Here is a 112,567-nt window from a genome sequence, read left to right as displayed (position 1 = left end):
TGAGCGCGCTCGTCATCCGGTCCAGGTACATGGCCAGGATGACCACCGCGATACCGCCCTCGAAGCCGAGGGCCACATCGACGGAGCTGATCGCCTGGAAGACGGTGGAGCCCAGACCCTCGGCGCCGACCATACCGGCGATGACGACCATGGACAGCGCCAGCATGATGGCCTGGTTGACGCCCGCCATGATGGTGGGCAGGGCGAGCGGCAGCTGCACGCGCAGCAGGGTGCGGCGCGGATGGGTGCCGAAGGCGTCGGCCGCCTCGACGAGCTCCGCGTCGACCTGGCGGATGCCCAGCTCGGTCATCCGGACGCCGGGCGGCATCGAGAAGATGACGGTCGCGACGACGCCGGGGACCACCCCGAGGCCGAAGAAGAAGATGCCGGGGATCAGATAGACGAAGGCGGGCATCGTCTGCATGAAGTCCAGCACCGGGCGGATCAGGGCACTCACGGCGCGGTTGCGCGAGGCCCAGATGCCCAGCGGCACCGCGAACAGGATGGTGATGAAGCCCGCGACCAGCACCAGCGCGAGGGTGTCCATCGCCTCGCCCCACAGCTGGATCGAGTCGATGAGCGCGAATCCCGCGAAGGCGAGGACGGCGGGCAGCAGCCCGCGCAGCCACCAGGCGAGCACCGCGAGGATGCCCGCGAACAGCATGGGCTGGGGGGCGGCGAGCACATCGTGCACCCCGTCGTACATGCCCTGTACGACGGCGGAGATGAAGTCGAAGAACCAGCCCAGGTTGTCGCGGAGCCAGTTGACGCCGGACTCGATCCAGCTTCCGAGTTCGATTCTAGGCACCGGTGATCACCTTCTTTACGGGCTGAGGCGTGTCCGGCGCGTCGGGGGCCGATGGCTCGGCGCCGTCCGGGCCGGTGTCCGGCTCGCCGAGGACGGCGAGCAGCCGGGCGCGGGGGACGACTCCGACGAGCGCGCCGTCGGCGTCGGTCACCGCGACCGCGACGCCGCTGCGCGAGCAGGGCGCGAACAGCTCGATGACCGGGGTGTCGGTGGTGACGGTGGCGGGGGCGGCGTCCAGCACGTCCTGCTCGGTGCGGAGCGTCGTGCCGTCGTCGGTCGTGGTGCCCAGCGCCTCGGCGGGCTCGGCCATGATCGCGCCGGCGGTGAGCACCCGGCTGCGGTCGACATCCTGGGTGAAGGAGGCGACGTAGTCATTGGCCGGGGTGACCAGGATGTCCTCGGCGGTGCCGATCTGGACGATCCGGCCGTCGCGCATGACGGCGATACGGTCGCCGAGCCGCATGGCCTCGTTCAGGTCGTGGGTGATGAAGACGATGGTCTTCTTGAGCCGCTTCTGCAGCTGGAGCAGCTGGTCCTGCATATCGCGGCGGATCAGCGGGTCGAGCGCGCTGAAGGACTCGTCCATCAGCAGCATGTCGGCGTCGGTGGCCAGCGCCCGGGCAAGGCCGACGCGCTGTTGCATACCGCCGGAGAGCTCGTCCGGCCAGGACTTCTCCCAGCCGCCCAGGCCCACCATCTCCAGGGCCTCGGCGGCGCGCTTGTTCCGCTCGTCGCGCGGTACGCCCTGCACCTCCAGCCCGTACGCGGCATTCTCCAGGACGCTGCGGTGCGGGAAGAGGGCGAAGTGCTGGAAGACCATGCTGATCTTGTGCGACCGCACCCCGCGCAGGTCGCGAGGGCTGAGCGCGGTCAGGTCGTCGTCGTCGAAGAACACGCGTCCCGCGGTCGGCTCCAGCAGCCCGTTCAACATCCGCAGCAGGGTGGACTTACCGGATCCGGACAGACCCATGACGACGAAGATCTGGCCCGCCTCGACATCGAAGGAGGCATCGATGACCGCCGCTGTCGTATCGTCCGCGCGCAGCTCTTCGCGGTCTGTACCGCCCTCGAGCTTCGCCACCGCCTCGTCGGGTCGTCTACCGAACACCTTGTACAGGTGTTCAGCTCGCAGTTTGGACACATACACCTCTCAGATCGCACTAAAACGACCCGCCACCCCCGTCGGCGGGTCGTGGAGCGGCGTGACATCGGGCCGCGCGCCCGATGCAATAGTTGAATCGCTGAACGGGTTCGCTCCTGGGGCGCGCCTGCCCCCATCCGTTTGGCCTAAACCATACGGTGAGCCAGGTCACATTCTCCATACGTGGGTGTCAGTGGCGTGCGGCATCATCGAGGCGTGACGCGACGCCTGATGCTCCTCGATACCGCTTCCCTCTACTTCCGAGCCTATTTCGGCGTGCCGGATTCGGTTCGGGCTCCCGACGGTACTCCGGTGAACGCCGTGCGCGGGCTGCTCGACTTCATCGCCCGGCTCGTCCAGGACCACCACCCGGACGACCTCGTGGCCTGCATGGACTTCGACTGGCGCCCCGCCTGGCGGGTTGAGCTGATCCCCACGTACAAGGCGCACCGGGTCGCCGAGGAGGCCCCCGAGGGGGCCGGGGTGGACCAGGAGGAGGTGCCGGACACCCTCTCCCCGCAGGTTCCGGTGATCGATGAGGTGCTCGACGCGATCGGCATCGCCCGGGTGGGCGCCGCGGGCTATGAGGCCGACGACGTGATCGGCACGCTGGCGGGCCGCGCGACCGGTCCCGTCGACATCGTCACCGGCGACCGTGACCTCTTCCAGCTGGTCGACGACAAGCGCGAGGCGCGGGTGCTGTACCCCGTGAAGGGCGTGGGCACGCTGCAGCTGTTCGACGAGGCGGCGCTGCGCGAGAAATACGGGGTGGACGGCCGGGGGTACGCGGATCTGGCGCTGCTGCGCGGCGACCCGAGCGATGGGCTGCCGGGGGTGCCGGGGATCGGCGAGAAGACCGCCGCCAAGCTGCTGGCCGCCCATGGCGACCTCGCCGGGATCATGGCCGCCGCGGATGACCCCACCGCCAAGCTGACCCCCTCGCAGCGCAAGCGCCTCGACGAGGCGCGGGCGTATGTCGCGGTCGCCCCGAAGGTCGTCCGGGTCGCCTCCGACGTCCCGCTGCCCGCCTTCGACCCGGCGCTGCCGCGGGTGCCGCGCGACCCCGGGGCGCTGGACGCGCTGGCGGAGCGCTGGGGACTGGGGGGATCTTTGCGCAGGCTCCTCTCCACTCTGCAGGAGTGAGCTGTTAGGTTAGGTAACCCTAACTCTTGTTGATCAGGGAGGTCGTCATGGCGGACCGTCCGGCCCGAAAGACGCCGAAGCCCCATCGGGCCCAGGTGGTACGCACCGACCGGCTCACCCCGCATATGGTGCGGGTCGTACTGGGCGGCGACGGCCTCGCCGACTTCACCGCGGGCGAGTGCACCGACCACTACATCAAGCTGCTCTTCCCGGCCGCGGGCGTCAGCTACCCCGAACCGTTCGACCTCGAGGGGATCCGGGCCGACTTCCCGCGCGACCAGTGGCCGGTGACCCGCACATACACGGTGCGCGCCTGGGAGCCGACGGCGCGCGAGCTGACCGTGGACTTCGTGACCCATGGCGACGAGGGGCTGGCCGGGCCGTGGGCCGCGCGGGTCCAGCCCGGCGAGGAGATCTACTTCCAGGGGCCGGGCGGCGCCTACGCCCCGAGCGCGGACGCCGACTGGCATCTGCTCGCGGGCGACGAGAGCGCGCTGCCCGCGATCGCCGCCGCGCTGGAGCGTCTCACCGATGGCGAGGCCCGGCCCACCGGCGCCCCGGTGCGCGCCTTCGTCGAGGTCGCGGGCCCGGAGGAGGAGCTCAAGCTCACCGTGCCGGACGGGGCCGAGGTGGTCTGGCTGCACCGGGGCACCGCCCCGGTCGGCGAGGCGCTGGTGGCGGCCGTCCGGGGGCTGGAGTTCCCGCCCGGCCAGGTGCACGCGTTCGTGCACGGCGAGGCAGGCTTCGTGAAGGAGGTCCGCCGTCTGCTGCGGGTCGAGCGCGAGGTGCCGCGCGAGTGGCTGTCGATCTCCGGCTACTGGCGGCGCGGCCACAACGAGGACGGCTGGCAGGCGTCCAAGCGGGGGTGGAACCAGCAGGTGGAGGCCGAGCAGGAAGGGTCGCGACCGGAGGGGGCCGCGGCGTAGGGGTTCCGGCGTAGGGGCCGCACGCGGATCTATGGCGGGCGGACGGCGAGAGCCGTCCGCCCGCCGCTTTTCGTTGAAGCCGCCGACCGTGCGGAGGGGCGCACTCCGGGGGGAGTTATTCCCCTTTCAGGGCTTAACCCTACTTTCATATCAATTCCTCAATGCATCAATTCCACCTGTCGCTCCCTTCACCCGATCGCTTTAATAAATTCCAGCGAGCTTGACGGCGCACCGTGGTGATCGCGCCGAGTCGCTTCACATGAATGGCCCGTCCCCAGGTGCCGGCCCCGAGGCAACGGGTCTTCTCGCCAAGTCGCCGCCTTCCGCCTGCGCGACGTCCTTTCCCGCGCCCCTCAACGGCCTGTCGGAAGAGCGGCACGACCGAAGGAGAAAGATCATGGCAACCATCACCTCGTTGGTGGACACCACGACCACCACCAACCAAGGCAAACCCGGAGACACCGTTCAGATCAACGGCACGGCCCTGGCCACCACCACCAGGGTGAACTTCGGTTCGGCAGCCGTCACCCCGACAGGCGTCACCGCCACCCAGGTCACCTTCGTCGTGCCCAGCGCGGCGCCGTGCTCCGGCCAGGTCTCCGTCAGCGTGACCAGCAGCGCCGGCGCCACCAGCAACGCGCTGCCGTTCTTCGTCATCGCCACGCCGACGACCACGGGTCTGAGCGCCGTGTGCGTTCCGGCGGCCACCGGCGGCTCGCTCACGCTCTTCGGCACCAACTTCCTGACCGGGACGCAGGTCGCAGTGGGCACGGTCGGCAATGTCGCGGTCACTCCCACGCAGCCCAGCCAGGTCGCCTTCACCGCTCCGGCCAACCCGGGCCAGGTCCCCTGTGTGTCCACCCAGGCGGTCACCATCACCACGGCCGGCGGTACGAGCACCTCGGGCACCACCTTGGTCGACTACTACAAGGCCCCGGCCATCACGTCGGTGGCTCCCACGTCGGGCACGGCGGGAGACACCATCACCATCAACGGAACCTGCTTCGTGGGCGTCGACACCGTCACGTTCACCGACAGCGCCGCCGCCACCGCCACCGCGGTCTTCACGCCCGTGGGTGACACCCAGCTCACCGCCGACGTGCCCGGCGGACTCGCCACCGGCGCCGGGACCATCACGGTCCACACCTGCGGTGGGAACTCCAACGCCCAGACCTTCACCATCACCTGACCGTCGGCCACGACCGGGCACCGACGGCACAACCACACAGTCGCCCCCGTCCGCGCGTGTGGCGGCGACGCCCTCCGCGCCCTGGCCGACTACCGCCGGCCAGGGCGCGGCCGCCTGAGAGACACCCGAGAGGCACGAGAAGGAGAAGAGCGTCATGGCCCCCGTAGTGACCAGCGTCAGCCCCGCCCAAGGTGCTCCAGCGGGGGGAACCTCCGTCACGATCACCGGCTCCGGCTTCACCGGTGCCACCGCGGTCAGGTTCGGCCCCAACCTCGCCACCAGTGTGGTCGTTGTGAGCAATACGCAGATCACGGCCAAGACGCCCGCAGGGACCGGCACGGTCAAGGTCACGGTCACGGGGCCGACCGGAACCAGCACCCAGAACGTGCCCTTCACCTACACCACGGTCGCGGCTCCCGTCCTCACCGGCCTGGGCCCGACGTCGGGCCCCGCCGGGGGCGGTAATACGGTCACCATCAACGGCACCAACCTCTCCGGGGCGACCTCGGTGAAGTTCGGGCTCAACTCGGCGGCCATCCTCACCAACACCCCCACCCAGATCACCGTCACCGCCCCCGCGGGCACCGGCACCACCAACGTCACCGTCACCACCCCCGGCGGCACCAGCAACCCACTCCCCTACACCTACATCGCCACCCCCGCCCCCGCCCTCACCAGCCTCAGCCCCACCTCAGGCCCTACCGGCGGCGGCAATACCGTCACCATCAACGGCACCAACCTCACCGGCGCCACCCAAGTCCTCTTCGGCGCCACCCCCGCCACCATCCTCACCAACACCCCCACCCAGATCACCGTCACCGCCCCCGCGGGCACCGGCACCACCAACGTCACCGTCACCACCCCCGGCGGCACCAGCAACCCACTCCCCTACACCTACGTCGCCACCCCGGCACCGATGATCAGCAGCCTCAGTCCGACGGCGGGGCCGACCTCGGGCGGTAATACGGTCACCATCAACGGCACCAACCTCTCCGGGGCGACCTTGGTGAAGTTCGGGCTCAACTCGGCGGCCATCCTCACCAATACCGCCACGCAGATCACCGTGACCGCGCCCGCCGGGCCGCCGTCCTCGGTCAATGTCACGGTCACCACGCCCGGCGGCATCAGCAATCCGCTGCCGTACTTCTATATCGCCGCTCCCACCGTCGCCGATCTGTCCCCGCACCTCGGCCCGGCCACCGGAACCAACACCGTCACCGTCTTCGGCAGCAATCTCACCCTCACCAGCGCCGTCAGCTTCGGGGGCAATCCGGCCACCGCCATCAATGTGATCTCCGACAGCCAGCTGACCGTCACCGCTCCGGCCGGGTCCGGGACGGTCGTGGTCACCGTCACCACACCGGGCGGCACCAGCACGGCGGCGACCGGGAATCCGTACTACACCTACCTCGGGGCGCCCGTCCTCACCAGCCTGAACCCCTCCCATGGCCCGGACACCGGCGGTGACCCGGTGGTGCTGGGCGGCACCCATCTGACCTACACCGACGCGGTCACCTTCGGCGGCGTCCCGGCCTCGTTCGCGGCGATCTCGGACACCCAGGTCGTCGCGACATCCCCGCCCGGCGTGGCCGGTGCGGTCAATGTCGTGGCCCACACCCCGGCCGGGAACAGCAACGCCCTCCCCTACACCTACGACCCCTCCTGAGACGGCCGCCTCAGCCCACCGAGGAGTACGCCACCACGCCGCGCAGAAGCCCGTCGACCGCCCGGCGGGCGCTGCGCGCCACCGTGCCCTCGGGGGCCGCCGCCGCGATCTGGCCGAGCACGTCGATCAGTTGCTTGGTCCAGCGCACGAAGTCACCGGCGGGCATGTCGATTTCCCGCAGCACCTCGTCCAACCCGTGCCCGGACGCCCAGCGGTAGGCGGCCCAGGCGAAGCCGAGGTCCGGCTCGCGCTGTCCGACGCCCTCCGTCTGATTGATCCTGTGCTCCTCCTCCAGGGCGTCCAGCCGCCCCCAGATCCGGACCATTTCGCCGAGCGCGTCCTTGGCGCGGCCCGCGGGCAGCTTGGGCGGCATCGCGTCATCGGCCGCCCGCGCCTCGTAGACGAGTGCCGAGGCGCAGGCCGCGAGCTCGGCGGGCTCCAGGCCCTCCCAGACGCCGTCGCGCAGACACTCGCTGGCCAGCAGATCCAGCTCGCCGTAGAGCCGGGCCAGCCGCTTGCCCTCCTCCGTGACCTCGTCACCGCGCAGATAGCCGAGCTCGGACAGCAGGGCGTAGATCCGGTCGAAGGTGCGGGCGATGGTGTTCGTACGGCCCTCGATGCGCCGCTCGAGCTGCCGGGTGTCGTGCAGCAGCCGCTGGTAGCGCTCGCCCCAGCGGGCGTGGTCCTCGCGGTCGGAGCAGCCGTGGCAGGGGTGGGCACGGAGAGCGGCGCGCAGCCGGGCGATCTCGGCGTCGTCGGCGGCGGGCGAGCGCTCCTTACGGTGGCGGCCCACATTGTGGTGGCCGGCCTTGGTCCGCAACGCGGAGGCCAGATCCCGGCGGGACTGGGGGCTGCGCGGGTTGAAGGACTTGGGGATCCGCATCCGGTCCAGCGGCTCGACCGGCACCGGGAAGTCGATCGAGGCCAGCCGCTTGACCTGGCGCTCGGCGGTGAGCACCAGCGGCCGCGGCCCGTCGTGGTGCTCGAAGCCACGGTGGCCGCCTACCCGCCCGGCGGACAGCCCGGGGTCCAGTACCAGCGCGAGCCCGGCGAACTTGCCGGTGGGCACATGGATGACATCGCCCGGACGGAGCTTCTCCAGCGCGACCGCGGCGGCCGCGCGCCGCTGCGCCACGCCCTGCCGGGCCAGCTCGGTCTCGCGGTCCTTGAGCTCGCGGCGCAGCCGCGCGTACTCCTCGAAGTCGCCGAGGTGGCAGGTCATGGAGGCGCGGTAGCCCTCCAGCCCCTCCTCGTTGCGCTGCACCTGACGGGAGATCCCGACGACCGCCTTGTCGGCCTGGAACTGCGCGAAGGAGGTCTCCAGCAGCTCGCGCGAGCGGTGCCGCCCGAACTGCGAGACGAGATTGACCGCCATGTTGTACGACGGCTTGAAGGAGGAGCGCAGCGGATAGGTGCGCGTCCCGGCGAGGCCCGCGAGGGCGGCGGGGTCCATGGCGCGCTGCCACAGCACCACCGCATGGCCCTCGACGTCGATGCCGCGCCGCCCGGCCCGGCCGGTCAGCTGGGTGTACTCGCCGGGGGTGATGTCGGCGTGCTGCTCACCGTTCCACTTGACGAGCTTCTCCAACACCACCGAGCGGGCGGGCATGTTGATGCCGAGCGCGAGGGTCTCGGTGGCGAAGACGGCCTTGACCAGACCCCGGACGAACAGCTCCTCGACAACTTCCTTGAAGGTGGGGAGCATTCCGGCGTGGTGGGCGGCGATGCCCCGCTCGAGGCCCTCCAGCCACTCGAAGTACCCCAGCACATGGAGGTCTTCGTCGGGGATGCCGGCCGTGCGCTCCTCGGCTATCGCCCGCACCTCGGCGCGCGCGGCGTCGTCGTTGAGCCGGAGCCCCGCGTACAGACACTGCTGGACGGCCGCTTCGCAGCCCGCGCGGCTGAAGATGAAGGTGATGGCGGGCAGCAGCCCCTCGGCGTCGAGCCGGTCGATGACCTCGGGGCGGCCGGGGGTCCAGATCCGGCTGCGCTGACGGCGCTCGCGCTCGCGGTCGGCCTCGCGCATGTTGTTCCGGCCACGGCGCTTGTCACGGCCGAGGGCGGGCCGGCTGTTCTCCATCCGGGCAAGCCGCACCAGGTCGGGGTTGACCTCGCGGCGGCCGCTCTGGTCGCCGTCCTGCCCGTTCTTCTCCTCGAAGAGGTCGTACATCCGGCGACCGGCGAGAACGTGCTGCCACAGCGGCACGGGCCGGTGCTCGGAGACGATCACCTCGGTGTCACCGCGGACGGTGTCGAGCCAGTCGCCGAACTCCTCGGCGTTGGAAACCGTCGCGGACAGTGACACCAGCGTCACCGACTCCGGGAGGTGGATGATGACCTCTTCCCAGACGGCGCCGCGGAACCGGTCGGAGAGGTAGTGCACCTCGTCCATCACCACATAGCCGAGGCCGAGCAGCGACTGCGAGCCCGCATAGAGCATGTTCCGCAGTACTTCGGTGGTCATGACGACCACCGGGGCCTCGGAATTGATGCTGTTGTCGCCGGTGAGCAGGCCGACCTTGTCGGCGCCGTAGCGCTTGACCAGATCGGCGTACTTCTGGTTCGACAGCGCCTTGATGGGCGTGGTGTAGAAGCACTTACGGCCCTGGGTGAGCGCCAGGTGGACGGCGAACTCGCCCACGATGGTCTTGCCCGAGCCGGTGGGGGCGGCGACCAGCACGCCCTTGCCGGCCTCCAGGGCCTGGCACGCCTCGATCTGGAAGGGGTCCAGCGCGAAGTCGTACATCTCGCGGAAGGGGGCCAGAGCGGTGGCCTGCTCGGCGGCCCGGACGCGGGACGCGGCATAGCGCTCGGCGGGAGATAGCTCGTCGGTCATCGTATGTACGAGACTACCGGCCGCCTCCGACAGTGCACGCGATCTTTATTCGAGCTTTGTTCCGTGCTCCGGCCCCGGGGATCGCGCTCAGCCGCCGAGGAGCCGTACGGCGCCGGGCACAGCGCGGGCGGTGACCGGCAGCGGCCCGATCCGCTCGCCGTCCGCGTACGCGGTGAGGTCCTCGGCGGCCAGGGATATCGAGGCCGCCCGGTGCGTGGTGACCACGGGGTGGTCCAGATGGCTGCCCCGGTAGACGCGCGGGAAGACCGTCAGCAGGGTGGTGCGGGCGCACGGGCCCACGACGGTGATGTCGAAGAGCCCGTCGTCGAGGCGGGCGTCCGCGCAGATCCGCATCCCGCCGCCGTACGCGGCGCCGTTGCCGACCGCGATCAAGGTGGCCTCGACCTCCCGCTCCGGCCCGTCGTCGAGCCGCATCCGGTAGCGGAAGGGGCGCAGCCCGGCCAGTTCGGCGACCATCGCGAGGTCGTAGCGGAGCCGTCCACCGGGCCATCGCATCCGGTTGCCCCGGTCGTTGACCCGGGAGTCGAAGCCGGAGGCGAGGACGGTGCCGAACCAGAGATCCCCCACCCGCCCCAGATCGACGGGGCGGCCGCCGTCCCCCTTGAGCGAGCCGGCGATGGCCCGCGCCGCCGCGGCCGGGTCGCGCACCGGGAGCCCGGCCGTCCGGGCGAAGTCATTGCCGGTGCCCGCCGCGACCACACCGAGCGGGGTGCCGGTCCCGGCGACGGCCTGGAGTGCGAGCGAGACCATGCCGTCGCCGCCGACGGCGACCAGCGCTCCGGTCCCGCCCGCCACCGCCGCACGGGCTCTGCGCAGGGCGTCAGGGGCGTCGGCGCCCAGCACGGTCCGTACACGGAAGCCGGCGTCCCGCAGCACCCGGGCGGCGGGCTGGGCGGCGCGGGCGCCGCGCCCCCGGCCCGCCGTGGGGTTGACGAAGAGAGTGATGTCGCAGGTCACTCGCGGACCTTATCGGCAGGGCCCGGCGGTGCACCCGCCAGGCCCTGTCTCCTTGGTCTCCGTGGTCTCCGTGGTCTCCGTGGATCAGCCCGCGGCGTCCGGTGCGTGCCTAGGTGACGTCGTCGTAACCGTTGCGCCGGGCGGGGCCGGTGTCGTCACCGCTGGGCAGCCCGGCCGGGCCCGCGCCGACCCGCTCGGTGTCCTCGACGCCCTCGGGCGCCAGGTCCAGCCGCGATGCCTCGTCGTCGTCCAGGCCGAAGTCGGGGTCGGCGGCCCGGCGGCGCGCCTTGCGCCGGTCGTTGACCAGGGCGACGGCACAGGCGCCGAAGTAGAGCACGGTGACCGGTCCGGCCAGGGCGAACATGCCGATGGGGTCGGTGCTGGGGGTGGCGATGGCCCCGAAGACCGTGATGCCCATGATCATGCCCCGCCACCAGCCGAACATCCGGCGCCCGCTGAGGATGCCGGTGAAGTTCAGCAGGATCAGCAGCAGCGGAAGCTCGAAGGCGAGCCCGAAGACGACGATCATGCGGGCGAGCAGATCGAGGAAGTCGTCGAGCGGCAGGAGGTTGTTCGCCCCGTTGGGCGTGAAGCCGAGCAGCACCTTGGCGCTGGTCGGAAGGATCTTGTAAGCGAAGTAGGCGCCGCCGACGAAGAGCGGCGCTCCGAGGGCGACGAAGAACAGGCCGTACTTCTTCTCGTTGCGGTGCAGACCCGGCGCGAGGAACGCCCACAGCTGATACAGCCAGACCGGGGTGGCGACCACCACACCGGCGGTGAAGGAGACCTTCAACATGATCGTGAACGGCGACAGCAGACCATTCACGGTGAAGTACGCGCACTTCTGTCCGGCGTCGTGGGCCGAAAGTGCGGACAGCGTGACCCCGCCGCAGCCGACGGAATCCAGTACCGGCTTCATCAGGAAGTCGACGATGTCCATATAGGAGAACATCGCCACGATCGTGACGACACAGATCGCCAGGACCGATTTGAGCAACCGGTTGCGCAGCTCACGCAGGTGCTCGGCGAGGGGCATCCGCCCCTCGGGGTCCTTCTCCTTCTTGCGGGCAGACTTGAGCAACCCACGTCCTCATCTCGTGCGTCAGGCGGCGGACGTCAGCGCCGCCTCCAAGTGGCCCTGGGTCAGCGCTTGGTGGTCTGGTCACTCGGCTCGGACACCGGGCGCGAGCTGGTGACATCGCCCGGAGCGGCCTGGATCGTACGGTGCGCGCCCTGGTCCTCACCCGGGTTCGGCGGGTCGGCCGGCGCGTTCTGCTGCTGTGGGCCGTCCGACTTCATCGCCTTGGCCTCGCTCTTGAGGATCCGGGCGGACTTGCCCAGCGAGCGCGCCATGTCCGGGAGCTTCTTCGCACCGAACAGCAGCACGACGACGACAAGGATGAGAATGATCTCGGGAGCGCCGAGCCTTCCGAACATAAGCGTCTACCTTCTCACCGAGGCGGCTGGGGGGGGTGGGGCTGCCCGACCGGTCGGACAGGTGTCCGGCAGCCGTGCTGTCAGCGATCGTAGCGCGCGGGGGTAAACCGAGGGCAATCCCCATGCGGACGCCTGGTTGCGGCCCTCCGCCTCGTTACCAGGGCCACTGAATTGCCAGCGTACCCCCCATACCTGTGCCACAGGAGAGGGCCTGTCAGCCGCTGTCAGTTGTCAGTCCCGGCGCAGGGCGTCCACCTGCGAGCCGAGCGGCGCCGCGGCCCGCTCCAGGTCCTCGGCGGCCCGGGTGATCCGGTGCGAGCTGTCCGACACCTGCCGGGCCAGCCTGCGAACCTCCGCGTAGACCCGCACGGAGAGCACGGCGAGGACGGCGGTTCCGCAGAAGGCGAGGGCGAGGGCGAGCATCGGCCAGAGCATGCGCGCGAGCCTAGACGGTGGGGTGCAGCCGCAGCGTACGCACCCCGGCGCCGGTGAGCAGCTCCACGATCCGCTCCCCCGCCGGTTTGCGCACCGCGCAGCCGCAGTCGGGGCAGGTGAAGGAGTAGAAGGTGGTGCGGTCGCTGGCCCCGATCGCCAGCCGCAGCGCGCCGGCGGCCAGCTCGAACCGGCCACGGCACTCCGGACAGGCTGCCTTGAAGATCACCGAGGCGGTATTCTCCCCAGCGGTCACTGTGTGCGTCCCTTCACTCGCCGTACGCCGCGAGCGCCCGCCGCGCCGCGTCCCGCGCGCTGTCCGCGAGCCCCTGGGGCGAGACGATCCGGCCGTCCCTGCCGAGCCGCAGCGCCAGCCGGCGCAGCGAGCCGGGGTCGGGGGTGCGCAGCGTGATCCTGAGGCCACCGTCGGGCAGCTCCTCCGCGCTGTCGTGCGGGTAGTACTCGGCGACCCAGCGCCCGCCGGGGCCGGTCTCGACGACCACCTCGGGGTCCTCGGCGCCGGTCTGCACCAGGGCGGTGGAGAGGTCGGACAGATCGCGCAGCTCGATCGGCGGCGGATCGGACGCCTCGTCGAGCAGCTTGATCTCGGCGACCCGGTCCAGCCGGAAGGTCCGCCGCGCCTCCGAGAGACGGCACCAGGCCTCCATATACGTGTGGCCGACGGCGAACAGCCGGATCGGGTCCACTTCGCGCTCGGTGATCTCGTCGCGCGCGGGCGAGTAGTAGCGCAGCCACAGCCGGCGGCGCTCGGAGATGGCCCGGTCGACGTCGGCGAAGACGCCGCCCTCGGATTCGAAGGTGACCGAGAGCCGGGAGCTGGCGCCCGCCACCTCGCCCGCCGCCGCCTCCAGCTTGGCGGTGGCGCGCAGCAGCGCGTCCCGGTCGCCCTCGCGCAGCCCGGGGAGGGTGGCGACGGCGCGGGCGGCGACGAGCAGCGCGGTGGCCTCGTCGGCGGCCAGCCGCAGCGGCTCGGCGACATCGTCGGGGTTGTGCCACCAGATCCGCTCGCCGTCGGTGTCGATGTCCAGCAGATCCCCGCCGCGGAAGCTGGTGCCGCACAGCGGCAGCACATCGAGGTCGGCGATCAGTTCGTCCTCGCTGATCCCGAAGGCGCGGGCGACCTCGGCGACGCGGGCGCCGGGGCGCTCACGCAGATACGTCACCAGGGAGAGCATCCGGCGGGTCTGGTCGATGGCGTTTCCGGCCATAGTGAAGTGGTCCGTCCCCTCAGCCCTTGGCCACGGCGCGCAGCCGGTCGACGACATCCGCCCGCAGCTCGTCGGGCGCCAGTACGACCACGTCCGGGCCGAACTCCACGAGCGAGGCGTCGAGCCCGTGCCCGTACGGGATCTCCAGCTCGTCCCAGTCGTCGTCCCCGTCGACCGGGCGGGTGGACAGCGCCCGCGCCCGCAGCGGATAGCCGTGGCCGGAGCGCAGCCGGATCCGGGCGGTGCCGGTGGCGGTCTCACCCGCCCAGGTCTCCACGGTCTCGCGCACGGTCACATGGTCGGGCACCTCGGCGGTGTAGGCGCCGGAGCGCAGCCGGACCCGGCCGGTGATCCGGGAGAGCCGGAAGACCCGCTCGGCGGCGCGCTCGCGATCCCATCCGGCGAGATACCAGTTGCCGCGCCAGCACTCCAGCGCCCAGGGCTCGACCTGGCGCTGCTCGGGCCGGGCGGCGTTCGCCTTGCGGTAGTCGAAGACGACGGGGCGACGGTCGCGGCAGGCGAGCATGAGCGGTTCGAAGGCCGCCTCATGGACCGGGATGCGCGGCTCCAGCGCGCTGTGCGCGGGGGTGTCGTACGGATCCTCGGCGACCGGCATCCCGGCGGCGCGCAGCTTCTGCAGCGCGCCGCTGGCGGCGCCCGCGAGCCGGGCCTGCTGCCAGACCTTCGCGGCGAGGCCGAGGGCGGCGGCCTCCTCGGCGTCCAGGGTGATGGGCGGGAGGCGGTTGCTGTCCCGGCGGGCGAGATAGCCGGTGTCGCCGTCGAGGCCCTCCACCGTTTCGATGACCAGTCCGAGTTCGCGCAGATCATCCTTGTCGCGCTCGAACATGCGGTTGAAGGCGTCGTCGTTGGCCGCGCCGGCCGCGGCGCTCTCACGGTATGCCTCTATGGAGTCCCGCAACTCCCGTTTGGTCAGCGGGCGCCGGGTTCCCAGCAGGCACAGCGCCAGATTCATCAGCCGCTCGGCCTTGGCAATCGCCATCGACGCCCTTTCTCCGTGACCTTACGCACGTGACCGTACCGCTCCGGGGACGCGCGGCAAAAGCCGAGGGCCCTGCCCGGTGGGCAGGGACCCTCGGCACCGGCTCGCGGTGGTCTCAGACGGAGACCAGGTCGCAGACGAAGATCAGCGACTCGCCCGGCTTGATCCGGCCGCCACCGGCGCCACGGTCGCCGTAGGCCAGGTCCGGCGGGATGATCAGCTGCCGGCGACCGCCGACCTTCATACCCTGCAGGCCCTGGTCCCAGCCGGGGATGACCTGGCCGACGCCGAGCTGGATGCGCAGCGGGGTGTTGCGGTTGTAGCTCGCGTCGAACTCCTCGCCGGTGGAGAAGGCCACGCCGACGTAGTGCACGGCGATGTTGTCCCCTGCCTTGGCGGCGGGCCCGTCGCCCTCCCAGATGTCCTTGATCTCCAGCTCGGCCGGCGGCTCGCCACCCGGGAAGTCGACCTCGGGCTTCTCGATGCTCACGAAAGTGCTCCTCATTACGTTGTGGGCAACCCGCACAGGCTACAGAACCGACAGGATGTCGACGGAGAAGACCAGCGTGGAGTTGGCGGGGATACCCTTCTGGGCCTTCTTTCCGTAGCCCAGCTCCGGGGGCACGACGATCAGCACCCGGCTGCCGACCTTCTTGCCGGTCAGCCCCTGCGACCATCCCTTGACGACCTGCTGCAGGGAGAACTGCGCGAGCTCGCCCCGCTTGTACGTGGAGTCGAACTCCTTGCCGTTGTCCCACAGCACGCCCTTGTACTGGACGAGCAGGGCATCGGTCTTCTTGACCTTCGGGCCGTGGCCCTCGATGACGTACTCGGAGACGAGCTTCTTCGGCGCGGGCTTCTTCGGGATGGTGATGGTGGGGGGCTTGCCGTCGGTGTTGTCGGACACCTTGGGCAGATCCTTATTGTTCTGCGCCACCTTGTCGCCCTTGGCCGAGCTCTTGGCGTTGTAGCGCTCGATGATGTCGATGACGAACACCAGGGTGTCGGTGCCCTTGATACCGGCCTGCGGCTGGCCCTGCTTGCCGTAGGCGTACGCGGGCGGGACGGCCACCTCCAGCCGGCTGCCGACCTTCTTGCCGATCAGCGCCCGGTCCCAGCCGGGGATGACCTGGCCGGTGCCGACCTGGAAGACGGCGGGCTTCTTCTTGTCCCAGGAGTTGTCGACGACCTTCCCCGTGCTCCAGATCTGCCCCAGATAGTTGACCTTGAGGAAGTCCTTCTTGGCCACCGTCGGCCCATTCCCCTTGATCACCGTCTTGACCGCCAGGTCGGAGGACGGCTTCCCGGAGCCCTTGGCGACCTTCGGCTTCTCACCGAACTTCTTACCGTCGGTAATGGGCGGCACCGGACCATTGACGACCTTGCCGGTGGGAGCCGCCGAGGGCGTCGGGCTGCTGGGCTCCTTGGACGGCTTGGCCTTCTCGGATCCTGATGTGTCATCACCGCAGCCCGCGAGGGTGAGCAGGCCCGCGGGCACGGCAAGGAGTACGGAGCGTCGGCGCACGGGGTCCTCGCTAGGTAGATCTTTTGATGGACAATGCGCGCCACTCTACGACGTACTACGGGCCCCGTCCGAGGAACGCACGGGGCCCGCGTGGAACATAAGCCGACTGCCATGTCACATACCGGCGATGAGTTTCTCCACCCGGTCGTCGACCGACCGGAACGGGTCCTTGCACAGCACAGTGCGCTGCGCCTGGTCGTTGAGTTTGAGGTGCACCCAGTCCACGGTGAAATCGCGGCGCTGCTCCTGGGCGCGGCGGATGAAGTCGCCGCGCAGCCGGGCGCGGGTGGTCTGCGGTGGCACCGACTTGCCCTCGAAAATTTTCAAGTCGTTGCAGACCCGGGCCGCCTGACCGCGCTTCTCCAGAAGGTAGTAGAGGCCTCGGCGGCGGTGGATGTCGTGATAAGCGAGGTCTATCTGGGCGATGCGCGGATGGGACATGGTGATGTTGTTCTTCGACCGGTATCGCTCGATGAGCTGGTACTTCATCACCCAGTCGATTTCGGTGCCGATCCGGTCGAGCTCCTCGGTGCGGATCGCCTCCAGGGTGCGGCCCCACAGCTCCAGGACGCGCTCGACCGTGCCGGTGCGGATGCCGCGGCGCTCGCAGAAGTCGACGGCCTTCTCGTAGTACTCCTGCTGGACCTCCAGGGCGGAGGCCTCGCGGCCGCTGGCGAGCCGCACCTTGCGCTGCCCGGTGATGTCGTGGCTGACCTCGCGGATGGCCCGGATGGGGTTCTCCAGGGTCAGATCGCGCATCACCGTGCCTGCCTCGATCATGCGGAGCACCAGGTCGGTGGCGCCGACCTTGAGCAGCATCGTCGTCTCGGACATATTGGAGTCGCCCACGATGACATGCAGCCGGCGGTAGCGCTCGGCGTCGGCGTGCGGCTCGTCGCGGGTGTTGATGATCGGCCGGGAGCGGGTCGTCGCGGAGCTGACGCCCTCCCAGATGTGCTCGGCTCGCTGGCTGACGCAGTAGACCGCGCCCCGCGGGGTCTGGAGCACCTTGCCCGCGCCGCAGAGCAGCTGCCGCGTCACCAGGAACGGGATGAGAATGTCGGCAAGCCGGGAGAACTCCCCGTGGCGGGCCACCAGATAGTTCTCATGGCAACCGTAGGAGTTGCCCGCCGAGTCGGTGTTGTTCTTGAAGAGATAGACGTCGCCCGCGATTCCCTCCTCGTGCAGGCGGCGCTCGGCGTCCACGAGCAGACCCTCGAGAATGCGCTCGCCTGCCTTGTCGTGCGTGACCAGCTCGGTCACGTTGTCGCACTCGGGGGTTGCGTATTCCGGGTGCGATCCCACGTCGAGATAGAGGCGGGCGCCGTTGCGCAGGAAGACATTGCTGCTGCGGCCCCAGGAGACGACACGGCGGAAGAGGTAGCGCGCCACTTCGTCAGGAGACAGCCGGCGCTGTCCCCTGAATGTGCACGTGACGCCGTACTCGTTCTCCAGCCCGAAAATGCGGCGGTCCATGCCTGAACATTACGCCTGATGGCCTGCTCTGAAACCGGGTTCGACGGCACGGTTGCGATCATTTTCCGCACAGGGTTCACCCAGCGCGAGCTCAGGCGCAGGCCGATCCGTCGGGCGCGGCGCCCGCCGCACCGGGTCCAGGAGGAACCGCTGGGCGGCCAGCAGTACGGCGAGCGCCGCCATTCCGGCGGCCCCGGGGACCGCGAAACCCGGGCCGACGCCGCCGAGCTCGACCGCGGGCCCCGCGGCGGCCGTCCCGACCGCGTTGCCGACCACGAAGGTCGTCACCAGCCAGGAGAACGCCTCGGTGACCGTGCCGGAGGGGGCGTGGCGGTCGACGACCACGAACGCGCATGCGAGCGCCGGGGCCAGGAACACGCCCGCCACCCCGGCCAGGACGGTCATCGCGGCGACGCCCGGCACCAGCGTCAGCGGCACATAGCCGAGCGCGAGCGCGGCCACGAGCAGCCGCAGCCGCCGTTCGGGCGAGCCGGGCCACCCGCGCGCGCCGTAGACGACGCCACCGGCGAGCGCGCCCGCGCCGAGCGCGGAGAGCAGATAGCTGGAGACCATGCCGCCGCCGTGCTCGTCGGCGTACGCCACCGCGGCCACCGCGATCGCGCCGAGGGCGAGGCCGATGAAGAAGAACGAGCCGAGCAGCACCAGCAGCCCGGGTGAGCGCAGCGCGCCCAGCCAGTGCGCCTCGCGCGGCGCGGAGCGCCACCGCCGGGAGGGCTGCGACAGTACGACGGAGAGCGCGCCCATGATCCCGATCGCGTTGATCACCAGCAGCGCGGCCGCCTCCGACCACACGGCCACGACGAGGGTGACCAGCAGTGGGCCGAGGCAGAACATCACCTCCTGGGCCACGGCGTCCAGCGCGTACGCCGCGTGCACCTGGTCCGCGCGCCCCAGCACCCCCGGCCACAGGGCCCGCAGCCCGCCCTCCAGCGGCGGGGTGAAGAGGCCCGCGATGAGCATCGCGGCGTACGCCACGGGCAGCGGATCGAGCCCGACGAAGGCGAACAGCACCATCCCGAGCGCCGAGACCACGACGGCGGGGAACATCACGCGGGGCTGGCCGAAGCGGTCCACCGCCCGGCCCAGCAGCGGCTGCCCGATGGCGTTGCCCGCGCCGTAGACGGCCGACAGCGCCCCGGCGAGGGCGTAACTGCCGCCCTCGGCGCGCGCGAAGAGCAGCACGGCGAGCGCGGCGGTGGCGTTCGGCAGCCGCCCCATGAGCGTGCCGACGAGCAGCCGTGCCGCGTGCGGGGTGCGCAGCAGTTCCCCGTAGCCAGCCGCCATTGCCTGCCCCTCTCTGCGGGTCGCGATGCAAGTTTTACGTATAACGTCCGCCGTTATACGTACCATGGCCGCCAATCGCGGGTCCACCCGCGGTGGGCGGATCGCCGGAAGCGGCGGAGGGGAGCGAAGGCGATGGTGGCGAACGGGGCCGCTGAGAAAGGTCCCCCGGGAACCGGCCGGACGGGTGACGACGCGCCGGGCGGGGCCCGCCCGGCGGCGGGGCGGGCGACCAGCCGGGACGTGGCCCGCGTCGCGGGTGTCTCGCAGGCGACCGTCTCGCTGGTGCTCGGCGACAAGTGGCCCGGCCGGGTGTCCGAGCGCACCGCGCAGGCCGTACGCGCCGCGGCGCGCGATCTCGGCTACCGCCCCAACCTGGCGGCGCGCAGCCTCCGGCTGGGCCGCACCAGGACCGTACTGCTGGTCGTGCCCGCCCTGACGACCGAGTTCTTCGCGCGTGTCTACACCGGCGCCGCCCGGGTCGCCGCCGACCACGGCTTCGGCGTGGTGCTCTACCCCTCCCCCGAGGGCGTCGGCCCCGCCCGCGATCCCTTCGACTCGGCGCGCGCCTCGCTCGACGGGGTCATCGCCTCCTCGATGGCGGCCGACGCGCTGGCCGCGGTGCGCGGCGGCGGGCTGCCGCTGGTGATGCTCGACAGCGACCCGGACGACGCGGCCGCGGCGGCCACCGTCAACCTCGACATCGCCGACGGAGCCCGGCAGGCGGCGGAGCATCTGCTGACGCTCGGCCACCGCCGGGTGGCCCATCTCGCGGCCGCCGTGGACTCCTGGACCTTCCGGGTCCGCGCGCGGGCCCTGGCACAGGCGGTGAGCGAGGTCCCCGGCGCCGCCCTGCGCACCGAGCCGGCGGGGCTGAGCGTGGAGGAGGGCCGCCGGGCGGCCGAACGCGTCCTCGCGGGCCCCGGCCCCGGGCCCACGGCGCTCGTCTGCGACGACGACATCCTGGCGGCGGGAGCGTGCAAGGCGGCCCGGCGGCTGGGCCTGCGGGTGCCGGACGACGTCTCGGTGACCGGCTTCGACGATCTGGCCCTGGCCACGGCGGTGGAACCGGAGCTGACCACGGTCCGCCTCCCCGCGGAGGCTGTCGGCGCGGCCGGTATGCGGGCCCTGATGGCCGTCCTGGACGGCGAGGCGCCCCAGGACACGACCCTGCCGGTGGAACTGGTGACCCGGGGCTCCAGCGCCCCGCCCCCGCCCGGGCAGCCCGCCCGGCGCCCGTAGAAGCCCCCGCCGGCACGCCGACGCGCCCCGGCGGGGCCCATGGCCTGCCGGGGCGCGTCTCGGGCGGGGTGGGTTACTCCTCGGTCTCGCTCGCCTCGCTCGCCTCGGCCCCCTCGGCCGAGTCCTGCGAGCCGGTGGCGGCCTCCGACTCCAGGAGCCGGGACAGCTGACGGCCCAGGACGCGCTTGAACTTGCGCTGCTGGGGCCGGGTGCGGTCCAGGACCGCCACCTCGAGCTGCTCGGCGGTGAGGCTGCGCTCGCCGCCGTTGGTGTCGCGGGAGAGCGAGTCGAAGGCCAGCTTGAGGGCCTCGGCAAGGGTCATGCCGTCCCGGTGGCGCTGGTCGAGATAGCTGCTGATCTGGTCGGCGTTGCCACCGACGGCGACCGAGCCGTGCTCGTCCACGATGGAGCCGTCGTGCGGCAGCCGGTAGATCTGGTCGTCCTCGGGGCCCTCCCCGACCTCGGCGACGATCAGCTCGACCTCGTACGGCTTCTCGGCGGCGCTGGAGAAGATGGTGCCCAGCGTCTGGGCGTAGACGTTGGCCAGCCCCCTCGCCGTCACATCGTCACGGTCATAGGTATAGCCGCGCAGATCGGCGTAGCGGACGCCGCCGATGCGCAGATTCTCGAATTCGTTGTACTTACCGACCGCCGCGAAGGCGATCCGGTCATAGATCTCACTGACCTTGTGCAGCGCACGGGACGGGTTCTCCGCGACGAACACGATGCCGTCGGAATACTGCAGCACGACCACGCTGCGGCCGCGCGCGATGCCCTTACGGGCGTATTCGGCGCGATCGGCCATGGCCTGCTGAGGCGATACATAGAACGGCGTCGTCACCGGCTGTCCGTCCCTTCTGTCAATGGCGAATGCATTCCGGGTGTGCCGTTCCTTCAGAGCAGGGCGGCGCGGGGGCCGTCCGGCTCCTCGAGCCGCCGTTCATGGATGGCGCGGACGATCTCGGAAACCTGTTCGTCGCTGAACCTCTTGAAGCCGTCCTCGGTGACGGCCGTGACGAGGGGGTAAATGCGCCGGGCCAGATCCGGCCCGCCGGTCGCCGAGTCGTCGTCGGCGGCGTCGTAGAGCGCCTGGACGACGGCGGTGGCGGCCTCTTCCTCCGCGAGGTCGTCGCGGTAGAGCTTCTTGAGGGCGCCGCGGGCGAACATCGAGCCCGAGCCGGTGGCCGCGAAGCCGCGCTCCTCCGTGCGCCCGCCGGTGACGTCGTAGGAGAAGATGCGCCCCTTCTCCCGGTCGACGTCATAGCCCGCGAAGAGCGGAACGACGGCGAGGCCCTGCATCGCCATGCCGAGATTGCCGCGGATCATGGTCGACAGCCGGTTGGCCTTGCCCTCCAGCGAGAGGACGGTGCCCTCGACCTTCTCGAAGTGCTCCAGCTCCAGCTGGAAGAGCTTGACCATCTCCACGGCGATACCGGCCGTGCCCGCGATGCCGACGGCCGAGTGCTCGTCCGCGGGGAAGACCTTCTCGATGTCACGCTGCGCGATGACATTGCCCATCGTCGCGCGGCGGTCACCGGCGAGCACCACGCCGCCAGGGAAGGCCGCCGCCACGATCGTCGTGCCGTGCGGTGCCTCGATGGCGCCCTGCACCGGGGGAAGCGGACGGTTCCCAGGAAGCAGCTCGGGCTGGTGCGTCCCGAGGAAGTCCATGAAGGAGGAGGAGCCCGGCGTCAGGAAGGCAGCTGGTAGACGCCCGGTGCTACGAGTGTTGGCTTCCACGCGTTTCCTTCCGGATATGCGGCGGCACGCCGTATGGCATCCGCTCGGTCCTTGAACTGCCCCAATGCCGCATTGCAGTTGAAGCAGAGTACGCCACGGACCCTACCCGTCTCGTGGCAGTGATCCACATGGACCGCTGGAGCGGTCAGGCAAATCGCGCAAACGCCCATCTGCGACAAGATCTTGCCGTCCCGCTCGGCTTCAGTGATCCCGTACTCCCGCATGAAGTACGCGAGCCGGTTCTCAGCCGCTCGGCAAGGCTTGCAGCGAGTCGACAGGCCATCGGAAGCACTGGCGTTGCGGTCCCACTCGGCGTGTGGCTTGACCATCCCGCAGGCGCGGCACAGCTTGTGGCCCGAAGGGACCTCTACCTTCTCCCGCACGGCTTTGCCCGTGGCTTCCCGGCGGCGCCGGTAGTACCTGGCGCCGTATTCCGCCACGCACTCCCGACACCGCACCTGAAGGCCATCACGCCGATTCTTGTCCGCAGCGAAGGAAGCGAATGGCAAGGCCCGTTTACAGCCAGGACACGGCTTCCCTTCCGGGAAATCGGACATTTGGGCTATTCTCCACCTTTTTGCACGAAGCTTCGCACGAAATCTTCGGCGTTCTCCTCGAGCACGTCATCGATCTCGTCCAGCACGGAGTCGACGTCGTCCGAGAGCTTCTCCTGCCGCTCCTTGAGGTCCTCCGCGGCCTGTGCGTCCTGCGCCTGCTCCTCGACCTCTTCGGTCGAGCGCGACGCCTTCTGCTGACCGCCGCCGGTGTCCTTGGTCGCCATATCCCTCACCCCGCTCGGTTCGCCCGCATGGTTCGATCGGTCTCAAGATCAGACCCTACAATCCGGGTCTGCCATCGGCCTCCCACTTGCTACAACGCACGGAGGCCACCTCGATGATTCCCGGCCGGAGGCCATTTCAGCCGCCGGACAGCACCCGGACCAGGTCCTCGGCCGTACGGCACCGGTCCAGCAGCTCCTTGACGTGGTTGCGGGTGCCGCGCAGCGGCTCCAGCGTGGGGACCCGTTGCAGGGAGTCACGGCCCGGGAGGTCGAAGATCACAGAGTCCCAGGAGGCCGCGGCGACGTCGTCGGCGTACTGCTCCAGGCAGCGGCCGCGGAAGTAGGCGCGGGTGTCCTCCGGGGGCTTGTTCCGGGCCCGTGCGACGTCCTGGTCGGCCAGCAGCCGCTTCATCTTGCCGCGGGCCGCCAGCCGGTTGTACAGGCCCTTGTCGGGGCGTACGTCGGCGTACTGCAGGTCCACCAGATGGAGCCGGGCGGCGTCCCACTCCAGGCTGTCGCGCCGGCGGTAGCCCTCCATCAGCTCGCGCTTGGCGACCCAGTCCAGCTCGCCGGACAGGCTCATGGGGTCGCGCTCCAGCCGGTTCAGCACATCCTCCCAGCGGGTCAGGACGTCCCGGGTCTGCTCGTCGGCGTCGGCGCCGAAGCGGTCCTCCACGTACTTGCGGGCAAGCTCGAAGTACTCCATCTGGAGTTGTACGGCGGTCAGCGTACGGCCGCTACGGAGCGTGACCAGCTGGCGCAGGCTCGGATCGTGCGAGACCTGGTGCAGGGTGCGGACCGGCTGGTCCACGGCGAGGTCCACGGCGATGAAGCCGTCCTCGATCATCGACAGCACCAGGGAGGTGGTGCCGAGCTTGAGGTAGGTCGAGATCTCGGAGAGATTGGCGTCGCCGATGATCACATGCAGCCGGCGGTACTTCTCGGCGTCGGCGTGCGGCTCGTCGCGGGTGTTGATGATGGGGCGCTTGAGGGTGGTCTCCAGACCGACCTCGACCTCGAAGTAGTCCGCGCGCTGGCTGAGCTGGAAGCCGTGCTCATGACCGTCCTGGCCGATGCCGACGCGGCCGGCGCCGGTCACCACCTGGCGGGATACGAAGAAGGGCGTCAGATGGCGCACGATGTCCGAGAAGGCGGTCTCCCGCTTCATCAGGTAGTTCTCATGCGTGCCGTAGGAGGCGCCCTTGTTGTCGGTGTTGTTCTTGTAGAGGTGGATCGGCTGGGCGCCGGGCAGCTCGGCCGCGCGCATCGCGGCCTCGGCCATGATGCGCTCACCCGCCTTGTCCCAGAGCACCGCGTCCCGGGGATTGGTGACCTCGGGGGCGGAGTACTCCGGGTGCGCATGGTCGACGTAGAGCCGCGCGCCATTGGTGAGGATCACATTGGCCAGGCCGATGTCCTCGTCCGTGAGCTGGCTGGCGTCCGCGGACTCGCGGGCGAGGTCGAAGCCACGGGCGTCCCGCAGCGGGTTCTCTTCCTCGAAGTCCCAGCGGGCGCGGCGCGCCCGGTGCATCGCCGCCGCGTAGGCGTTGACAATCTGGGATGAGGTGAGCATGGCATTGGCGTTCGGGTGCCCCGGGACGGAGATCCCGTACTCCGTCTCGATTCCCATTACGCGCCGTACGGTCATGCGGCCCTCCTTGCCCGGCGCCGCCCCCGGGCGGGGTCGGCGCTCAAGTACCGCTGCGCTTCAGATCCGTCTGCGGCCCCCGATCCCCCACGCCGCGATACTGCGGTACCGAAGAGCCTAGAACGGCTTTGCGGTGCTGCGGAGATCATTTCAGTCATTGCTCCGGTCGGGCTCGTAGGGCTCGTAGGACTCGTACGAATAATTCGGTCCGAAAAGCGCATCCGGCTGCGGATGCCCCGTCCAGGACATCCGCAGCCGGACAGCGGTGTTACAGGTACTGACCGGTGTTCGCCACCGTGTCGATGGAGCGTCCCGTGTCCGCGCCCTGCTTTCCGGTGACCAGGGTGCGGATGAAGACGATCCGCTCGCCCTTCTTACCGGAGATCCGGGCCCAGTCGTCCGGGTTCGTGGTGTTGGGCAGGTCCTCGTTCTCCTTGAACTCATCCACACAGGCAGCGAGCAGATGGGAGACCCGAAGGCCCTTCTGGTTGTGGTCGAGGAATGCCTTGATGGCCATCTTCTTGGCCCGGTCCACGATGTTCTGGATCATGGCGCCGGAGTTGAAGTCCTTGAAGTAGAGGACTTCCTTGTCACCGTTGGCGTAGGTGACCTCCAGGAAGCGGTTCTCCTCGGACTCCGCGTACATCTGCTCGACAACCGACTGGATCATGCCGCCGACGGCGGCCTTCGGGGACCCGCCGTGCTCGGCGAGGTCGTCCGGGTGGATCGGCAGGGTCTGGGTCAGGTACTTCGAGAAGATGTCCTTGGCGGCCTCGGCGTCCGGACGCTCGATCTTGATCTTCACATCGAGACGGCCGGGGCGCAGGATCGCCGGGTCGATCATGTCCTCACGGTTGGAGGCGCCGATGACGATCACATTTTCCAGGCCCTCGACACCGTCGATCTCGGAGAGCAGCTGGGGGACGATGGTGTTCTCCACGTCCGAGCTGACCCCGGAGCCACGGGTGCGGAAGAGGGAGTCCATCTCGTCGAAGAAGACGATGACGGGCGTGCCCTCGCTGGCCTTCTCCCGCGCCCGCTGGAAGACCAGCCGGATGTGCCGCTCCGTCTCACCGACGTACTTGTTGAGCAGCTCCGGGCCCTTGATATTGAGGAAGAAGCTCTTTCCCGCGGGCTTGCCGGTCACCTCGGCGACCTTCTTGGCAAGGGAGTTGGCGACCGCCTTGGCGATGAGCGTCTTGCCGCAGCCGGGCGGGCCGTACAGCAGCACTCCCTTGGGCGGCCGTAGTTCGTGCTCCTTGAAGAGGTCGGGGTAGAGATAAGGGAGCTCGACCGCATCGCGGATCAGCTCGATCTGGTTTCCCAGACCGCCGATCTTGGTGTAGTCGATGTCCGGAACCTCTTCGAGGACGAGCTCCTCGACCTCGCTCTTCGGCACGACCTCGTAGACATAGCCGGACCGGGGCTCGAGCAACAGGGCGTCACCGGGGCGGATGGTGGTTTCCAGCAGCGGCTCGGCGAGCCGCACCACGCGCTCCTCGTCGGTGTGCCCGATCACCAGGGCCCGCTCGCCGTCCTCAAGGACTTCCTTGAGGGTGACGATGTCCCCGGCGCGCTCGAACTCCATGGCCTCGACCACATTGAGCGCCTCGTTGAGCATGACCTCCTGGCCGCGCCTGAGGTCGTCGAGCTCGACGCTCGGGCTGACATTGACCCGGAGTTTGCGGCCCCCGGTGAAGATGTCCGCCGTACCGTCCTCGTTCGCCTGCAGAAAGGCTCCGAAGCCGGCCGGCGGCTGCGCGAGCCGGTCGACCTCCTCCTTGAGGGCCACGATCTGGTCGCGGGCCTCACGGAGTGTGTTCGCGAGCCGCTCATTCTGTGCGGACACACCCGCCAGATTGGTCTGCAACTCGACGATCCGCTCTTCGAGAATCCTCGTGTGACGCGGAGAGTCGGCGAGCTTGCGGCGCAGGACGGCGATTTCCTGCTCGAGATAGGCAACCTGGCCGGCCGGGTCGTCAGACCCGCGCCCCGGCCGGATGCCGCGGTTGATGTCGTCGTCGTGGGCTGCCACGGTCCTCACCTCCTCCAAGGGGAGCTGGACGCTTCCTGACCCTACCTGGGCCGGTGCGGGTTGAAACCCCTAGATCACAAACCCGGTCGGCGTGTGTCCGATCTTCACCCTTGCGCACTCCCTCACGCCAGGTGAATACCCACCCAACAACATCGGAAAGCGAGCGGTTGTATCGTCGAGACGGTCAACACCCGCCAGGGCTGGCGATATTTAGACAATGTTGAATCACGTATCGAGGAACGGCAGGCGACGCACCGTGCGGAACGAGGAGCTCGGCGATCTTGAAGTGTGGATTGACCAGGACCTGTGCACCGGCGACGGGATCTGCGCCCAGTACGCGCCCGAGGTCTTCGAACTCGACATCGACGGTCTAGCCTACGTCAAGAGCGCCGACGATGAGCTGCTCCAGGACAAGGGCGCGATCGCTCCGGTGCCGCTGCCGCTGCTGACCGAGGTCGTGGACTCCGCCAAGGAGTGCCCCGGCGACTGCATCCATGTACGGCGCGCTTCGGACAGGGTCGAGGTCTACGGCCCCGACGCGGAGTAACGAATCACACACTCCCCGGAACCGGCAGTGCCTTCAGTACGAACTTGCCGTCCCGCCACTGCCAGTTGACCGTGCGCTGCAGATCCGGACAGCACCGCGGGACCCGGGTCGAGGAGTATCCCAGCAAGGTGGCCGAAACCTTCTTTCCGCGCACCCCGAAATCCCGGACGCTCATCCCTTCCTTGGGATCGACGAACGTGGCCACGACCCGGGGCGCGCCGCCCCGGCGTTCCGGCTGGCCGAGCACATAGACGCCGCTGGGCGGGGTCCCGGTCGCGGAGTGGCAGCGCACGACGGCGACGGTTTCCGGCCGTCCGTCGCCGTCCAGGTCCGCCGAGCCCCGGTCCAGCACATCCGGTTTCGCCTGCGGGCAGTCCATCGGATAGGCCGCGGCGCGCGGATCGGGGGCCGTCAGGCCCGGCAGAGCGCCGGTGCGCGGCGCGGAGTACGTGGTGGCCGTGGTGGCCTTGGCGTCCGAGGGCTGGAAGACCGAGGACCCGGCCATGACGGCGGCCACGGCGGCCGCGGTCGCGACCCAGTGCACCGGACGGGGGTGGGTGTGCGCGAGATCCGGGCCCAGAGGCTGCACGCGGGACGACTCCATGTGAGAGCTGCGGTGGGGGGTGTCCCGCATGGTGCCACATCTCACAGCGGCGCGGCCACCGCCCCGCACGGGGAAATCGGTGGCCGCGCCGAGCCGTTGAACGCGGGATGAGCGGCGGTGGCGGTCAGCCGTTCCCGGACGGGGCGTCGGGGGCGCCGGAAGCGCCCTGCTTGCCGCCTGCCGCGTCCGCGGCGCGGGCGTCCTTGCCACTGCCGTAGCCCGCGTAGTCCTCGCCGTACGCACCCTTGGCAGGCCTGCGACGGCGCAGCGGCGGCTCCACGCCGTCCGCGAGGCGGCGGGCGGTGAGCAGAAAGCCGGTGTGGCCGATCATGCGATGGTCGGGCCGTACCGCGAGGCCCTCGACGTGCCAGGTGCGGACCATGGTCTCCCAGGCCGACGGCTCGTTGAAGGTGCCGTGCTCGCGGATGGACTCCACGGTGCGGGCGAGCTGGGTGGTGGTGGCGACGTACGCGCACAGGATGCCGCCGGGGACGAGCGCCTTGGAGACGACCTCCAGGCACTCCCAGGGGGCGAGCATGTCCAGGATGACGCGGTCGACGTCGGTGTCGGACAGATTGTCCTGGAGGTCGCCGACGGTCAGCCGCCAGGCCGGGTGCGGGGCGCCGAAGTAGCGCTCGACGTTCTGGGAGGCGATCTCGGCGAAGTCGGCCCGGCGCTCGTAGGAGTGCAGCATGCCCTGGTCGCCGATGGCCCGCAGCAGGAAGGTGGAGAGCGAGCCGGAGCCGACGCCGGCCTCGACGACACGTGCGCCGGGGAAGATGTCGGCCATCGCCAGGATCTGCCCCGCGTCCTTGGGGTAGACCACGGCGGCACCGCGTGGCATGGACAGGACATAGTCGGGGAGCAGGGGACGCAGCGCGAGATACGCGACGTTTCCCGTGGTACGCACGACAGTTCCCTCGGGGGCACCGATCAGCTCGTCATGGGGGAAGGATCCCTTGTGGGTGTGGAAGTTCTTCCCGGCCTCGAGCGTGAAGGTGTAGTGGCGTCCCTTGGGGTCGGTGAGCTGGACCTGGTCCCCGACCTGGAAGGGCCCGCGACGGCGGGCGGCACCGGTCGGTTCGGACATGTGAACAGCCTACCGGTCTCCCACCGGTGCCCAGGACCGGCGGGCTCCTTCCCATGCCAGACCGTGCCTGGTCCGGGCGAGCACCGAAGGGCACGCCCCTGCCGAAAGAGGGGGCACCTTCCAGCGGCAGCTGGGGAAGAGACCAGCGTCGGAACGGGGGCAGTATCGCTATGCGGCTTCGCCGCGCGGGCAGCAGAGCGCAGTCTTGAGGAGCGTCGGCAGGGGGGACGAGCGCCCGGAGGCAAGCGAGCCTCAGGAAGGCGGCGCGGAGGGCGTGCGGGCCATGGCGGCCACGAAGGCGCGCTCGACGTCGGCCGTGGAGAGCACGCCGTAGATCTCGCCGGTCTCCTCGACCACCAGATACTCGGTGGCGGGGGTGGCCCGCAGGGTGTCCAGCAGCTCCTCGCCGGTGAGCTCGGCGGAGACCCGCATACCGTCCTTGAGGTCCTGGGCGAGGCCGCTGACCACGACCCAGGGGCGGCGGTGCTCGGGGATCCCGACGATGGCCGCCTCGCGTACGACGGCGGTCGGGGTGCCGTGGCCGTCCACGACGACGAGGGCGCGGGCCCCGGCCTCGTTGGCCCGGCGCAGCGCCTCCGAGAGCGGGGTGTCGGCCTCCACGGGGACGGCGCGCCGGGTGAGCGTACGGGCGCGCAGATCCGGCAGGCGCTCGCGCAGCCGGGCCATGCGCAGGCTGTTGCCCGCACCGGTCCAGATGATCGCGGCGAGTATGGCGGCGAGCAGGGCGTCGGTGAGCGAGTCGACGCTGCCGAAGCTCTTGGGCTCGTCGCCGAGCCCGCCCGCCTGGGTCAGCATCGGCAGTCCGACGAGGACCGCGACGGCGAGGGCCCGGCCGCTCCACGCGGCGGCGACGGTGCCGGTCATGGGCCTGCCGCTGATCTTCCAGACGACGGCGCGCAGCATCCGGCCGCCGTCCAGCGGCAGACCGGGCAGCAGATTGAAGGCGGCCACGATGAGGTTGGACATCATCAGGCCGGCGAGTAGCACCCCGGGCACCGTGTCGGGGTCCACGACCAGCATCCCGAGGTAGAAGACGCCCGAGAGGACCAGCGAGAGCAGCGGGCCGACGAAGGCGAGCACGAACTCGCGGCCGGGGGTCTCGGACTCCTTCTCGATCTCCGAGACGCCGCCGAAGAACTGCAGCTGGATCCGGCGCACCGGCAGCTTGAAGCGGAGCGCGGCCACGGTGTGGGCGAGCTCATGGACCAGTACGGAGGCGTAGAAGGCGACCGCGAAGAAGAGCGAGACCAGATAGCGGGCGATGCCGAGCCCGGGCAGCACCCGTTCGAGCTGGCCGCCGAAGACCCAGGTGATGAGGGCGGCGACCAGAAACCAACTGGGTGAGACATAGACCGGCACACCGAAGGGCCGGCCCATCAGGAATCCGCCACCCACCTCGGGTGGGCGCCGCGGCTTGTCGCCCTCGGGCTCGGTCGTGCGGTCCGCTCCCCCGTCGTCGGACTGCCGCTGCCCGCTGTTGTCCACGGTGTCCCCTCGTCGGATGCGTCCGTCGCACCCCTCTTTTGATACGGTCCCCACGATCATGCAGTGCGAGGGGCCCGGACGTCGATGGTATGCGTCCGGCTGTCAGTGGCGGGTCGTAGGGTCTTCGGCATGGGAACCACCACCGGGAAGGCCGAACCGGCAGCCGGGCCACCGAAGTCCGACCGCCCCGCCTCGTTGTCGCCCTCACGCGCGGCCGACTTCATGCGGTGCCCCTTGCTGTACCGCTTCCGAGTGATCGACAAACTGCCGGAGAAACCGAGCGCCGCAGCCACCCGTGGCACGGTGGTGCACGCGGTGCTGGAGCGGCTCTTCGACGCGCCGGCGGCCGAGCGCACCGCGCCACGCGCCCGCGCGATGGTGCCGGGCGAGTGGGAGCGGCTGCTGGCGGCCAAGCCGGAGCTGGCGGAGCTGTTCAAGGAGGAGGGCAGCGCCCCGGCCCCGGAGCGGCTCGCCGAGTGGCTCACCGGGGCCCAGACGCTGGTGGAGCAGTGGTTCTCGCTGGAGGACCCGACCCGTCTGGAGCCCGCGGAGCGGGAGCTGTTCGTGGAGACGGAGTTGGAGTCGGGGCTGACGCTGCGTGGCATCATCGACCGGCTCGACATCGCCCCCACCGGTGACGTACGGATCGTCGACTACAAGACGGGCAAGGCCCCCGCGCCGCAGTATTCGGGCGAGGCGCTGTTCCAGATGAAGTTCTACGCCCTGGTGCTGTGGCGGCTGCGCGGCACGGTGCCGCGCCGCCTTCAGCTGGTCTATCTGGGCAGCGGCGATGTGCTGACGTACGACCCGGACGAGCGGGATCTGCTGGCCGTAGAGCGCAAGGTGCAGGCCCTGTGGGAGGCGATCCGGATGGCGACGGAGACGGGGGCCTTTCTGCCGCGCCAGACCAAGCTGTGCGGCTGGTGCGACCACCAGGCGCACTGCCCGGAGTTCGGCGGTACTCCCCCGCCGTATCCACTGCCGACCGTCCCGCCTCAGTGAATGGGGCTGCCGCGTAGCGGCCCCTGAGGGTGGTGGTGGGAGACGGGCAGGATAGAAGCAGCCGCGTAGCGCCCCCTGGGGGTGGTGGTGGGAGACGGGCGGGCAGAATGGACGCGGTCTAGCGAAGGAGATCCCGTGGCGATCCGCGTCCTACTGGTCGATGACCAACCGCTGCTGCGCACCGGCTTCCGGATGATTTTGGAGGCCGAGCAGGATCTGGCGGTCGTCGGCGAGGCGGGGGACGGTCTGCAGGCCCTCGACCAGGTCCGGGCGCTCCAGCCCGATGTGGTGCTGATGGACATCCGGATGCCGCGGATGGACGGCGTGGAGGCGACCCGTCAGATCACCGGCCCGGGGCGGGACGGCCCGGCCAAGGTGCTGGTGCTGACCACCTTCGACCTGGATGAGTACGTGGTGGAGGCACTGCGCGCCGGGGCCAGCGGCTTTCTGCTGAAGGACGCGCCCGCCACCGAGCTGGTGCAGGCCATCCGGGTGGTGGCGGGGGGCGAGGCGATGCTGGCGCCGAGCATCACGCGCCGGCTGCTCGACAAGTACGCCGGGCATCTGCCGTCGGGCGAGGAGCCGGTTCCGGACACCCTGCACACCCTCACCGAGCGCGAGGTCGAGGTGCTGAAGCTGGTGGCCCGGGGGCTGTCGAACGCGGAGATCGCCGCGGATCTGTTCGTCAGCGAGACGACGGTGAAGACCCATGTGGGCCATGTGCTGACCAAGCTGGGCCTGCGGGACCGGGTGCAGGCCGCCGTCTACGCGTACGAGAGTGGGCTGGTGCGCCCCGGCGCCCAGTAGGGCACCAGCAGAGCCGCAGCAAGGCGGGGCGGGCCCGACAGTGATGCGGGCCCGCCCCTTCCGCTCAGTCCCTGAGGGGGATCAGTCCTTGGGCGTCTTGGCGATCTCCCAGAAGCGGAAGACCGTCGAGGAGTCGAGGGTCCACTGGAGCCCGGTGATGTCGTCCTGGGCCACCGCGTACTGCTTGCCCTGCCACAGCGGCAGCATCGGCACCTCGTCGGCGACGATGTCCTGTATCCGCTGGAAGTCGCCGACCGTGGCCTCCCTGCTGGGCTGCTCCGCGGTGGCCGGGATGAGCTGGCTGGTCAGCTGCGCCGAGTTGTAGTGGTTGGCCAGGACGTTGTCGTTGCCGAAGAACGGGGCGATGAAGTTGTCCGGGTCCGGGTAGTCGGGCACCCAGCCCTTCACATAGACCCCGTACTTCCCGGCGGCCACGGCCTTCTCGTACGTCGCGACATCCGCGCTCTTCACATCGACGTCGAAGAGCCCGCTGGCGTTGAGCTGCTTGGCGATCTCGCGCAAGCCCGGGACGGTGCCGGGGCCGTAGCGGATCGGGGTGCCCCACAGCGTCAGCTTGACCTTGCCGGTGATGCCCGCGTCGCGCAGGGCCTGCTTGGCCTTCTGGGGCTGCGGCCGGTCGCCGTACTTGTCGTAGAAGGCCGTGTTGTGGCCGGTGATGCCGGCCGGGACGACCGAGTAGAGCGGCTCGGCGGTGCGCTTGTAGACGTCCCGCACCAGGGTGGAGCGGTCGATGAGGTACGCAATGGCCTTGCGCACCCCGAGCTTGCCCGCCACCGGGTGCTTCATGTTGAAGACGAGGTGCTGGACCTCGGCACCGGTGCCCTCGACGACGTCCAGGCTCTTGCCGTCGCCGAGGCTCTGAGCCTGCAGATCGGCGAGGTCCTTCATGGCCAGCCCGCGGTAGGCGAGGTCCACCTCGCCCTTCTGCACGGCGGACTTCAGCCGCGCCTGCTGACCGTGGAAGAACTTCATGGTCAGTCCGGAGTTATGGACCTTGGCGCCCCCCTTGTAGTCCCCGTTGACGGAGAAGTCCGCCTCCTTCTTGTCGAAGGAGTCCAGCTTGTAGACGCCGGAGCCGACCGCCTTGTCGTCGGTGCGCAGCTTGTCGGCGGGGTACACCTGGTGGTCGACGATGGATCCGGCGCCCGAGGCGATCTTCTGCGGGAAGGTGGCGTCGGCGTTCTTCAGATGGAAGACGACGGTCCGCTTGTCCGGGGTCTCGATCTTCCCGACCGAGCCGAACATCACCGCCGGACCGTTGTCGTCGTTGATCCGCAGGGTGCGCTCGAAGGAGAACTTGACGTCCTCGGAGGTGAGCGGGTGACCGTTGGAGAATGTCAGATCGTTCTTCAGGGTGCAGGAGTAGACCCGGCTGGTGTTGTCCTTGAAGCTGCACTTCTCCGCCGCCTCCGGCTGCGGGGTGGTGCTGCCCTTGGGGAAGCTCAGCAGGGACTGGAAGACGTTGTTGAACAGCAGCCAGGAGCCCGGGTCGTAGCCGGACGCCGGGTCGGTGGCCAGCACCTCGTCCGACATCCCCATGACCACGTGCTCGCCGCTGCCCGCGGCGTCACCGTCTTCGCTGCCGCATCCGGTGAGCAGGGCGGCGGCCAGCCCCGCGCCGAGGGGAGCTGCCAGCCACTGATCACGTTTCCTCACGGGTAGGTTCCTCACACTCTCGTTGGTCTTGTTTCTCGGCCCCCGTACGTCGGTTGTCAGTCGTTGGCACCCCGGGCGAGCTCAAACAGCTGGAGATTCGTCGAGGAGTCGTACGCGTACTCGGCCCCGATGATGTCCTTACGAGCGGCCACGTAGGTGTTCTCCTGCCACAGCGGCAGATAGGGCACATCGTTGGCGACGCTGTTCTGAATGGACTGGAAGTCCTTGTCCGCGAGGGTGCGCTGGGTCTCCTGCCGGGTCTTCGGGATCAGCTCGTCCTGGATGGTGCTGTTGCGGTAGGGCGAGTTGAGGAAGTTGTCCTTGGTGAGGAAAGGCGCGATGTAGTTGTCGGGGTCCGGGAAGTCCGGGAGCCAGCCCATGCCGTAGGCGGGGTACTGGCGCTTGATGATCGAGGGGCGGAACTTCGCCCACGGGACACCCTTGATCTTGATGGAGAAGAGACCGCTGGCGTTGAGCTGCCTTTGCAGCTCCTTGAACTCCGTGGCCGTCTCCGGACCGTAGTGGTCGGTGGTGTAGGTCAGGGTCAGCTTCACCGGGGTGGTGACGCCGGCGCTGCGCAGCACACGGCGGGCGGCCGCGGGGTCCGGGTCACCGTACTCGTTGTGGAACGAGTTGATATGCGAGCTGACGCTGGTCGGGATCAGCGAGTAGAGGGGCTCGGCCGTGCGCTTGTACACATCGCGCACCAGGGCCTGCCGGTCGACCAGATGCGCCATGGCCTGCCGGATCGCCTTGTTCTTCACCGAGGGGTCGGCGGTGTTGAAGACGAGGTAGCGGATGCCCTGGCCGGAGGACTCGAAGAGCCGGACGCCCTTCACCTGGCCCTTGTTCAGCTTGTCGATCTGATCGGGCGAGAAACCGCGGTGGACCACATCGAGGTCGCCCTTGGCCAGCGCCTTCTCCATGGCGGAGGCGTTGTCGAAGAAGCGCATCTCGATCTTGTCGGTCTTCGGCTCCGTATCGCCCTTGTAGTGGGGGTTCTTGGTGAAGACCACCTTGGTCAGGAGGTTGCCACGCACCTCGGTCTTCGCGCTGTAAGGCCCGGAGCCCACCATGTCGAAGCCCTTGCGCAGCGCGTCGTCCTTGTAGACCTCGCCGTCCAGGATCGCCGCGGCGGGGGTGGTGAGCTTGGACGGGAAGGTCGCGTCCGGATCCTTGAGGTGGATGACGACCTCGCGGGCGCTGGGGGTCTCCACCTTGTCCACGTTGGAGAGCAGCGACTTCGGGCCGTTGGGGTCGTTGATGCGCAGGACCCGGTCGAGGGAGAACTTGACGTCCTCGGAGGTGAGCGCGTGGCCGTTGGAGAACTTCAGCCCGCTGCGCAGGGTGCAGCGGTACTGCTCGCTCTGCCTGTCCTGGAAGCCGCAGCGCTCGGCGGCGTCGGGTATCGGCTCCGTCCCGGAGCGGGGCAGCCGCATCAGCGTCTGGAACGTGTTGTGCAGCACGCTCCACGAGGCGAAGTCATACGCCAGGGCGGGGTCCAGCGGCGCGGGGGCCACCTTCGTCGCCTCGATCCGGTCGGTGCTGCCCAGGACGATCGCGCCCCCGTCCGAGCCCGAGCCGTCGGTACCACCGCACGCGGTGAGCGCGGAAACCAGGAGGCCCGCCACGGCAGGCGGCACCAGCGACTTGCGCTTCATTGTCGGGAGTCTCCCTGCGATCGATCAACTACTCGCGACGAGATTAGTCCGCGGCGCCAGCCATGCTGGGACACAACGAAGTTGAGGCGATATCACGTCCCGATAACGAGCGACGGCTGACCGATATCCGAACGCGGTCGCGTTTCGTACGGCATGTCATCAATCCGGACACAAGGGCTCACCCAAACCGCATCAGAGGGGACGCGCAGCAGAGACCCACCCTGCTTGTCGACGGCATGCAGAGTGATAAACATCACGTTCAATCCGGCGCCAATGGCCCACGAAAAAGAAGCGCGCGTTATTCAGTCTGCAATTTACAGAAATACGCTCAGTGCGCGATCAGTGCATTGCAGTGATCAGGGTGTGCAGAAAAGGGAGATCGACTTCTTCCAGCGAGCGGACGATGGTGCGGCCCGCCGCGGGCTCGATCGGCACCACGGAGGGCACCGCCACTACCCGGCACCCCGCCGCCTCGGCCGCCCGGACGCCTGTCACGGTGTCCTCCACGACCACACACCGGGCCGGCTCGGCGGCGAGCCCGGCGGCGGCGAACAGATACGGGTCCGGATGCGGCTTGGTGCGGTCGACCTCGTCGCCCGCGACCGTCAGGGCGAAGTTCTCCGGACCCAGCGAGCGCAGGACGCGGTCCATCACCCGCCGGTGCGAGGCCGAGACCAGCGCGGTGGGAACGCCGTGCGCGGCCAGCTCGGTGAGCAGCCGGCAGGCGCCGGGCAGCATCGGCACACTGCCGTCGATCAGTTCGGTGAAGCGGCTGTTCAGCAGGCCGGTGAGCTCCGCGAGGGCGATATCGGCGCCGGTGGCCTGGATCAGGAAGGAGGCGCTGCGGGCCATCGGGCCGCCGACGACGACCTCGCGGTACTCCTCCGCGAGCGCGTGGCCGAGCTCGGCGAAGATCGCGACCTCCGTGTCCCACCAGATGCCCTCGGTGTCGACCAGGGTGCCGTCCATGTCGAGCAGGACGGCTTGCAGAGCGGAGCCTTCGGCCGTACGGGTGGCGACGGCGGGGATGCTGCTGGTCATCCAAACACCTCCGGATAAGGGGCACGAAGGCCGGCCCCCTTCCGCGATACGGAAGGCGACCGGCCTCTACCGGATCGACCAGTCTACGTCGCGCCGGGCCACGGCGCCTCATGCCCGCCGTAAGGCGCCCACGGACGGCCTAGGGGCCCCTACCGGGCGTTGAAGTACTTCGCCTCCGGATGGTGGATGACGATGGCGTCCGTGGACTGCTCGGGGTGCAGCTGGAACTCCTCCGAGAGCTTCACCCCGATCCGCTCCGGCTCCAGCAGGTCGGCGATCTTCGCGCGGTCCTCCAGATTCGGGCAGGCGCCGTAGCCCAGCGAGAAGCGCGCGCCGCGGTACTTCAGCGCGAACATGTCCTCGACATCGCTCGGGTCCTCCCCGGCGAAGCCCAGCTCGGCGCGGACCCGTGCGTGCCAGTACTCGGCCAGCGCCTCCGCGAGCTGGACGGACAGCCCGTGCAGCTCCAGATAGTCCCGGTAGGAGTCGGCGGCGAACAGCTCGGCGGTGGCCTCGCCGATCTTCGAGCCGACGGTCACGACCTGCAGCCCGACGACATCGGTCTCCCCCGACTCCTCGGGCCGGAAGAAGTCCGCGAGGCACAGCCGGCGGCCGCGGCGCTGGCGCGGGAAGGTGAAGCGGGTCCGCTCGCTGCCGTCCTCGCCGAGCAGGACGAGGTCGTCGCCCTTGGACACGCACGGGAAGTAGCCGTAGACGACGGCCGCCTCCAGCAGGTTCTCGGTGTGCAGCTTGTCGAGCCAGCCGCGCAGCCGCGGCCGCCCCTCGGTCTCCACCAGCTCCTCGTAGCCGGGCCCGTCGCCGGTGCGGGCCTGCTTGAGCCCCCACTGGCCCTTGAAGAGGGCGCCCTCGTCCAGCCAGGAGGCGTAGTCGGCCTGCTGGATGCCCTTGACGACGCGGGTGCCCCAGAACGGCGGGGTGGGGACCGGGTTGTCGGTGGCCACATCGGAGCGCGCGGGACCCTCGTCGGGCTCCGGCTCCCGCACCTCGACGGCGCGCTGGGGGACGCGGCGCTGCTTGAGCTCGGGGAGGGTGGCGCCGGGGACGCCGCGCTTGACGGCGATCAGCGCGTCCATGAGGCGCAGCCCCTCGAAGGCGTCGCGGGCGTAGCGGACCTCGCCCTCGTAGATCTCGTGCAGATCCTGCTCGACATAGGCCCGGGTGAGCGCCGCGCCGCCGAGGATGACGGGGTAGTCGGCGGCCAGCTTGCGCTGGTTGAGCTCCTCCAGGTTCTCCTTCATGATCACCGTGGACTTCACCAGCAGCCCGGACATGCCGATCACATCGGCCCGGTGCTCCTCGGCGGCTTCCAGGATCGCGGAGACCGGCTGCTTGATGCCGAGGTTGACCACGTTGTAGCCGTTGTTGGACAGGATGATGTCGACGAGGTTCTTGCCGATGTCATGGACGTCGCCGCGGACCGTGGCGAGCACGATGGTGCCCTTGCCCTCCGTGTCCGACTTCTCCATATGGGGCTCCAGATGCCCCACCGCGGCCTTCATGACCTCGGCGGACTGGAGGACGAACGGCAGCTGCATCTGTCCGGAGCCGAACAGCTCGCCGACGACCTTCATGCCGTCCAGCAGCGTCTCGTTGACGATGTCGAGGGCGGGACGCTCCCCCAGGGCCTCGTCGAGGTCGGTCTCCAGGCCGTTGCGCTCACCGTCGATGATGCGGCGCTTGAGCCGCTCGTCGAGCGGCAGGGCCAGAAGCTCCTCGGTCTTGCCCGCCTTGAGCGACATGGCGGTGGCGCCCTCGAAGAGCTGCATCAGCTTCTGAAGGGGGTCGTAGCCCTCGGCCCGCCGGTCGTAGATCAGGTCGAGAGCCGTGGTGACCTGCTCCTCGTCGAACCGCGCGATCGGCAGGATCTTGCTCGCGTGCACGATCGCCGAGTCGAGGCCCGCCTTGACGCACTCGTCGAGGAAGACCGAGTTGAGCAGGATACGGGCCGCCGGATTCAGACCGAAGGAGATGTTCGACAGGCCCAGCGTGGTCTGCACGGCCGGGTGGCGCCGCTTCAGCTCACGGATCGCATCGATGGTGGCGATGCCGTCCTTGCGGGACTCCTCCTGACCGGTGCAGATCGTGAACGTGAGGCAGTCGATGAGGATGTCCTCCTCGTGGATGCCCCAGTTGCCGGTCAGGTCGTCGATCAGCCGCTCGGCGATCTCCACCTTCTTCTCGGGCGTACGGGCCTGCCCCTCTTCGTCGATCGTCAGCGCGATCAGGGCGGCGCCGTGCTCCTGGGCGAGCCGGGTGACCTTGGCGAAGCGCGACTCGGGGCCGTCCCCGTCCTCGTAGTTGACCGAGTTGATCACCGCACGGCCGCCCAGCTTCTCCAGACCGGCGCGGAGGACGTCCACCTCGGTGGAGTCGAGCACGATGGGGAGGGTGGAGGCGGTCGCGAAGCGGCCGGCCAGCTCCTCCATGTCGGCGACCCCGTCGCGGCCCACGTAGTCGACACACAGGTCGAGCAGATGGGCGCCCTCGCGGATCTGGTCGCGGGCCATCTCCACACAGTCGTCCCAGCGGCCCTCCAGCATGGCCTCGCGGAACTTCCTGGAGCCGTTGGCGTTCGTCCGCTCGCCGATCGCCAGATACGAGGTGTCCTGGCGGAACGGAACGGTCTGGTAGAGCGAGGCGGCCCCCGGCTCGGGGCGCGGCTCGCGCTCGGTGGGGGTCAGCTCGCGGACCCGCTCGACGACCTGGCGCAGATGCTCCGGCGTCGTACCGCAGCAGCCGCCGACGAGGGACATGCCGTACTCGCGGACGAAGGTCTCCTGGGCGTCGGCGAGCTCGCCCGGGGTGAGCGGGTAGTGCGCGCCGTCCTTGCCCAGCACCGGCAGACCCGCGTTCGGCATGCACGCCAGCGGGATGCGCGAGTGGCGGGCGAGATAGCGCAGATGCTCGCTCATCTCGGCCGGGCCGGTCGCGCAGTTGAGGCCGATCATGTCGATGCCGAGGGGCTCCAGGGCGGTCAGGGCCGCGCCGATCTCGGAGCCGAGCAGCATGGTGCCGGTGGTCTCGACGGTGACCGAGCAGATCAGCGGCAGATTCGCGCCGGTGGCGTCCAGGGCGCGGCGGGCGCCGAGGATCGCGGCCTTGGTCTGCAGCAGGTCCTGGGTGGTCTCCACCAGCAGGGCGTCCGCACCGCCGGCGATCATGCCCTCGGCGTTCTGCTGATAGGCGTCGCGCAGCCTGGTGTAGGGGGCGTGGCCGAGGGTGGGCAGCTTGGTGCCGGGGCCCATGGAGCCGAGCACCCAGCGCTGGCGTCCGTCGGCCGCGAACTCGTCGGCGACCTCGCGGGCGATACGGGCGCCGGCCTCGGAGAGCTCGAAGACCCGCTCGGGGATGTCGTACTCGCCGAGCGCGGCGAAGTTGGCACCGAAGGTGTTGGTCTCGACGCAGTCGACGCCGACCGCGTAGTACGCCTCGTGGACGGACCGGACGATGTCCGGGCGGGTGATGTTGAGGATCTCGTTGCAGCCCTCGAGCTGCTGGAAGTCGTCGAGGCTGGGGTCCTGCGCCTGAAGCATCGTCCCCATCGCGCCGTCGGCGACCACCACACGGGTGGCCAGTGCCTCGCGGAGTGCGTCGGCTCGGGCGGCGGGCGTGGACGATGGCGTATGCGAGGCCATGGATGTGCTCCCTGGAGTGCGACGGCTGTCGGCTTTGCGCCCCCGGCTCATGGGGGGCGCACCACGCCAGCGTAGCTGCCGGGGCTCTTTCACCGGTGACCGTTCCATCTGCCGGGACGGGGGTGGCCGCGGCCGGCCGGGACCGGCCGTTGATCGTTTACGGATGCCCTGCTGTACCACGGGGTCGGCATGGACCGATATTGTTCAGCATTGTCGAACCGCAGTCAGGAGGTTGGCGATGGCCCGGAACATCCAGTCGCTGGAGCGAGCTGCCGCGATGCTACGCCTGCTCGCCGGTGGTGAGCGACGTCTGGGACTGTCCGACATCGCCTCCACCCTGGGGCTGGCCAAGGGCACCGCGCACGGAATCCTGCGCACCCTGCAGCAGGAGGGCTTCGTCGAGCAGGACGAGGCCTCGGGCCGCTATCAGCTCGGCGCGGAGCTGCTGCGCCTGGGCAACAGCTATCTGGACGTGCACGAGCTGCGCGCCCGCGCCCTGGTGTGGACGGACGACCTGGCGCGCTCCAGCGGGGAGAGCGTGTATCTGGGCGTGCTGCACCAGCAGGGCGTGCTCATCGTCCACCATGTCTTCCGCCCCGACGACAGCCGTCAGGTGCTGGAGGTCGGCGCCATGCACGCGCTGCACTCCACCGCCCTGGGCAAGGTGCTGTCCGCGTACGACCCGGTCGCGCACAGCGAGGTGGCCGAGGGCGCGCGGAAGGTGTTCACCCCCCGCACGGTGACCGGCGCCGAGGAGTTCGAGGACGTGCTGGCCCTGACCCGGGCGCGTGGCTGGGGCTCCGATGTGGAGGAGACATGGGAGGGCGTCGCGTCGGTGGCCGCCCCCATCCACGACCGGCGGCGGCTCCCGGTGGGCGCCGTGGCCATCACGGGCGCGGTCGAGCGGGTGTGCGGCGACGGGGAGCTGCGCTCGGAGCTCGTGGCCGCGGTACGGGACTGCGCGCGCGCCGTTTCCCGGGATCTGGGCGCCAGCCGCTTCTGACCAGGTCCGATGCCCGGCCCCGTCCTCTCCATCACGGTTTCACATCCTCGCGAGTTTTCCTTCACACGACCCTTGACGGGGTCTTCAGCGTGAAGAAAACTGCCGTTCATCGGTCGGCATTGTCGAACACCTGACGGCAATATTCGCTATGGTGGACTCGCCGCGGGCCGACCAACGCCCTCACCTGAGGGCGCGGATCCTCGGTGAGAGCCGGGGGTTCGCCTTCCCCTGGACGAAGGACAAAGGAGTCGCGGGTGTCAAGCTCCGACATCTTCATCGGCGAGACCATCGGTACCGCCGTACTCATTCTGCTCGGCGGTGGTGTCGTCGCCGGCGTGGTCTTGAAGCAATCCAAGGCGTTCGGCGCGGGGTGGGTCGCCATCACCCTCGGGTGGGGTTTCGCCGTGCTGACCGGCGCATACATTTCGGCGCCGCTCTCCGGGGCGCATCTCAACCCGGCGGTGACCCTCGGCCTCGCGATCGAGGGCGGCACCGAGTGGAGTGATGTACCCGTCTACATCCTCGGCCAGATGCTCGGCGCCATCATCGGCGCGACCCTGGTCTGGGTCGCCTATCTGGGTCACTTCCAGGCGCATCTCACCGACCGCGAGATCGTCGGCGGTCCCGGTGCGCAGGACACGGCGGTCGTGGGCAAGCAGAAGGCCACCGGCGCCGGTCCGGTCCTCGGCGTCTTCTCCACCGGCCCCGAGATCCGGAACGTGGCGCAGAACCTGGCCACCGAGATCATCGCCACCATCGTGCTGGTGCTCGCCATCCTCACCCAGGGCCTCAACGGCGACGGCAAGGGCCTGGGCGTCATCGGCATCCTGATCACCTCGTTCGTCGTGGTCGGCATCGGCCTCTCACTCGGCGGCCCGACCGGATACGCCATCAACCCGGCTCGTGACCTGGGCCCGCGCATCGCCCATGCCCTCCTGCCGCTGCCCAACAAGGGCGGCTCGGACTGGGGCTACGCGTGGATCCCCGTCGTCGGCCCGCTCATCGGCGGAGCCATCGCCGGCGGTATCTACGAGATCGCCTTCGCCTAGCCCCCACTCCCACGACTCGCAGGAGAGCAGCAGAATATGACCGACACCCACACCACGAGCGCCTCCTCGCACGGCCACGGGCCGTTCATCGCGGCGATCGACCAGGGCACCACCTCCAGCCGCTGCATCGTCTTCGACCGCGACGGCCGCATCGTCGCCGTGGACCAGAAGGAGCACGAGCAGATCTTCCCCAAGCCGGGCTGGGTCGAACACAACGCGACCGAGATCTGGGAGAACGTCCAGGAAGTCGTGACCGGCGCCATCACCAAGGCGGGGATCACCTCCGCCGACGTCAAGGCGATCGGCATCACCAACCAGCGCGAGACCACCCTGCTGTGGGACAAGAACACCGGTGAACCGGTGCACAACGCCCTCGTCTGGCAGGACACCCGCACCGACGCCCTCTGTCGCGAGCTCGGCCGCAACGTCGGCCAGGACCGCTTCCGCCGCGAGACCGGCCTCCCGCTGGCCTCCTACTTCGCGGGCCCGAAGATCCGCTGGCTGCTCGACAACGTCGAGGGGCTGCACGAGCGCGCCGAGTCGGGCGACATCCTCTTCGGCACGATGGACTCCTGGGTCATCTGGAACCTGACCGGCGGCGTCAACGGCGGTGTGCACGTCACCGACGTCACCAACGCCTCCCGCACCATGCTGATGAACCTGCACACCCTCGACTGGGACGAGAAGATCCTCTCCTCGATGCAGATCCCGGCCGCGGTGCTGCCGAAGATCCGCTCCTCCGCCGAGGTGTACGGACGGACCGCCGACGGCGTCCTCGCGGGCGTGCCGGTGGCCTCCGCGCTCGGCGACCAGCAGGCGGCCCTGTTCGGCCAGACCTGCTTCTCCGAGGGCGAGGCCAAGTCGACGTACGGCACCGGCACCTTCCTGCTGATGAACACCGGCGACAAGCCGGTCAACTCCTACAACGGCCTGCTGACCACCGTCGGCTACCGGATCGGCGAGGCGAAGCCGGTCTACGCCCTGGAAGGCTCGATCGCCGTCACCGGTTCGCTGGTGCAGTGGATGCGCGACCAGATGGGCCTGATCAACAGCGCCGCCGAGATCGAGACCCTCGCCAGCTCGGTGGACGACAACGGCGGCGCGTACTTCGTGCCCGCCTTCTCGGGCCTGTTCGCCCCGTACTGGCGGGATGACGCGCGCGGGGTCATCGCGGGTCTGACCCGCTATGTCACCAAGGCGCACATCGCCCGCGCGGTGCTCGAGGCCACCGCCTGGCAGACCCGCGAGATCGTCGACGCGATGACCAAGGACTCCGGTGTCGAGCTCACCGCGCTCAAGGTCGACGGCGGGATGACCTCCAACAACCTGCTGATGCAGACCCTCTCGGACGCCCTCGACGCACCCGTGGTGCGCCCGATGGTCGCCGAGACCACCTGCCTCGGCGCCGCCTACGCCGCCGGCCTGGCCGTCGGCTTCTGGCCGGACACCGAAACCCTGCGCGCCAACTGGCGCCGGGCCGCGGAATGGACCCCCCGTATGGACGCGGACGTTCGCGACCGCGAGTACAAGAACTGGCTCAAGGCCGTGCAGCGGACCATGGGCTGGATCGAGGACGAGGAGTAATCAATGACCACCCTGCAGAGCGTTCCGTCCCTCGGAACGCACCCGACCGCCGGTTCGAACCCGAGCCGCGCCGAAACCCGGGAGCAGCTGTCCAAGGCAACGTATGACCTCCTGGTGATCGGTGGCGGCATCCTGGGCATCACCACTGCCTGGCACGCCGCGCAGTCCGGGCTGCGGGTAGCCATGGTGGACGCCGGCGATTTCGCCGGCGCCACCTCCTCCGCCTCCTCCAAGCTGCTCCACGGCGGCCTGCGCTACCTCCAGACCGGCGCGGTCAAGCTGGTCGCCGAGAACCACTTCGAGCGGCGCGCGGTCTCCCGCAGCGTCGCCCCGCATCTGTCCAACCCGCTCACCTTCTACTTGCCGGTCTACAAGGGCGGTCCGCACGGTGCGGCCAAGCTCGGCGCGGGCGTCTTCGCCTACTCCGCGCTCTCCGCGTTCCGCGACGGGGTCGGCCATGTCATCAGTGCGGAGAAGGCCGCGCGCGATGTTCCGGAGCTGCGCACCGAGGGTCTCAAGGCGGTCGCGGTCTACGGCGACGGCCAGATGAACGACAGCCGCATGGCCCTGATGACGGTCCGGGCGGCGGCCGAGGCGGGCGCCACCGTCCTCAACCACGCCGAGGTCATCGGATTGCGCAAGACCGACGGCCGGGTGACCGGCGCCGAGCTCAAGGACCGCACCGACGGCATCGAGTTCGGCGTTGACGCCCGTCTGGTGCTCAACGCCACCGGCCCCTGGGTGGACCACCTGCGCCGGATGGAGGACCCGAACGCGGCGCCGTCGATCCGGCTCTCCAAGGGCGCGCATCTCGTCCTCAAGCGCACCGCCCCCTGGAAGGCGGCGCTGGCCACCCCGATCGACAAGTACCGCATCACCTTCGCCCTCCCCTGGGAGGACATGCTGCTGCTGGGCACCACCGACGAGGAGTTCGAGGGCGACCCGGCCGAGGTCGCGGTCAACGACAAGGACATCACCCAGATCCTGGACGAGGCGGCCTTCTCCATCCGCGACCAGCAGCTCTCCCGCGATCTGATCACCTACTCCTTCGCGGGTCTGAGGGTGCTGCCCGGCGGCCCCGGCGACACCGCCAAGGCCAAGCGGGAGACCGTCGTCACCGAGGGCACGGGCGGCATGCTCTCCATAGCGGGCGGCAAGTGGACCACCTTCCGCCACATCGGCCGCACCGTCATGAACAAGCTCGCCCAGCTGCCGGGCCGTCCGCTCGCGGACGACATGGAGCCGGTCAAGCTGCTCCCCAAGCACATGCCGCTGCCCGGTCTCGCCAACCCGCACGCCGTCGAGCACCGGCTGCTCGTCGACGGCGGTACGCCGGGGCCGCGGATGGCCGCCGACACCGCGCGCCATCTGGCGACGCACTACGGCTCGCTCTCCTTCGACATCGCCCGGCTGGCGAGCGGCGACGCCGCGCTCGCCGAGCGGATCCACCCGGACGCCCCGGAGATCTGGGCGCAGGTCGTCTACGCCCGGGACCACGAGTGGGCGCAGACGGCGGACGATGTGCTGCGCCGCCGTACCACCCTGACGATCCGTGGCCTGGACTCCGACGACGTCCGGAGCCGGGTCGAGGACCTGCTGGCCAAGCGCGCCTGATACTCCCCTCAGGCCGCTTACGGGTCCGGGCGGCCGGGTGAGAGACAACGTTCTTCTCCCCCGGCCGCCCTCATCACCGCCCCGTCCCTCACCGCGACCGCCTGCTCGTCCCCCGTTACGGCCGGAAAGAGCAGGTCCATGCCGCGCTGCCGGCGGAGACCGGGGTGGCCGCCGAGCGGCTCGGGTTCGACGCCTATGCGGTCGGCGAGCACCAAGCGGGGCCGTTTCCGGCCTCCAGCCCGACGGTGGTGCTGGGGGCGCTCGCGGCGCGTAACGTCCCGGATCAGGCTGCTGACCGGCGTGACCGACGTGGCGGTCCTGGACCCGGTGCGGGTCGCCGAGGACTACGCCACGCTCGACGGCTCCCACAAGGTCTACCGGCACGACCCGCAGTCGGTCACGGTCGACGGGATCGGACTGAGCAGCGCCCGGCAGATCGAGACGCTGGAGCGGTTCGCCGAGGAGATCGCCCCGGTGGTCCGCCGGGAGGCGCCCACCACGCTGTGGACCTGACCGGCGAACTCCATTGTTTCAGTGGGGAGTTGCGCATGGGAGCACCGCCTGACTCCTGAGGTGAAAAATTCGCGGGATCGCTCTTGCCTTCTTCGGTGGCACGCGCATCAATGGCATCGCCCACTGTGACGGGCAGTCAGAAAAGACTTCCACATCAGCGCACTTCCCCCACTCCGGAAGGCAGTCCCATGAGACGTATCAAGCTCGGGATCGGCACGGCACTGGGAGCGGCGGCACTGGCCACCGGCGCGCTCACCCTGGCGCCGACGGCGACCGCGGTCACGCCCACGACCGCGACCCTGACGGCCGACTGCGGGACCTTCGGCTCCGGCCGGGCGACGCTGGTGGCCACGCAGGACGGCACCTCAGCGACGATCACCCTGTCCTCGTCGGCGATCAAGGCACCGATCGACATTCCGGCGGGCTCGGTGAACTCGACGCTGACCCTGTCGAAGAACGGCTCGGACACCACGACGTTCACCGGCAGCTCCAACCCGGCCATCCCGTCCGGCTCCGATGTGAGCACCGGCCCGCTCACGGGCACGGTCGCCGCGGGCGACGTACTGGAGGCCACGTCGCTGAAGCTCGTGGTCTTCGGCCTGATCACGGTGGACTGCACCGCCACCTCGGCCCAGTCCCCGGGACCGTTCACCTTCTGACCTCCCCTCGCTGACAGCGCAAGCGGACCGGTGGCGTCCCCGGCAGACGCCGCCGGTCCGCGGGCGTACGCCATAATGGACCCATAGATCGGATGTTTGACCCGGGGAGGTCCACCAATGGCGGTCACCGACGAGGCGATCGAGAAAATCAAGGGCATGATCGTCTCGGGCGCGCTGCGCCCGGGTGACCGGCTCCCCAAGGAGAGCGAACTGGCCGCCGATCTCGGCCTGTCCCGCAACTCGCTGCGCGAGGCCGTGCGGGCACTGTCGCTGATCCGGATCCTGGACGTGCGACAGGGCGACGGTACGTATGTCACCAGCCTCTGCCCTCAGCTGTTGCTGGAGGCGCTGAACTTCGTCGTCGACTTCCACCGCGACGACACGGTGCTGGAGTTCCTGGCGGTGCGGCGGATCCTGGAACCGGCGGCCACGGCGCTGGCCTGCACCCGGATCAGCGACGCCGAGCTCGACGCGCTGAGCGCCCAGCTGGACGCGCTCGGACAGGAGCCGTCGGTGGAGGAGTTGGTCGCCTGCGATCTGGAATTCCACCGCGGCATCGTCCAGTCGTCGGGCAATTCGGTGCTCTGCTCGCTGCTCGACGGGCTCTCAGGACCCACCACCCGGGCCCGCGTCTGGCGCGGTCTGACCCAGGAGGACGCGGTCAGCCGCACCCTCCATGAGCACCGGGCGATCCTGAGCGCGCTGCGGGACCGCGACGCGGAGGCGGCGCGGTCGTGGGCGACGGTGCACATCGCGAGCGTGGAGCAGTGGCTGCGCTCCACGCTGTGAGGACGGTGGGCTCAGCCGCCCGGGCCGTAGGCGCGGGCCGCCTTGACGCCGAAGACGGCGGCGCGCTCGTCCTCCGAGAGATGCGGGGTGGCCCGCTCCGCCAGGGCCGTGATCATCTTCTCGTCGGAGTTGCCGAGCCAGCCGGGCGAGGTGGTGTGGGCGGGATAGCCCCGCTCGCGCAGCCGCGCGGCCGGGCTCGGCGCGGCCGGGCTCGGCGGCGCGCAGGATGGCGAGGGCCTCGTCGCGGGTGAGGGCGTCGGTGAGATAGCGGAAGTCGACGAGCTCGACCAGCTCTTCGGGCATCATCTCGGCGAGGAACTGGCACAGCGGCTTGGCGGCGTGCCGGGCGGCGAGGTCCCAGGCGGTGTTGACCACCAACCCGGCCGCCATATGCATGACACCCTTCTCCGGGCCGAGCCGGCGCAGCTGCGAATCGTGAGTCAGATCGCGGTGCGGCGCGGCGAGCCCGTCGGCCGCGAGGGGGCGGGGCGGCCCCACATGGGGGCGCAGGGCGCGGATGGCGGTCGCGGTGACGTCATTGCCGCGGCCGATCGTGAAGACGAAGCCGTGCCCCTCGGCCGCCGCTCCGTCCGCCGCGTTCGTACGCAGCACCACGTAGGCCGCGGAGTAGTCGGGATCCGGGTTCACCGCGTCCGAGCCGTCGTGCTGCTCCTGGGTGGGAAACCGGATGTCGTGGACCTCGAGCTCGGTGACGGTCGGACGCAGACTCAATGAGGGCTCCCTGAACGATGCACAAGAGAACATCGGACCTTTCGCGATGATCCGATGTATAGCGCCGCCCATACGGCCTCGTCCAGAGACACATGGGAATTTACGGGAGACAGGTCGGATGAATCTCTCCGCGCTCCTGTACGGGGCTGCGGCGGGAGACCCTGGAAGCCGTAGGCTTGGGACGCACGCAATGGAACTGCAGCCGGCGGCGGTACCGACCCGTCCGCCCCGGTCGGAAGGAGGCGCTGGGTGATCGAGCTTGAGGGGGTTCCCGAGCTGATCGACCCGGTCATGATCTGTGCCTTCGAGGGCTGGAACGACGCCGGAGACGCCGCCTCCACCGCGGTCGGGCACCTGGACCGGGAGTGGAAGGGGGAGGTCTTCGCCGCGCTCGACGCGGAGGACTACTACGACTTCCAGGTCAACCGGCCCACCGTGGCGCTGGAGGGCGGGATCCGCAAGATCACCTGGCCGACCACCCGGCTCTCCGTGGTCCGGGTGGAGAACGGGGAGAAGTCCCGCGATCTCGTGCTGGTGCGCGGCATCGAGCCGAGCATGCGCTGGCGGTCGTTCTGCAACGAGATCCTCGGCTACGCCCATGAGTTGGGCGTGGAGATGGTCGTCGTCCTCGGCGCGCTGCTCGGCGACACCCCGCACACCCGGCCGGTGCCGGTCAGCGGGGTCACCTCCGATCCGGACCTGGCCCGCAGCCTCGATCTGGAGGAAACCCGCTACGAGGGCCCGACCGGCATCGTCGGGATCCTTCAGGAGGCCTGCACCCACGCCGGGGTCCCGGCGGTGAGCCTGTGGGCGGCCGTGCCGCACTACGTCTCGCAGCCGCCGAACCCGAAGGCCACCCTGGCGATGCTCAACCGGCTCGAGGATCTGATCGGCGTGCGCATCCCGCTCGGCGACCTCACCGAGGACGCGCGCGCCTGGCAGCTGGGCGTGGACCAACTGGCCGCCGAGGACAGCGAAGTCGCCGAGTACGTCCAGTCGTTGGAGGAAGCGCGCGACACCGCCGAGCTGCCGGAGGCGTCGGGCGAGGCCATCGCCCGCGAGTTCGAGCGCTATCTGCGGCGGCGCGACGGCCAGCCGGGACCGGGCGGCCACGCGACCGAGACGGGCGGCGTCGCGGACGGCCGGGAGGGCGGTACAGCCGGGCCGGGCGCCTCGTATCTGCGGGACTCGACCAGCGGTCATACGCGGCCGCGCAAGCCGTCCCCCAAGGACGACGTGGCCAAGGACGACTCCGAGGGCGCCGACGGAGACGAAGGCGGCGCGGACCGGGGCGATACGGACCGGGGCGGCGACGGGGACGAGGGGTCCGGCCCCGACCAGTAGCCACGGCGCAGCGGAACAGCACGACGGCGGGCCCGCACCGGAATCCTCCGGTGCGGGCCCGCCGTCCTTGCCTGGCTGGGGGCACCTCCCAGCGGTAGCTGGGGGCGAGCCGAAGGGGCGCGCCACTGTCGAAAGGGAGAGCGCGCGGAGGCCCGTCGGGCTCCCATAAGCGGCTGGAGCGCCCCGGAGGCGAACCGAGCCCGAAAAAATTACAGCGCGACGCCGAGCAGCGCGTCCACGGCGCGCGACACCAGACCGGGCGCCCCCTCGTCCGTACCGCCGGCGGACGCCTGCGCGGCGGCCCAGCGGTCGACGGCGGCCAGGGCGGCCGGGGCGTCGAGGTCGTCCGCCAGAGCCTCGCGGATCTCCTCGAGGAGCGCGTCGGCGGACGGCCCGTCCGGCCGGGAGACGGCGGCGCGCCAGCGGCCGAGCCGCTCCTCGGCCTCCCGGAGCACCTCGTCCGTCCACTCCCAGTCCTCGCGGTAGTGGTGGGCCAGCAGCGCGAGCCGGATGGCCGCCGGGTCCACTCCGTCTCGGCGGAGCGTGGAGACGAAGACCAGGTTGCCCTTGGACTTGGACATCTTCTCGCCGTGGAGGGCGACCATCCCCGCGTGCACATACGACTGCGCGAACGGCCGCTCGCCGGTGAGCACCTGGGCGTGCGAGGCGCCCATCTCATGGTGCGGGAAGGCGAGATCGGATCCGCCGCCCTGCACATCGAAGCCCATGCCGAGATGGTCGAGGGCGATGGCCACACACTCGATGTGCCAGCCGGGGCGGCCGGGGCCGAGCGACCCGCCGTCCCAACTCGGCTCGCCCTCGCGGGCGGCGACCCAGAGCATCGGGTCGAGGGGGTTCTTCTTGCCGGGGCGCTCCGGGTCGCCGCCGCGCTCGGCGGACAGCAGCCGCATGGCCTCGGCGTCGAGCCGGCTGACCGATCCGAAGGAGGGGTCGGATTCCACGGAGAAGTAGACGTCGCCCTCGAGCTCATAGGCGGCGCCCAGGTCGCGCAGCCGCTCGACGAGCGGCACGATGCCCGGTATCGACTCGACGGCGCCGATGTAGTGGCGCGGGGGAAGCATCCGCAGGGCCGTCATGTCCTCGCGGAAGAGGGCGGTCTCGCGCTCGGCGAGGGCCGTCCAGTCGTCCCCGTTCGCCACGGCCCGCTCCAGCAGTGGATCGTCGATATCGGTGACGTTCTGGACGTAGTGCACCTGCCGCTTGGTGTCGAGCCACACGCGCTGAACGAGGTCGAACGCGTTGTAGGTCGCCGCATGACCCAAGTGGGTGGCGTCGTACGGGGTGATACCGCAGACGTAGATGCGGGCGACGGGGCCGGGGACGATGGTGATCGGCCCCCCGGTCGCGGTGTCGTGAATCCTCAGGTCCCGGCCACTGCCGGGCAGGGCGGGAACCTCAGAAGCGGGCCAGGCATACATGCAATGAGCGTAACCGGATGCCAGTTCCGGATACGAACCGGACCAGTGCTGTTGGCCGGATAGGCGGTCTTGCGCAAACGCTCGTGAACTGCTTCGTCCCCGCTCGCCGGCCCGTTCGTCCGGTTCGTCCGCTCAGACCGGCGGCCAGGGGATGGCGGGCCACTGACCGCTGGGCTCGGGGTGCGCCTTGGTCCGCAGCAGCGTGGCCACACGGGCCCGCAGCGCCACGATCTCGGCCTCGGTGATCAGTTCCGCCAGCCGGGCGCTGAGCGGCCCGCCGTCGGCCAGCTGATCCGCCAACCGGCCCAGCACCTCCAGCACATCGTGCGGCAGCGGCTCCCCGGCCCAGCCCCACAGCAGTGTGCGCAGCTTGTCGTCGGCATTGAAGGTCACGCCGTGATCAATCGCATAGAGCCGGCCGCCGCCCGCGGGCAGCAGATGCCCGCCCTTGCGGTCGCCGTTGTTGATCACCGCGTCGAGTACGGCCAGCCGGCGCAGCCGTACGTCGTCGGCGTGCACCAGCAGCGCGGTACGGCCCTCGCCGACCTCGGCGAAGCCCACCGCCTTCCAGCCGGGGCCCGGCTCATCGGCCTCGACGAGCGCGAGCAGCTCCGGGCCCTCGATCTCCCCGCTGCCGTCCCCGGACCCGTCGCCGTGTCCGTCCGTGGCCACCTCGACCCACAGCTGGCACATCCCCTGCCCGTACGGTCCGTCCCGCAGCACGGTGGGCGGAACCAGGCCCCAGCCGGTCGCCTCGGAGATCTCGTACGCCGCGACCTCGCGCTGGGCGAGCGTGCCGTCCGGGAAGTCCCACAGCGGGCGCTCCCCGGCCACCGGCTTGTAGACGCACGGAGCGCTGTGGCCCTCGTACTCCACCGTGCAGTACAGCACCGCGTTGGACGCCTCCCGGACCCGGCCGCGCACCGTCAGCTCGCCCAGGGCCAGCAGCTCTGACGGGGCCGGGGGCGTCACGCTCCGCGGCGGTATCCGTTCTGGCGCGGACATACGTGTCCCTCCGGGTCGAGTGGCAGGCTGCACAGCGGGCAGGGCGGACGGCCTGCGTTGACGACCTCCAGGGCGCGCTTGGCGAAGGCGCGCGCCTGGGTCCCGCTGAGCCGCACCCGCAGCATGGGCGGCCCGTTCACATCGTCCTGCAGCAGCCGCTCCTCGGCCTCGGCCAGGTCCTCCTCGGACTCGGCCTCCAGCTCGACGAGCGCCTGCGCCTCCACGATCATGCGCTGTTCCTCGCCGTCCCAGGCGAGCGCCATGGTGCCGACCCGGAACTCCTCCTCCACGGGGGCTTCCAGCGGCGCGGTGTCGGTGAGTTCGGACGGTGCGACGGCGGGGACCGGGGCGTTTCCGCCGGTGCGCCGCACCACCTCGTCGAGCAGTTCGTCTATCCGCTCGGCCAACGCGGCGACCTGCGTCTTCTCCAGCGCGACGCTGGTGGTCCGGCCACCCGCGGACGCCTGCAGGAAAAAGGTACGGCGGCCAGGCAACCCGACCGTACCGGCGACGAAACGGTCCGGTGGGTCATAGAGGAAGACCTGACGGGACAACGTCCTGCTCCATTTGGTTCGACTGCTCGGCTGATTGACTGCTGGCTGCTGACTGCTGACTGCTGGGTGTCACGACTGGCCGGTCACGGCCGTCACGGCACGTCGCGGCGGTGCGGCACCACCCTACTGCGCACGGAGATCACGGTGCTCCCGCGTCGCCGCCCACCGCCGCGTCCCCGCCCCGGTCCGCGGGGGTGTCCTCGCGCGGGGCCAGCCCCGCGAAGTCACCGGTGTCCCCGAGCCGCACGAGGAAGGGACGGAGCGAGGTGTAGCGGATCGCGGTGACCGAGCAGGGCTCGGCCGAGATCCGCTGGAAGAGATCGAGGTGCAGGCCGAGGGCGTCCGCGACAAGCGATTTGATGATGTCGCCGTGCGAGCACATCAGATAGACCGCGTCGGCTCCGTGCCGCTCCTCGATCCGGGCGTTCCAGTCGCGTACCGCGTCGACCGCGCGCGCCTGCATGGCCCGCATGGACTCGCCGCCCGGGAAGGCGGCGGCGGACGGATGCTGCTGGACGACGTTCATCAGCGGTTCATCGGCAAGTTCGGCGAGCTTGCGGCCCGACCACTCGCCGTAGTGGCACTCCCCGATCCGCTCCTCGGTGTGCACGGGCAGCTCGGGGCGGGCGGCGAGCAGCGGGGCCAGCGTCTCCTGGCAGCGCTGCAGCGGGCTGGTGACGACGGCGGCGAGCGGCAGCCGCGCCAGCCGGCCGGGCAGCGCCGCGGCCTGGGCGGCGCCGCGCTCGTCGAGGGCGACACCGGGTGTCCAGCCCGCGAGGACGCCCGCGGTATTGGCGGTGGACCGGCCGTGCCGGACGAGGATCAGCATGGGCATGTCTGCCACCCTACGACCACCCCGGTGCCGATCAGCGGGGGTGCGTAGCGATCCCGGAGCCGGTCCCCCCTGTGCGTTTCGGCGCCCGAGCAGGCAGAATGCCCGGCGTGATCGTGGATTGTGCCATCTACCGGGACGGGCGCCGCACCGAGGGGCCCGCCGACTTCTCCGACGCCCTCGACCAGGCGCGTGCGACCGGGGACGCCTTTTTGTGGATCGGTCTGCATGAGCCGACGGAGAAGGAGTTCGAGCTCGTGACCAGCGAGTTCGGGCTGCACCCGCTGGCCGTCGAGGACGCGCTGACCGCCCACCAGCGGCCCAAGCTGGAGGTGTATGACGACTCGCTGTTCCTGGTCCTCAAGCCGGTCCAGTACGACGACAAGACGGGCACCGTCACCGCGGGTGAGCTGATGGTGTTCGTCGGTGACTCCTTCGTCGTGACCGTCCGGCACGGCGAGGCCAATCCGCTCGGCACGGTGCGCGAGCGACTGGAGCAGGCCCCCGAGGTGCTGCAGCAGGGGCCGACGGCCGTGATGTACGCGGTCTCCGACGCGGTCGTGGACCGATATCTGGACGTCGCGGACGCGCTGCACGAAGACCTGGACGAGCTGGAGACGGAGGTGTTCGCACCGGACGGCACCGCCGGGCAGAACACCGCGGGGCGGATCTACTCCTTCAAGCGCGAGGTCCTTGACTTCCGTCGGTCGGCGGGCCCGTTGGCAGAGCCGATGGAGCGGCTCGCGGGCGCCGGGGTGCCCTTCGTACATGCGGGGTCGCGGCCGTTCTTCCGCGATGTCAGCGACCATCTGACCCGGGTGAACGAGCATGTGGAGGGGCTGGACCGGCTGCTGTCGGACATCCTCGGCGCCCATCTCGCGCAGATGGGCGTGCGGCAGAACGACGACATGCGGAAGATCTCGGCGTGGGCGGCGATGGCCGCGGTGCCAACGATGATCGCCGGCATCTACGGGATGAACTTCGACCATATGCCCGAGCTGAGGCAGCCCTGGGGCTACCCGGGGGCGGTCGGGCTCATGGCCACAGTGATCTTTCTGCTGTACCGCTGGTTCAAGCGCCGCGGCTGGCTCTGACCGGACGTTCGCGGCGGGCGGTGAACAGCGGCGGTCAGACGAACTCGGGCGCCTCGGGCGCGGCCGTCGCGGGGCCGCCCAGCGCGTTCCGTCGCTCGGGCATCCGCAGCGACACCATGCGCCGCCAGCCGCCCAGCCGCTCATACGCGTACCGGGCGTGGATCCCCGCCGCCAGCACCCCGCCCTTCGCGTTCGACCAGCCCAGAATGCGCCCCATATGGGCCATCACGGCGAGGCTGACGTCCTTATAGACGTCCATTTCGACGAGCGCGCTCTCGCGCAGGGCGCGCTGGATGGTCCGGCCGTACCCGGCGGCGGCCAGGCGCAGCAGCTCCTCATGGCAGTAGGCGAGATGGTTGTCCTCGTCATCGGAGATCATCGCGACCGCGCGGCCGAGGTCCGGATGGTCGCCGAAGTACTTGCGCAACATCGTCATCTGCGCGGAGGCGCGCTGTTCGGTGACCCTGCTGTGCGCGAGGTAGACGACGATGTCCTGCTCGGTCAGCGGCTCATCGCGGCACAGCTTCTCATGGGCGAGGCCGATGCCGCGCGCCTCCAGCAGCATCGTGTAGTCGGTCTCGCGCGGGACCTCCAGCGGCTCCAGGCCGCGCTTGTGGAGCAGGGCGTTGAAGATCCGGCCGTGTTTGTCCTCGTCCGCGCCATGACGGGTGATCTTTGGCGCGAGGGCGCGCTGCCTGCCGGGCACGAGGGCGGCGATCCTGCCGTTCTCCCAACCTCCCTGGGCCTCGCCACTGGCCGCGATGGAGCAGAAGAGCTGAAACGACTCGTCGTTGTCGAGGATCTCCTGGAAGACGCGCTTCGCCGAGAGCATCACTGCCTCCTCCGTGCACGACATTCGTGCAGAAAAAGTCAAATGCCGGAGGCGCGGAGCGGCAACAGCTGGGGCGCCGGACTCGGCCGGACGGGGGAATCCGCCGGGCGCAGCGCCCGCGTAACCCCGGGGCGCCCAAGGCGTTGTGCTGGATGACGGCCGTGGCGGGGAAGACCCCCGAGCCCCCACCACGGCCGCAGGACTTCCTTCGCGGCCTTGGTGGCGGCTGTACTTGGTGGCGGCTTTGCCTCGGTGGCGGCTTTACGCGAGCCCGGCCCGCTCCAGCGCCTCGACACCGGCCCGCAGCCCGGCCAGCCGCTCCTCCAGCGTGAAGCCCGCGGGGGTGAGCGACAGGGTGGTGACCCCGGCCTCGGCGTACGCCTGCATACGGTCGGCGATGCGCTCGACGGGGCCGAGCAGCGCGGTGGAGTCGATCAGGTCATGGGGGACAGCGGCGGCCGCGCCCTCCTTGTCCCCGGACAGGTACTTCTCCTGGATCTCGGCAGCCTCCTTCTCGTACCCCATGCGCTGCGCGAGCTTGTTGTAGAAGTTCTGCTTCGCGCTGCCCATACCGCCCACATAGAGCGCGGTGTACGGGCGGAAGTTGTCGGCGAGGGCGCGCACGTCGTCGCCGAGGGCCATGGGGACGGTGGGCACGACGTCAAAGCCCTCGAGGTCCTTGCCCACCTTCGCGCGGCCCGCGCGCAGCGCGCTCAGGGTGGTCGCCTCGGCGTGCTCGGGGGCGTAGAACAGGACCAGCGCGCCGTCGGCGATCTCGCCGGTCTGCTCCAGGTTCTTCGGGCCGATGGCCGCGATGTACAGCGGGATGTACTCGCGCACCGGGTGCACGGTGAGCTTGAGGGGCTTGCCGGGGCCGCCGGGCAGCGGCAGCGTCCAGTTGTCACCGTCGTGCGTCAGCCGCTCGCGCGACATCGCCTTGCGGATGATCTCCACGTACTCACGGGTGCGGGCCAGCGGCTTGTCGAACCGCACCCCGTACCAGCCCTCCGACACCTGCGGCCCCGAGACGCCGAGCCCGAGCCGGAAGCGGCCGCCGGAGAGGGTGTCGAGAGTGGCGGCGGTCATCGCCGTCATCGTCGGCGTACGGGCCGGGATCTGGAAGATGGCGGAGCCGACGTCGATGTGCTCGGTCTGGGCGGCGACCCACGAGAGCACGGTGGCGGCATCCGAGCCGTACGCCTCGGCGGCCCAGCAGACGGCATAGCCGAGCCGGTCGGCCTCGCGGGCGACCGCGAGGTTGTCCGCGTCCATTCCGGCGCCCCAGTAGCCGAGGTTGATGCCGAGCCTCATACCGCACCCCTTACTGATCAGTAACGTCGCTGTTCCGGGGACTCTAGCGCGCGAGGCCGCGCTGCGTCAGGGGTGGGTTATCCACAGGCTCCCACGGGCCGCTTTCCGGCCAGTAATCTCACGTTCATGGACCTAAGGCACCTCGGCCGCACGGGCCTGCGCGTATCCCGGCTCGGGCTCGGCACGCTCACCTGGGGGCGGGACACCGACGAACACGACGCCGCGGATCAGCTCAAGGCGTTCTGGGAGGCGGGCGGGACGCTGGTCGACACCGCGGATGTGTACGCGGACGGCGGCGCCGAATACCTCCTGGGCCAGCTGCTGGAGGGGCTGGTGCCGCGGCGCGATCTGCAGATCGCCACCAAGGCGGGCAGCGTCCCCGACCCGGACCGCCGCTTCGACGGCTCGCGCGGCCATCTGCTGGCCGCGCTGGACGCCTCGTTGGAGCGGCTGGGCACCGATTATGTCGACCTGTGGCAGGTGCACGCCTTCGACCCCGGCACCCCGCTCGAGGAGACCCTGCAGGCGCTCGACCTCGCGGTCAGCAGCGGTCGGACCCGCTATGTGGGGGTGTCCAACTTCTGCGGCTGGCAGCTCGCCAAGGCCGCCACCTGGCAGCTGGCCTCCTCCGGTACGCACACCCCGCTCGCCAGCACACAGATGGAGTACTCGCTGCTCCAGCGCGGTGTGGAGCGGGAGGTGCTGCCCGCCGCCCTCGATCTGGGCCTCGGGCTGCTGCCGTCCTCGCCGCTGGGCCGCGGCGTGCTCACCGGCAAGTACCGCCATATGACCCCTTCCGACTCGCGCGGCGCCTCCGAGCTCGCCGCCTTCGTCGCCCCGTACCTCGACGAGGAGGCGAGCCGGATCGTCGAGGCGGTCGCCATAGCCGCCGACGGCCTGGCCACCACCGCGCTGCATGTGGCCCTCGCCTGGGTCCGCGACCGGCCGGGCGTCACCGCGCCGATCGTCGGCGCGCGCAACGCGCAGCAGCTGAGGGCCGCGTTGTCGGTGGAGAGCCTTAGTCTTCCGGACGAGATCTGCCAGGCGCTCGACGATGTGTCGGCGCCCGTGCACCGCTATCCCGATCAGGACTGGAGCACGCTGTGACGACCGACCGCCTCGCCGGCGAGGCCGCCCAGGGGGCGGAGCCCCAGAGCCCCGGGGGCACGACGCCCCCGGACCCCGCCCCGGGGGCGGCCCGGAAAGGCGCCGGGGCCGCGGCCGAGCAGCCGTCCGCTTCCGGCGCGCCCTCGGCGGGGGCCAAGGAGGGCACCCCCGCGGAGGCGGAGCCCCAGGACGCCGGGCCCCCAGCGGCCCCGGACCCCGCAGCCGCGCAGGCCACCACGCCCGGCGCTTCCGGGCAGGAAGCCACCGCCCAGGCCGACCCGGGGGCGGAGCCCCAGGATCCTGGGGGCGCGACGCCCTCGGAGCGCACGCCGGGCGGCGAGCCCGCCGCGACCGAGCAGGCCACGGCCGGCGCGCCCGCGGCCGGGGCCGACGCGGACACCCCCGCTCGGGCTTCCGGGCAGGAAGCCACCGCCCAGGCCGCCCCGGAGACAGAGCCCCGGAGCCCCGGGGGCACGACGCCCCCGGACTCCGCGCCAGGCGACCAGCCCGCCGCGGCCGAGCAGGCCACGGCCGGCGCGCCCGCGGCCGGGGCCGGGGCGGACGCCCCCGGCGGGGCGGCTGCCCAGGGCATCCGGGCCGAGGTGGCTACGGACGGCGCGCCGGACGACGCTGCCCCGGGAGGGGCGGAGCCCTCGAAGAGCGAGGGCTCGCAGGGGAAGGGGCGGTCCGCTGCCGCTGAGGCGTTGGCCGCCGCTGTGCGGGCCGTGGAGAGCGGGGAGCGGCCGGCCGCGTCGTTCTTCAACGACACCGCCCCGGCGCGCCGTGCGGCGGCTCCCGCCGCGCCCGTCGCCCCGGCCGCGCCGGTGCGTGAGCAGCCACCCCGAAGAGAGGTCCCGGTCCGGCCGGGCCGCGAGGCCATCGACCTGGGCGACGTCCGGCAGGTGCTCGCGGCGGGCGGGGCCCCCGAGAGCCTGGCCGGGCCGGTCGTGGAGGCCCTCGGCGAGCGCGCGGCCGAGGCGTTGCGCGAGAATCCCTGGCAGCTCCTCGCCGTGCCGGGCGTACGCCATGACCAGGCCGACGGATTCGCCCGTGCCCTGCTCGGCCCGGCCTGTGACCCCGGCGACGAGCGCCGCTCACAGGCGCTCACGGGCTGGCTGCTGGAGCGCGCCGCCCTGGAGGGGCACACCGCGCTGGAGTCCGCCGCGCTGCGCGCCGCGCTCGCCAAGGTGGGCGTGCCCGACCCGGACGAGGCGCTGCGCAGCGCGATCGCGGACGGTGGGGTGCTGGTCTTCCAGGACGCGCTGGACGCGCCCGGCGGCGCCCGTGCCACGGCGGAGAGCGACGACGCGGACGCCGAGCAGCCGGTCCGGGTGCTGCTGGGGCTGGACCGCTACGCACTCGCGGAGGAGAGCCTGGCCGACGGTCTCGCCCGGCTTGCCGCCACCTTCGCCGAGACGGATGCCGTGACGGGCGGCGAGACGGGCGCGCCCGACTGGGAGAGCGCCGCCGCCGGTGCGCCGACCTCCTCCGCCGCCGAGCTCATCCGCACCGTCGCGGCCCACGGCCTGGTCACGCACAGCGGCGGCGAGGCGGCGCGCGCCGAACCGGCGGCGCTGGTCGCCGCCGCGCGGGCGCTGGGCCTGCGGGCGTACGCCGCCGCGCACAGCGAGGACGGCAGGCGGCGGCTGGCCGCGACGCTCGAAACCACCGGCCCCGACGGGACCCCGGCGGCCGTGACCGTCGCCGGGCTGCTGTCCGGCGCCGAAGGGCCGGGGCGCGACGAGGAGGGGGCGCTGGCCCTCGATCTGCTCGCCGTGCTGGACGCGCCGCAGCTCGATGTGGAGACGGCGGCGGTGCTCGTCGAGTCGCTGCCGGACGGCGCCCGGCTGGTGCTCAGCGGCGACCCCGGGGTGCTGTGGTCGGCCGGCCCCGGGCGGGTCTTCGCGGATCTGGTGGCCGCCCGCCGCTGCCCGCACGTCGTCTCCCGCACCCCCGACCCGGGTCCGATCGGCGAGCTGGTCTCGGGGATCGGGATCGGCGAGCTGCATCAGGTCGAGGCGCCCGGCAAGGAGGTCGTGATCGTGCCCGCGCGCGACGCGGGCGAGGCGGTGCACCGTACCGTGCAGCTGGTCGCCGACTCGGTGCCGCGCGCGATCGGCGTGCCGTCGGAGCAGACGCAGGTGATCACGCCGGGCCATGGCGGCGCCGCCGGGACCCGTGCGCTGAACACCACCCTGAAGAACCGGCTGAACCCCGGCCCCGGCCGGTTCGGCGGGTTCGACCCGGGCGACCGCGTGGCGTACACCCCGGCCCCGGGCCGTACGGTGCCGGGCACCGTGGTCTCGGCGGACGCCGAGGGGCTGCGGCTGGACTGCGCGGGTGCGCCCATGGTGGTGCCGCGGGAGGAGGTCGGCGGCCTGGTACGGCACGGCTGGGCTCTCACCGCGCACCAGGCGGCCGGGATGCGCTGGCCCGCGGCCGTCGTGGTCCTGCCGGGCGACGCGGCGGCGGGGCTGACCCGGGCCTGGGTCTACACCGCCTTCAGCCGCGGTGAGCGCCATCTGTCCGTGGTGCACGGCGCCGAGGGGGCGCTGCCGCGGGCGGTGGCGGAGGTTCCGTATCTGGACCGCACCACCCGGCTGCGGACCCTGCTCCAGACACAGGCCCCGGCCACCGGGTGAGGGTGGGGCCCGGCTCCACGCCATCGCCGTACCCCGGCCGGTGGGCGGCCGGGCCCCGGACGGACCCCGCCTGGCTCGGCCGCGCAGAGTAACCGTGCGGAGATGCTTGACTCAGATCAGGCATCTCCGCGAGGGCACCCTGGGCCCCGGCCCTCAGGTGCCGGGTTCGAGGACCTCCAGATCGTCCTCGTCCTCCTCGTCGAGCCCCTCGTCGAAGACCGAGCTCACATCGAAGCGGCACAGCACCAGCTGCGGATCCGCCTGATCGAAGGGGGCGGCGAGCCACTCCCCCGGTTCGGCGGGCTCGTCGGCGGCGGTCACCCACAGGGTGGAGTCGCCCTCCTCCAGGCCGAACTCCTTGTGCCGGGAGGCGATCTCATCCGGCTCGAACTCCCCGAAGAGCACCCCGAGGGCGGCGTGCACGCTCTCGCCGGCGGCGGGGCCGCCCGGGCGGCCGTTCCCTGTCTCCACGTCCGGATCCAGCTCGGCGATCCGCTGGGCCTGCGAGAGCAGCCGCTGCGGTTCGACGATCGCGTAGTCCCTGCGGATGAGCACGCTCAGCGCGCTCGGCTCCTCGGGTCCGGCGTACGCGGGGAGGTTGTCGTCGCCAGGGATCTCAAAGGGCGTCACCTCGTCGTAGGCGTCGTAGAGCAGCTCGTCGTAGACCTCGGCTGCCGCGGCCAGTTCGTTGAACGCGGCGTAGACGGCCGGGTCGCCTTCCCCCGACCGGCGTTCGACAGCGTCGAGGTGACGATCCAGTGCGGCTTTCACCGCTTCGGCAGCGGCGCGTACCTCGGCAGCGGATGGCTGGGCAGCATCAGACATAGTGCAGACGCTATCCGTAGCAGGGCAGTTCCCGCACAATAGATGCGATGCCGGAATACGAATTCTATGACGTGTACGTGCCGCGCGGGGTTTCCCGCAAGGCCACTACCCGCCTGCTCACCGACCATGCCGAGTACGGGCACTGGGAGTTGGACCGACTGAGACTCAACCCCGACGGCAGTCGCCGAGTGCGCTTGCGCCGCCGGATCATCCGCCAGCTTCGGGCGACCTGGTAGACCGCCGGGACGGCGAGCGGGCCCCGCGCACGGCGGGGCCCGCCGGGAGTGACGCCACAGTCACACGGCGTGTGCGGTGCGGTGTGGGTCAGCGCCGCACGGCGCGGGCGCGACGGTAGAGCACTGTGCCCGCGAGCAGCATGCCCGCGGCGGCCGGGATGGCCAGCTCAACGGGACCGGCTCCGGTGTGGGCCAGCTGCTCGGTGCCCGGAGCGTGGGAGCCCCCGAGGTTCGCGGACGGGTCGACGCCATGGGCTCCGGACTGCTGCCCGTGGTGGTGCGAGCCGGGCTGGTCCGTGTGACCGCCGGGGTTGTTGTGCCCGGGGTTGCTGGGGGTGCCGGGGTTGTTCGGCTGGCCCGGGTTGTCCGGCTGACCGGGGTTCTCGGGCTGGCCCGGGTTATTGGGCTGGCCGGGGTTCCCGGGCTGTCCCGGGTTTTCGGGCTGACCCGGATTCTCGGGCTGACCGGGGTTGTTCGGCTCCCCCGGCTCATTGGGCTCGCCCGGGTTGTCCGGGACGGCCGGGACCAGCTGACCGCAGTCGCCGCCGCTGCTGTTGCCGAGGGCGGCCACGCCGATGTTGTTCCCGCACACATTGACCGGAACGTCGACCGGGGCCTGGACATTGTTGCCGGAGCCGATTCCGGCCGAATCATGAGTGCTTCCCTGGGCCTGGGAGCCGCCCGCCTGGGAACCACCCGAGCCGCCCGAGCCGCCGCCGGACCGGTCGCCGCACTGGCCTCCGCCGGCGCCGTTGAACAGCCCGATGACGCTCACCGTGTTTCCGCACAGGTTCACCGGGACATGCACCGGGGCCTGGATGGAGTTGCCCGACACGATCCCCGGCGAGTACGCGGCGCCGCCGTCGGCCCCCGAGCTCGCATGGGCGTAGCCGCCGGTCACGGCCAGCACGCCGCTCGCCGCCGCTACGGTGATCAGGCCCTTTTTCGCAACCTGTCGCATAACTTTCTGCTCCCCTGCCTTCCGTCCTGAACCGGAACGCGTGCGGGCGGAACCGCCCGCACCCCCATGCCCGGGCACCCCCGGAGTGCGTGGCGCACGCTCCGAGACCGCCCGGGATCACATCCCGATGGACCGTGACCCAACGTCACGTGATCGATGCGGTAGTTGCCGAGGGCGGGGCACAGCACCCACCCCCTTCTCGGCATCGCGGCCCTGTCACGGGCCGCACACCCCATGTAACGAGGAAGGAGCAATCAAGCTATCAAGCTACGACACCATTCACCCTTTTTGGTTCCTTCGGTATGTGTGATCGATTAGGCCGATCGGTTTACCTCCTCGGCGCGCCTTCAGCACGCGTCCAGGAACCGGTCCAGCACCCTGACGCCGAACTTCAGCCCGTCCACCGGCACCCGCTCGTCGACCCCGTGGAACATCCCGGCGAAGTCCAGCTCCGGGGGCAGCCGAAGCGGTGCGAAGCCGAAGCAGCGGATGCCGAGGTCGTCGAAGGACTTCGCGTCCGTACCGCCCGAGAGGCAGTACGGCACGGCGCGGGCGATCGGGTCCTCGGCCTTCAGCGCCGACTGCATCGCGTCCACCAGCGCCCCGTCGAAGCTGGTCTCCAGCGCCTTGTCCGCGTGCACGTCCTCGCGCTTCACCCGCGGGCCGAGGATGCGGTCGAGGTCGGCGAGGAACTCGTCCTCGAACCCCGGCAGGAAGCGCCCGTCCACATGGGCCGTCGCCTGCCCCGGGATCACATTGACCTTGTAGCCGGCGCCGAGCATGGTCGGGGCGGCGGTGTTCTGCAGGGTGGCCCCGATGATCTTCGCGATGCCACCGAGCTTGGCGAGCGTCTCGTCCATGTCCTCGGGGTCGAGCGGGGTGCCGAGCGCGTCGGACAGCTCGTCCAGGAAGGACCGTACGGTCTTGGTCACCCGGACCGGGAACTTGTGCCGCCCGAGCCGTCCGACCGCCTCCGCCAGCTCCGTGATGGCGTTGTCGTTGTTGGTCATCGAACCGTGGCCCGCGGTGCCGTCCACCGTGAGCCGCATCCAGTGCATGCCCTTCTGGGCGGTCTCGATCAGATAGAGCCGCAGATCCTCGTTCACGGTGAACGAGAAGCCGCCGACCTCGCCGATCGCCTCCGTCACGCCCTCGAAGAGCTCGGGGTGCTCATTGACCAGGTGCCGCGCCCCGTACACCCCGCCCGCCTCCTCGTCGGCGAGGAAGGCCAGCACGATGTCGCGCGGGGGCTTGCGGCCGGTGCGCAGCCGCTCCCGCACGACCGCGAGCGTCATCGCGTCCATGTCCTTCATGTCCACCGCGCCCCGGCCCCAGACGCAGTCGTCCACGATCTCGCCGGAGAAGGGGTGATGGGTCCAGTCCTCGGCGTTGGCCGGTACGACGTCGGTGTGGCCGTGAATGAGCAGCGCCGGACGGGACGGATCCTCGCCCTCGATCCGCGCCACCGTGGACGCCCGGCCCTTGTGGGACTCGAAGATCTTCGGCTCGAGCCCCACCTCGGCGAGCTTCTCGGCCACGTACTCGGCCGCCGCGCGCTCGCCGGGCCCGGAGTGATCGCCATAGTTACTGGTGTCGATCCGGATCAGGTCGCGGCAGAGGTCGACCACCTCGTCCTCGCCCCTGACCGTGCCGGTCGTCGCGGCGTCCGATAGCGACTCACTCACGCTGCCTCCTCGTCGTTCGCTGCCGCGGAGCGCCCATGAGCGGGCCGGACCGCGACGGGGTCCTCCGCCATCCTCCCGCGCCCGCCCGCCCAGCCCAAGGCGGTCATGTCGTCGCCATGCCCCCGTCACACAGCCCTCCCCCGGCCCGCCCTTGGCCGGGCAACCGCGCGTGATCGAGCACGCCCGGATGTTTGCTATGGTTTTCCACGTCGGAACGGCCGCGGGCCGAACGGCAGACACCTGGTCCGGGTGGCGGAATGGCAGACGCGCTAGCTTGAGGTGCTAGTGCCCTTTATCGGGCGTGGGGGTTCAAGTCCCCCCTCGGACACGTTTACTCCGCAAAGAGATGGTGCTGGTCGATTATCGGCTGGCACCATCTGTGTTTTCCGTGCGCCCGGTCGAGGGGTGAGCGATGGGTGGGTCGGCGGCATCTGCCGAAACCGGGGAGCTGAAGCGGCACCTGGGCGTCTTCGACGCCGTGGTGATCGGGCTCGGGTCGATGATCGGCGCGGGGGTCTTCGCCGCCCTCGCGCCCGCCGCGGCGGCGGCCGGATCCGGGCTGCTGCCGGGCCTCGCCCTGGCCGCGGTGGTGGCGTACTGCAACGCCACCTCCTCCGCGCGCCTGGCCGCCCGCTACCCGCGGTCCGGCGGCACCTATGTCTACGGCCGCGAGCGGCTCGGCCCCTTCTGGGGCTACCTGGCCGGCTGGGGCTTCGTGGTCGGCAAGACCGCCTCCTGCGCGGCGATGGCGCTGACCGTGGGCTCCTACGTGTGGCCCGGCCAGGCGCACCTGGTCGCGGTCGCCTCCGTGGTGGCGCTGACGGCGGTGAACTACGTCGGCGTGCGGAAGTCCGCCTGGCTCACCCGGGCGATCGTCGCGGTCGTCCTGGCGGTCCTCGCCGCCGCGGTCACCGCCTGTCTGACCGGCGGCACCGCCGAGGCCACCCGCCTGGAGACCGGCGCCGACGCCGGCTTCGGCGGGGTGCTGCGCGCTGCCGGGCTGCTGTTCTTCGCCTTCGCCGGCTACGCCCGCATCGCCACCCTCGGCGAGGAGGTCCGCGACCCGAAGCGCACCATCCCCCGCGCGATCCCCCTCGCCCTGGGCATCACGCTGGTCGTCTACGCGGCCGTCGCCGTGGCCGTGTTGTCCGTGCTCGGCCCCGATCGCCTCGCCCACGCCGCCGCGCCGCTCGCCGACGCGGTCCGGGCCGCCGGCGTCCCGGGCCTTGTCCCCGTCGTGCGCGTCGGTGCGGCTGTCGCGGCGCTGGGCTCGCTGCTCGCGCTGATCCTCGGGGTCTCGCGCACCACGCTGGCCATGGCCCGCGACCGCCACCTCCCGCACGCCCTGGCCGCCGTCCACCCGCGCTTCCAGGTCCCGCACCGTGCCGAACTGGCGGTCGGCGCGATCGTCGCCATCCTCGCCGCCACGGCCGATGTGCGGGGCGCGATCGGCTTCTCCTCCTTCGGTGTGCTGACCTACTACGCCATCGCCAACATCTCCGCGTGGACGCTGACCCCCGCCGAAGGAGGCCCTGCCCGGATCGTGCCCGTGCTCGGCACGGTCGGCTGTCTGGCCCTGGCCTTCGCCCTGCCGCTGGTCTCGGTCCTGTGGGGAGCCGCGGTGCTCGTGCTCGGCGTCGGCGTCTACGGCCTGCGCAAGGCGGCCACCCGCGCCTGACCCGTCGTCCGGCCATGGACGCCATGGACGGGCCAGGCCAGGGCAACCACCGGCGCCAGGGGCGGCCGAGGTCGGGGTCCGGGGCGTTCTCCTCGGCCCAGATGCCTCGGACATGGCCGATATGGCGTCGCATGAGGTCCTCCGCGCCGTCTGCGTCGCCCGCCTCGATGAGGTCCAGGAGTTCGGCGTGCTCGTATGCGGAGTAGCGCGCTGCCTTCGGTCAACGTCCTGAGGCCGTACAGCCGGGAACTGCGCGCAGTGAGCGCACGATGTCCAGCAGCCGGGCGTTCCCGGCGAGTTCCAGCAGGGCGAGGTGGAACCACGGCGTGCGTGGGTGTGCCGCGCATGGTTTCTCCCGGTTCCGGTCAAGGGGGCCTCCTGCCGCCGGGTAGCCGGCGGCGCGCGCCGGTCAGCCGAGTCTGCGCCGTAGCTGCAGGGCGTAGAGCAGCAGCAGCGAGGGGGCAATGAGCAGCGCCGCGACGCACGAGACCGCGAAGAGCACCCACAAGGTGGGTGCCGGGGCCGCGGCCTGCTGGGTCGTCAGATGGGTGCCCAGCAGATAGGGGTACTGGGCGACGCCCCAGCCCGCCACGACGGTCGCGATCGCCGCCGCCGCGAGGGTCCGTACGACGACATGGGAGCGGTGGCCGAACAACAGGGCCAGGGCGGCCACCCCGAACACCGCCGAGGCGATGAGCAGCGGCAGCCCGTCCGTACGCAGCTGGTGGAAGAGGCGTGGGGCGTCGGAGCGGAGGACGAACACGCCCGCGAGCGCCACCGCGCCCGCCGCCGCCCCCGCCCCGAGGGCGCGGCGGCGGAAGCCGCGTTCCAGCGCGCCGGCGCGGCGTTGCCGGGCCGCGCCGGCCAGGAAGACGGCGGCGAGATAGGCGCAGGCGGCGACCGCGAGGATGCCGCCGAGCAGGGAGGTGGGGTTCACCCAGGAGGCCAGGGCGTCGCCGTGGCCGCCCGTCGGGACCCGGCCGGAGGCGATCGCGCCGGCCACGGTGCCCATGAAGAACGGCGTGCACACCGAGGAGAGGGCGAACGCGGCGCCGGTGACCCGCTGGTGGGCGGTGCGCAGAAGCACCTTGCGGAAGGCGAAGCCCGCGCCGCGGACGACGATGCCGAGCGCGGTCAGCCCGAGGGGGATGTACAGCGTGGTGGTGATGGCGGCGAAGGCCGGGGGGAAGCCGGTCCAGATCATGACCAAGCAGAAGATCAGCCAGGTGTGGTTGGCCTCCCACACCGGGCTGAGCGAGGAGTCGATCAGCGCGCGCGTCCGCCGCCCGCGTACCGCGCCTCCGGCGGTCAGATCCCAGAAGCCCGCGCCGTAGTCGGCCCCGCCGAAGAGGGCGTAAGCGATGACGCCGATGAACATCACGACCGCGGTGAGATCCGTCATGCCCCGTCACCTCCCCTGGCCGAGGGGGCCGGTGACGGGGCCGGCGGTGGTCCGTAGGGGACGCTGACGGCCGCGTCGCCCTCCGCCCGCCAGCGCCGGTGCATGGCTCGCAGCGCGTACCCGGCTCCGATTCCGACCCCGAGGTAGATGGCGAGCGCGGCGCCGAAGAAGGGCCACAGATTGCCGGTGGTGGTGACGGCGTCCCTGGTGAGCAGCAGCCCCACGACCGTCCAGGGCTGGCGGCCGACCTCGGTCACCACCCAGCCGCTCTCCAGGGACACCATGGCGACCAGGCCCGCCACGGTCGCGCAGCGCAGGAACCACCGGCTGGTCGGCACCGTACGCCGTCGCCACCACAGCCAGGCGAACCAGGCCGACAGCAGGAGCAGCAGCGTGGCGGTGCCGACCATGACGTCGAAGGACAGATGGACGACGGTGACCACGGCGTCGTCGGGGCGCACGGCGGGAGGGACGGTGTCGAGGCCCTTGATCCTGGTGGAGGGGGTGAAGCCGGCGAGGAGGGAGGCGACGTTCGGCAGGGGGACGCCATAACGTACCCGCCCGTCGACGAGGACTCCGCCGACGACCTCCGCGACATGGTCGCCGGTGGTGGGCAGCAGCTCGATGGCGGCGAACTTGGCGGGCTCCTTACGGAAGACCTCACGGGCGATGATGTCCCCCACCACGAACTGCAGGGGCATGGCGATGGCCGCGGTCGTGAAGGGAAGCAGAAAGCCCAGCCGGTGGTAGCGGTCGCGCCGGCCCTTGAGCAGGCCGCTCGCGTAGACGCCGGCGACGGTGAAGCCCGCGACGATGTACGCGGCGAGGAGCATATGCACGGTCTCCCACCAGAACGCGCCGTTGAAGAACACCTCGGCCGGGACCACATCGACGACACGCCCGCCCCGGAGCACGATGCCGCCCGGCTGGTTCATCCAGCCGTTCGCGGCCACGACCGACGCCGTTCCGCCGACGCTCGACAGAGTCACCACGATCCCGGTACAGAAGTGCGGCCAGGGCGGGAGCCGGTCCCAGCCGTAGATGTAGATGGCCATGAAGATGGCCTCCAGGAAGAAGAAGAGCCCCTCGATGGCGAACGGGAACCCGAAGGCGGCGCCGTACCGGCCCATCAGACCGGGCCACAGCAACCCCAGCTCGAAGGTCAGCACCGTCCCGGAGACGGCCCCGACGGCGAACAGCACGGCGGCCACCTTCGACCAGCGCCGGGCCAGGAGCAGCGCCTGGTCGTCGCCGTGGCGCAGCCCGCGGCGGTGAGCGAGCAGCATGATGAAGGTGAAGGCCACGCCGAAGGGCACCAGCACGATGTGAAAACCCAGGGTGAAGGCCATCTGCTCGCGCGCGGGCAGGAGTTGCGACGGCTCGGCGACGGCGGCCGGCAGCCCGGACACCGCCCGGAATGCCAGATATGAAGGGGTCACCCGGACATAGTCGGCTTCGCACCGGGGGGTGGCGCAACCACCCCGGTGCCCGGATGGAGCGACGTCACTCGCGCGGCCCAGCCGCCCGCCGGCCCCCATGGCTCCGTCGGTGGCTGGGTACGCTGCTGCGGACGAAGGGAGCCGACATCCTCAGCCCGCACGGCACCCCCAAGCCCTCCCGGGCCGCGCTGTGAGCCCCCGTACGGCCGTGAGCCCCCGTACGCCCGTCGGGGCCGGCCGGCCGTGCACGCTGGTCGTCTGCCGGGGCTGTTGCTGCGGCGATCCGCGCAAGCACCCCGGCACCGACCACCAAGGGCAGCTCGACCGGCTGCGCGCCGCGGCCGCTGGCTCCGGCGGGCGGCCGGCCGTCCGTACGACGGACTGCCTCGGCCCCTGCGGCCAGGCCAACGTCGTCGTGGTCCAGCCCTCCGCGGCCGGCCGCGCGCGGGGCGGCCGAGCGACCTGGATCGGCTGGGCCAACGACGACAACTGCACGGACGACCTGCTCCGCTGGGCCGCCGCCGGCGGACCGGGTCTCGCCGAGCCACCGGCCACGCTGGAGCTGCAGTTCATCCGCCCACCGGCCGAAGCCCGGGCGCGGGCCCGCGGGCCGAGGTCGCGGAGGGGCGGCAAGCGGGAGCCGTAGGGACGCCGGCGGGAGCCGTAGCGACGGCTGGCGAGAGCCGTACGGCAGCAGGGCCATCTCGTGGGCGTTCTTGATGGCGCGGGCGATCTGCCGCTGCTGCCGGCGCGTCACTCAGGTCACCCGACGGCTGCGGATCTTGCCCCGGTCGGAGATGTTCACCAGGGGCGCCTCGCCACTGCCGAGCAGACCTCCGGCGGTCCGGTCAGACGGCGTGGTGGGCCAGCGCCGCGTGCGGGTCGGCCATGCCCGGCGCGGGGGCGGGGTCGGCGTGGACCAGGGCGGCGGTGAGCCTCGGCACCGCGTGCAGCAGGGCGTGTTCGGCCTCGACCGCCACCTGGTGCGCCTCGCGTACGGTGAGCGTGCCGTCGACCACGACCGCGACCTCGGCGCGCAGCCGGTGCCCGATCCAGCGCAGCCGCAGCTCGCCGACCTCGCGTACGCCCGCGACGTCCCGCAGCGCGGCTTCGGCTCCCTCCACCAGGGCGGGGTCGACGGCGTCCATCACCCGCCGGAACACCTCACGGCAGGCGTCCCGCAGCACCAGCAGGAGCGCGGCGGTGATGAGCAGGCCCACGACCGGGTCGGCGAGCCGCCAGCCCAGGGCCGCGCCGCCCGCGCCGAACAGCACGGCGAGCGAGGTGAAGCCGTCGGTACGGGCGTGCAGCCCGTCCGCGACCAGGGCCGCCGAGCCGATCGCGCGGCCGACGCGGATGCGGTAGCGGGCCACCCACTCGTTGCCGAGGAAGCCGACGACGGCGGCAGCGGCGACGGCGGGCAGGGCGCTGACCTCCCGGGGGTGCAGCAGCCGGTCGACGGCGGTCCAGGCGGCGAATCCGGCGGACGCCGTGATGGTGAGCACGATGACGATCCCGGCCAGATCCTCGGCCCGCCCGTAGCCGTAGGTGAAACGACGGTTGGCCGCCCGGCGGCCGAGGACGAACGCGACCCCGAGCGGCAGCGCGGTCAGCGCGTCGGCGGCGTTGTGGACGGTGTCGCCGAGCAGCGCCACCGACCCGGACACCACCACGACCACCGCCTGCGCCACGGCCGTCACCCCGAGCACGGCGAGGGAGGTCCACAGCGCGCGCATGCCCTGGGTGGAGGACTCCAGCGCGGAGTCGACCTTGTCCGCCGCCTCATGGGAATGCGGTCTGGCCAGATGCCCGAGCCGGTGCCGCCAGGTCGTGGGGTGGTGGTGTGCGTGCGCGTGGGGGTGTCCCTGCTGGTGGCTCACGAAAACCGCCTTTCGGCCCTTGGACACCGCGCGTGCCCACGCCCCATTATGTGCTTATGAGCGCACGCATGCATCTATCAGATGCGCATGGTTCGCAGCCGCAACCTCCGGGCGGCGCGGCCCGGTTCTCCGCGGCTGCCGGTGTCTTCTCGCTGCTCTCCGACCCGACGCGGCTGTATCTGCTCTGGTCCCTCGCCCAGGGCGAGGCCGACGTCAACACGCTCGCCACGGCCAGCGGCGCCGCCCGCCCCGCCGTGAGTCAGCATCTGGCCAAACTCCGCCTCGCCGGACTGGTCGAGGTCCGCAAGGACGGCCGCCGCTCGATCTACACCTTGCGCGAGGGCCCCCTCCGCCGTCTGGTCATCGAGGCCCTCCGCCACGCCGGCCATCCGGGGGCGGGGGCTTGAGGTGTCCCCGCCGGACGCGGCGGCGGACACGGTGGCGCTTCCCCCGCCCGACTGCGCTACTGACAGCGACGTCCAGGCGTACGGCGGCGGCACCGCCGGTGGCGTCGGCCTCGGTGCCGGGAGCGCGGCGCGGCCGGATCACCCCGGAGCGCGAGGCCGAGCTGCCGGGCGTCGCCCCGCGCCCGGTCCGCCGCCGGCTCATGCCCGCGCCCGGAGTTCCACCTGACGGTCTGTCCGGCGCTCTTCCTGGCGGTCGGTCCGGCGCAGCGCAGCCTGAAGGTCGGACCGAAGGTCGGGCTGACGGTCCGCCCGCAGCGCCGCCACCTCGTCCGCCTGACGGTCCCTGGTGCTCCACAGCCACCTGATGTCGCGGCCGAAGGACCAGCTGAGCAGGGTCAGCGCCAGCAGGGCCGTCGCGAAGGCCGCCGCGTACGGGAGGATGCCGGAGCCGACGACGAGCAGCAGGATCCCCTGGAGCGCGGCCACCGTCTTACGGGCCCGGCTCGGGGGCAGCGAGCCGCGCAGCCACGGCAGGAACCGGGCCGCCGCGACAAAGGCGTAGCGCATGCCGCCGATCAGCAGCACCCACGGTCCGAGCGCGGTGGCGACGTAGACGCTGAGCACCAGGATGAGGACCGCGTCGACCTCCATGTCGAAGCGCGCGCCCAGGGAGGACGACGTTCCGGTGCGGCGGGCGACCTGGCCGTCGACCGCGTCCAGGATCAGGGCGACCGCGGTGAGGGCGACCAGGACCGTGACCGGGGGCGGGCTCTCGAAGGAGTCGGCGACCAGCGCGGTCACCCCGCCGACGAGGGTCGCCCTGGCCAGGGTGACGCGGTTGGCCGCCCCGAAGGAGTGCAGCCAGGTCCGGGACAGTGCCCGGGTGAGCACCGCCCAGGTGGCGATCGCGAAGGCCAGGCCGGTCAGCCAGCCCACGGGGCCCAGGCCGATCGCCGTGCCGAGCAGGGCCAGCAGCAGAATCTGCGCGCCCGCGCCCACGGCGGTCTCATGGAGCAACACTCTGGTGTTGTACGTATTGTTCAGGGCCACCGTGCACCCTCCGGCTGTGTGGCGGAGTGGATGGGGGCCGCGTACCGTGTTCGCGGCTTCATGGTGATCGGTACGTGAACCGCCGCTCGATTGTTCAGCCCGATGTCCGGCAGATCGTTCGGCGGTGTGGTGCAACCCGATGTCCAGCCCGTGTACCCAGCCCGATGATTCCGCTCGATCCTTCAGGAGGACGCCGATGACGCGCGCCGCCCGCGCCTTCTGGCTCCGCTCCCCCGGCCATGGCGAGATACGCGAAGTCGCCCTGCCCGACCCCGGCCCCGACGATGTCGTGGTGCGCACGCTCTGCTCCGGGGTGAGTCGCGGTACGGAGACCCTGGTCTTCCGGGGCGGGGTACCGGAGAGCCAGCACAGCGCGATGCGCGCGCCGTTCCAGGACGGCGAGTTCCCCGGGCCCGTCAAGTACGGGTATCTCAACGTCGGTCTGGTCGAGGAGGGGCCGTCGGCCCTGGTCGGCCGTACGGTCTTCAGTCTCTACCCGCATCAGACCCGCTATGTGGTCCCGGCGAGCGCGGTGACCCCGGTGCCGGATGCGGTGCCCGCTTCCCGGGCCGTGCTGGCCGGGACGGTGGAGACCGCGGTGAACGCGGCGTGGGATGCGGCGCCGCTGCTCGGCGACCGGATCGCCGTGGTGGGGGCCGGGATGGTGGGCGCCAGTGTCGCCGCCGTCCTCGCCCGCTTTCCCGCCGTACGGGTGCAACTGGTCGACGCGCAACCGGCGCGCGCCAATATCGCCCGGGCGCTCGGCGTGGACTTCGCGCTCCCCGAGGACGCCGCCGGCGACTGCGATCTCGTCGTGCACGCCAGCGCCACCGAGGCGGGGCTCGCGCGCTCGCTGGAGCTCCTGGCCCCGGAGGGCACCGTTCTCGAACTGAGCTGGTACGGGGACCGGCGGATCAGTCTGCCGCTCGGGGAGGCCTTCCACTCCCGCCGGCTGACGGTGCGCAGCAGCCAGGTGGGGACGGTGTCCCCGGCCCGGGGCTCCCGGCGGAGCTACGCCGACCGGCTGGCGCTCGCGCTCGAACTGCTCGCCGACCCCGCCTTCGACGCGCTGGTCACCGGCGAATGCGCCTTCGAGGAGCTGCCCGAGGTGCTGCCGAGGCTGTCCTCCGGCGAACTTCCGGGGCTGTGCCACCGCGTGGTGTACGGCCCGGAATTTGTCGCCACATCGGTCTGAACACGGGGAACACGGCGGCCGTACTACAGGCCGGGCCCCGGCAGAGGGGGGCCTGACGCGCCGCACCGGGAGGGTCATCCGTTGTTCAGCATCACCGTCCGCGACCACATCATGATCGCTCACAGCTTCCGCGGCGAGGTCTTCGGACCCGCGCAGCGGCTGCACGGGGCGACGTTCCTCGTGGACGCCACCTTCCGCCGTACCGAGCTGGACGACGACAACATCGTCGTCGACATCGGACTGGCCACCCGTGAGCTCGGCGAGGTGGTCGGCGCGCTCAGTTACCGCAATCTCGACGACGAACCCGACTTCAAGGGCGTCAACACCTCCACCGAGTTCCTGGCCAAGGTCGTCGCCGACCGGCTCGCCGACCGGGTGCGCTCGGGGGCGCTGGGCGAGGGCGCCCGTGGTCTGGCCGGGATCACGGTCACCCTGCGTGAATCGCATATCGCGTGGGCGAGTTACGAGCGTGTCCTATGAGCCGCGCCGACATGCCCGCGGTGCACTTCGTGATGCCCGGCGGCGTGGACGACCCGGCCGCGCCGAGCGGTGGCAACGTCTACGACCGCCGGATCTGCCGGGAGCTGCCCGGGGCCGGCTGGCAGGTCCATGAGCACGCGATCGCGGGCGGCTGGCCCCAGCCGGGACCGGCCGCCCGCGCCGAACTGGCGCGGCTGCTCTCGGAGCTGGCGGACGGCTCCGTCGTCCTCCTCGACGGGCTCGTGGCCTGCGGGCTCCCCTACGTCATCGTCCCCCAGGCCGAACGGCTGCGGCTGGCGGTGCTGGTGCATCTGCCGCTGGGCGACGAGACCGGGCTCGCCCCCGGCCGGGCGGCGGATCTGGAGGCGCTGGAGGGCAGGACCCTGCGCTCGGTGCGGGCGGTCGTGGCGACCAGCGACTGGGCGGCCCGGCGGCTCGTGGACCGGCACCGGCTCGCCCGCGGCCGGGTCCATGTCGCCGCCCCCGGCGCCGATATCGCGCCCCTCGCCACCGGCAGCGACGATGGCTCACGGCTGCTGTGCGTCGCCTCGGTGACCCCGCGCAAGGCGCAGCACCGGCTGGCGGAGGCCCTCGCGGACGTCGCCGACCTGCCCTGGGAGTGCGACTGCGTCGGGGGGCTCGGCCAGGACCCCGGCTATGTCGCCCGGCTGCGGGAGCTGACCGAGAAGTACGGCATCGGCGACCGGCTGCGCCTCGCCGGCCCGCGGACCGGCGCCGAGCTGGACGCGAGCTACGCCGCCGCCGACCTCATGGTGCTCACCTCGTACGCCGAGACCTACGGCATGGCCGTGACCGAGGCGCTGGCGCGCGGCATCCCGGTGCTGGCGACGGCCGTCGGCGGCGTCCCGGAGGCCGTCGGGCACGCGCCCGACGGGAGCGTGCCGGGCCTGCTCGTCGCCCCGGACGACCCGGGGGCGCTCACGGCGGCGCTGCGCCGCTGGCTCGGCGAACCCGGCACCCGCCACCGGCTGACGGCCGCCGCCCGTGAGCGGCGCGCCGCGCTGGCCGGGTGGGAGACGACCACCGAACATCTGGCCGGTGCGCTGGAACAGCTGCGACAAGAGCCCCGGAGGGCCGCGTGAAGACGACCGACGTACCGCGTTACACCCCCGACTGGCTGGAGCTGCGGGAGGGCGCCGACGCGGCCGCCCGCGCCGCCGAACTCCTCGAACCGCTGCGTGCCCGCCTGACGGACCCGCCGCTGGTGGTGCACGACCTCGGCTGCGGCACCGGCTCGATGGGGCGCTGGCTCGCGCCCCGGCTGAGCCACGGCCCGCAGCTGTGGATCCTGCACGACCGCGACCCCGACCTGCTCGACCGGGCCGCCGTGCGGACGCCCCGTACGGCCGCCGACGGCAGCCGTATTACGGTCGCCACCTCCCGTGGCGACCTCGCCCGGCTGACCGCGGACACCCTCGCCGACGCCTCGCTGGTGACGGCCTCCGCCCTGCTGGACGTGCTCACCCCCGAGGAGGTGGACGGCATCGCCGCGGCCTGCGCCGGGGCCGGATGCCCGGCGCTGCTGGCGCTCTCGGTGGCCGGGCGGGCCGACCTCACCCCGGCCGATCCGCTGGACGCCGAGATCGCCGACGCGTTCAACGCCCATCAGCGGCGCGGCGGTCTGCTGGGGCCCGACGCCATCACGGTGGCCTCCGAGGCCTTCGCACGGTACGGCGCGACCGTACGGACGCACGCCAGCCCCTGGCTGCTGGGCCCCGAGGACTCCGCGCTGACCGCCGAGTGGCTACGGGGCTGGGTCGGCGCGGCGGTCGAGCAGCGGCCGGACCTCGCACCGCGCGCCGAGGCGTATCTGCACCGCCGTCTGGCGGAGTGCGCGGCGGGCGCGTTGCGGGTGGTGGTGCACCACACCGATCTGCTGGCGCTGCCCGCGCCCCTGCCGATGGGAGCGGCGGCGTGAGCGCGGCGGTCCGGGCGCGCCTCGGGGCGCTCGCCGGATCGGCCATCCTCGCCGTACTGCTGTGGCGGCTGGGCACCGGAGCCTTCCTGGACGGCGTGCGCAGGATCGACGGCGTCACCCTGCTGGCCGCGCTCGGAATCGGGCTGCTGACCACGGTGTTCAGCGCCTGGCGCTGGTGCCTGGTGGCGCGCGGCCTGCGGATCCGGCTGCCGCTCGGCCCGGCCGTCGCCGACTACTACCGCTCGCTGTTCCTCAACGCGGCGCTGCCCGGCGGCGTCCTCGGCGATGTGCACCGCGCGGTACGGCACGGGCGGAGCGCCGGGGACGTCGGCCGGGGTGTGCGCGCGGTCGTCCTCGAACGGGTCGCGGGCCAGGTGGTCCTGATCGCGGTGGGCGTGGCGCTCCTGTTCGCCCGGCCCTCTGTGGCCCTGGAGCAGACCCGTCACCTCGCCCACCGCGTCACCGCGACACCGGGCGCCGTGCCCGTGCTCGCCGCGGTGTGCGGTCTGGCGCTGGCCTTCGCCGTGGGGCGGCGGCTGCGCGGCGCGCCCGGCACCTCGCGGTGGCACCGCGCGGTGCGCTCCGCGCTGGGCGAGGCGCGCCGCGGGCTGCTGGCCCGGGGCAGCTGGCCCGGGGTGGCGGTCTCGTCCGTCGCGGTACTCGCCGGACACCTCGGGATGTTCCTGCTCGCCGCGCGGGCCGCGGGGTCAACCGCTCCGGTGACCGAGCTGGTGCCCCTGATGGTGCTGGCCCTGATCGCCATGGCGCTGCCGCTCAACGTCGGCGGCTGGGGCCCCCGGGAGGGCGTCACCGCCTGGGCGTTCGGCGCCGCGGGCCTGGGCGCCGGCCAGGGGCTGACCGTCGCCGTGGTGTACGGGGTGCTCACGTTCGCCGCGAGCCTGCCCGGTATCGGGGTGCTCGTCGGCCAGGGGTTCGCCCGGTGGCGGCGTCGTGAGGTCGAGTTCGAAGAGGGTGTCCTCGCCGAGGACGGCGCGGCGCACGGGCGGCCGGAGCGCGTCGCGCATCACCGGCGTACCGGCGAAGCGCAGCCCCGGGATGCCGTCGCCGAGCAGGACCGGCGCGACGGTGACGTAGAGCCGGTGCAGCGCGCCCTCGTGCAGAAAGCGCGACACGGTGACGCCGCCGCCCTCGACCAGGATCCGGCCGAGGCCGCGCCGCGCGAGCGTGCACACCAGGTTCCCCGGGGCAAAGGCGGCCCGGTCCGCAAGCGTCAGCACCTCCACCCCGTCCGGAGCCGGCTGCCCGCGCTCGCTGTCCGCGCCCACCACCCACAGGGTCGGCGCTGAGCCGTCGGTGAACACGCGATGTGTCAGCGGGACCCGGCCGTGCGGATCGAGGATGACGCGCACCGGGTGCGCTCCCGAGCAGGCGCGCACCGTCAGTTGGGGATTGTCCGCGACGGCGGTGCCCGCCCCGACGACCACCGCGTCGGCCAGGGCGCGAAGACGGTGCAGATGGCGGCGGTCCTCCTCGCCGGTGACATAGTCGGCGTCACCGGTCCGGGTCGCGATGAAACCGTCCAGGCTCTGTCCGAGCTGCGCGAAGGCCAAGCGCGGACCGGCGAGGCACACCGGCAGATAGCGGTCGGCGAGCAGCCGCGCCTCGGGCGAGGCGGGACCCGCCCACCGCCATCCGCCGTCCGCCCCCTTGACCAGACCGGCGGCCCCGGCATCCGCCTCGGACCGGACGGCGCGCAGCCGCTCCCATGCCAGGTCCGACTCCAGCACACTCATCGCTCCTCCTCCGCACCGACCACGGAAAGGTACTCCGCGAATGCGTCCACAAGCCCGGCCAGCAGTTCTTTTCCCTTTACGGCGGAGGCCCTTGAGGGGCGGCCGATGACACCGGACTCGGTGTAGGCCGGCATACCGAGGGTGAGCAGATGCTTCCGGTCGTCGGCGGTCCAGTCGGAGGTTTCCTGACCGGGCCGGACGAGTTCCGGATGAGCATGCAGCAGGATGGCCGTCTCCACTTCGCCCGCGTGCATATCGCTGTGCGACGGAGTCACCACCCCGGCCCGCTTCCGTGCCGCGTCCCAGTCCGCCGAACCCGGGAAAAGCGCCATGCGGATGCCGCTGTCCGCGGATTCCTGAACGACGTTCCGCAGGACGTAATTTCCGCCGTGCCCGTTCACCAGAATCAGGGCGCGGATACCGGAGCGGCGGAGCGAGTCGGCGATGTCCCGGACGACGGCGTAGAGGGTCGCCGCGGAAATCGAGACGGTCCCCGGCCAGGCAGCGTGCTCATGAGAACAGGAGATCGTCAGCGGAGGGAGCGGAAGCACCGGATACGCGGCGGCGACCTCGCGGGCTATCGCACAGGCGATGACCGTGTCGGTCACCATCGGGAGAAATGCACCGTGTTGTTCGAAACTGCCGATGGGCAGGACGGCGACCTCGGGCCGTGCGGCCCGTATGTCCTCCGTCGTCTCCACCGGCAGCAGGTCACCAACCTGGTGCCGCGTTTCCGAACTGCTCATGTTTTTCGGGCCCTTCGTACGTGTAGCGAGCAGCGGATTGCTGCTTCTATTGTATTTTTCCTTACCCCGGCAGGGGTTTGCCAGATAGGATTGGGTCTCATGACAGAAAGTGATGGCGTGTTCGACGCTGCTGAACGTCCCTCGGGTGTCGAGCGAGTGGTGAAGGTCAAGCTGTCCACCGTGCACGGCGATTTTCTCGCTTTCGGCTACCTGGACCGCGACCGCGGTGAGGAACAAATGGCGCTGGTATACGGCGACGTCCAGGGTGAAGGAGCGCTTACCCGGGTGCATTCGGAGTGCCTGACCGGAGACGCGTTCGGCTCCAAGCACTGCGAGTGCGGCGATCAGCTCTCCGCCGCGCTGGGATACATCGCCGCCGAAGGGCGAGGCATCCTCGTCTACCTCCGGGGCCACGAAGGCCGCGGCATCGGACTGCTGGCCAAACTCCAGGCGATGAAGCTTCAGTTGGAGGGGCTCGACACGGTCGAGGCGAATCTCGCCCTCGGCCTCCCGGCCGACGCACGGGACTACCGGGTGGCGGCGGAGATCCTGCACGACCTCGATGTGCGCTCCATACGGCTGCTGTCGAACAACCCCCGTAAGCGGGAGGCGCTGCTGCGCCACGGCATCACCATCACCGAGCAGGTGCCGCTGCTGATGCCGCCGCACAAGGAGAACCTCTCCTACCTGCTCACCAAGCGGGACCGCATGGACCACTACCTGCCCCATCTGGAGGCCGTGGTCAACCGGTCCTAAGACGCCACGGTGGCCCCGAGGACGGCCGGCAGCGGCGGTCGCGCTGCACGAGTCGTCATGCCGTGCGCACCTCCTCGATCCGTACGGCGCGGCGCTCGCGCAGCGACAGCGTGCAGGCCTCGGCGATCCAGCCCGCCTCCAGGGCGTCCTCGACCGTACACGGCGAGGACCGCAGCCCGGCCACGACCTCGGTGAACGCGATGAGTTCGGCGCGGTAGGCGACGGCGAAGCGGTCCATGAAGAAGTGGTGCGGGGCGGCGGCGGGGAAGGCGGTGCCGGGCTCGACGGAGCGCAGCGGAAGCCGGTCCTCCAGGCCGACGGCGATGCTGTCCTTGAAGCCGTGCAGCTCCATGCGCACGTCGTAACCGCGGGCGTTGTGGCGGCTGTTGGAGACCAGGGCGAGGGTCTTGTCGTCGAGGGTGAGGAGCGCGGCGGTGGTGTCGGCGTCGCCCGCGGCGGCGATGTACTTCGCGCCGCGGTTGCTGCCGGTGACGTAGACCTCGGTGACCTCGCGGCCGGTGACCCAGCGGATGATGTCGAAGTCATGGACCGAGCAGTCGCGGAAGATGCCGCCGGAGGCCGTGATGTACGCGGGCGGGGGCGGCTCCGGGTCGAGCGTGGTGGACCGCACGGTGTGCAGCAGCCCCAGCTCACCCCGGGCGACGGCGGCGCGGGCGGCGGCGAATCCGGGGTCGAAGCGGCGGTTGTAGCCGATCTGGATCGGCACGCCGCTGTCCTTGACGGCGTCGCGCACCTCGACGCCCTCCTTCATGGTGCGGGCGACGGGCTTCTCGCAGAAGACCGGCACGCCCGCCCGGACGGCGGCGAGGACGAGCCCGGGGTGCGCGTCGGTCGCGGCGGCGATCACCACCCCGTCGACCCCGGCGGCCAGCACCGCCTCGGGCGAGTCCACCGCCGTGGCGCCCAGCCGCCCGGCGACGGCGGCCGTGTCGGGAGACGGATCGGTGACGACGAGCGATTCCACGGCTTCCAGCCCGGCCAGGGTCTCGGCGTGAAACGCGCCGATCCGGCCCAGACCCATGATCCCGATACGCATTGCGTGTGCTCCTTGGAGGGGGTTGGTGGTGCCGCACGGACGTGCGCTGCCCCGGGGCGGGCGTCGCGGGTCCGGGACGGTCGCGAAGAGACGGGTGCGGTGTTCCTTACCGGCCGAGCCGCTAGTCGAGTCCGCCGACGACGTTCTGGTCCCAGTCGATGACCGAGCCCGTGACGACGCCGCTGCGGTCGGAGAGCAACAGGACGACGATGCCGGCGATCTCCTCGGGCCGGCCGAGTCCGCCCATCGGCAGTCGGCGGGCGGCCTGTTCCCGCCAGTCGTCGCCCGCGCCGTGGAAGGCGCGCTGGGTGGCGTCCTCCCCCTCCGTGGCGGTCCAGCCGATGTTCAGGCCGTTGATCCGGATGCGGTCCCAGCGGTGGGCGTGGGCGGCGTTGCGGGTCAGCCCGGCGAGTCCGGCCTTGGCGGTGGAGTACGGCGCCAGATGGGGCGGGCCGCCGTGGGCGCAGTTGGAGATGATGTTGACGATCGTGCCGGGCGCATTCCGCGCCACCATGTCGGCGACCGCCGCCTGCATGGCGAAGAACGGCGCACGCACATTGATGGCCATATGCGCGTCGAACAGCTCGGGCGTGGTGTCCAGCAGCGTGCCGCGCGAGGTGAGCCCGGCCGAGTTGACCAGGCAGTCGATCCGGCCGTGGGCCGCCACCACCTGTTCCACCACGGCCTTCGCCTGCCCGGCGTCGGCCAGATCGGCCCGGAGGAAGGCGGCCTGGCTGCCTGCGGCGGTCAGTTCGGCCACCAGCGCCTCGCCGGGCTCGGGGCGCCGACCGCTGACGGCCACCACGGCGCCCTCGCGGGCGGCGGCGCGCGCGACGGCGGCGCCGACGCCCTGACTGCCCCCGTTGACCAGCAGCACCTTGTCGTCCAGAAGTCCCATGATGTGTCCCTTTCCTTCAGGCGCGGCGGCGGTCAGAGGCGGCCCGCAGGGCGTCGCGGAGCGCCTCGGGCGTCCAGTCCTCGGCGAGGGCGCGGCGGACCGTGTCGGCCTGGGACGGCGGGGCGAGCCCGTCGGCCGGCGGGTCGAGATCGAGGTTGGTCGGGAAGGGGTAGCCCTCGGCGCAGGCCGCGACCGCGGTCTCCAGCCACTCCTGGTTCGCGCCCTCCGCCTTGCGGCGCCGCAGCACCGGATAGACCGCGCCCACCATGGCCTCGCGGTCCACGGTCTCCATGGCGCGGCCGAAGGCGGAGGAGATCTGGAGGAGGTTGGCCATGCGCTTGATGTCCGTGGAGCGGTTGGTGCCGGCGGCGTGGAAGAGGGCCGGGTTGAAGAACGCGGCGTCGCCCTTGGCGAGCGGCAGCTGGATGTGGTGGGCCTCGAAGTACGCCTGGAACGCGGGCAGCCGCCAGGCGAGATAGCCGGGCTCGAACTTCTGGGAGTGCGGCAGATACATCGTCGGGCCGGACTCCACGGGCATATCGCAGTGGGCGACCGCGCCCTGGAGGGTGAGCACCGGCGAGAGGCGGTGGACGTGCGCGGGGTATCCGGCCGCGATCTCGCCCGGCAGGAAGCCGAGGTGGTAGTCGCGGTGCACGGTCTGCGCCGCGCCGCCCGGGTTGACGACGTTGATCTGCGAGGTGATCTGGTGGCCGGGGCCGAGCCAGGCGGCACAGACCAGGGCGAGGATGTCATTGGCGTAGTAGTCGGCGAACGCCTCAGGATCGCGGACGGCCATCTTCTGCAGAGCGTTCCACACCCGGTCGTTGGCGCCCGGCGCGGCGAAGTGGTCACCCGCCGACGCACCGGCCGCGCGCTGATCGGCGATCAGGGCGTCGAACGCCTCGGTCGCCCGGTCCACGACCGCCGGATCCGGGAAGGCGCGCCGCAGGACGACGATCCCGGGGCCGTCGCTGAGGGCGCGGACCAGTTCGGCCTGGACGTCGCGGCGGCCGGCCGGGGTGGCGGCGGCGGTGCGCAGGCGCGCGCTGTCGTAGACGAGTACGCCGCGCTCCACACCGGAGGCGTGGGGGTGGTCGGCCGGGTCGGTGGCCCGCTCGACCAGGGCCCGGAAGGCGTCGAGGTCGCAGTCCTCCTCGGACAGCCAGGTCCGGGCTGCGTCGGTGGTGAGGGACATGAGGCCGTCCTTTCGAGGGGGTGCGGCGCCGGAGTGGTGTCATTCTGGTGAACCACCACCCCCTCAAGCAATCGCCGGTCAGCCATCAAAAACCCCTCAAGGAGGCGTGCCGTGCCCCACCCCTTCCCGCTCAGGGAGATCGCCCGCCAGGCCGGGCTGAGCGAGGCCACCGTCGACCGGGTCATGAACCACCGCGGCGGGGTGCGGGAGAGCACCGCGCGCGAGGTGCACCAGGCCATCACCGATCTGCACCGGCAGCGGGACCAGGTCCGGCTCGGCGGCCGCACCTTCATGATCGACATCGTGATGCAGGCGCCGGCGCGGTTCTCCACGGCGGTGCGGTGCGCCCTGGAGGCCGAGCTGCCCTCGCTGCACCCGGCCGTGATGCGCTCACGCTTCCACTTCCGCGAGACCGGTCCGGTCGGCGAGCTGATCGCCACCTTGGACCGCATCGTCACCAAGCGGCAGTCCCAGGGCGTGATCCTCAAGGCTCCCGACGTCCCCGAGGTCACCGCCGCCGTCGCCCGCCTCACCGCCGCCGGGATACCCGTCGTCACGCTGGTGACGGATCTGCCGACCAGTGGGCGCATCGCGTACGTCGGCATCGACAACCGGGCGGCCGGGGCCACTGCCGCGTATCTCATCGGGCAGTGGCTCGGCGACCGCCCCGGCCATGTGCTCACCAGCCTGAGCAGCGGCTTCTTCCGGGGCGAGGAGGAGCGCGAGATGGGCTTCCGCAGTGCGATGCGGGCGCTGCGGCCGCAGCGGACGGTGGTCGACATCGCCGAGGGCGACGGGCTGGACGCGACGCAGCGGGACCTCGCCCTCGACGCCCTGGCGCGCGATCCGCAGATCCGGGCGGTCTACTCGATCGGCGGCGGGAACATCGCCACGCTGGAGGCGTTCGAGGCCCTCGGCCGCGAGTGCGCGGTCTTCATCGCGCACGACCTCGACGGGGACAACACGCGGCTGCTGAGGGAGGGGCGGCTGTCGGCGGTGCTGCACCACGATCTGCGGCAGGACATGCGGAGGGCGTGCCAGATCGTGATGCGGGCGCAGGGTGCGTTGCCGGGCTGGGGCGGGGGTGTGCCGCCGTCCCCCATCCAGGTGGTGACGCCGTACAACATGCCGGTGACCGGCTGAGGCACCGACGCCCCCTCAACCCTTCTCACGTGGGCCTCGCAGACCGCGAGGGCGGCGGCCATGATGGAGAGTTGGGGGTTGACCTCCGGGCAGCTGGGCAGCACCGAGCCGTCGGCGATCAGCACTCCCCCGGCACCCCGCAGCCGTCCCGCGCCGTCGGCGGGCGAGCGGTGCGGATCGGCGCCGGCGGTGGCCGTGCCTCGCGCCGCCGTCCCGGTACAGCTCGGCGAACCGGCCGAGCGGGGTGCGCTGCCCGAAGGAGGCCGTGGAGTGGTGGTGGCCCTCCTCCAGGACGACGACGCGCAGCCCGGCGCGGGCGAGGGTGCGCGCCGCGATGGCGCCGCCGGCGCCGGATCCGATGACGACCGCGTCGGCGGTGGAGCGGGCCGGCCACTCTCCGTGCAGTCGAGTGGTGGGTCGTCGGGCGGCGGTGTAGCGGGCGCGGGCGGCCGGGAGGATCTGGGCCGCGGGGAGCAGGGGCGGCGCCAGGACCAGCGGGGGAAGGTGTAGAGCGGAATCAAAGGGCATGACGGGCGTCAAGGGGCGAGCCGAGCGCCGCCGGACGGGCGATCAGCGCACATCTGTCCGAGAATGGTCAGTGCCGCGTGACAGGCCGCGGACGTGCCGTGTGACGTTCCGAAGGACAACGATCAAGGACAGGGACCATGGACCTGGAGATCACGCTCCGGGTGGACGGGACCGAGCACCGGCTCACCGTCGACACCCGTACGACGCTGCTGGACGCGCTGCGCGAGCGGCTGGGGAACACCAGCCCCAAGAAGGGCTGTGACCACGGCCAGTGCGGCGCCTGCACCCTGCTGCTCGACGGGCGCCGCGCCCTCAGCTGTCTCGCGCTGGCCGTGGCCCACCAGGGCGCGGACATCGTCACGGCGGCGGGGCTCGCCGACGGCGAGCTGCACCCGCTGCAGCGGTCGTTCATCGCCCATGACGCCTTCCAGTGCGGCTACTGCACCCCCGGCCAGATCGTCTCGGCCGCCGGAATGCTGCACGAGGCACAGGAGGGCTGGCCGAGCGCCGTGAGCAAGGATCCGAACGCCGCCGATGTGGTGCTCGACGACGAGGAGATCGCCGAGCGGATGAGCGGCAATCTGTGCCGCTGCGCCGCGTACGCCAATATCGTCCCCGCCATCGCGGAGGTGGCACACCGATGAGGCCCTTCCGCTACGAGCGCGCCGACAATGTGTCAGCGGCCGTGACCGCCCTGGCCGAGGAGCCGGGGGCGGCCTATCTGGCCGGGGGGACCAATCTGGTGGATCTGATGCGGCTGGAGGTGGCGACCCCTCAGGTGCTGATCGACGTCCGCCGCCTCACCTCCGACCGGATCGAGGAGCTGCCGGACGGCGGCCTGCGGATCGGCGCGGCGGTACCCAACAGCGATCTGGCCGCCGACCGCAGGGTCCGGCGGCGCTATCCGGTGCTGTCCCAGGCACTGCTCTCGGGCGCCTCCGGTCAGCTGCGCAACCTCGCCACCACCGGCGGGAATCTGCTCCAGCGCACCCGCTGCGCGTACTTCCAGAACCTCACCACCCCGTGCAACAAGCGCCAACCGGGCTCGGGCTGCTCGGCGATGGAGGGCTACCAGCGCGATCTGGCGATCCTCGGCGCCTCCCCCGCCTGCGTGGCCACGCACCCCTCCGACATGGCGGTCGCGCTGGCCGCGCTCGACGCGGTCGTCTCCGTGCGCGGGCCGGACGGGGAGCGGCGGATCACGCTGACCGAACTGCACCGGCTGCCGGGCGACACCCCGGAGCGCGACACCGTGCTGCGCCGCGGCGAGCTGATCACGGGCGTCGATCTGCCGCCCCCGCACGTCGCCGTGAACTCCCGCTACCGCAAGGTGCGCGACCGCGCGTCGTACGCGTTCGCGCTGGTCTCGGTCGCCGCCGCGCTGGAGGTCGCCGACGGCTCCGTACGGGACGTACGCATCGCGCTGGGCGGGGTGGCGCACAAGCCGTGGCGGGCGGCCACGGCCGAGGCGGCGCTGCGCGGCGGGCCCGCGACGACGGCGAGCTTCCGCGACGCCGCCGCGGCCGAACTGGCCCAGGCGGATCCGCTGCCGGGCAACGCGTTCAAGGTCCCGCTCGCCCGCAACACGATCGTCAGCACGCTGCGCGAGCTGCTGGAGGAGGCGCGATGAGCGACGTCAGAGCCCGCCCCCGTGCCATCGGCACCCCGATGGACCGGGTCGACGGCGCGCAGAAGGTCACCGGCACGGCCACCTACGCCTACGAATGGCCCCTCGACCGCCCGGTCTATCTGCATCCGCTCCAGTCCACGATCGCCGCCGGGCGCGTCACCGGCGTGGACACGTCCGCGGCGGAGGCCGAGCCGGGGGTGCTGGCCGTGCTCACCCATCTCAACGCCCCCTCGCTGACCCGGCCCGACGATCCGGAGCTGGCGGTACTGCAGTCCGACGAGGTCGCGTGGCGCGGCCAGTTCATCGGCGCGGTGGTCGCCGAATCCCTGGAGACCGCCCGCTACGCGGCGGGGCTCGTCCGGTTCGAGTACGCGCAGCGGCCGCACGATGTGGCGCTGCGGTCCGACCGCGACGACCTCTACAGCCCGGTGCACGCGGCCGCGTTCGGCCAGGGCGGCGGAGAGCTCCAGGACGGCTCGCCCGCCGACAGCGTGCTGGGGGACGCCGATACGGCGATGGCCCTGGCGACGGTCACCCTGGACGCGACGTACTCCACGCCGATGTACCACAACAACCCGATGGAGCCGCACACCGCCGTCGTCACCTGGGCCGACGGCGAGCTGACGGTCCGCTGCTCCACCCAGGGCGTGACCTGGAGCCGGGATCTGATCGCCGGGGTGCTGGGCCTGGAACCCCGGCGGGTCCGGGTGATCTCCCCGCATGTCGGGGGCGCCTTCGGCTCGAAGGTCTATCCCCAGTCGTATGCCGTCCTCGCCGCGATGGCCGCCCGGACCGTGAAGCGGCCGGTCAAGTTCACGCTCACCCGCCAGCAGATGTTCGCGCTCGTCGGCTACCGCCCCGCCTCCATCCAGCGGATCCGGCTCGGCGCCGACGGCAAGGGCAGGCTCACCGCGATCGCCCACGACGTGGTCGAGCAGACCGCCAAGGCCAAGGGGTACGCGGAGCAGGTCGCCGTCTCCACCCGGGTGATGTACGCCGCGCCGCACCGGCGCACCACCCACCGGCTGGCCCCGCTGGATGTCCCGGTGCCGACCATCATGCGGGCGCCGGGCGAGGCACAGGGCATGTTCGCGCTGGAGTCGGCGGTGGACGAGATGGCGCTCGCCTGCGGTCTCGACCCCGTGGAGTTCCGGATCCGCAATGAGCCCGAGGTCCACCCCGAGTCCGGACTGCCCTTCTCCAGCCGCCATCTGGTGGACTGTCTGCGCGAGGGCGCCCGCCGGGCCGGCTGGGAGCGACGCGACCCCACCCCCCGCGCGCCCCATGACGGCCGGTGGCTGATCGGGACCGGGGTGGCCGCCTCGACGTATCCCTCGCCCCGCTTCCCGGGGAACACCGCGACGATCCGGATGGGGCCGGACGGGCACTGTACGGTGCTGATCGCCGCCGCCGACATGGGCACCGGCACCTGGACCGCGCTCACCCAGATCGCCGCGGACGCGCTGGGCGTGCCCGTCGAGCGGGTGGAGCTGCGCATCGGGGACACGGCGCTGCCGCCCGCGTCGGTCGCCGGGTTCTCGTCCGGCATCACCAGCTGGGGCAGCTCGGTCTCCGAGACGGCCGCCCGGCTGCGCGCGCTCCTGGAGTCCGACTTCGGCGGCACGGTGCCGCCGGACGGCCTGGAGGTCACCGCCGACATGCCCGGCAACCCCGACGCCGAGCACTATGCGATGCACAGCTTCGGCGCCCAGTTCGCCGAGGTGCGGGTGGACGAGGACACCGGCGAGATCCGGGTGGTGCGGCTGCTCGGCATGTTCGACGTGGGGCAGGTCATCAACCCCAAGACGGCGCGCTCGCAGCTGATCGGCGGGATGACGCAGGGGATCTCGATGGCCCTGCACGAACACAGCGTGCTCGACCAGCGGTTCGGCCATGTGGTCAACCAGGACTTCGCCCAGTACCACATCGCCGCCAACGCCGATGTGCACGCGATCGAGGCCCACTGGCTGGACGAGACGGACCCGCACACCAATGTGATGGGCTCCAAGGGCCTGGGCGAGGTCTGCATCGTCGGCACGGCCGCGGCCGTCGCCAACGCCGTGCACCACGCGACCGGGGTCCGGGTCCGCGATCTGCCCATCACCCTCGACAAGCTGGTGGCTTAGATGGTGTCTCCGTGGTCCGCGTGGATCAGCCCGCGATGTCCGGTGCCGTGTGGCGCGAGGCGGAGGGTCGTCCTCGTCGCAAGCCTGCTCGGGCGATCCCGGCAACGCGGCGAGGTACGGCCCGCCGCGGCAGCGGCCGCTCGTCCCCGCAGCGGAGCCGCTGCTCGTGACGCCCGCGACTCCGCCGCGGGCACAGCGGCATCGCCGGCCCGCGCGGGCCGCGGAGACGGGGCCTAGCCGTGTCCCGGCCGCCGATCCTTGTCACCGGCGCCGCCGGGAGCGTCGGGGCGGTGGGCCGGAGCGTCGTCGAGGAGCTGCGACGGCGCGAACTGCCGGTGCGCGCCATGGTCCACCGCGAGGACGAACGGGCGGCAGGCCTGCGCGCCACGGGCGCGGAGGTCGTCGTCGGCGATCTGACCCGCGCCCCGGATGTCGCCCGCGCGCTGGACGGGTGCGGGCGGATGTATTTCGGCATGAGCGTGTCGCCCCACTATCTGGAGGCGACGGTGACGACGGCGGCGGTCGCCCGCGAATACGCGCGGCTGGACGCGTTCGTCAATATGTCGCAGATGACGGTCTCCCAAATGGACCTCACCAGTACGTCCGAATCGAATCAGCACCGGCAGCAATGGCTGGGCGAACAGGTCCTCGACTGGTCCGGGCTGCCCGTCACCCACATCAGGCCCACCGTCTTCATGGAGAATCCGCTCTTCGAGATCTTCGCCTATTCCTCGATCGCGGAAGAGGGCACGATCCGGCTGCCGTTCGGCTCCGGGCGCACCTCTCCGGTCGCCGCGCGGGATGTCGCCGCGGTGACGGCGGAGATCCTGACGGACCCCGCCTCGCATATCGGAAAGACCTACCATCTGACCGGCCGGACCTCCCGCGATATGACCGCCATGGCCGCGGAGTTCGCCGACGTGCTGAACCGGCCCGTCAGTTATGTGGACGTCTCCTACGAGGCATGGATCGCCCATGAATTGAGCGCGCTGGGCCTTCCCGCCCATCTTTCCGACCACCTCGCCACCATGGCGCGTCTCCACGCGGAAAACCGCTACGATCGCGCGACGGACGACATCGAGACGATCACCGGAAGGCCCGCGACCGGTGTCCGGGAGTTCGTCCAGGACCATTCCGAACTGTTCGCGACGTGAGAACGGGACCGCGGTGCGTGTACTGCTGGGCATCATCGGTGCCGTCATCGTGCTGGGGATCTTCGCCTCGGTGCTGCGCACGCTGGTGATTCCCCGGCCGACCCGCACCGGATTCACCGGGCTCGTCCAGCGGCTGGTCCGTCGGCCGTTCCGGTTCACGGCCGACCAGCTGCGGAGCACCGAGGCCAAGGACCGGGTGCTGGCCCCGGTGGCGCCGGTGTCCATCGTCATCACACTGATCGGCTGGCTGGCGTCCTTCATGATCGGCTACGCACTGCTCCTGGCCGCGGTGAGCGGAATCGGCATCCGGGACGCGCTGTACGAGGCCGGCTCCTCGCTCTTGACCCTCGGCTTCGCCACCAGCCGCCGGGCCACGCTCACCGCCGTCGACTTCTGCGCCGCGGCCACCGGGCCCATCGTGGTGGGCCTGCAGGTCGGTTACCTGCCCACCCTGTACAACGCGTATCAGCGCCGGGAGACCGAGGTCACCCTGTTGCACACCCGGGCGGGCAGCCCGCCCTGGGGCCCGCAGATCCTGGCCCGCTACGCGCAGGTCAAGCTGCTGGACGACATCGACGAGCTGTTCCGCGGCTGGGAGCGGTGGAGCGCCGCGGTCAGCGAGAGCCACACCACGTATCCGATCCTGGTCCACTTCCGCTCCCCCAAGGCCAACCGCAACTGGCTGATCGCCCTGCTGGCCGTGCTGGACGCGGCGGCGCTGCGGCTGGCGTTCAACCCCTCCCAACCACGGGCCCAGGTGCGGCTGGCGCTGCGGGCGGGCTTCATCTGTCTGCGCGATATCGCCGACATCCGCAATATCCCGTACAACGCCGACCCCAGCCCGGACGGTCCGCTGCGCCTCGAGTACGCGGACTTTCTGGTGGGCGTGGAGCGGATGCGCGAGCAGGGCTATCCGATGGAGCGCACCCCGGAGGAGGCCTGGCCGCAATTCCGCGGCTGGCGGGTGAACTACGAGGAGCTCGCCTACCGGCTGGCCCAGGACATCGACGCCGTCCCGGCCCCCTGGTCCGGCCCCCGCCGCACCGCCCTGGTCATCAGCGTCCCCCTCACCCCGGTCGACCGCCGCCCGGTCGGCTAGCCCATCCTTTTCATCACCCCGAAAGGGGTACCCAGCCCCATGGGCATGCACGAGGCCCCCGCCGAGCGGCTGCGCATGATCGTCGAGGCGGGTGACCGGCTGCGGGGCACCGAGCTGCTGGGATTCGCGCTCGACCACGCGGTGACCGAGTCCGGCGGCCTCGGCGGCATGGTGCATCTGCGCGGCCCCGGCGCCCCGGGGGGCTGCTGCTGACGGCGGCCCACGGGCTGATCCGTACCGTCGCGCGGGACTGGGCGGAGGTCGAGCCGGCCGGCGCCACGGCCCCGGCCCGCGCGGTGGCCCTGGGCGTACCGGTGTGGGCGCCCGCCCGGGCGGGCGATCGGAGACGGACGAGGGCGGGCGCGGGCTGCAGCTGGTCTCCGCCCTCTCCCAGCGCTGGGGTACGCGCTACACCTCGGCCGGCAAGTGCGTCTGGACCGAACAGCAGGTCCCCTGAGGGGCCTCAGTTGGGGGTGCCGGCGGGGCGGATCTCGTCGAGATGGCTCTCGACCCAGTCGCGCAGCTGCCCCAGCGGCCCGGCGACGCCGCGCCCCAGATCGGTCAGCGCGTACTCGACATGCGGCGGGACGGCCGGGTAGACGGTGCGGTCCACGAAACCGCCGTCCTCCAGCCGGCGCAGCGTCTGGGTGAGGACCTTCGGGCTGACGCCCTGCAGCCGCCGCTGGAGCACCCCGAACCGCCGCGGGCCGTCCTCCATGGCGCCGATCGCCAGCGCCGACCACTTGTTGCCGAGCAGATCGAGCACCTCGCGGCAGGGACACTGGGCGGCGTAGACATCGTGCTGGTCATGGCGGCCCGAGGCACAGCTCACGGTCATGAGGAAGTCCTTCGGCGCGTCGCTGACGTGGACACTTCCCCGAAGGTAGCAGTATCCCTTGCGGGTAACCAGGGGCTAGCGCCTAGCTTCGAAGTGTTCGTACCGCCGGCCCGGGCCCGGGCCGTGAACCTCAGGAGGACCCGTGTCCGCGTCACCTTCCATGAAGGCCATCAGCCAGGACGAGTTCGGCGGTCCGGAGGTGCTGCACCCGGTGCGGCGGGAGCGGCCGCAACCGCTGCCCACCGAGGTGCTGGTGCGCGTCGTCGCCGCGGGGGTGAACCCGGTGGACGCCAAGACCCGGGCCGGCGGGGGCATGGCCGGGGTGCTGGGCGAGCCGCCGTTCGTCCTGGGCTGGGACGTCTGCGGCATCGTCGAGGAGACCGGTTTCGGGGTGCATACGCTCGCTCCGGGGGACGAGGTCTACGGCATGCCGTGGTTCCCGCGCGAAGCGGGCGGCTACGCCGAGTACGTCACCGCCCCGTCCCGGCAGTTCGCCCCCAAGCCCGTGCGGCTGAACCATGAGCAGGCCGCCGCCGTACCGCTCGCCGCGCTGACCGCGTGGCAGGTGCTGACCGACGCCGCCGGTGTCCGGCGCGGCCAGCGGGTGCTGATCCACGCCGCGGCCGGCGGGGTCGGCCACTTCGCCGTCCAGTTCGCCCGGCATCTGGGCGCCCATGTCATCGGCACCGCGCGGGCCACCAAGCACGACTGGCTGCGCAAGCTGGGCGCCGACGAACTGGTCGACTACACCGCCGTACGGTTCGAGGAGGCGGTGCGCGATGTCGATGTGGTCGTCGATCTGGTCGGGGACGAGGTCGAGCACACCAGCACCCGTTCGCTGGACACGCTGCGCCCCGGCGGCCTGCTCGTGGCGGTGCCCTCGGGCGTCTCCCCCGAGCTGCTGGAGCTCGCCAAGGCCCGGGGGCTGCGCGCCACGGCCTTTCTGGTGGAGCCGGACGGGCACGCGCTCGCCCGGATCGGCGGGCTCTTCGACGCCGGTGAGGTCGTCGTCGAGGTCGAGGACGTGCTGCCGCTGGAGCGGGCGGCGGACGCACACCGGCGGCTCCAGGAGCACCGCACCCGCGGCAAGCTGGTGCTGCGCGTCACGGACTGAGGCGCCGTACCGCCGCTACGTCAGCCCGGGGCGGCGGCGCGCCCCGCCGCGCATGGCCTCAACCGGCCCAGACGCCGCCGCCCGCGGCCGTCTCCCGTGCTGATGTCCGTACTACGGGACTACGGGCCTGGTACTCCCGGCCGGAGGCCCACGCCCCGGCCGCGTACCGGGCGCTGGGCGAGCCGGTGGTGGGCCGCGCGCTGCGGCTGTTGCAGAACAACCCTGCCCATCCGTGGACGGTGGCGGGGCTCGCCGCGAAGACCGGCGTCTCCGGTGCGGCGCCGACCCGCCGCTTCACCGAGCTGGTGGGCGAGCCGCCCATGGTGTATCTGACCGGCTGGCGGCCGGCGCTCGCCGCCGATCTGCTGCGGGAGCGGGAGGCGACGCTCGGGGCGGTGGCCCGGCGGGTCGGATACGGCAGAGCCTTCGCACTCAGCGCCGCCTTCAAGCGCGAACGGGGCGTCAGCCCGCGGAAGCACCGCGCTCTCCACGCTCACCCCGCTCCCCGCGCCGGGACGTCCGGAGAGTGACCGGCGGGACACGCAGACAGCCGTCCGGCCCGCAGGTGGCGGTGCCATCACCCACCCACTCAACCCCCCACCTCACCCACGGACCGTCACCCCGCGGGAGCACCCCGCTCCCCGCGCCGGGACGTCCGGAGAGTGACCGGCGGGACACACAGACAGCCGTCCGGCCCGCAAGTGGCGGCGCCATCACCCACCCACTCAACCCCCACCTCACCCACGGACCGTCACCCCGCGGGAGCACCCCGCTCCCCGCGCCGGGACGTCCGGAGGGTGACGGGCGGGACACGCAGACAGCCGTCCGGCCCGCAGGTGGCGGTGCGGTCGTACAGGTCCATCAGACGGCGGGCGCTGCGGGCGATGTCATAGCGGTCGACGGCATCCGGCACCGGGAACCGCTGGGGGCCCGCGACGGTGTGCCGGCGCAGCGCGTCGGCGAGGGCGGCCGCGCCGGGGCCGACGCGGCGAGCGCCGGGGGCCGCGCCGGCGGGCAGTTCGTCGAGGGCGGGGCAGACGGCGTGCAGCACCGGAAGCCCGGCCGCGAGCGCCTCCAGCGCGGCGAGGCCGAACGCCTCCTCGGACGACGGGGAGACCAGCACATCCATGGCGGCCAGCAGCCCTGGCAGCCCCGCGGGCCGGTCGTCGGCCTGCGCCACCGCCCCGTCGCGCTCCCCCAGCAGCCGGACCCGGTCGGCCACCCCGAGCCAGGCCGCCAGATCCTCCAGAGCGGACCGCTCGGGCCCCTCGCCGACCAGCAGCAGCCGGGCCTCGGGGACCTCGGCGACGGCCCGCAGCGCCACATCGAACCGCTTGCCCGCCGCCAGCCGGCCGACCCCGCCCACCACGAAGGCGTGGTCGGGGATGCCGAGCCGGGCGCGGGCGGCGGCGCGGGCGGCCGGTTCGAAGTGGAAGTGGCGGGCGTCGATGCCGTTGGGCACCAGATGGATGCGGTGGTTGGGCACGCCCCAGTCGCGCAGCCGGTCGGCGACCGCGGCCGAGACGGCGACGGTCGCCGAGCCCAGGCGCTCGGCGGCGAGATAGCGGGCGCGGGTGGCGCCGGTGAGCGGACGGCCGTCGATCCGCCGCTCGCCCAGGGTGTGTTCGGTGGCGATGACCGCGCGGACGCCCGCCAGCCGGGCGGCGATCCGGCCGTAGACGCAGGCCCGGTAGAGATGGGTGTGCACCAGGTCGTAGCCGCCGGACCGGATGATCCGCACCAGCCGGGGCAGCGCGGCGAGCTGCCGGTCGCCCCCGCCCATGGGCAGATGGGTGACGGGAATGCCGTCCGCGCGGATGCCATGGGCGGTCGCGCCGGGGCCCGTGAGGGCGACGACGTCGCAGCGCAAGGGCAAGTGGCGCAGCAACAGCCTCAGTTGCTGTTCGGCGCCACCCGCTCCGAGGCGGGAGATGATGTGCAGGACTCTCATCGGGCGACCGCGCCCCATCCTCCGTATTCGGCGGACTTCCATCGCGTCCGACCCTGCCAGAGGGCGGGATGTAAATCACGTAAGACGCGCGCCGATGGGCCGTCGGAGTGGACATCTTTCGCGCAGTCAACAGGGCGCGCCGAAAATCCGATTTGCACGGTCACGCCCCATGGGATTGTTACCTTCTCATCTCGCGCGATGACCTGAAGAATATGGTCCGTACGGGTCATCGGAGCGCGATATTCGGTTCCAGCCAGCCCCGCGGGAGTGCCCAGATGTCCGCACAGACCCCCGTCAGAGATTCCCCTCGGAAAACCTCCCGACACGCCGCACCCACCCCTCACGTCGCACCCCCGCCCCCGCCCCCGCGCGCGGCGCTGGATGCGGGTGCCCCGCACCGCCGCGCCGCCGGGGGTTACGAGTACAAGCGGTACAGCGAGCTGGCGGGCCCGCTGACGGCGCCGCCCGCGGACCGCCCGTACCGGGTGCGCTGCCGCAGTCTGCTGGCGCAGGAGCCGCACCGGATCCGGGCGGCGCTGCTGCTGTGCGCGGCGCCGGTGTGCTCGGCGGTGCTGCTGCTGTGGCTGCTGCATCCGGACCATTGGGTGGAGCGCGACTTCGTGACGGTGTGGGAGACCGCGGCGGATGTGACGATGCTGGTGTCGATCGCGCTGATCGAGAGCTTCCGGCTGTTCACGGTCCTCTCCAACGCGCACGCCACCCTGGTGGCCCGGGACCCGGTGCCGGTGGTCGCCGCGCCCGGGACCCGGGTGGCGTTCCTGACCAGCTTCGTGCCCGGCAAGGAGCCGCTCGCGATGGTCCGGGCGACGCTGGAGGGCGCGGTGCGGATCCGGCACACCGGGCCGCTGGACGTCTGGCTGCTGGACGAGGGGGACGACGCGGAGGTCAAGGAGCTGTGCGCGCGCCTGGGCGTACGGCACTTCTCCCGTAAGGGCGTCGAGAAGTGGAATCAGCCGAAGGGCGGTTTCCGGGCGAAGACCAAGCACGGGAATTACAACGCCTGGCTGGACGCGCACGGTGACGATTATGAATTCATGGCATGCGTGGACACCGACCATGAGCCGCTGCCCAACTTCCTGGAGCGTATGCTGGGTTACTTCCGGGACCCGGATGTGGCGTTTGTGGTGGGACCGCAGGTCTACGGAAATTACGACTCGCCGGTCACCAAGGCCGCCGAAAGCCAGCAGTTCCTTTTCCACGCGCTGATCCAGCGGGCCGGAAACGCCTACGGCTGCCCGATGTTCGTGGGCACCAACAATGTCGTGCGGATCAGCGCGCTGCGCTCCATCGGCGGGCTGTACGACTCGATCACCGAGGACATGGCCACCGGTTTCGAGCTGCACCGCCGCCGCAATCCCGCGACGAAGAAGAAGTGGCGCTCGGTCTACACCCCCGATGTGCTCGCGGTCGGCGAGGGCCCGAGCACCTGGACGGACTTCTTCACCCAGCAGATGCGCTGGAGCCGGGGCACCTACGAGACCGTGCTCAAGCAGTTCTGGAAGGCGCCGTTCACCCTGTCGCCGGGCAAGCTGCTCAACTACACGCTGATGATCGGCTACTACCCGATGACCGCGCTCAACTGGATGCTCTCCGCGCTGTCCTGTGCGCTGTTCCTGATGCTGGGCGCCTCCGGGATCCGGATCCCCGCCGAGATGTGGATGATGCTCTACAGCGATGCCGCCATGCTGCAGATCGGGCTGTACGTCTGGAACCGGCGGCACAATGTCTCCCCGCATGAGCCGGAGGGCTCCGGCGGCCTTGCCGGGATGCTGCTCTCCGCGCTGTCCGCCCCGATCTACGCCAAGTCGCTGTGCGACGCGGTGCTGCGGCGCTCCAGCCGGTTCGTGGTCACGCCCAAGGGCGACTCGTCCAGCCCCGACCGGCTCTCCACGTTCCGGATCCATCTGCTGTGGGCCGGGGTGTTCGGCTCCTCGCTGACCGGCTCGTTCTTCCTGGGCCATACGCATGCGGCGATGCGGACGTGGGCGGTCCTCGCGCTCGCCCTGTGTCTGGCGCCCGTGGTGATCTGGTCGGGCGGGCTGCTGCGCGGCCGGCGCCGGCGCCGCGCCGCCGCGGCCGTGCCGACGGCACGCGCGGACAGCCCGTGTGCGGCGCCGAGCGCACCGCCGAAGGAGAAGGACCCGGTGTGTGCGCTGTGACCGGCGCGCCCGCTCTCAGGCGCCCGGTCCGCCCGCGTTGCCGGCGTGAGGGGCGCTGAGCGTGTTACGGGCCAGGTCGAGCGCGTACTCGGTCCACCAACGGCCCGCCGGAGGCCCGCCGTTGCAGGTTCCGTCGGACTCACCGGGGCGCTTGATCCACAGATAGGCGTCCACTTCCGGGTCCCCGGTGCTGGTGCTGGGCGGCTCGCCCAGCGCCCGCCCCGGGGGATTGCACCAGTACTCCCCCGCCCGGATCCCGTGCCGGGCCGCGCCGCCCGGCTTCAGCGGGCCGTTGCCGTTGCGGCTGGTGTCGATGACGAAGTGGGCACCGCCGAGGGCGGCGGACAGCTCATGTCCGTATCGCTCGCTGGTGGCCGTGGGCTGGAAGTTGGAGACGTTCAGCGAGAAGCCGTCCGCCTGGTCGATGCCGCTGTCCTTGAGCGGCTTCACCAGCCGGGCGGGGTCCTCGATCCAGTCCGCGTTCCCCGCGTCCAGATACACCCGGGTCCGGGGCAACGCGGCGAACGTGGTGACGGCGTCGCGCAGCAGCGCCAGCCGCGGGGCGCGCAGCGCGGCGGGGACACAGCGGTCGACGACCTGCGCGACGGCGTCCGGCTCCACGACGACCATGGCCTTCCGGTCGCCGATTCCGTTCGCGACCTGGCGGATCCAATTCCGGTAGTCGCTCCCATTCAGCGCGCCGCCCGCCGAATAGCGTCCGCAGTCGCGGAACGGAATATGATAAGCGACCAGCACCGGAGTGGACCCGGTGTGCGCGGCGGAATCCACCACGAAACGCACCCGATCACGCGGTGCGGGCCCCAGCCATTCCGCGACCGGCTCCTCCGCGATCCGCCGGATCAGCGCCGCATCGCCGCTACGGCCCTCCCGCTGCTGCTCACGGGCGCGCCGGGCGGCCGGGCTGTCCGGGTTCACCCAGAGCCCGCCGCGCTGGACCGGCTGGCCGAACATGCCGAGACAGCCACTCAGCGGCAGCAGCAATACGGTGGACACGACGGCCGGAGCCCAGCGCCGCACCATGGTTTTTCTGACACCTTTCTCGCCCATGCGAGTATTCCTCTTCCCCGAGTGCGGAACTGACGGCCCGTGCGCATGATGGCATCGCGACGGAAAGATGCCGCATTCACGACACGAGAAAGAAAGAACGCGTCACCGATGGCGGGGCGCGATCTCCGTCGGTTGTTCCCCGGCGCGGTTTTCGGCGCGGTTGTCGGCGCGGTTGTCGATGGGGTCGCCGGTGTGGTCGCCGGTGTCGTCGGGGCGCCACAGCGGATGCTCACGGGCCGCCCAGTCCGGGTCGACCCGCCCGGTGCGCAAGCCCCGCCGGGCCTCCGGGTCGGCCACCGCCTTGGCGATGTGCCCGATCAGTACGATGCCGATGGCCAGCGCCAGCCAGTCGTGGACGAACGTGGCGCTGACGCGCCACACCAGCGGGGCCAGTCCGGTGAACCACATCAGCAGCCCCGTGCCCGCCATCACCAGCACGGCGCCCGTGATATATCCGGCGTACAGCTTCTGCCCGGCGTTGAACTTCCCCGCCGGGCGCTCCTCAGGGCGGTGGTCGCGCCGCAGCGCCGCGCGCAGCCAGCGCCGGTCATGCGGTCCGAAGCGGTTGAGACGGGTCAGATCGGCCCGGAAGGCGCGGGAGGCGAGGCCGAGGAGGACCGGGGCGGGGGTGAGGATGCCGGACCATTCGTGGACGGTGACGACGAGCGCGCGCCGGCCGACCAGTTCGGCGAGCTCGGGCAGGTAGAGGCAGGCCGCGCTGACCACGCAGACGCCCAGGAGGACGGCGGTGGTGCGGTGGATCCAGCGCTCGGCGGGGCTGAACCGGCGCACCCGGCGGGCCAGGGCCTCGGCCTCGGCTTCAGTGAGTTCGGCTTCAGGCAGTGGGGTCATCGTCGCGTCCGTTCGACTTGCCGACCCAGGCGTCGACGTCATAGCCGCGGCGCTCCCAGTAGCCGGGCCGCACCTCACCGGTGACGGTGATGCCGGAGAGCCATTTCGCCGACTTGTAGAAGTACATGGGCGCCACGTACAGCCGCACCGGGCCGCCGTGGCTGTGCCCGAGCGGCTGGTCCCGCATGCGCAGCGCGACCAGGACGTCCGAGCGGCGCGCCTGGTCGAGGGTGAGGCTCTCGGTGTACGCGCCGTCGAAGCAGCCGAACCGCACGGCCTTGGCCTCCGGGCGGACCCCGGCGGCATCCAGCAGCGTCGACAGCCGCACCCCCTCGAACGGCGTCCCGGGCACCCGCCAGCCGGTGACGCACTGGACATCGCGGACGAGTCGGTGCTGTGGGAGTGCGCGCAGATCGGCGAGGCGGTAGGTACTGGGCTTGTCGACGAGCCCGCCGACGGTGAGGCGGTAGGTGGTGGCGTCCTTGTGGGGGACGGAGGAGGTGACGGAGTAGTAGCGGAACCCCCCGCCGTTGGGGAGAAGCCCGGTCACCCCGGTCGGGTCCTTGTCCGCCACCGCCCCGAGAACGTCCTCCAACCGCCCCTGCAACCAGGGCGCCGCCGCCATCCCGCCCGCGCCGAGTCCGAGCATGCCGAGGACGAGGCGACGGCCGACAGGGGTGCCGCTGCCGTCCGTCCCGGCGTGGGTATTGGGGTCCATGCCCTTGATGAGAGCACCGGGTGGGGGTGGCGCGCCATCTCCTGCGGAGATTCGTCAGACTTCCGTCAGACTTCGGCGCCCCGACCCCCGCCCCGACCCCCGCCTCGGGGCTCCGCCCCCGGCCCCGGGACGCCCTTCGGGCGTGTCCTCAATCGCCGGACGGGCTGGGTTCGGCCCGAGCGGGCCCGGGGCTCCGGAGCCCAACATCCAGCCCCTCCGCCGTTGATGAGCCGGGCCTGGGGGCGGAGGCCAGCGGGGTCCGGGGCTCCGCCCCGGTGGGCTGCGGGGGCACAGCCCCGGACGGCGCCCGGGGGCGCAGCCCCAGCCGGGGGCCCGGGGCACACCCCCAAGCAGGCGCCCCGCAGCCTCAGCCGGGGTGCAGGGGCGGAGCCCCAGCGGGTCCGGGGCGCAGCCCCGGACCCGCCCGCGCGCTACGAGACGGCCTTGGCCGCCGCCCGGCCCGCCGTCCGGCCGGAGAAGAGGCAGCCGCCCAGGAAGGTGCCCTCCAGGGACCGGTAGCCGTGGACGCCGCCGCCGCCGAAGCCGGCCGCCTCGCCGGCCGCGTAGACGCCGGGCAGCGGATCGCCGCCGTCGGTCAGGACGCGGGAGGAGAGGTCCGTCTCGAGGCCGCCGAGCGTCTTGCGGGTCAGGATGTTGAGGCGGACGGCGATCAGCGGGCCCGCCTTGGGGTCGAGCAGGCGATGCGGGGCGGCGGTGCGGATGAGGCGGTCGGGAAGATAGCGGCGCGCCCCGCGTACGGCGGTGACCTGGAGGTCCTTGGTGTAGGGGTGGGCGATCTCCCGGTCGCGCGCGGTGATTTCGCGCACCAGCTCGGCCTCGTCGATGAGCGGTTCCTTCGTCAGCTCGTTCATCCGCCGCACCAGCGCCGTCGGCGACCGCTCGACGACGAAGTCCGCGCCGTGGTCCATGAACGCCTGGACGGGACCCGGGGCCCCGGCCCGTGCGCGCCCGAGGACGTCGCGGATGCTCTTGCCTGTGAGGTCGGGGTTCTGCTCGGAGCCGGAGAGCGTGAACTCCTTCTCGATGATTTTCCGCGTGAGCACGAACCAGGTGTAGTCGTATCCGGTCCGCATGATGTGTTCGAGCGTGCCCAGCGTGTCGAAGCCGGGGAACAGCGGCACCGGGAGCCGCTTGCCGCGGGCGTCGAGCCACAGCGGCGAGGGGCCGGAGAGGATGCGGATGCCGTGCCGGGGCCAGATGGGGTTCCAGTTCTCGATGCCCTCGGTGTAGTGCCACATCCGGTCGTGGTTGATGATCCGGCCGCCGGCCGCCTCGGCGACGCCGAGCATCTTGCCGTCCACATGCGCCGGGACGCCGGAGATCATCCGCTCGGGCGGGGAGCCGAGCCGCTCGGGCCAGTTCTCGCGGACGAGGTCGTGATTGCCGCCGATGCCGCCGGAGGTGATGATCACGGCCTGGGCGCGGAGTTCGAAGGCGCCGGTGACCTCGCGGCCGCTGGCCGTGCCCCGTTCGGCGCGGCTCGGCTCCAGGATGTCGCCGGTGACGGTGTCGACGGTGCCCGCGCTGCGGGCGAGCCCCGTGACGCGGTGCCGGAAGCGCATCTCGACCAGGCCCCGGGCGGCGGCGGCCCGCACCCGCCGTTCGAAGGGGGCGACGACGCCGGGGCCGGTGCCCCAGGTGATGTGGAAGCGGGGAACGGAGTTGCCGTGCCCGGTCGCGTCGTAGCCGCCGCGCTCGGCCCAGCCGACGAGGGGGAACAGCCGCAGCCCTTGGGCGTGCAGCCACGACCGCTTCTCGCCCGCCGCGAAGTCGACGTACGCCTCTGCCCAGCGGCGCGGCCAGTGGTCCTCCTCGCGGTCGAACCCGGCCGTGCCGAGCCAGTCCTGCCAGGCGAGTTCGCGGCTGTCGCGGATGCGGAGGCGGCGCTGCTCGGGCGAGTCGACGAGGAAGAGGCCGCCGAAGGACCAGTGGGCCTGGCCACCGAGCGACTGCTCGGGCTCCTGATCGAGGAGGATCACCTTGCGGCCCGCGTCGGCGAGTTCGGCGGTGGCCGCCAGCCCCGCGAGGCCCGCCCCGACCACGATCACATCCGCGTCGTACGCCATGGTGGTGGTGTCCCGTCCTCGTCAGCCGGCCGACGGTGTCGTCGGTGCGATCCTGCCTACCGGCCAGTACGGCGTCAACCCGACGCATGGGAGCGCTTTCCGGCCTGCCAACCCAACTCCTCGTTCGATACCCCCATGTACAACAAAAGGCCACAATCGTTCACCGAGATTGGACAGTGTTCGGCCAACCGTGCATCATCAACGACCATGGCTGAACGCTCCCTTGAGCACCCCGGGCCGCTGCCCCAGACGGAACGTCGCATCGTCAATCCGACGCTCGTCACCCCCGGCCCCCAGCCCGTCGAAACCGGGTCCGGCGCCGACGCACCCCAGGTACTGCGGGGCGAGGTGATCGGCCCCCGGCACGCCCGCCCCCGTCCGGTCGACAACCGGCGCAAGGCCGCCGCCGGGGCGATTCTGCTGTCCGCCACCGGCGCCGCCACCGCGCTCTTCCTCCTCATGGGCAAGGACGTCCATCAGACGTCGGCCGCCCCCGAGCGCGACACCTCGACCTCCGCGCCCGACGAACCCGAGACCCATACCGCCGCACTCGCCGCGTCGGCGGTGGGTGACGCCCCGCTGCGCGGCTCGCGCGCGGACGAGCCCGAGGCGGAGGGGCCGGTCTCCGCGAAGCCGGCGTCTCAGGCTCCGGCCGACGGCTCCGCGCAGGCCGGCACCCGGACCCCCTCGTCCGGCGGGGGCCACTCCACCCCCTCGTCGCCGACCGGGCCGTCCCCGGGCTCGGGGCAGTACGGCGACTGGCAGGACGAGGCGGACGAGCTGGACCGCTGGGCCCAGGAGTACGCGAGGCAGCACGGCGACGACGGCGGCTACGGATCCGGGCCCTACGGCCAGGGGCAGAACCAGGGCCACGGTCGCTACGGGAACGGCGGCGGGTACGGAGACAGCGACGGCTACGGCGGCGGCCACCGGCGCTGACCCCCGCGCGATCTGCTTATATGACGGCATGCCTGATCAGGAACCGCTTTCCGCCAATGAGCTGCTGGACATCGTGGACGAGCGGGACCGCGTGGTGGGCCAGGCCCGGCGCGGCGACGCCATGGCCCACAGACTCCGGCACCGCTGCGTCTTCGTCCTGGCGCGGGACGCCGAGGGCCGGATCTTCGTCCACCGCCGCACCCCGCAGAAGATCGTCTTCCCGTCGCTGTACGACATGTTCGTCGGCGGGGTCGTCGGAACGGGCGAGGGCTATGACGAGGCGGCGCTGCGCGAGGCGGAGGAGGAGCTGGGCGTCTCGGGACTGCCCGCGCCGATACCACTGTTCTCATTCCTCTACGACACGCCCGAGCACACCTGGTGGAGCCGCGTCTACGACGTCCGCTGCGAACTGCCGGTCCGACCGCAGGCCGAGGAGATCGCCTGGCACGCCTTCCTCACCGAGGAGGAGCTGACCCGCCGCCTCCCCGAGTGGGAGTGGGTGCCGGACGGGCGGGAGGCGTACCGGCGGCTGCTGGAGTGGCGCCGTGAGAGGCTCGTACCGTGACCGAATCCGGCCGCTCAGAGCCCCGCGAGAGCCGTGGGTCCGCCGTCGCGGGCGTACGGCTGTGGTTCGCGCCCGAGCGGCTGCGCGAGGAGGGCCAGACCCCCGACTACCGCTTCTCGCTCGCCAACGAACGGACCTTCCTGGCCTGGCTGCGCACCTCGATGGCCCTGGTGGGCGGCGGATTCGCGGTCGCCCAGTTCCTGCCGGCCACCGAGCGGGCACTCCGGCTCGCACTGGCGGTCACACTGCTGGCCGGCGGCGCGGTGTGCGCGCTGCGGGCCATCAACCACTGGATCCGCTGCGAGCGCGCCATGCGGCGAGGCGAGGACCTCCCCGTGTCGCGCTTCCCCGTGGTGCTGGGGATGGCCGTCGGGGTGGTCGCGTTGTCGATGGTGCTCGTGGTGGCCCTCGGGTGGGGCGTGTGAGGCCATGCCGGAAGGGAATGGGACGAACGGAACGCGGACGCGGGATCCCGGCCTCCAGCCGGAGCGGACCCGGCTGGCCTGGCGCCGTACGACGCTGGCCTGCGCCGTGGCCGCCTCGCTCGCCGGTCGGCAGACCCTGCACACCGTCGGCGTCGGCCCGGTCTCGCTCCTCGCTCTGGCCTTGGTCGTGCTGGCGTGGCTGGCCTTCCTGGCCGTGGCCCACCGCCGCATCCGGGCCCTGCACGTGCCACGGCCGCCCGCACTGTCCCCGCGGGCGGCCGTGGTCTCGGTGGCTTGTGTGATGGCGGTGGCGGTCTTCGGCGCGGTGACCCTGCGCTGAGGGTCCGCCCTCGCGCTGCCGTCGCGCTGCGTCGGCGCCGTCTCGCGGGTGCGGGTCGTGGGCGCCTGCGGCGGCACCCCGCCCGTTCCCGCGGCATCCGATATGCGGCTCCGCCGCGTGGACGGGCCCCCTCGCCCCCACCGGGGCTCCGCCCCGGGCCCCGATTCGACCCACGGCCCGGCGGCCGGCGACGCGGCCCGGGCCCACCTCCAAGGCGCCGAAGGCGCGAGACGGCGCCGCACCCGGCCGAACCGACCAGCCCGAGCGCACCGACCGCGAGCTGGGGAAACCGGCTAGCGCACCTTGATGGCGATCTTGCCCCTGGTGTGCCCTTCCATGCTGAGCAGCTGCGCGTCCGCCGTTTCCTCCAGAGGGAAGACCGCGGCGATCTCCACCCCCAGGACCCCTCGCTCGGCCAGCGAGGTCAGGTACAGCAGGTCCTCGGGGTCGGGCTGGGTGAAGACGTAACGACCGCCGAGGCCGATGACCGCTGGGTCGGCGATGGAGGCCAGGCGGCCGCGGGGGGCGAGGAGGCGCGCCGAGGCGGCGAGCGCTTCGCCGCCGATCAGGTCGAAGACGGCGTTCACCCCGTCGGGGGCGAGCTCCCGCGCCCGGTCGACCAGTCCCTCCCCGTACGCGATCGGCTCCGCGCCCAGCCCGCGCAGGTAGTCGTGGTTGCGCTCGCTCGCGGTGCCGATGACGCGGGCGCCCAGATGCCGCGCGATCTGCACCGCCATGGAGCCGACGCCGCCCGCGGCGGCGTGGACGAGCACCGTCTCGCACTCGGCCACCATCAGCACCTTGGCCAGCGCCTGGTACGCGGTGAGGCCCGCCAGTGGGATGCCCGCGGCTTCCTCGAAGGAGAGATTCCGCGGCTTTCGGGCGAGCGCGCGCAGGTGTGGGGCCGCATACTCGGCGCAGGTGCCCCGGTGCAGGAGGTCCTCCCGCGAGTATCCGATCACCTCGTCACCGGTCCGGAACTCGGGCGCCGCCGGGCCTGGCCGCTCCACGACCCCGGCCACGTCCCAGCCGGGGATGACGGGGAAGACCGTCTCCAGGACGGGATCGAGAAGTCCGGCCTGCGCCTTCCAGTCGACGGGGTTCACGGCGGCGGCCTTGACGTGGATGAGGACGCAGTCGGGTCCGATCTTGGGTTCACGGACCTCGCCGTATTCGAGGACCTCGGGGCCGCCGTAGCGGCGGTAGGTGACGGCCTTCATGGTGGCGCTCCTTGCGGTTCCTTGCCGTGCCTGGTCCGTACGGTCCCTGCCGGGTCCGATCACTTGCCGGGCCCGCTTCCGTGCGGCCCCTCCCTTCGACGCTCCTGCGCGCTGACCGCCACCGCAAATCCGAGCCGCCCCGCTACGCCGTGCTCTGCGCCGCCAGCGGCGACAGCAATGTCGCATTCGATGGTGTTCCGGTGTGCCAAGGGCGTATAGCGTCGCGATCATGAAACCGCTGACGGGCACCACCACCGACCAGGCACCGGCAGATCCGGCCGCCACCGAAGCCTGGGCGCTGGAGTACGGCGACGCGGTTCTGGAGGCCGAGGACCGCGCCGAGCGGCAGCGGGAACGGGACGGGTGACGGACGCGCACTGGACTACATACCGACTGGTCGGCATCATAAGTCGGGTCCACCATGAGGCAGGACCGTCCGCCCGTTCCGCTACGGAGGAAGAGATTCGATGAACGCAGGCAACCCACCAGGGCTCGACCTCGAGCAGCTCCGCGCCCACCTCGACCGCGAACGGGCGGGGCTGGTGCGCGGACCGCTGAGCGCCGGGCTGATCGAAGGAGGCCGGTCGAATCTCACCTACACCGTCACCGACGGCACCTCCCGCTGGGTCGTACGCCGTCCGCCGCTGGGCCATGTGCTCGCCACCGCCCATGACATGGCGCGCGAGCACCGGGTGATCAGCGCGCTGCACCCGACGGCCGTGCCGGTGCCGGAGCCGGTGCTGCTGTGCGAGGACGAGACGGTCATCGGATCGCCCTTCTACGTCATGGAGTTCGTGGAGGGCACCCCGTACCGCACCGCCGACCAGCTCGCCGCGATCGGCGCGGAGCGCACCCGCGGCGTCGTCCTCTCCCTGGTGGACACGCTCGTCGCCCTGCACTCCGTCGACCCGGCGGCCGTCGGGCTCGGCGACTTCGGGCGGCCGGACGGCTTTCTGGAGCGGCAGCTGCGCCGCTGGGGCAAGCAGCTGGCGGCCTCGCGCAGCCGCGACCTCCCCGGGATCGACGAGCTGCAGGCCCGGCTCGCCAAGGCGCTGCCCGCCTCCCCCGCGCCCACCGTCGTCCATGGTGACTACCGGCTCGACAACGTCCTCGTGGACGCCGACGACCGGATCGCGGCGATTCTCGACTGGGAGATGTCCACACTCGGCGATCCACTGACCGATCTCGGCCTGATCGTGATGTACGGCGAACACCCGAATCTCCCCGACTCGCCCGTCTCCTCCACCCAGGGCGCCCCCGGACACCCCACCACGGACGAGCTGATCCAGCGCTACGCCGAGGGCTCGGGGCGCGACGTCAGCGGGGTCTCCTGGTACACCGCCTTCGCCTACTTCAAGCTCGCGGTGATCCTCGAGGGCATCCACTACCGCTTCACGCTCGGCCAGACCCTCGGCGCGGGCTTCGACCGCATCGGCGACATCGTCCCCGGCTTCATCGAGCACGGCCTCACCACCCTCCAGGAGAGCTGAGACACGTCATGGACTTCGCATTCGACGCCCACACCGAAGAGCTGCGCGGCAAGCTGCTCACCTTCATGGACGAGCATGTCCTCCCGGCGGAGGCGGTCGCCGAGGAGCAGCGCGCCCGTCTCGCCTCGCCCTGGGACACCCCGGCCGTGGTCGATGAGCTCAAGGCCGAGGCGCGCAAGCAGGGGCTGTGGAACCTCTTCCTGCCCGACGCCGAGTACGGTGCGGGGCTGACCAACCTCCAGTACGCCCCGCTCGCGGAGATCACCGGCCGCAGCCCCCAGCTGGCCCCCACCGCCCTGAACTGCGCGGCCCCGGACACCGGCAATATGGAGGTGCTCGCCCAGTTCGGCAATGAGCAGCAGCGCGAGCAGTGGCTGGAGCCGCTGCTCGCGGGCGAGATCCGGTCGGCCTTCGCGATGACCGAGCCCGAGGTGGCCTCGTCCGACGCGACCAATATCGAGACCCGGATCGCGCGCGACGGCGACGACTATGTCATCACCGGCCGCAAGTGGTACATCTCCGGCGCGATGAACCCCGACTGCAAGATCTTCATCGTGATGGGCAAGACCGACCCGGACGGCGCCGATGTGCGCCGCCAGCAGTCGATGGTGCTGGTGCCGCGCGACACCCCGGGCGTCGAGGTCCGCCGGGCGATGCGGGTGTACGGCTACGAGGACCACTACCACGGCGGCCACGCGGAGGTCGTCTTCCACGGCGCCCGGGTCCCGGCCACGAACCTCATCGGCGAGGAGGGCGGCGGCTTCGCCATCGCCCAGGCCCGGCTCGGCCCCGGCCGTATCCACCACTGCATGCGGCTGATCGGCATGGCCGAGCGCGCGATTGAGCTGATGTGCCGACGGGCCGTGGCCCGGCACGCGTTCGGCAAGGCGCTCGCCCAGCAGGGCCAGGTCCATGAGTGGATCGCGGACGCGCGGGTGGCGGTCGAGCAGCTGCGGCTGCTGGTCCTCAAGACGGCCTGGCTGATGGACACGGTGGGCAACCGCGAGGCGCACACCGAGATCCAGGCCATCAAGATCGCGACCCCGCGCACGGTGGTGGGCATCCTGGACCAGGCGGTGCAGTTGCACGGCGCCGGCGGGGTCAGCCAGGACTTCCCCCTGGCCGAACTCTGGGCGGCCGCCCGCACCCTCCGCCTGGCGGACGGCCCGGACGAGGTCCACCAGCGCTCGCTGGCCCGGCGCGAGCTCAAGAAGTACCGGTAGAGAGGACGCGGGGTGGGGGCTCTTCCCCCCGCCCCGTCCCGGGCCCCGGGACGCCCTTCGGGCGCGTCCTCAAACGCCGGACGGGCTGAAAATCACGGCCGCAAGGCGCGCAAGAGCAGATCGGCGAGGTGGTCGGCCACCTGTTGGGGGGTCAGGGGGCCGCCGGGGCGGTACCAGGTGCCCAGGTGGTGGACGGAGCCGAAGTGGTAGTCCACCACCAGGTCGGCCGGGGTGTCCGCGCTGAACACCCCGGTCCGCTGACCCTCCTCGATCAGCGCGCGGAACCGCTCGTGGTAGCGGCGGCGCTCGGCGCGTACCTGCTTGTGCTTCTCCGGGCTGAGATGGTGCATGGACCGGAAGAAGATGGTGGCGTCGTCGAGGTTCTCGATGGTGGTGACGACGACATCGGCGGCCGCGTCGCGCAGCCGCCGCTCCACCGGGGCGTCGGCGTCCGCGAAGGCGTCGAGCCGCTCCTGCTGAAGCCTCAGCACCCGGCCGTAGATCTCATGGAGCAGATCGTCCTTGGAGCCGAAGTAGTGGTACAGCGCGCCCTTGGTGACGCCCGCCGCCTCGACGATCTCCTGGACGGACGTCCGGTCGAATCCGCGCTCCGCGAAGAGGCGGGTCGCAGCGGCGAGGAGCCGCTGTGGCACCGGTTGTCCGTCGCCGTCAGTCGCTTTGGCCATGGTCGCCACCGTTCTCTCTATCCTCGCAGTTCTCGTCGGAGGATCTTGCCACTGGTCGTCTTCGGCAGTTCGGGCAGGATCTCCACCTCGCGGGGGTACTTGTACGCGGCGAGCCGCTCCTCGCAGTACGCGGACAGCTCCTCCGGCGTGGCCTCGGCCCCCGGTCGCAGGCTGATGTACGCCTTGACCGTCTCGCCGCGGTAGGCGTCGGGTTTGCCGACGACGGCCGCCTCACGGACGGCGGGGTGAGTGTAGAGCACGTCTTCGACCTCACGTGGCCACACCTTGAACCCCGAGGCGTTGATCATGTCCTTCTTGCGGTCGACGACGTACAGCCAGCCGCCCTCGTCCATGAAGCCGATGTCGCCGGTGCGCAGTTCGCCGTCGGGGAGGGCGGCGGCGGTGGCCTCTGGGCGCCGCCAGTAGCCGGGGACGACCATCGGGCCGCCGACGACGATCTCGCCCGGCTCGCCGAACGGCACGTCCTTGCCCTCCTCGTCCACGATACGGATGACCGTGTCCGCGCCGGGGAGGCCGACGGCGAGGGTGCCGGAGGCCGGGTCGACGGGGGCCTGGAGGCCGGGCGGGACGCTGGCGCACGGGGCGGTGCACTCGGTGAGCCCGTAGCCGTTGTGCAGATACGGGCCGAGGGCCGACTGGAACCGCTCGACCAGCGCGGGCGGCAGCGGGGCGCCGCCGGAGGAGATGATCCGGAAGGACGAGAAGTGGTCGCGGGTCGCCCTCTCATGGGCCATCAGCGCCATGAAGGCGGTGGAGGGGCCGACGGTGTAGGCGGGGCGGTGCTCGGCGAAGGCGTCGAGGACGACACCGGTCTCGAAGCGGTAGGCGACGGCGAGGGTCCCGGCGCCCGCGACACACGAGGCCAGCTCGCAGACCATGCCGGTGATGTGGAACAGCGGCGCCAGCGCGAAGATCGTGGAGCCCGCGGGCAGCTCATGGAGGAGGTGCTGCCGCTCGGCGTTGTAGGAGATGTTGCCGTGGGTGTTGGTGGCGCCCTTGGGGGTGCCGCTGGTCCCGGACGTGTAGCTGATCAGCGCGATGTCCTCGGGGCGCGGCTCGTGGACGGCCGGCGGACGGGCGCCGGCGCGGGCGGCCGCGATGAGGTCGCCCGCGTCCTCGGGGACGGGGAGGCGCTCATCGCGCAGCACCCGCTCGTCGTCGCGGGTCTGGAAGTCATGGGCGTCGGCGGTGAGCGGGATGCGCACCGGGGACGCGGCGGCCGCCTCGCGTACGTAGTCCTTCCAGGCGTGGCGGGAGCAGACCAGCGCGGTCACCTCGGCGTCGCCGAGGATATGGCCGAGCTCACCGCCCTTGTACATGGGGTTGACCGGTACCACGGTGCCGCCCGCCTTCCAGGCGCCGAACAGGGCGAGCACGAAGTGCGGGGTGTTCTGCAGCATGATCGCGAGCCGGTCGCCGGGCCGGAAGCCGCGCTCGGCGAGATGGCCCGCTATGCCGTCGGTCAGCTCATCGGCCTCCCGGTAGGTCAGCCGTCCGTCGAAGTAGGCGATCGCCGGATGGTCCGGGGAGGTCCGCACGGCGTCCCGGAAGGCGTGCAGCACACTCGGCCGCGGGGTGATCGGCGCGCGCTGTGCCTCGGTGAGCTGAGCGAGCCATGGCTTGTCCTGATACGAGGTCATGCGGAGCGGCCCCTGTTCTTCGGTGAGGGTGGAGGTGTGGGGGGCGGATCAGTCGGTGGCCTTGGGGAGCGCGCCCCGCTCTTCGAGGGTGCGCTGCACCTCGTTCATACCCGTGAGCCAGCGGTCGGTGTCGCCGGCGCGGGCAGCGTAGTAGCGGGCGGCCTCGGGGTGCGGAAGGATCAGGAAGCGCTCCTCGGCGATGCCCGCGAAAAGGGCGTCGGCGACCTGCTCGGGTTCGATCGCGGTGGGGGCGAGCACCACTTCCCCGGTGGCGCCCGAGGCCGTCAGCATGTCGGTGCGCACGCCCTGCGGGCAGATGGCGTGCACGCCGATGCCGCGGTGGCGGTAGGTGGCCGAGAGCCATTCGGCGAAGGCGAGCGCGGCGTGCTTGGAGACGCTGTACGGGGCCGAGCCGAGCATGGTGAGCAGTCCGGCGGCGGACACGGTGGAGACGAACCGGCCGCTGCCCCGCTCCAGCCACTCGGGCAGCAGCTCACGGGCCGCCCGGACATGGGCCATCACATTGACGTCCCAGGCCTCGGCCCAGAGCCGCTCGTCGGCCTCCGGCCCGCCGCTGTGGCCGACGCCGGCGTTGGCGCAGAAGATGTCGATGGTGCCGCCGAGCGCCGCGCGGGCCTCGGGCACGATGCCGGAGGCGTCGCCGGGGACGGCGGTCCCGCCGATCTCGTCGGCGACGGACTTCGCCTTGGCGGCGTCGAGGTCGTTGACCACGACCTGGGCGCCCTCGGCGGCGAAGCGGCGGGCGAGGGCGGCGCCGATGCCGCCGCCCGCTCCGGTGACGACAACACGCGCTCCACGCACGGTACCCACGATCGAACGCTCCTCGGATCGGTTCGGATCTGCTGCGCACACCGCCCGGTGCTGCCCCGCACCGCGCCGTGCCGCATCGGCAGACTAACCAGTCGGTATGTGTAAACGGAAGAGGTACGCCCCCTGACCGGCCGGCCACCGATGCCCTACCGCCCCGGCTTGCCCTTGCGCATCACCCGGCGCCATCGGGCGTTCTCCCCCGCGAGCGCGTTCCACACCACATTGAGCGGATGGGCGGCGTCCAGGGCGGCGCGCTCCCCGTCGCGGACGAACACCCCGACCAGCACCTCCAGCTCCGGCCCGATGTCGTCGGTCAGCTCCAGCGTCCGCAGCCCGGCGCCGGTCCGGAGCCGGCCGTCGGCCACCGCGTCGCCGATCCCCTGGGTGACGAGCACACAGCCGCGCACCACCCCGGAGGAGAGCAGTTCGAGCCCGTACTGCACGGTGTCGATCTCGGCCGCGATATGCAGCTCCTGGCGGTAGCGGCTGCCGAACCAGCCGCGCAGAAAGCCGGGTATGAGGCCGTCGGCCGAGACCGCCAGCGGCAGCGCGGGCAGCTCGCCCACCGGGACGGCGGGCCCCGGCAGCTCCCCGGCGTCGAGGTTGGTGACCAGCGACAGCCCGCCGCGCCGCCACTCCATCACCTCGAAGCCGTCGAGCCGGCCGTCGCGGCCCGCCGTGGTCAGCACGGAGCCGCAGACCAGATCGAGCTCCTTGGCGTCGAGCCGCTCCAGCAGATCCCGGGTGCGCACATGCTCGACCTTGAGCTCCACACCGCGGCTCTTGAACTCCTCGGTGACCAGCTCCACGGCGTTCAGCAGAAAGCCGAGGGTATAGCGGGTGGAGCCGACGACCAGCCCGCTGCCGAGGCGGCGACGGCAGTCGCGCACCTCCTCCCGCCAGTCCTTCAGGGTGCCGCGCGCGAGTCCGGCGAGGCTTTCCCCCGTCGCCGTGAAGAGCACATTCTGGCTGCGTCCCCGCTTGAGCACGAGCGGCTCGCCGCACAGCGCGCCGAAGTTGCGGTTCATGGTGTCGAGTTGCTTCTGCACGCTGGACTGCTCACGCCCCAGCAGCCGGGCGGCGCCCAGCGCGGTGCCCGCCTCATGGACCGCGAGCAGCGTGCGGAGCTGGTCCATCGTGGTGTCCAGCAGCGCCGTGGGGTACTGCCACCGATCGCTTAAGGGCATGGGGGGCATTGCCTTCCGCTGAGAGTATTCCGCGCCGCGACGACGATTCGGCAGCATAGTGCAACGCCTTCGGCAGAACTGATCCAGAACTGATCCGGAACTGTCCCGGAACCGATCAGGTACTGATCTTCAGAACAGCGGCGATTTCCTCGCGATGGATTTCCGGGAATTCGTTCCGGCCGACCGCATTCCGGGTAAGGCGAACGGCCGGCGGATTGATCGACACCAAACCCGTACGCGTGTCGTATGGCCGCCGGCGCGGCCGGTTGGGACGATGCACGCACATCGGGCCACCCGAGGGGAAATGCGATGACGGGGATGAGCGTACGACCGTACTGGGAGCTGGGATTCGACGCCGACGGGGACGTCGACACCCGGCAGCGTGACCGACTGCTGGAACAGACCGCCCGGCAGGGCATCACGGACCTGGTGGTGTTCTCGCACGGCTGGAACAACACCCGTGCGATGGCCACCGGCCTCTACGACCGCTTTTTCGCGCCCTTCCCCAGCCTGCTGGGCGAGGCGCCGGATACGCGGCTGGGCTATGTGGGGGTGATCTGGCCCTCGATGCGGTTCGCCGACGAGACGCTCGCGGACCTGCCCCGGGAGGCGGGCCCCGGCGGGGGCCCGGGACTCGACGAGGACACCCGCCGCGCGCTGGAGGCCGTCTTCCCCGGGCGCGGGCAGATGGTGGCGCGCCTCGCCGAGCTGCTGGCCGAACGGCCCGAGCGGCCCGCGGCCCTGGATGAGTTCGGGGTGCTGGTGCGCGGTCTGGTGCGGACCCCCGAGGGGTCCGGCGCGACCGAGTACGCGGCCGACGTGGACGGGGACGGCGAGCCCGCGATGCTCGGGGACGACGCCGCAGCGGTCTGCGAGCGGTTCGCCGGCGCGCTCGCCGAGTCGCGCAAGACGGCCGGCGCGCGCGGCGGACTCTTCGACGGCGGAATCGACGGGCTGTGGGACGGGGCGCGGGAACTCCTGCGCCACGCCACGTACTACGCCATGAAGCGGCGGGCCGGAACGGTCGGGCGCGATGGCCTCGGGCCCGTGCTCGGCGCCCTCGCGGCCGCCCGGCCCGCCCCGCGGATCCATCTGGTCGGCCACAGCTTCGGCGGCCGTCTGGTGTCGTACGCGCTGGGCGGGCTCCCGGGGGAGACCGCCGTGGCGTCCGTGACGCTGCTCCAGGGTGCCTTTTCCCACTACGCCTTCGCCGAGCGGCTGCCGCACGCCGCCGACCGCGGCGGTGCGCTGCGCGGTGACCGGAGCCGGGTCAGCGGGCCGCTGGTGTGCTGCCACTCGCGCCATGACACCGCGCTCGGGGTGTTCTACCCGGTCGCCTCCGAGCTGGCCGGGGACGATGCCTCGCTGCTGCCGGGCGACGCCCGGTGGGGGGCGATGGGGCACACCGGCATCCAGGCGGTGGAGGGCGTCCGGCGGCTGGATCTGGCCGCGGCGCTGAGCCATCCGTTCCCGGCCGACGGCTGTGTGAGCGTCGATGTGTCGGACGTCGTACGGCACGGCCCTCCGGCCATCGGCGCGCACAACGACATCTGCCACGAGGAGTTGGCGCGGGTGGTGCTGCGCGCGGGCCGGATCATGGGCTAGACCCAACGCCGTGTAGTTAAGGGCGGGGCTGATGTGTCAAGGCGTCTGAAGTAGAGATGGAGCTCCTGCTAGAACCGTGTCGACCAAGATCACTGT

100 protein-coding genes, 1 tRNA gene and 9 pseudogenes (1 of these 110 cut by a window edge) are annotated in these 112,567 nt (G+C 71.4%); 49 read left to right on the top strand and 61 right to left on the bottom strand.

Annotated elements, in window-relative coordinates; genetic code table 11:
- Positions 1–808, bottom strand: partial view of an ABC transporter permease/substrate binding protein gene (locus tag ABZS71_RS17105; RefSeq protein WP_355853683.1) — the start only. It extends 1,811 nt beyond the left edge of the window; only the first 808 of its 2,619 coding nucleotides appear in the window; it begins with the start codon at positions 806–808; its stop codon lies off the left edge, out of view.
- On the bottom strand, positions 801–1,949 hold the full coding sequence (locus ABZS71_RS17100; RefSeq protein WP_356210854.1) for a glycine betaine/L-proline ABC transporter ATP-binding protein: 1,149 nt from the start codon (positions 1,947–1,949) through the stop codon (positions 801–803). The genes ABZS71_RS17105 and ABZS71_RS17100 overlap by 8 nt, the downstream gene beginning before the upstream one ends.
- 231 nt (positions 1,950–2,180) lie before the next feature.
- Between ABZS71_RS17100 and ABZS71_RS17095 the strand changes: the two genes are divergently transcribed.
- The 4 genes from ABZS71_RS17095 (at position 2,181) to ABZS71_RS17080 (ending at position 6,873) form a co-directional block, all read left to right on the top strand.
- On the top strand, positions 2,181–3,092 hold the full coding sequence (locus tag ABZS71_RS17095; RefSeq protein ID WP_356210878.1) for a 5'-3' exonuclease: 912 nt from the start codon (positions 2,181–2,183) through the stop codon (positions 3,090–3,092).
- A 47-nt stretch (positions 3,093–3,139) separates the two neighbouring features.
- Positions 3,140–4,018, top strand: coding sequence for a siderophore-interacting protein (locus tag ABZS71_RS17090; RefSeq protein WP_356210851.1), 879 nt, complete (start codon positions 3,140–3,142; stop codon positions 4,016–4,018).
- Between the two features lie 397 nt (positions 4,019–4,415).
- Positions 4,416–5,207, top strand: coding sequence for an IPT/TIG domain-containing protein (locus ABZS71_RS17085; protein WP_356210849.1), 792 nt, complete (start codon positions 4,416–4,418; stop codon positions 5,205–5,207).
- Positions 5,208–5,361: 154 nt separating this feature from the next.
- Complete coding sequence (locus tag ABZS71_RS17080; protein WP_356210847.1) at positions 5,362–6,873, top strand: IPT/TIG domain-containing protein; 1,512 nt, start codon at positions 5,362–5,364, stop codon at positions 6,871–6,873.
- Positions 6,874–6,883: 10 nt separating this feature from the next.
- Here the strand turns inward: ABZS71_RS17080 and ABZS71_RS17075 are convergent, their stop codons facing one another.
- The 12 genes from ABZS71_RS17075 to ABZS71_RS17020 all read right to left on the bottom strand — a co-directional run bounded on the left by ABZS71_RS17075 (position 6,884) and on the right by ABZS71_RS17020 (position 19,091).
- On the bottom strand, positions 6,884–9,709 hold the full coding sequence (locus ABZS71_RS17075; RefSeq protein WP_356210845.1) for a DEAD/DEAH box helicase: 2,826 nt from the start codon (positions 9,707–9,709) through the stop codon (positions 6,884–6,886).
- Between the two features lie 87 nt (positions 9,710–9,796).
- Entirely contained in the window at positions 9,797–10,687 is an 891-nt protein-coding gene (locus tag ABZS71_RS17070; RefSeq protein ID WP_356210843.1) for a diacylglycerol kinase, read from the bottom strand.
- Between the two features lie 109 nt (positions 10,688–10,796).
- Positions 10,797–11,768 (bottom strand): twin-arginine translocase subunit TatC, encoded by a 972-nt coding sequence (tatC, locus tag ABZS71_RS17065; RefSeq protein WP_356210840.1) that lies wholly within the window; start codon positions 11,766–11,768, stop codon positions 10,797–10,799.
- A gap of 62 nt (positions 11,769–11,830) precedes the next feature.
- A complete protein-coding gene (gene tatA / locus ABZS71_RS17060) occupies positions 11,831–12,124 on the bottom strand; it encodes a Sec-independent protein translocase subunit TatA (RefSeq protein ID WP_355844115.1) in 294 nt (97 codons plus the stop codon).
- Positions 12,125–12,355: 231 nt separating this feature from the next.
- Positions 12,356–12,559: a hypothetical protein gene (locus ABZS71_RS17055; protein WP_355844118.1), complete on the bottom strand. Its 204-nt coding sequence runs from the start codon at positions 12,557–12,559 to the stop codon at positions 12,356–12,358.
- 10 nt (positions 12,560–12,569) lie between these two features.
- Complete coding sequence (locus tag ABZS71_RS17050) at positions 12,570–12,812, bottom strand: hypothetical protein (protein WP_355844121.1); 243 nt, start codon at positions 12,810–12,812, stop codon at positions 12,570–12,572.
- A 13-nt stretch (positions 12,813–12,825) separates the two neighbouring features.
- Positions 12,826–13,785 carry a WYL domain-containing protein gene (locus tag ABZS71_RS17045; RefSeq protein ID WP_355844124.1) on the bottom strand — a complete coding sequence of 320 codons (960 nt, stop codon included), beginning with the start codon at positions 13,783–13,785 and terminating at the stop codon, positions 12,826–12,828.
- A 19-nt stretch (positions 13,786–13,804) separates the two neighbouring features.
- Positions 13,805–14,785, bottom strand: a complete 981-nt coding sequence (locus ABZS71_RS17040) for a WYL domain-containing protein (protein ID WP_355844127.1) — start codon at positions 14,783–14,785, stop codon at positions 13,805–13,807.
- A 115-nt stretch (positions 14,786–14,900) separates the two neighbouring features.
- On the bottom strand, positions 14,901–15,275 hold the full coding sequence (locus ABZS71_RS17035) for an FKBP-type peptidyl-prolyl cis-trans isomerase (protein ID WP_355844130.1): 375 nt from the start codon (positions 15,273–15,275) through the stop codon (positions 14,901–14,903).
- Between the two features lie 39 nt (positions 15,276–15,314).
- Positions 15,315–16,310, bottom strand: a complete 996-nt coding sequence (locus ABZS71_RS17030; RefSeq protein ID WP_356210836.1) for an FKBP-type peptidyl-prolyl cis-trans isomerase — start codon at positions 16,308–16,310, stop codon at positions 15,315–15,317.
- Between the two features lie 114 nt (positions 16,311–16,424).
- Positions 16,425–17,786, bottom strand: coding sequence for a Pup--protein ligase (gene pafA, locus ABZS71_RS17025; RefSeq protein WP_355844136.1), 1,362 nt, complete (start codon positions 17,784–17,786; stop codon positions 16,425–16,427).
- 9 nt (positions 17,787–17,795) lie between these two features.
- Positions 17,796–19,091, bottom strand: coding sequence for an MFS transporter (locus ABZS71_RS17020; protein WP_356210833.1), 1,296 nt, complete (start codon positions 19,089–19,091; stop codon positions 17,796–17,798).
- A 132-nt stretch (positions 19,092–19,223) separates the two neighbouring features.
- Here ABZS71_RS17020 and ABZS71_RS17015 point away from each other — a divergent pair, with 132 nt between their 5' ends.
- Positions 19,224–20,330 (top strand): LacI family DNA-binding transcriptional regulator, encoded by a 1,107-nt coding sequence (locus ABZS71_RS17015; RefSeq protein WP_356210831.1) that lies wholly within the window; start codon positions 19,224–19,226, stop codon positions 20,328–20,330.
- Positions 20,331–20,403: 73 nt separating this feature from the next.
- On the opposite strand, the gene prcA is transcribed toward ABZS71_RS17015, so the two are convergent.
- From prcA to arc, 6 genes are all read right to left on the bottom strand, one after another.
- On the bottom strand, positions 20,404–21,171 hold the full coding sequence (prcA, locus tag ABZS71_RS17010) for a proteasome subunit alpha (protein ID WP_355844145.1): 768 nt from the start codon (positions 21,169–21,171) through the stop codon (positions 20,404–20,406).
- Between the two features lie 53 nt (positions 21,172–21,224).
- Positions 21,225–22,070, bottom strand: coding sequence for a proteasome subunit beta (gene prcB, locus ABZS71_RS17005; RefSeq protein WP_355844148.1), 846 nt, complete (start codon positions 22,068–22,070; stop codon positions 21,225–21,227).
- Positions 22,022–22,627 carry an endonuclease VII domain-containing protein gene (locus ABZS71_RS17000; protein WP_356210829.1) on the bottom strand — a complete coding sequence of 202 codons (606 nt, stop codon included), beginning with the start codon at positions 22,625–22,627 and terminating at the stop codon, positions 22,022–22,024. The genes prcB and ABZS71_RS17000 overlap by 49 nt, the downstream gene beginning before the upstream one ends.
- Positions 22,628–22,632: 5 nt before the next feature.
- Positions 22,633–22,851: a ubiquitin-like protein Pup gene (locus tag ABZS71_RS16995; RefSeq protein ID WP_030839228.1), complete on the bottom strand. Its 219-nt coding sequence runs from the start codon at positions 22,849–22,851 to the stop codon at positions 22,633–22,635.
- Between the two features lie 136 nt (positions 22,852–22,987).
- Positions 22,988–24,499 (bottom strand): depupylase/deamidase Dop, encoded by a 1,512-nt coding sequence (dop, locus tag ABZS71_RS16990; RefSeq protein ID WP_355844156.1) that lies wholly within the window; start codon positions 24,497–24,499, stop codon positions 22,988–22,990.
- Between the two features lie 268 nt (positions 24,500–24,767).
- Positions 24,768–26,534 (bottom strand): proteasome ATPase, encoded by a 1,767-nt coding sequence (arc, locus tag ABZS71_RS16985; protein ID WP_355844159.1) that lies wholly within the window; start codon positions 26,532–26,534, stop codon positions 24,768–24,770.
- Positions 26,535–26,751: 217 nt separating this feature from the next.
- On the opposite strand from arc, the gene ABZS71_RS16980 reads away from it, so the two are divergent.
- Positions 26,752–27,081 (top strand): ferredoxin, encoded by a 330-nt coding sequence (locus ABZS71_RS16980; protein WP_356210826.1) that lies wholly within the window; start codon positions 26,752–26,754, stop codon positions 27,079–27,081.
- A 4-nt stretch (positions 27,082–27,085) separates the two neighbouring features.
- Here the strand turns inward: ABZS71_RS16980 and ABZS71_RS16975 are convergent, their stop codons facing one another.
- The 3 genes from ABZS71_RS16975 to ABZS71_RS16965 all read right to left on the bottom strand — a co-directional run bounded on the left by ABZS71_RS16975 (position 27,086) and on the right by ABZS71_RS16965 (position 30,281).
- Positions 27,086–27,670: a hypothetical protein gene (locus ABZS71_RS16975; RefSeq protein ID WP_356210824.1), complete on the bottom strand. Its 585-nt coding sequence runs from the start codon at positions 27,668–27,670 to the stop codon at positions 27,086–27,088.
- Positions 27,671–27,809: 139 nt separating this feature from the next.
- Positions 27,810–28,775 (bottom strand): tRNA (adenine-N1)-methyltransferase, encoded by a 966-nt coding sequence (locus ABZS71_RS16970; RefSeq protein WP_355844168.1) that lies wholly within the window; start codon positions 28,773–28,775, stop codon positions 27,810–27,812.
- A 252-nt stretch (positions 28,776–29,027) separates the two neighbouring features.
- Entirely contained in the window at positions 29,028–30,281 is a 1,254-nt protein-coding gene (locus ABZS71_RS16965) for a site-2 protease family protein (RefSeq protein ID WP_355844171.1), read from the bottom strand.
- A gap of 129 nt (positions 30,282–30,410) precedes the next feature.
- Here ABZS71_RS16965 and ABZS71_RS16960 point away from each other — a divergent pair, with 129 nt between their 5' ends.
- Both ABZS71_RS16960 and ABZS71_RS16955 read left to right on the top strand, forming a co-directional pair.
- The gene (locus ABZS71_RS16960) at positions 30,411–31,283 is read left to right on the top strand and encodes a RecB family exonuclease (protein ID WP_356210821.1); all 873 of its coding nucleotides are present in this window, start codon (positions 30,411–30,413) and stop codon (positions 31,281–31,283) included.
- A gap of 135 nt (positions 31,284–31,418) precedes the next feature.
- Positions 31,419–32,090 carry a response regulator transcription factor gene (locus tag ABZS71_RS16955; protein WP_355844176.1) on the top strand — a complete coding sequence of 224 codons (672 nt, stop codon included), beginning with the start codon at positions 31,419–31,421 and terminating at the stop codon, positions 32,088–32,090.
- Between the two features lie 81 nt (positions 32,091–32,171).
- Here ABZS71_RS16955 and ABZS71_RS16950 read toward each other — a convergent pair whose 3' ends face one another.
- The 4 genes from ABZS71_RS16950 to metH all read right to left on the bottom strand — a co-directional run bounded on the left by ABZS71_RS16950 (position 32,172) and on the right by metH (position 40,125).
- The gene (locus ABZS71_RS16950; RefSeq protein WP_356210818.1) at positions 32,172–33,767 is read right to left on the bottom strand and encodes an ABC transporter substrate-binding protein; all 1,596 of its coding nucleotides are present in this window, start codon (positions 33,765–33,767) and stop codon (positions 32,172–32,174) included.
- Between the two features lie 56 nt (positions 33,768–33,823).
- A complete protein-coding gene (locus ABZS71_RS16945) occupies positions 33,824–35,428 on the bottom strand; it encodes an ABC transporter substrate-binding protein (RefSeq protein ID WP_356210815.1) in 1,605 nt (534 codons plus the stop codon).
- A gap of 339 nt (positions 35,429–35,767) precedes the next feature.
- Entirely contained in the window at positions 35,768–36,469 is a 702-nt protein-coding gene (locus tag ABZS71_RS16940; RefSeq protein ID WP_355844185.1) for an HAD family phosphatase, read from the bottom strand.
- Positions 36,470–36,618: 149 nt separating this feature from the next.
- Entirely contained in the window at positions 36,619–40,125 is a 3,507-nt protein-coding gene (metH, locus tag ABZS71_RS16935) for a methionine synthase (RefSeq protein ID WP_356210813.1), read from the bottom strand.
- A gap of 238 nt (positions 40,126–40,363) precedes the next feature.
- Between metH and ABZS71_RS16930 the strand changes: the two genes are divergently transcribed.
- From ABZS71_RS16930 to ABZS71_RS16900, 7 genes and pseudogenes are all read left to right on the top strand, one after another.
- A complete protein-coding gene (locus ABZS71_RS16930) occupies positions 40,364–41,128 on the top strand; it encodes an IclR family transcriptional regulator (protein WP_355844190.1) in 765 nt (254 codons plus the stop codon).
- 254 nt (positions 41,129–41,382) lie between these two features.
- Positions 41,383–42,177, top strand: a complete 795-nt coding sequence (locus tag ABZS71_RS16925) for an MIP/aquaporin family protein (RefSeq protein WP_355844193.1) — start codon at positions 41,383–41,385, stop codon at positions 42,175–42,177.
- A gap of 36 nt (positions 42,178–42,213) precedes the next feature.
- Entirely contained in the window at positions 42,214–43,761 is a 1,548-nt protein-coding gene (glpK, locus tag ABZS71_RS16920; RefSeq protein ID WP_355844196.1) for a glycerol kinase GlpK, read from the top strand.
- Positions 43,762–43,764: 3 nt separating this feature from the next.
- Entirely contained in the window at positions 43,765–45,375 is a 1,611-nt protein-coding gene (locus tag ABZS71_RS16915) for a glycerol-3-phosphate dehydrogenase/oxidase (protein ID WP_356210811.1), read from the top strand.
- A gap of 170 nt (positions 45,376–45,545) precedes the next feature.
- Positions 45,546–45,735: pseudogene (locus ABZS71_RS16910) on the top strand (LLM class flavin-dependent oxidoreductase); the annotation flags it as partial.
- A gap of 341 nt (positions 45,736–46,076) precedes the next feature.
- A complete protein-coding gene (locus ABZS71_RS16905; protein ID WP_356210809.1) occupies positions 46,077–46,547 on the top strand; it encodes a hypothetical protein in 471 nt (156 codons plus the stop codon).
- A 117-nt stretch (positions 46,548–46,664) separates the two neighbouring features.
- Positions 46,665–47,336: a FadR/GntR family transcriptional regulator gene (locus ABZS71_RS16900; protein WP_355844205.1), complete on the top strand. Its 672-nt coding sequence runs from the start codon at positions 46,665–46,667 to the stop codon at positions 47,334–47,336.
- An 89-nt stretch (positions 47,337–47,425) separates the two neighbouring features.
- Here ABZS71_RS16900 and ABZS71_RS16895 read toward each other — a convergent pair.
- Positions 47,426–48,101: pseudogene (locus ABZS71_RS16895) on the bottom strand (fuconate dehydratase); the annotation flags it as partial.
- Between the two features lie 216 nt (positions 48,102–48,317).
- Here ABZS71_RS16895 and ABZS71_RS16890 point away from each other — a divergent pair.
- On the top strand, positions 48,318–49,412 hold the full coding sequence (locus tag ABZS71_RS16890; RefSeq protein WP_356210806.1) for a PAC2 family protein: 1,095 nt from the start codon (positions 48,318–48,320) through the stop codon (positions 49,410–49,412).
- A gap of 209 nt (positions 49,413–49,621) precedes the next feature.
- Here the strand turns inward: ABZS71_RS16890 and mshC are convergent, their stop codons facing one another.
- The 4 genes from mshC to ABZS71_RS16870 form a co-directional block, all read right to left on the bottom strand.
- Positions 49,622–50,851 carry a cysteine--1-D-myo-inosityl 2-amino-2-deoxy-alpha-D-glucopyranoside ligase gene (gene mshC, locus ABZS71_RS16885; RefSeq protein WP_356210804.1) on the bottom strand — a complete coding sequence of 410 codons (1,230 nt, stop codon included), beginning with the start codon at positions 50,849–50,851 and terminating at the stop codon, positions 49,622–49,624.
- A gap of 132 nt (positions 50,852–50,983) precedes the next feature.
- Positions 50,984–51,856, bottom strand: coding sequence for an SCO1664 family protein (locus ABZS71_RS16880; protein ID WP_356210801.1), 873 nt, complete (start codon positions 51,854–51,856; stop codon positions 50,984–50,986).
- Positions 51,820–52,410 carry a DUF3090 domain-containing protein gene (locus tag ABZS71_RS16875; protein WP_355844218.1) on the bottom strand — a complete coding sequence of 197 codons (591 nt, stop codon included), beginning with the start codon at positions 52,408–52,410 and terminating at the stop codon, positions 51,820–51,822. Before ABZS71_RS16875 ends, ABZS71_RS16880 begins: the two co-directional genes overlap by 37 nt.
- 139 nt (positions 52,411–52,549) lie before the next feature.
- On the bottom strand, positions 52,550–53,245 hold the full coding sequence (locus ABZS71_RS16870; protein ID WP_355844221.1) for a histidine phosphatase family protein: 696 nt from the start codon (positions 53,243–53,245) through the stop codon (positions 52,550–52,552).
- Positions 53,246–53,343: 98 nt separating this feature from the next.
- Here ABZS71_RS16870 and corA point away from each other — a divergent pair, with 98 nt between their 5' ends.
- Positions 53,344–54,336, top strand: a complete 993-nt coding sequence (corA, locus tag ABZS71_RS16865; protein WP_355844224.1) for a magnesium/cobalt transporter CorA — start codon at positions 53,344–53,346, stop codon at positions 54,334–54,336.
- Positions 54,337–54,370: 34 nt separating this feature from the next.
- Here the strand turns inward: corA and ABZS71_RS16860 are convergent, their stop codons facing one another.
- Positions 54,371–55,168 (bottom strand): ferritin-like domain-containing protein, encoded by a 798-nt coding sequence (locus tag ABZS71_RS16860; protein WP_356210799.1) that lies wholly within the window; start codon positions 55,166–55,168, stop codon positions 54,371–54,373.
- 261 nt (positions 55,169–55,429) lie between these two features.
- Positions 55,430–56,479, bottom strand: coding sequence for an LLM class F420-dependent oxidoreductase (locus ABZS71_RS16855; RefSeq protein ID WP_355844230.1), 1,050 nt, complete (start codon positions 56,477–56,479; stop codon positions 55,430–55,432).
- Between the two features lie 126 nt (positions 56,480–56,605).
- Between ABZS71_RS16855 and ABZS71_RS16850 the strand changes: the two genes are divergently transcribed.
- Together ABZS71_RS16850 and ABZS71_RS16845 are read left to right on the top strand one after the other, a co-directional pair.
- Positions 56,606–57,586: an aldo/keto reductase gene (locus ABZS71_RS16850; protein ID WP_355844232.1), complete on the top strand. Its 981-nt coding sequence runs from the start codon at positions 56,606–56,608 to the stop codon at positions 57,584–57,586.
- Positions 57,583–60,228 carry a helix-hairpin-helix domain-containing protein gene (locus ABZS71_RS16845; protein WP_356210796.1) on the top strand — a complete coding sequence of 882 codons (2,646 nt, stop codon included), beginning with the start codon at positions 57,583–57,585 and terminating at the stop codon, positions 60,226–60,228. Before ABZS71_RS16850 ends, ABZS71_RS16845 begins: the two co-directional genes overlap by 4 nt.
- 153 nt (positions 60,229–60,381) lie before the next feature.
- On the opposite strand, the gene ABZS71_RS16840 is transcribed toward ABZS71_RS16845, so the two are convergent.
- Positions 60,382–61,053 (bottom strand): hypothetical protein, encoded by a 672-nt coding sequence (locus ABZS71_RS16840; RefSeq protein ID WP_356210793.1) that lies wholly within the window; start codon positions 61,051–61,053, stop codon positions 60,382–60,384.
- Positions 61,054–61,100: 47 nt separating this feature from the next.
- Here ABZS71_RS16840 and ABZS71_RS16835 point away from each other — a divergent pair, with 47 nt between their 5' ends.
- Complete coding sequence (locus ABZS71_RS16835) at positions 61,101–61,289, top strand: DUF5703 family protein (protein WP_355844238.1); 189 nt, start codon at positions 61,101–61,103, stop codon at positions 61,287–61,289.
- 88 nt (positions 61,290–61,377) lie between these two features.
- Here the strand turns inward: ABZS71_RS16835 and ABZS71_RS16830 are convergent, their stop codons facing one another.
- Together ABZS71_RS16830 and ABZS71_RS16825 are read right to left on the bottom strand one after the other, a co-directional pair.
- Positions 61,378–62,250: a chaplin family protein gene (locus ABZS71_RS16830; protein WP_356210791.1), complete on the bottom strand. Its 873-nt coding sequence runs from the start codon at positions 62,248–62,250 to the stop codon at positions 61,378–61,380.
- A 347-nt stretch (positions 62,251–62,597) separates the two neighbouring features.
- Complete coding sequence (locus ABZS71_RS16825) at positions 62,598–63,935, bottom strand: M20/M25/M40 family metallo-hydrolase (protein ID WP_356210788.1); 1,338 nt, start codon at positions 63,933–63,935, stop codon at positions 62,598–62,600.
- A 243-nt stretch (positions 63,936–64,178) separates the two neighbouring features.
- Between ABZS71_RS16825 and ABZS71_RS16820 the strand changes: the two genes are divergently transcribed.
- Positions 64,179–64,263 (top strand) — tRNA-Leu (locus ABZS71_RS16820).
- An 84-nt stretch (positions 64,264–64,347) separates the two neighbouring features.
- On the top strand, positions 64,348–65,613 hold the full coding sequence (locus ABZS71_RS16815; protein ID WP_356210786.1) for an APC family permease: 1,266 nt from the start codon (positions 64,348–64,350) through the stop codon (positions 65,611–65,613).
- 127 nt (positions 65,614–65,740) lie between these two features.
- On the opposite strand, the pseudogene ABZS71_RS16810 reads toward ABZS71_RS16815, so the two are convergent.
- From ABZS71_RS16810 to ABZS71_RS16800, 3 genes and pseudogenes are all read right to left on the bottom strand, one after another.
- A pseudogene (locus tag ABZS71_RS16810) lies at positions 65,741–65,809 on the bottom strand (hypothetical protein); the annotation flags it as partial.
- Positions 65,810–66,022: 213 nt separating this feature from the next.
- Complete coding sequence (locus tag ABZS71_RS16805) at positions 66,023–67,015, bottom strand: cytochrome d ubiquinol oxidase subunit II (RefSeq protein WP_356210782.1); 993 nt, start codon at positions 67,013–67,015, stop codon at positions 66,023–66,025.
- The gene (locus tag ABZS71_RS16800; RefSeq protein WP_356210780.1) at positions 67,012–68,454 is read right to left on the bottom strand and encodes a cytochrome ubiquinol oxidase subunit I; all 1,443 of its coding nucleotides are present in this window, start codon (positions 68,452–68,454) and stop codon (positions 67,012–67,014) included. The genes ABZS71_RS16805 and ABZS71_RS16800 overlap by 4 nt, the downstream gene beginning before the upstream one ends.
- 208 nt (positions 68,455–68,662) lie before the next feature.
- Here ABZS71_RS16800 and ABZS71_RS16795 point away from each other — a divergent pair, with 208 nt between their 5' ends.
- Positions 68,663–69,100, top strand: a complete 438-nt coding sequence (locus tag ABZS71_RS16795; protein WP_356210778.1) for a (2Fe-2S) ferredoxin domain-containing protein — start codon at positions 68,663–68,665, stop codon at positions 69,098–69,100.
- 30 nt (positions 69,101–69,130) lie between these two features.
- Here ABZS71_RS16795 and rpsR read toward each other — a convergent pair.
- Positions 69,131–69,253 (bottom strand): annotated as a pseudogene (gene rpsR / locus ABZS71_RS16790) (30S ribosomal protein S18); the annotation flags it as partial.
- Positions 69,254–69,302: 49 nt separating this feature from the next.
- A complete protein-coding gene (locus tag ABZS71_RS16785; protein WP_356210775.1) occupies positions 69,303–70,334 on the bottom strand; it encodes a cation diffusion facilitator family transporter in 1,032 nt (343 codons plus the stop codon).
- Between the two features lie 56 nt (positions 70,335–70,390).
- Between ABZS71_RS16785 and ABZS71_RS16780 the strand changes: the two genes are divergently transcribed.
- Entirely contained in the window at positions 70,391–70,741 is a 351-nt protein-coding gene (locus tag ABZS71_RS16780; RefSeq protein WP_356210773.1) for a metalloregulator ArsR/SmtB family transcription factor, read from the top strand.
- Positions 70,742–70,939: 198 nt separating this feature from the next.
- Here the strand turns inward: ABZS71_RS16780 and ABZS71_RS16775 are convergent, their stop codons facing one another.
- Positions 70,940–71,791 (bottom strand): CDP-alcohol phosphatidyltransferase family protein, encoded by an 852-nt coding sequence (locus ABZS71_RS16775; RefSeq protein WP_356210770.1) that lies wholly within the window; start codon positions 71,789–71,791, stop codon positions 70,940–70,942.
- Positions 71,792–71,987: 196 nt separating this feature from the next.
- Here ABZS71_RS16775 and ABZS71_RS16770 point away from each other — a divergent pair, with 196 nt between their 5' ends.
- From ABZS71_RS16770 to ABZS71_RS16750, 5 genes and pseudogenes are all read left to right on the top strand, one after another.
- Entirely contained in the window at positions 71,988–72,986 is a 999-nt protein-coding gene (locus tag ABZS71_RS16770) for a zinc-binding alcohol dehydrogenase (protein WP_356210767.1), read from the top strand.
- Positions 72,987–73,067: 81 nt separating this feature from the next.
- Positions 73,068–73,466: a 6-carboxytetrahydropterin synthase gene (locus ABZS71_RS16765; protein ID WP_356210764.1), complete on the top strand. Its 399-nt coding sequence runs from the start codon at positions 73,068–73,070 to the stop codon at positions 73,464–73,466.
- On the top strand, positions 73,463–74,569 hold the full coding sequence (locus tag ABZS71_RS16760; protein ID WP_356210761.1) for a glycosyltransferase family 4 protein: 1,107 nt from the start codon (positions 73,463–73,465) through the stop codon (positions 74,567–74,569). The genes ABZS71_RS16765 and ABZS71_RS16760 overlap by 4 nt, the downstream gene beginning before the upstream one ends.
- Positions 74,566–75,405: a class I SAM-dependent methyltransferase gene (locus tag ABZS71_RS16755; protein WP_355844274.1), complete on the top strand. Its 840-nt coding sequence runs from the start codon at positions 74,566–74,568 to the stop codon at positions 75,403–75,405. Before ABZS71_RS16760 ends, ABZS71_RS16755 begins: the two co-directional genes overlap by 4 nt.
- Positions 75,402–76,334 (top strand): annotated as a pseudogene (locus ABZS71_RS16750) (lysylphosphatidylglycerol synthase transmembrane domain-containing protein); the annotation flags it as partial. The gene ABZS71_RS16755 and the pseudogene ABZS71_RS16750, both read left to right, overlap by 4 nt.
- A gap of 192 nt (positions 76,335–76,526) precedes the next feature.
- Here ABZS71_RS16750 and ABZS71_RS16745 read toward each other — a convergent pair.
- A pseudogene (locus tag ABZS71_RS16745) lies at positions 76,527–77,159 on the bottom strand (RibD family protein); the annotation flags it as partial.
- On the bottom strand, positions 77,156–77,905 hold the full coding sequence (locus tag ABZS71_RS16740) for a creatininase family protein (RefSeq protein WP_355844277.1): 750 nt from the start codon (positions 77,903–77,905) through the stop codon (positions 77,156–77,158). The gene ABZS71_RS16740 and the pseudogene ABZS71_RS16745, both read right to left, overlap by 4 nt.
- A gap of 99 nt (positions 77,906–78,004) precedes the next feature.
- On the opposite strand from ABZS71_RS16740, the gene ribA reads away from it, so the two are divergent.
- On the top strand, positions 78,005–78,661 hold the full coding sequence (ribA, locus tag ABZS71_RS16735; protein ID WP_355844280.1) for a GTP cyclohydrolase II: 657 nt from the start codon (positions 78,005–78,007) through the stop codon (positions 78,659–78,661).
- Between the two features lie 55 nt (positions 78,662–78,716).
- Here ribA and ABZS71_RS16730 read toward each other — a convergent pair whose 3' ends face one another.
- The 3 genes from ABZS71_RS16730 to ABZS71_RS16720 form a co-directional block, all read right to left on the bottom strand.
- Entirely contained in the window at positions 78,717–79,718 is a 1,002-nt protein-coding gene (locus ABZS71_RS16730; protein ID WP_356210759.1) for a Gfo/Idh/MocA family oxidoreductase, read from the bottom strand.
- A 121-nt stretch (positions 79,719–79,839) separates the two neighbouring features.
- Positions 79,840–80,616, bottom strand: coding sequence for an SDR family oxidoreductase (locus tag ABZS71_RS16725; protein WP_355844286.1), 777 nt, complete (start codon positions 80,614–80,616; stop codon positions 79,840–79,842).
- 16 nt (positions 80,617–80,632) lie between these two features.
- On the bottom strand, positions 80,633–81,811 hold the full coding sequence (locus tag ABZS71_RS16720) for a phytanoyl-CoA dioxygenase family protein (protein WP_356210757.1): 1,179 nt from the start codon (positions 81,809–81,811) through the stop codon (positions 80,633–80,635).
- Between the two features lie 111 nt (positions 81,812–81,922).
- Between ABZS71_RS16720 and ABZS71_RS16715 the strand changes: the two genes are divergently transcribed.
- Positions 81,923–82,954, top strand: a complete 1,032-nt coding sequence (locus ABZS71_RS16715) for a LacI family DNA-binding transcriptional regulator (protein ID WP_356210754.1) — start codon at positions 81,923–81,925, stop codon at positions 82,952–82,954.
- 107 nt (positions 82,955–83,061) lie between these two features.
- On the opposite strand, the pseudogene ABZS71_RS16710 reads toward ABZS71_RS16715, so the two are convergent.
- A pseudogene (locus ABZS71_RS16710) lies at positions 83,062–83,112 on the bottom strand (hypothetical protein); the annotation flags it as partial.
- 7 nt (positions 83,113–83,119) lie between these two features.
- A pseudogene (locus ABZS71_RS16705) lies at positions 83,120–83,482 on the bottom strand (FAD-binding protein); the annotation flags it as partial.
- Positions 83,483–83,619: 137 nt separating this feature from the next.
- Between ABZS71_RS16705 and ABZS71_RS16700 the strand changes: the two are divergent.
- The 7 genes from ABZS71_RS16700 (at position 83,620) to ABZS71_RS16670 (ending at position 89,948) form a co-directional block, all read left to right on the top strand.
- Positions 83,620–84,126, top strand: a complete 507-nt coding sequence (locus ABZS71_RS16700; RefSeq protein WP_356210752.1) for a 2Fe-2S iron-sulfur cluster-binding protein — start codon at positions 83,620–83,622, stop codon at positions 84,124–84,126.
- The gene (locus ABZS71_RS16695; RefSeq protein WP_356210749.1) at positions 84,123–85,112 is read left to right on the top strand and encodes a xanthine dehydrogenase family protein subunit M; all 990 of its coding nucleotides are present in this window, start codon (positions 84,123–84,125) and stop codon (positions 85,110–85,112) included. The genes ABZS71_RS16700 and ABZS71_RS16695 overlap by 4 nt, the downstream gene beginning before the upstream one ends.
- Entirely contained in the window at positions 85,109–87,238 is a 2,130-nt protein-coding gene (locus tag ABZS71_RS16690) for a xanthine dehydrogenase family protein molybdopterin-binding subunit (RefSeq protein ID WP_356210747.1), read from the top strand. The genes ABZS71_RS16695 and ABZS71_RS16690 overlap by 4 nt, the downstream gene beginning before the upstream one ends.
- Positions 87,239–87,477: 239 nt before the next feature.
- Positions 87,478–88,392: an NAD(P)H-binding protein gene (locus ABZS71_RS16685; RefSeq protein WP_355844306.1), complete on the top strand. Its 915-nt coding sequence runs from the start codon at positions 87,478–87,480 to the stop codon at positions 88,390–88,392.
- Between the two features lie 13 nt (positions 88,393–88,405).
- A complete protein-coding gene (locus ABZS71_RS16680; RefSeq protein ID WP_356210744.1) occupies positions 88,406–89,491 on the top strand; it encodes a hypothetical protein in 1,086 nt (361 codons plus the stop codon).
- Positions 89,492–89,530: 39 nt separating this feature from the next.
- Entirely contained in the window at positions 89,531–89,704 is a 174-nt protein-coding gene (locus ABZS71_RS16675) for a hypothetical protein (RefSeq protein ID WP_356210741.1), read from the top strand.
- A 103-nt stretch (positions 89,705–89,807) separates the two neighbouring features.
- Positions 89,808–89,948, top strand: a complete 141-nt coding sequence (locus tag ABZS71_RS16670; protein WP_356210738.1) for an ATP-binding protein — start codon at positions 89,808–89,810, stop codon at positions 89,946–89,948.
- 6 nt (positions 89,949–89,954) lie between these two features.
- Here the strand turns inward: ABZS71_RS16670 and ABZS71_RS16665 are convergent, their stop codons facing one another.
- Positions 89,955–90,329 (bottom strand): helix-turn-helix domain-containing protein, encoded by a 375-nt coding sequence (locus tag ABZS71_RS16665; protein ID WP_356210736.1) that lies wholly within the window; start codon positions 90,327–90,329, stop codon positions 89,955–89,957.
- Between the two features lie 160 nt (positions 90,330–90,489).
- Between ABZS71_RS16665 and ABZS71_RS16660 the strand changes: the two genes are divergently transcribed.
- Complete coding sequence (locus tag ABZS71_RS16660; RefSeq protein WP_356210876.1) at positions 90,490–91,443, top strand: NADP-dependent oxidoreductase; 954 nt, start codon at positions 90,490–90,492, stop codon at positions 91,441–91,443.
- Positions 91,444–91,562: 119 nt separating this feature from the next.
- A pseudogene (locus tag ABZS71_RS16655) lies at positions 91,563–91,973 on the top strand (AraC family transcriptional regulator); the annotation flags it as partial.
- A 221-nt stretch (positions 91,974–92,194) separates the two neighbouring features.
- Here ABZS71_RS16655 and ABZS71_RS16650 read toward each other — a convergent pair.
- Positions 92,195–93,394, bottom strand: a complete 1,200-nt coding sequence (locus tag ABZS71_RS16650) for a glycosyltransferase (RefSeq protein ID WP_356210732.1) — start codon at positions 93,392–93,394, stop codon at positions 92,195–92,197.
- Positions 93,395–93,669: 275 nt separating this feature from the next.
- Here ABZS71_RS16650 and ABZS71_RS16645 point away from each other — a divergent pair, with 275 nt between their 5' ends.
- Positions 93,670–95,574, top strand: a complete 1,905-nt coding sequence (locus ABZS71_RS16645; protein WP_356210729.1) for a glycosyltransferase family 2 protein — start codon at positions 93,670–93,672, stop codon at positions 95,572–95,574.
- Between the two features lie 15 nt (positions 95,575–95,589).
- On the opposite strand, the gene ABZS71_RS16640 is transcribed toward ABZS71_RS16645, so the two are convergent.
- From ABZS71_RS16640 to ABZS71_RS16625, 4 genes are all read right to left on the bottom strand, one after another.
- The gene (locus ABZS71_RS16640) at positions 95,590–96,642 is read right to left on the bottom strand and encodes a glycoside hydrolase family 6 protein (RefSeq protein WP_356210727.1); all 1,053 of its coding nucleotides are present in this window, start codon (positions 96,640–96,642) and stop codon (positions 95,590–95,592) included.
- Positions 96,643–96,744: 102 nt separating this feature from the next.
- A complete protein-coding gene (locus ABZS71_RS16635) occupies positions 96,745–97,494 on the bottom strand; it encodes a cytochrome b/b6 domain-containing protein (protein WP_356210724.1) in 750 nt (249 codons plus the stop codon).
- The gene (locus ABZS71_RS16630; protein WP_356210721.1) at positions 97,478–98,212 is read right to left on the bottom strand and encodes a molybdopterin-dependent oxidoreductase; all 735 of its coding nucleotides are present in this window, start codon (positions 98,210–98,212) and stop codon (positions 97,478–97,480) included. The genes ABZS71_RS16635 and ABZS71_RS16630 overlap by 17 nt, the downstream gene beginning before the upstream one ends.
- 431 nt (positions 98,213–98,643) lie before the next feature.
- Positions 98,644–100,299 carry an FAD-binding dehydrogenase gene (locus ABZS71_RS16625; protein WP_356210719.1) on the bottom strand — a complete coding sequence of 552 codons (1,656 nt, stop codon included), beginning with the start codon at positions 100,297–100,299 and terminating at the stop codon, positions 98,644–98,646.
- A 207-nt stretch (positions 100,300–100,506) separates the two neighbouring features.
- On the opposite strand from ABZS71_RS16625, the gene ABZS71_RS16620 reads away from it, so the two are divergent.
- Genes ABZS71_RS16620 through ABZS71_RS16605 form a run of 4 tightly spaced genes read left to right on the top strand, consistent with a single transcriptional unit; the run spans position 100,507 to position 102,568 of the window.
- Entirely contained in the window at positions 100,507–101,238 is a 732-nt protein-coding gene (locus ABZS71_RS16620) for a hypothetical protein (protein ID WP_356210716.1), read from the top strand.
- A gap of 28 nt (positions 101,239–101,266) precedes the next feature.
- Complete coding sequence (locus ABZS71_RS16615; RefSeq protein WP_356210712.1) at positions 101,267–101,803, top strand: NUDIX domain-containing protein; 537 nt, start codon at positions 101,267–101,269, stop codon at positions 101,801–101,803.
- Positions 101,800–102,228: a DUF202 domain-containing protein gene (locus ABZS71_RS16610; protein ID WP_356210709.1), complete on the top strand. Its 429-nt coding sequence runs from the start codon at positions 101,800–101,802 to the stop codon at positions 102,226–102,228. Before ABZS71_RS16615 ends, ABZS71_RS16610 begins: the two co-directional genes overlap by 4 nt.
- Positions 102,229–102,232: 4 nt before the next feature.
- Positions 102,233–102,568, top strand: a complete 336-nt coding sequence (locus ABZS71_RS16605; protein WP_356210706.1) for a DUF202 domain-containing protein — start codon at positions 102,233–102,235, stop codon at positions 102,566–102,568.
- Between the two features lie 293 nt (positions 102,569–102,861).
- Here the strand turns inward: ABZS71_RS16605 and ABZS71_RS16600 are convergent, their stop codons facing one another.
- Positions 102,862–103,788, bottom strand: coding sequence for an NADP-dependent oxidoreductase (locus ABZS71_RS16600; protein WP_356210704.1), 927 nt, complete (start codon positions 103,786–103,788; stop codon positions 102,862–102,864).
- 229 nt (positions 103,789–104,017) lie between these two features.
- Here ABZS71_RS16600 and ABZS71_RS16595 point away from each other — a divergent pair, with 229 nt between their 5' ends.
- The 3 genes from ABZS71_RS16595 (at position 104,018) to ABZS71_RS16585 (ending at position 106,501) form a co-directional block, all read left to right on the top strand.
- The gene (locus ABZS71_RS16595) at positions 104,018–104,155 is read left to right on the top strand and encodes a hypothetical protein (protein WP_356210702.1); all 138 of its coding nucleotides are present in this window, start codon (positions 104,018–104,020) and stop codon (positions 104,153–104,155) included.
- Between the two features lie 100 nt (positions 104,156–104,255).
- Positions 104,256–105,278 (top strand): phosphotransferase family protein, encoded by a 1,023-nt coding sequence (locus tag ABZS71_RS16590; RefSeq protein WP_355844348.1) that lies wholly within the window; start codon positions 104,256–104,258, stop codon positions 105,276–105,278.
- Positions 105,279–105,286: 8 nt separating this feature from the next.
- Positions 105,287–106,501, top strand: a complete 1,215-nt coding sequence (locus ABZS71_RS16585) for an acyl-CoA dehydrogenase family protein (protein ID WP_356210700.1) — start codon at positions 105,287–105,289, stop codon at positions 106,499–106,501.
- Between the two features lie 92 nt (positions 106,502–106,593).
- Here ABZS71_RS16585 and ABZS71_RS16580 read toward each other — a convergent pair whose 3' ends face one another.
- From ABZS71_RS16580 to ABZS71_RS16565, 4 genes are all read right to left on the bottom strand, one after another.
- Positions 106,594–107,187, bottom strand: a complete 594-nt coding sequence (locus ABZS71_RS16580) for a TetR/AcrR family transcriptional regulator (RefSeq protein WP_355844352.1) — start codon at positions 107,185–107,187, stop codon at positions 106,594–106,596.
- A gap of 17 nt (positions 107,188–107,204) precedes the next feature.
- Positions 107,205–108,848, bottom strand: coding sequence for an AMP-binding protein (locus ABZS71_RS16575; RefSeq protein ID WP_356210698.1), 1,644 nt, complete (start codon positions 108,846–108,848; stop codon positions 107,205–107,207).
- A gap of 48 nt (positions 108,849–108,896) precedes the next feature.
- Complete coding sequence (locus tag ABZS71_RS16570; RefSeq protein WP_356210873.1) at positions 108,897–109,682, bottom strand: SDR family oxidoreductase; 786 nt, start codon at positions 109,680–109,682, stop codon at positions 108,897–108,899.
- Positions 109,683–109,825: 143 nt separating this feature from the next.
- Positions 109,826–110,866 (bottom strand): LysR family transcriptional regulator, encoded by a 1,041-nt coding sequence (locus ABZS71_RS16565; RefSeq protein ID WP_356210695.1) that lies wholly within the window; start codon positions 110,864–110,866, stop codon positions 109,826–109,828.
- 309 nt (positions 110,867–111,175) lie between these two features.
- Here ABZS71_RS16565 and ABZS71_RS16560 point away from each other — a divergent pair, with 309 nt between their 5' ends.
- Complete coding sequence (locus ABZS71_RS16560) at positions 111,176–112,471, top strand: serine-threonine protein kinase (protein ID WP_355844361.1); 1,296 nt, start codon at positions 111,176–111,178, stop codon at positions 112,469–112,471.
- Positions 112,472–112,567: the final 96 nt, after the last annotated feature.

Source organism: Streptomyces sp. NPDC005393 (genome assembly GCF_040606675.1).
Taxonomy (GTDB): Bacteria; Actinomycetota; Actinomycetes; order Streptomycetales; family Streptomycetaceae; genus Streptomyces.
The sequence above is the reverse complement of the archived record's forward strand: the minus strand, read 5'-3'. Positions and strand labels throughout refer to the sequence as shown.

Coding starts and splice junctions, on each gene's coding strand:
- ABZS71_RS16940 (WP_355844185.1), bottom strand. CDS start 36,469: ATGACCAGCAGCATCCCCGCCGTCGCCACCCGTACGGCCGAAGGCTCC.
- ABZS71_RS16960 (WP_356210821.1), top strand. CDS start 30,411: ATGGGAACCACCACCGGGAAGGCCGAACCGGCAGCCGGGCCACCGAAG.
- ABZS71_RS16575 (WP_356210698.1), bottom strand. CDS start 108,848: ATGACCTCGTATCAGGACAAGCCATGGCTCGCTCAGCTCACCGAGGCA.
- ABZS71_RS16850 (WP_355844232.1), top strand. CDS start 56,606: ATGGACCTAAGGCACCTCGGCCGCACGGGCCTGCGCGTATCCCGGCTC.
- ABZS71_RS16855 (WP_355844230.1), bottom strand. CDS start 56,479: ATGAGGCTCGGCATCAACCTCGGCTACTGGGGCGCCGGAATGGACGCG.
- ABZS71_RS16915 (WP_356210811.1), top strand. CDS start 43,765: ATGACCACCCTGCAGAGCGTTCCGTCCCTCGGAACGCACCCGACCGCC.
- ABZS71_RS16650 (WP_356210732.1), bottom strand. CDS start 93,394: ATGAGAGTCCTGCACATCATCTCCCGCCTCGGAGCGGGTGGCGCCGAA.
- corA (WP_355844224.1), top strand. CDS start 53,344: ATGCCCGGCGTGATCGTGGATTGTGCCATCTACCGGGACGGGCGCCGC.
- ABZS71_RS16630 (WP_356210721.1), bottom strand. CDS start 98,212: ATGGACCCCAATACCCACGCCGGGACGGACGGCAGCGGCACCCCTGTC.
- ABZS71_RS17095 (WP_356210878.1), top strand. CDS start 2,181: ATGCTCCTCGATACCGCTTCCCTCTACTTCCGAGCCTATTTCGGCGTG.
- ABZS71_RS16905 (WP_356210809.1), top strand. CDS start 46,077: ATGAGACGTATCAAGCTCGGGATCGGCACGGCACTGGGAGCGGCGGCA.
- tatA (WP_355844115.1), bottom strand. CDS start 12,124: ATGTTCGGAAGGCTCGGCGCTCCCGAGATCATTCTCATCCTTGTCGTC.
- ABZS71_RS16880 (WP_356210801.1), bottom strand. CDS start 51,856: ATGTCCGCGCCAGAACGGATACCGCCGCGGAGCGTGACGCCCCCGGCC.
- ABZS71_RS17045 (WP_355844124.1), bottom strand. CDS start 13,785: ATGGCCGGAAACGCCATCGACCAGACCCGCCGGATGCTCTCCCTGGTG.
- ABZS71_RS16900 (WP_355844205.1), top strand. CDS start 46,665: ATGGCGGTCACCGACGAGGCGATCGAGAAAATCAAGGGCATGATCGTC.
- dop (WP_355844156.1), bottom strand. CDS start 24,499: ATGACCGTACGGCGCGTAATGGGAATCGAGACGGAGTACGGGATCTCC.
- ABZS71_RS17040 (WP_355844127.1), bottom strand. CDS start 14,785: ATGGCGATTGCCAAGGCCGAGCGGCTGATGAATCTGGCGCTGTGCCTG.
- ABZS71_RS16945 (WP_356210815.1), bottom strand. CDS start 35,428: ATGAAGCGCAAGTCGCTGGTGCCGCCTGCCGTGGCGGGCCTCCTGGTT.
- ABZS71_RS16770 (WP_356210767.1), top strand. CDS start 71,988: ATGACGCGCGCCGCCCGCGCCTTCTGGCTCCGCTCCCCCGGCCATGGC.
- ABZS71_RS16620 (WP_356210716.1), top strand. CDS start 100,507: ATGGCTGAACGCTCCCTTGAGCACCCCGGGCCGCTGCCCCAGACGGAA.
- ABZS71_RS16815 (WP_356210786.1), top strand. CDS start 64,348: ATGGGTGGGTCGGCGGCATCTGCCGAAACCGGGGAGCTGAAGCGGCAC.
- ABZS71_RS16560 (WP_355844361.1), top strand. CDS start 111,176: ATGACGGGGATGAGCGTACGACCGTACTGGGAGCTGGGATTCGACGCC.
- ABZS71_RS16970 (WP_355844168.1), bottom strand. CDS start 28,775: ATGTCCGAACCGACCGGTGCCGCCCGCCGTCGCGGGCCCTTCCAGGTC.
- ABZS71_RS16760 (WP_356210761.1), top strand. CDS start 73,463: ATGAGCCGCGCCGACATGCCCGCGGTGCACTTCGTGATGCCCGGCGGC.
- ABZS71_RS16700 (WP_356210752.1), top strand. CDS start 83,620: ATGGACCTGGAGATCACGCTCCGGGTGGACGGGACCGAGCACCGGCTC.
- ABZS71_RS16860 (WP_356210799.1), bottom strand. CDS start 55,168: ATGCTCTCGGCGAAGCGCGTCTTCCAGGAGATCCTCGACAACGACGAG.
- ABZS71_RS17075 (WP_356210845.1), bottom strand. CDS start 9,709: ATGACCGACGAGCTATCTCCCGCCGAGCGCTATGCCGCGTCCCGCGTC.
- ABZS71_RS16635 (WP_356210724.1), bottom strand. CDS start 97,494: ATGACCCCACTGCCTGAAGCCGAACTCACTGAAGCCGAGGCCGAGGCC.
- ABZS71_RS16605 (WP_356210706.1), top strand. CDS start 102,233: ATGCCGGAAGGGAATGGGACGAACGGAACGCGGACGCGGGATCCCGGC.
- ABZS71_RS16725 (WP_355844286.1), bottom strand. CDS start 80,616: ATGGGACTTCTGGACGACAAGGTGCTGCTGGTCAACGGGGGCAGTCAG.
- ABZS71_RS16805 (WP_356210782.1), bottom strand. CDS start 67,015: ATGACGGATCTCACCGCGGTCGTGATGTTCATCGGCGTCATCGCTTAC.
- ABZS71_RS16585 (WP_356210700.1), top strand. CDS start 105,287: ATGGACTTCGCATTCGACGCCCACACCGAAGAGCTGCGCGGCAAGCTG.
- ABZS71_RS16870 (WP_355844221.1), bottom strand. CDS start 53,245: ATGCCCATGCTGATCCTCGTCCGGCACGGCCGGTCCACCGCCAATACC.
- ABZS71_RS16580 (WP_355844352.1), bottom strand. CDS start 107,187: ATGGCCAAAGCGACTGACGGCGACGGACAACCGGTGCCACAGCGGCTC.
- ABZS71_RS17015 (WP_356210831.1), top strand. CDS start 19,224: ATGGTGGCGAACGGGGCCGCTGAGAAAGGTCCCCCGGGAACCGGCCGG.
- ABZS71_RS16980 (WP_356210826.1), top strand. CDS start 26,752: ATGTTGAATCACGTATCGAGGAACGGCAGGCGACGCACCGTGCGGAAC.
- metH (WP_356210813.1), bottom strand. CDS start 40,125: ATGGCCTCGCATACGCCATCGTCCACGCCCGCCGCCCGAGCCGACGCA.
- ABZS71_RS16720 (WP_356210757.1), bottom strand. CDS start 81,811: ATGTCCCTCACCACCGACGCAGCCCGGACCTGGCTGTCCGAGGAGGAC.
- ABZS71_RS16830 (WP_356210791.1), bottom strand. CDS start 62,250: ATGCGACAGGTTGCGAAAAAGGGCCTGATCACCGTAGCGGCGGCGAGC.
- ABZS71_RS16600 (WP_356210704.1), bottom strand. CDS start 103,788: ATGAAGGCCGTCACCTACCGCCGCTACGGCGGCCCCGAGGTCCTCGAA.
- ABZS71_RS16780 (WP_356210773.1), top strand. CDS start 70,391: ATGAGCGCACGCATGCATCTATCAGATGCGCATGGTTCGCAGCCGCAA.
- ABZS71_RS16835 (WP_355844238.1), top strand. CDS start 61,101: ATGCCGGAATACGAATTCTATGACGTGTACGTGCCGCGCGGGGTTTCC.
- ABZS71_RS16930 (WP_355844190.1), top strand. CDS start 40,364: ATGGCCCGGAACATCCAGTCGCTGGAGCGAGCTGCCGCGATGCTACGC.
- ABZS71_RS16840 (WP_356210793.1), bottom strand. CDS start 61,053: ATGTCTGATGCTGCCCAGCCATCCGCTGCCGAGGTACGCGCCGCTGCC.
- ABZS71_RS17085 (WP_356210849.1), top strand. CDS start 4,416: ATGGCAACCATCACCTCGTTGGTGGACACCACGACCACCACCAACCAA.
- ABZS71_RS16590 (WP_355844348.1), top strand. CDS start 104,256: ATGAACGCAGGCAACCCACCAGGGCTCGACCTCGAGCAGCTCCGCGCC.
- ribA (WP_355844280.1), top strand. CDS start 78,005: ATGACAGAAAGTGATGGCGTGTTCGACGCTGCTGAACGTCCCTCGGGT.
- mshC (WP_356210804.1), bottom strand. CDS start 50,851: ATGTATGCCTGGCCCGCTTCTGAGGTTCCCGCCCTGCCCGGCAGTGGC.
- ABZS71_RS16640 (WP_356210727.1), bottom strand. CDS start 96,642: ATGGGCGAGAAAGGTGTCAGAAAAACCATGGTGCGGCGCTGGGCTCCG.
- ABZS71_RS16695 (WP_356210749.1), top strand. CDS start 84,123: ATGAGGCCCTTCCGCTACGAGCGCGCCGACAATGTGTCAGCGGCCGTG.
- ABZS71_RS16615 (WP_356210712.1), top strand. CDS start 101,267: ATGCCTGATCAGGAACCGCTTTCCGCCAATGAGCTGCTGGACATCGTG.
- ABZS71_RS16625 (WP_356210719.1), bottom strand. CDS start 100,299: ATGGCGTACGACGCGGATGTGATCGTGGTCGGGGCGGGCCTCGCGGGG.
- ABZS71_RS17080 (WP_356210847.1), top strand. CDS start 5,362: ATGGCCCCCGTAGTGACCAGCGTCAGCCCCGCCCAAGGTGCTCCAGCG.
- ABZS71_RS16730 (WP_356210759.1), bottom strand. CDS start 79,718: ATGCGTATCGGGATCATGGGTCTGGGCCGGATCGGCGCGTTTCACGCC.
- pafA (WP_355844136.1), bottom strand. CDS start 17,786: ATGGACCGCCGCATTTTCGGGCTGGAGAACGAGTACGGCGTCACGTGC.
- ABZS71_RS16995 (WP_030839228.1), bottom strand. CDS start 22,851: ATGGCGACCAAGGACACCGGCGGCGGTCAGCAGAAGGCGTCGCGCTCG.
- glpK (WP_355844196.1), top strand. CDS start 42,214: ATGACCGACACCCACACCACGAGCGCCTCCTCGCACGGCCACGGGCCG.
- ABZS71_RS16565 (WP_356210695.1), bottom strand. CDS start 110,866: ATGCCCTTAAGCGATCGGTGGCAGTACCCCACGGCGCTGCTGGACACC.
- ABZS71_RS16740 (WP_355844277.1), bottom strand. CDS start 77,905: ATGAGCAGTTCGGAAACGCGGCACCAGGTTGGTGACCTGCTGCCGGTG.
- ABZS71_RS17090 (WP_356210851.1), top strand. CDS start 3,140: ATGGCGGACCGTCCGGCCCGAAAGACGCCGAAGCCCCATCGGGCCCAG.
- ABZS71_RS16675 (WP_356210741.1), top strand. CDS start 89,531: ATGGGCATGCACGAGGCCCCCGCCGAGCGGCTGCGCATGATCGTCGAG.
- ABZS71_RS16690 (WP_356210747.1), top strand. CDS start 85,109: ATGAGCGACGTCAGAGCCCGCCCCCGTGCCATCGGCACCCCGATGGAC.
- ABZS71_RS16660 (WP_356210876.1), top strand. CDS start 90,490: ATGAAGGCCATCAGCCAGGACGAGTTCGGCGGTCCGGAGGTGCTGCAC.
- ABZS71_RS16595 (WP_356210702.1), top strand. CDS start 104,018: ATGAAACCGCTGACGGGCACCACCACCGACCAGGCACCGGCAGATCCG.
- ABZS71_RS17020 (WP_356210833.1), bottom strand. CDS start 19,091: ATGGCGGCTGGCTACGGGGAACTGCTGCGCACCCCGCACGCGGCACGG.
- ABZS71_RS17000 (WP_356210829.1), bottom strand. CDS start 22,627: ATGTCCGATTTCCCGGAAGGGAAGCCGTGTCCTGGCTGTAAACGGGCC.
- ABZS71_RS17055 (WP_355844118.1), bottom strand. CDS start 12,559: ATGCTCTGGCCGATGCTCGCCCTCGCCCTCGCCTTCTGCGGAACCGCC.
- ABZS71_RS16645 (WP_356210729.1), top strand. CDS start 93,670: ATGTCCGCACAGACCCCCGTCAGAGATTCCCCTCGGAAAACCTCCCGA.
- ABZS71_RS16665 (WP_356210736.1), bottom strand. CDS start 90,329: ATGACCGTGAGCTGTGCCTCGGGCCGCCATGACCAGCACGATGTCTAC.